The organism is Geodermatophilus sabuli (assembly GCF_900215145.1).
Taxonomy (GTDB): Bacteria; Actinomycetota; Actinomycetes; order Mycobacteriales; family Geodermatophilaceae; genus Geodermatophilus; species Geodermatophilus sabuli.
Window position 1 is genome coordinate 171,308 of sequence record NZ_OBDO01000006.1, and the last position, 112,608, is coordinate 283,915.

Sequence of the window (112,608 nt, forward strand, 5' to 3'; positions counted from 1 at the left end):
CGTCGGCGGCTCGCGGGTGCATCCGGTCGTCATCGGGCGCGGCGTGCACGAAGCGCTGGGTGACGACGGTCTCCTCGACCGCCATGTCACCGTCGGTTGCTCGGGCACGCATCGGGTGTTCGGGGCCGTCGGGGCTCATGAGACACCTTCCGTTCCGCAGAGCGCTTCCGTCGCGCCATACGAAACAGTGTGAGCTGGACCACTGTCAACGGTCAGCCCCTCTCACTGTGCGGGGGCTCCGGCGCCCCGCCCACCGAGGCGCCGGACCGGCCGGCGACAGCCGCCCAGGTCGTCCTCGACTGCTCACAGCCTCCTGGTCGGCCGCGACCTGGTGGTGGAGAGCTGGCCGAGCATGTAGGCGGCGGCGTCGTCGATCTTGACGCGCCACCGTTCCGCCGCGAGCTCGCCGTCTCCCGCGTCGATGGCCTCGAAGATGGCGCGATCATCACGCACCATCGCATCGATCGGATACGCGTAGTCCAGCCCCATCACGGCGATGAACATGCGCAGGTGGTCGGCCAGGACCTCGAGCATGGGCGCGATGCGCACCAGGCCCGAGGCCTCGGCGAGGGCGTTCTGGAAGGCGATGTCCGCCTCGCCGGCCCGGTGGACGTCGCCGGTCGAGGCGCTGCGTTCCAGCGCGTCCAGCGAGTCCCTGACCGACTGCCGCTCCTGCGGGGACCACCGGACGGCGGCTCGGATGACCAGGGTCCCGAGCGCGCGCCGAGCGGCGTACGTCTCGACGACGTCGTTCGTCGTCAGGACGGGGACCACCGCTGCGTGCCCGGTCGTGATCGTGAGCAGGCCGTCCCTCTCCAGGAGCCGCAGGGCCGTCCTGACCTGGCCTCGCGTCGTGCGCAGCCGACCCGCCAGGTACCGCTCGGTGACGCGGTCGCCACCGGCGAGGCGGCCTTCCGCGATGCCCTGCCGGATCGTCAGGACGACCTCGTCGGCGAGAGCCCGTTCCGGTCCCAGGGAACGCGCTGCGGACCGGGTCGCGGGTCCGCGGCCTCCTCCCGTCCGGGGCGTGGGACGCACCCAGGTGAACGCACGGCGGGGCGCTCGCGCCCACGCGCGCAGGTCGTTCTGCAACTGCAGTGCCGAAGCGGGGGAGAGGAGCGCCCCCCAGTCGACGAGCGGCGAGAAGAGGGACAGCCACTCGCCGCGATCCCGGCAGACCCTCCGGACCGACACCTCGGTCGGCACGGGTGCCTCGGCGGACGCGAGGGCCATCAGGGTCGCGTCCGGGTCGGCAGCGTCGACCACCTCGTCCCAGAACGGACCCGTGCCGGCGGCGGAGGTCGCCGGCACCTCGGGGCGGACCAGATCGGAGGCCAGGACCGCGCGCAGCGACCGTTGCACCGCCGGGTCGACGCGTGCCGGTGGAACAGCGTCCTCCCCCCGGGGAACGGGCGTCAGCTGGACGGCCAGGACGGCGTACTGCGACGTCACCAGGAGGCCGAGGACGGCCGGCTGGCGCCCGGTCGTCGCGGCGGCCAGGTCGTCGCTGATCGCGGTACCGGACCGCAGGGCCTCCCAGGCGCGCGCCACGAAGGACTGGCTGACGCCGAGGGCGTCAGCGATCGAGCGACTGGACCACTTGGTGGTGGGCATCCAGAGCGGCGCGGTCAGGGCGGCGTGCCGCAACTCCTCCGTCGTCCGGCGTCGGTGGGCGGGCCGGGTCAGCTGTGCCACCCCGCCTGTGCGGTAGCGCTGGGCCCACTTGGCGGCCGTCTGCCTGGTGACGCCGTGTTCCCGGGCGGCGCGCGCAGACCCGAGCGACAGCACGTCCTGCACCAGTCGTGCGCGCAGACGTACCGCCTCGTCGACGTCCCGCGAGAGGTCCTCCAGCTGCGGATCGCTCACCTGACTCCTCGGGCGTGCAGTGCAGAGTGTAACTCGCTGACTCACGCCCGGTACGAGTCCGGGCGCGGTGCTACCGGACGGGCGGACACCGCTGCACTCTTCCTCTCGACGCGACTGAGGGCCGCTGCCAGCCCCTGCGGCGGGCGCCGTCCACCGAGCGGGACCTGGTCGAGGGGCCGTCGACGTCGCGACCGTGCCGACTCCTCCGACGAGGCAGGAAGCGCGGAGGAGAGGCCGGGGAGACGCCCTCGGCCGCCGTTGTTCCTGGAGGCACCCGTGCAGTCCGCAGACCCGTTGATGAGTCCCTTCACGCTCAAGGGCGTCACCCTCCGCAACCGGATCGTCAGCACCTCCCACGAGCCCGCGTACAGCGAGGACGGGCTCCCGGGGGACCGGTACCGGGCTTATCACGTGGAGAAGGCGCGAGGCGGGGTCGGGCTCACGATGATCGGCGGCAGCGCCATCGTCAGCCCGGAGAGCGCGCCGGCATTCGGCAACCTGCAGCTGTTCAAGGACGAGGCGGTCCCGCTGCTGCGTCGTCTCGCGGACGAGGTCCACGAGCACGGCGCCGCGGTCATGACCCAGCTGACCCACCTCGGTCACCGGACCAGCAACTACACCCACGACTGGCTGCCAGCCCTGTCGGTCAGCGCCCTCCGGGAGTCGGCGCACCGGGCGTTCACGCGGCCGGCGGACCGATGGGACCTCGACCGCATCGTCCGGGACTTCGCCGACGCGGCCGTTCGCTGCAAGGAGGGGGGACTGGACGGCATCGAGCTCATGGCGTACGGGCACCTGCTGGACGCCTTCTGGACACCGGCCCGGAACCGCCGCGACGACGAGTACGGAGGGTCCTTCGAGAACCGGATGCGCTTTCCGCTGCAGGTCGTCCGTGCGATCCGCGCCGCCGTCGGTGAGGAGTTCGTCGTCGGCGTCCGCATGACCTTCGACGAGGGACGCAGCGACGGTCTCCGGACCGACGAGGCCCTGCGGATCGCGCACGCCCTCACCGGTGCGGGCATCGACTTCTTCAGCGTGATCAAGGGGTTCATCGACACGGACGCCGAGCTGGCGCAGGTGATCCCGCCGATGGGCACGCCGGCGGCGCCGCACCTGACGTTCACCGGCTGGGTGAAGGAGAACGTCGACGTCCCGGTCATGCACGCGGCCAAGATCGGCGACGTGGCGACTGCGCGGTACGCCGTCACCGAGGGCCTCGTGGACCTGGTCGGGATGACCCGGGCGTTGATCGCGGACCCCCACCTGCCGAACAAGGTCGCCGCCCGGCAGGTGGACCGGATCCGCCCGTGTGTGGGCGCCAACATGTGCATCGATGGCATCTACAGCTCCGGTGCGGCCTACTGTGCCCACAACCCGTCGACCGGCCGGGAGCTGCGCCTCCCGCACACCGTCCGCGCGGCGGCCGAGCGGAAGAGGGCCGCCGTCGTCGGCGGTGGGCCCGCCGGACTGGAAGCCGCGAGGACGCTCGCCGAACGGGGACACGAGGTCGTCCTCTTCGAGGCGAACCCCAGCCTGGGCGGCCAGATCGCCCTCGCGGCGAAGTCCCCGCGGCGACGTGACCTGATCGGGATCGTCGACTGGCGGATCGAGGAGTGCAAGCGGCTCGGTGTCCACCTCGAGCTCAACCACCTGGTGGAGCCAGACGAGCTCGCCGACGGGGGCTTCGACGTCATCGTGGTCGCGACCGGTGGTCTGCCCGACGTCGAGGTCGCTGAGGGCGGTCACCTCGCGATCGACTCCTGGGACGTCATGTCGGGAGCGGTCAAGCCCACCGGCGACGTGCTCGTCTACGACGACCACGGAGGGCACCAGGCGCTCGACGTCATCGAGGTCATCGCGCCCGCCGCGGCCTCGGTCGAACTGGTCACCCCGGAGCGGACCATCTCGCCCGACGTCGGTGCGCTCACGATGGCCGGCTACCTGCAGATGCTCGCCGAGCACGACGTGACGATGACGCCTGCCCACCGCCTGGTCCGCGTCGAACGATCCGACGGACGGCTCAAGGCGACGTTCGCCGTGGACGGTGCTCGGCGGTCGATCGAGCGGTACGCCGACACGATCGTGATCGAGCACGGAACGCTGCCCGTGACCGACCTCTACGACGCACTCGTCGACGCCTCGATCAACGGCGGCGAGATCGACACCCGGGAGCTCTTGGCGCTGTTGCCCCAGTCGCCGACCCACAACGAGGACGGCCGGTTCAGCATCTACCGCGTAGGCGATGCGGTGAGCAGCCGCAACATCCACGCGGCCGTGCTCGACTCCTTCCGCCTGTGCAGCGCGATCTGACCCTTCCTCGCCCCACCCGTCGATGCAGGTCGGGGCCCATCGGTGACCGCGGGCACGGGAGCGGGCGCGGAAGGTGATGCGTGCGTGCGTCACGCGTCGGGAGGACTCGTCGCTGCGAGCAGCACACAGCCGCTTGTCCAGGACGAGAGGCGGGACGGAGCAACTCACATGTCGTTGCCCCGGACGATGGCCGCCCTCCTCATCGGACACGGCGGGCTGGAGAAGCTCGAGTACCGGACGGACGTACCCGTCCCTCACCTCGGAGAGGGCGAGGTGCTTCATCCAGGTTGCCGCAGCCGGGATCAACAACACAGACGTGAACACGCGGATCGGGTGGTACTTGAGGGCCATCACCTCCGGGACCGGAGAAGGCGGAGCCGCGGGGCTCGGCGCCGTCGAGACCATCGACGCCACGTGGTCGGGCACAGCCCTCGAGTTCCCGCGCATCCAGGGTGCGGATGTCTGCGGTCGCATCGTGGACGTGGGGGAGGGGGTCTCCCGGGACCGCATCGGCGAACGGGTCCCCGTCCGCACCATGCTCCGCACGCCGGTCGGCTACCGGCCGTTCGAGTGCTGGACCCTCGGCAGCGAGTGTGACGGTGGGTTCGCGTAGTTCACGGTGACTCCCTCACGCGAGACATGCGCCGTTCGCAGTGACTGGAGCGACGAGGAACTGGCAGCTCTGCCGTGCGCCTACTCCACGGCGGAGAACATGCTCCACCGGGCCGCGGTCACGTCGGAGCGGGTGCTCGTGACGGGCGCTTCCGGGGGAGTCGGGCTCGCCGCGGTCCAACTCGCCAAGCGCCGGGGCGCGACGGTCAGCGCGGTGTGCTCGGCGTCGAAGGCCGCGGACGTGACCGCACAGGGCGCCGATCGGACCGTCGACCGGGATGCGGACGTGGTCGACGCGCCCGAACGCGGGAAACGAGTACAGCAACCGGTACAGCAACGCGGTCCGAACGACGCTGTAGCGGGCGGCACGACGGCGAACGCCCCAGCCGTCTAACCTGCGCAAGTCGTACAACCTCGCGTGTCGGCGAGCCGCGGGCACGCGACTGTGGGACAAGCAGCGCATCAACCGTCACCCGGCCGCGGGATGCTCCTGGCAACGGCCATCCCAGTGATGAGGGAGCGGTAGTCGATACCCCCTTCATCGCGGCCACGTTCAGTGACGACGGATCCCGACGAGTCGGCCGGGGGTCCTCGCAGGTGGGGGCAGCGGTTCTTGACCACCATCTTGACCACCATTGCGCCCGATTCGCCCTCGTCCTCTGCGGTCCGTCGTCGTTCCGTATGCCGTTTGACCTGCTCGGACGGACTTCAACGAACTGCCGCGGACACGCTGCCGTCGCCTGGGGGTCAAGGGGTCGCAGGTTCAAATCCTGTCAGCCCGACCGCGGGAAACCGCAGCTCAGGGGCCGTCTCCGGAGAGATCCGGAACGGCCCCTGGGTCGTTCCGGCGGCGGTTTGACCATCATTTTGACCTCCGTTGGGTGACCCTCGCGCGCGAGCTGCTGGCGCGGGACGTCGGGCGGGAACGTGCACCGTCCCCGCGACCGATCTTCTGGTGACGCAGAGCGACCGCCGGCTCGGATGTGGTGGCCCGTCAGCTACCGGTGGAAGGCGTCGCCGAGGGCGTCCATGGTCTGGCGGGCGACGTCGGGGGAGACGTGGCCGTAGATGTCGCCGGGATGGCGATCGAGGAGTGGCCGAGGATCTCCGAGACCACCTTGAGCGGGACACCTCTCATGAGCATCACGCTGGCCGTGGTGCAGGTCCCTTGCACGTCGTCATCCCGTGTCCACGCGGACAGCAGACGCATCACACGGACGCAAGGCAGGCGCCGAAGGCTTTCCGACCCGGGTGATAGCGGCTACTTTTCTCACGTGTACCACTACACTAAGTAGTCGTCCAGCGCTCATCCGATGGCCGCGGGCCGTCGGCGCAACGCTCACTCAGGCGCATTCGGCTGCGTGATGCAGCCCAACCCCGCTCTGACGGGAGGCCTCGTGCACCTCAACCCGACCACCCCGCGCGGAGCGGCCCTCGACGTCTCGGCGGACGGCACGTCGTCGCGCGCTCTCGCCGAGTCAGCCACCGCGCACCGGCCCATCCGCGTCATGTCCTACAACATCGCGCACGGCCAGGGCGTCGATGACCGCCTGGATCTCGACCGGGTCGCGGCCGAGATCGGTCACTCCGGCGCCGACATCGTGGGCCTGCAAGAAGTCGACCGGCATTGGAGTCAGCGCAGCGACTTCGCCGACCAGGCCGCAGAACTGGCGCGGGACCTGAGCATGCATCTCGTGTACGGCGCGAACCTGGACCTCGGCCCGCTGACCCCCGGTGCGCCGCGACGTCAGTACGGCAACGCCATCCTGTCCGACGCGCCCATCCGCGAGTGGCGCAACACCCTGCTGCCCCGCAGTGGGAGCTCCGAGCAGCGAGGCCTGCTCGAGGCGCTGGTCACCATGCGCGGAATCCCGGTGCGGGTGTTCACCACGCACCTGCAGCACACCAGCCAGCAGGAGCGCCTCGCCCAGGTCGCCGCCATCCGAAAGAGGATCAGCACCGCCGGGGAGCCGGTCATCCTCACCGGCGATCTCAACGCCGGCCCGGACACCCCGGAGATCGACGCCATCACCCAGGACCTCGTCGACGCGTGGGCCGAGGCCGGCGTGGGACCCGGCTACACGTATTCGACCGAGAACCCTCACGCCCGCATCGACTACGTCCTGCACAGCAACGACGTCACAACGTGCAGTGCGGCTGTGCTCAGCACCGCCGGGTCCGACCACCTGCCAGTCACAGCCGATCTGGCCCTGCCCCGCGCCTGAATGGGCGCCGGCACCTCGGACCGCCCTGCCAACGGCTGATCCGACCGGTCCCCCGTGGTGGCTCGGGTGGGGCAGAGCGAGGATCCGCCGCGACGGGAACGTCCCTCGGTTGCGGGATGAGTCGGACCTGCGCCGCCGCAGGGACGTCACCCGGCGCGGCTGGCGGAGAGGCGCCGAACCTGGGGACGGCGTACCTGACCTGTGCATGACGGCTCGCGCGCTCGGGCTCGACAGTGCTGCGTCTCCTCCAGCTTCCCTCCAGTGGTCCGGGGTCAGGGAGTGTCGGCGGCGCTGGAGGACTGTGCGGCGGCAGCCGGGTTGCGCGGCTGGCCGGGGGGTGTCAGCGTCGCTGGCCCCGCGCGGTGCGGTCAGCGGATGACGATCACGGTGACGCCGGGGGCGTCTGCCCAGTCCTCGTATGCGGGGGTGGGCGGTCCGCGCGGAAGACGTTGCATCACGGTAGCGGCAGGTCGGCGGCGCAGAGGATGACGTCCTGGCCGCCAAACTCGTCCTTGAGCTGCACGTTCGGCAGCTGCTCTGGGAGCAGCTCGACCAATTGTCGAGGTGTGGCGGCGTAGCAGCGGTACCCCTCGGCGGTGCAGAGTTCGGCCAGCAGCGCGCGGAGCTTCACCGTGCCGGGCAACACCTCGACGAAGAGCGTCGGTCGCCTCTCACGAAGGTGCGTCCGCATGGCCGCGAGCAGGACGTGCTCCTGACCCTCGACGTCCATCTTGATCAAGTCCACGCCGTCGAGCAGTCGCCGGACGTCGATCGCCGGCACCTCGTGCGCGGTGGTGACGTTCCGCGCCATCTCCGGCGGGAGTTCGGTGTCGACCGGCAGGAAGGCGATCGTCGGGGTGGCCGCCTGGTGATCCGGGACGAGCAGGGACACCGTCGAGACGGCGGGGTCGGCTACCGCAGCGGCCTCGATGAGTTCGACGGAGGCGACCTGGTTGAGGGTGAGGTGTGTCCGGCAGATCTGCGCGGACACCGGGTGCGGCTCCACGGCGACGTAACGCACACCAGGGGCGGCTCGGCCGCCCTGCACGGCGAAATAGCCGATGTTGGTCCCCAGCTCCAGCACCGACTGTGAGCTACGACAGAAAGCCCGCCACCAGGGCAGCAGCTCGGGCTCCCAGCCCCGTTCGCCGCACCAATAGAGCTGCTCCAGGACCTGCGAGTCGATGGCGACGAACTGGAGATCCGGGTTGTCGATCAGGCGGAAGCTCGACACCGCCCGAGGAATCCCACCCTGGTACAGCCCGCGCACCGCCGCCCGGCGCAGGCGGGTCAACGGGGACGTCCCGGCGCCCGGCGCCAGGGCCCGCCGGAGCCCGTCCGCGAGCGGGATCGGCAACGGCCCGACGACGGCCCGGGCGAAGCGTCGTCCGAGCGGACTCACAGGAACGACCTGTCGCCGCCGAAAGCGACCTGGGACTCCCATACCCCGGACGGCCAGCGCCGCGCTGCGCAGCCCGCCCACGGCGGCGGGGAGCCTGGCGTGCAGCCATTGGGCGAACACCTCGACCGTCACCGCCTCGGCATCGACGATCTTCTCCACATTGGCGCCGTCGATCGCCAGACAGTAGTTCCTCAGCGAGGGCCGATCCGAGCTCACAGAGCGCTGCTTCATCCGCCCGACGGCCACACCGGGGGAGGCAAGAGGTGTGTTGCCTCTGATCTTGGTGATCTTCGGTCCAGATTGCAGGGCGTTCGGCGCTTGCAGGAGCAGCAGTGAGGGCGTGATCAGATGGCCGGCGCGAGGTCGAGACGTGTCCGCCCCCTCGGGGGTCGCTGGCGGTCCAGGTGGCAACCTGCCGCCTCGTGGCGATCGACATGGAGGCTGAGGCTCGGGAGACCCGGGGACTGACTCCGTGAGGTCGCCGGTCTTCTCGATGTCGCGTGTCGGAGTTGGCGACCTTGCGATCTCGTGTAGCTGGCGTACCTGGGTCCTGGTCAGCGGGTCGAAGACCACCCGGCGCACCTCGGCGACGCGACCAGGCGCGGTGGCGACCACCTCGTCCCAGCCGGCGTCGGTGAGGACGGCGAGGGTGGTCGTGGGTCCGGGCGGGTGCCGACCGTAGGGCTCCGGGTGCCGCGCACTCCGCCGACGAAGGATGGTCCTGCACAGCTCCCCACGTCCGCGGTGACATCCATCCGCCTCGGCCCGAAGTGTTCCTAGGCTCGGACCATGGGTGGCCCCGAGCGCTCTCCGGTCTCGATGCCCGAGCTGGGCACGGCCTACGACCCGGCGTCGGTGGAGGGCCCGACCTATCAGCGCTGGATGGATCTGGGGGTCTTCGAGGCCGACCCCACCTCGGGCAGGCCTCCCTTCGCGATCGTCATCCCGCCGCCGAACGTGACCGGCTCCCTGCACCTGGGGCATGCCTTCCAGCACACGCTCATGGACGCCCTCAGCCGGCGGAGGCGCATGCAGGGCTTCGACGTGCTGTGGTTACCGGGTATGGACCACGCGGGGATCGCCACGCAGAACGTCGTGGAGCGGGAGCTGGCGAAGGAGGGCAAGAGCCGCCGAGATCTGGGCCGCGAGGCGTTCGTCACGCGGGTCTGGCAGTGGAAGGAGGAGTACGGCGGCAAGATCCTCGGCCAGATGCGGCGCCTGGGCGAGGGGCTGGCCTGGAGCCGGGAGCGCTTCACCATGGACGAGGGGCTCTCCCGTGCCGTCCGCACCGTCTTCAAGCGTTTGCACGACGACGGACTGGTCTACCGCGCCGAGAGGATCACGAACTGGTGCCCACGGTGCCTGACCGCGCTGTCGGACATCGAGGTCGAGCACCGCGACACCGCGGGTGAACTCGTCTCGATCTGCTATGGAGCGCTGACCGTGGCCACCACCCGGCCGGAGACGATGCTGGGGGACACCGCCGTCGCCGTGCACCCCGACGACGACCGCTACACGCACCTGGTCGGCACCCTGCTGACCGTGCCGCTGACCGGTCGCCAGATCCCTGTTGTCGCCGATGAGCACGTCGACCCCGCCTTCGGCAGCGGCGCGGTGAAGGTCACCCCGGCCCATGACCCCAACGACTTCGAGATCGGGCTGCGGCACGGGCTGCCGTCGATCACCGTGCTCGACGAGCGGGGGGTGGTGACCGTGCCCGGCCCGTTCCAGGACCTCGACCGCCTCGAGGCGCGCCCGGCGATCGTCGCGGCGCTCAGGGAGCAGCAGCTGATCGTGGAGGAGCAGCGCCCGTACGTGCACGCGGTCGGTCACTGCTCCCGCTGCGGCACGGTGGTGGAGCCCCGGCTGTCGCTGCAGTGGTTCGTCCGCGTCGCCCCGCTGGCCCGGAGGGCCGCCGACGCGGTCCGGACCGGAGACACGGTGTTCGTGCCCGCGGCGATGGCCGACCGCTACCTCGGGTGGGTCGAGGGCATGCACGACTGGTGCATCAGCCGCCAGCTGTGGTGGGGGCACCGGATCCCGGTCTGGTACGGCCCTGACGGAGAGGTCGTGGTCCCCGATGCGGACGAGGAGACACCGTCGGGTGAGGGGTGGGTGCAGGACGAGGACGTCCTGGACACGTGGTTCTCCTCGGCGTTGTGGCCGGCGTCCACGCTCGGCTGGCCAGAGCAGACCCCTGACCTCGAGCGCTTCTATCCGACCGACGTCCTGGTCACCGGCTACGACATCATCTTCTTCTGGGTGGCCCGGATGATGATGTTCTGCACCTACGTCCAGCCGCAGGTGCCGTTCCGTCAGGTAGCGGTCACCGGGCTGGTACGGGACGGCCGCGGCCGCAAGATGTCCAAGTCGGCCGGCAACGTCGTCGACCCGCTCGACTGGATGGACGCCTACGGCGCCGACGCGCTGCGGTGGACTCTCGCCCGGGGCGCGAACCCCGGCGTCGACCTGCCGGTGAGCGAGGAGTGGGTGCAGGGCAGCCGCAACTTCGTGAACAAGCTCTGGAACGCCACGCGGTTCGCCTCGCTCAACGGCGCACGGGTACCCGAGGGCGAACTGCCTGGCGACCTGTCGATGCCCGACCGGTGGATCCTGTCCCGTTTGAGCCGGCTGCGGGACGAGGTCGACGTCCTCTACGACGGCTTCGAGTTCGCCAAGGCCTGCGACAGTCTCTTCCACTTCGCCTGGGACGAGCTGTTCGACTGGTACATCGAGTTGACCAAGGTCCCGCTGCGCGAGGGCGGTGCGGCAGCGGAGCGGACCCGCCTGGTGCTCGGGCGCTGTCTCGACACGCTGCTTCGCCTGCTGCACCCGGTGGTCCCGTTCGTCACCGACGTCCTGTGGCGGGCGTTGACCGGGGGGACGACGGTGGTGACCGCGAGCTGGCCGACCGTCGTTGGCGCGCACGACGCCACCGCTGAGGCGGAGCTGCGCCGGCTCCAGGAACTGGTGGTCGAGGTGCGCCGATTCCGCGCTCAGCAAGGTCTCCGGCCCGGCAGGAGGGTCCCGGCGACGATCGTCGGCGATCTGGCGCTCTGGGCGCCGCAGCTGGGGGCGCTCGCAGACCTCACGGTCACAGCCGCAGACCAGCTGCCCGCCGGGCTGGCGGTCGTGACGACCGCTGCGACACGGGTGGGCCTCGACCTGTCCGGCGCCGTCGACGTCGACGGCGAGATCCTCAGACTCCGCAAGCAGCTGGCGGCCGCCGAGCGGGAACGTGACCAGACCGCCCACCGGCTGGCCGACGAAGGCTTCCTCACCAAGGCGCCACAGCATGTCATCGCCGCCACGCGCGACCGCGCTGCCGCTGCCGGAGACGCCGTCGCCCGGTTACGCCAGCAGCTCCAGGACCTGGAGGAGTCCTGACCCCGAAGACGCCGGCGGACGGCCCGAACTGGGCGATCGACCGCGACGGGTGGGGTTGAGGACCGCGACAGCGCGTGTCGTCGCATTGTTCGCCGCACGATGGCCGTCGCGGTCGAGCCGGTGCCGGTGGGCAGGAAACCAGGCTCCGCATCCAGACGACGCGCCCGAGCGCGGGGGAATTGGTACAGCAACGCGGGGTCCGGCGGTGGTGTGACCACCTTCAGGTCACCCTGAGCCCGCGCCCCACCCGGCGGCGCGAGCGTCGGACGGGGACTTTCACGGTCCGCGCGGCCGATCCACCGGTGACGGAGAGCGACCGGTGATGGCGATCGACGAGTGGCCGAGGATCTCGCACACCACCTCGAGCGGCACGCCGCGGGTGAGCATGACGCTGGCGGCCGAGTGGCGGAGCGTGTGCAGCCCGGCGTGTGGCATCCGGAGTTCGCGTAGGTTCGCGTGAAGGGTGCCGGACCGAGGGGGTCCCCTGAAGGGAACAGTGTCCCGACGTGGTCCTCGTGGACCTGTCCATGCCAGTGATGAACGGCCTGGCGCTCACCGGAAGCGCTGCGCTCCGTCCGACCCGAGGTTGGGATCGTCATGGTGACCGGGGAGGTCCACGCGGCACGTCCCGAGGTCTCAGCCGTCGGTGCGCAGGCCCTGGTGCCGAAAGACGTCCGGCCCGAGGCGATGCTCCGCTGCTTGCGCGAGGTCGCGTGCGGTTTCCGGTGCTGCCCCTACTGCCTGTGACCCTGCCTGGGACCCCGCGGTCCCCTGAGACATCGGGAGGTCGCGCTCAGTGACTCCTGCAGCGACGCGGGCGAGGGCGGTTCAGGCGCTGGACGAGCGGCCGTTGCTCATGCTGTGGATCGGTGTCGTGCTCTTCAGCCTCGGACCGGTGCTTGTCGCCGGCTCCACCACGTCCGGTGCTGTGCTGTCCTTCTGGCGTCTGTGGATCGGCGCCCTGCTGCTCGGGGCGCTCACGCTGTGGCGGCACCGCGTACGGGGAACGCGTGCCAGCCGACGCGGGTGGGGCTGGACGGCGGCGGCCGGTCTGGCCTTCGGCACACACCAGCTGTTCTTCATGATCTCGATCAAGGCGATGTCGGTGGTCGACGTGACCCTGATGCAGGTGCTGCAACCGATCCTGGTCGGAGTCCTCGCCTTCGTGGTCTTCGGCGAGCGTCCTGGCCTCGCCTTTCGCCTCTGGTCGGTGCTCGCGGGCGTCGGCGCGGCTCTGGTCGTCCTGGCGGGTACCACGGGACCGGAGGGAAATCCGGTCGGCATGGCGTTGGCGCTGGCGAACGTGGTGTGCTTCGCCTTCTACTTCGTCTGGTCCAAGCAGGCGATGGCCCACATCGGCGCGTTGCCCTTCCTGCTGGGGGTGGCGGTCGTCGCCGGACTGGCCGTCTCGTTGTTCGCCGCGGTGACCGGGGAACGGATCTCGAGCATCGACACCACGGACCTGCTGATCGCGGCGAGCATCGCGGTCGTTCCCGGCGCCTTGGGCCACTTCCTCACGACGCATTCGCTGTCGCGGGTTCCGGCCAACCTGCCGCCGGTGATGCAGCTCGCCATGCCGTTCCTGTCCGGCGGCCTCGCCTGGCTGCTGCTGGGCGAGGGCTTCACCCCGATGCACGTGGTCGGTGGCCTGGTGACCGTGGTCGGTGTCGTGGGTGCCCTGCTCTCACCTGCTGACCGGCGACGAGTGGTCCCCGAGTCTCCGGGACCGGTCACGCCGGGCTGAGGGCCCCGCCCACGAACGTGCAGTGGTGGCAGCCGTCCCGGCACAGGCAGTCGCCAGTGACGGAATCAGCTCGCTGGGGAGCGCTGCGACGGTGTTGGTGCCGGCTGACGCCCGCCGCGAGTCAGCCGGTCGTCCGGTGAGCGTCGCGCCGGTGGGCGACGTCGAGAACGGTGACGGTTCGGGGGTCCTCCGTCGATGCCGGTGGACGACTCGGTAGGTCCCACAGCGGACGCTGTGCCGGTCACCGAGTGGTGGGGGAGTCCTGGCCCGCGCGGTTGGGGTGGTCGGGCAGCGAGCCGAGGATGAACGCATGAGCGGCCGCGGAGACGGCTTCGGGGAGTTGGCCGGTGAGCTGGCGACGGGCAGTCGGGGTGAAGGCGAGGAGGTAGAACTCCGGAGCGTCGGTCACTGCCGCTGGCTGCGTCGGCGGGCCATGGCCGCCGCCAGGTCCTCTCGGCGCTCGACCTCGCCGCGGGCGAGCTCGGCCTCGGAGGCGTGCAGCCGCCGCATGGCGTCGGCGTCGGCCTCGGCGAGGATCTCGATGGCCTCCTCGAGTGACTCGAGGTCCTCGGTGGCCAGCAGCACCGCGGAGGGCTTGCCGTGCACGGTCACGTAGACGCGCTCGTGCTGCCCGCTGACCGGCTGGTCCCGAGGGACGAAGAGCACTGGTGCGGGCCAGGACTGGTCGGGACGATCCGCGCGAGGACCCCGGTGGCGGCAGGGCGAGGCCGACATGACCAGCAGCCACCGCGGCAGGACGGTTCCGAGGCGCAGGAGGTCGCGCTGCTGAGGCCCTCGTCAGCTTCCAGCACTCCCTGACTCATCCACTCCGACCGGAGGAGACTCGTCATGGCAACGACGTCCAAGCGGGAGATCCGGGAGATCGAGGCCGCCAACGCCTCCGGCGACACCCCAGTCGTCTTCATCCACGGCCTCTGGCTGCTGCCGAGCAGCTGGGCCAACTGGGCGGACCTCTTCCGGCAGGCCGGCTACGCACCGCTCACGCCGGACTGGCCAGACGATCCGGACACGATCGAAGCCGCCCGGGCGGAGCCGGAGATCCTCGCCGGGAAGTCCTTGAGGCAGATCGCCGATCACACCACCGAGGTCATCAAGGCCCTGGACAAGAAGCCGGCCCTCATCGGGCACTCGACCGGGGGTCTGCTGGCGCAGATGCTCGCGGGCCGGGGCCTCTCGGCGGCCACGGTGGCGATCGACCCCGGGATCTTTCGCGGCGTGCTGCCGCTGCCGGCCGCCACGCTCCGGTCGGCGGGCCCCTTCCTGATCAACCCGCGCACCCGCGGCCGGGCGCTCACGCTCACGTTCGACCAGTTCAGGTACAGCTGGGCGAACGCGCTCGACGAGAAGGAGGCGAGGGAGCTCTACGACAGGTACCACGTTGCCGGCTCCGGACTCTCGCTCGTGCAGATGGGCAACGCGAACCTCAATCCGCGGACGGAGGCGCAGGTCGACACGAAGAACCCCGACCGCGGTCCGCTGCTGATCATCGAGGGCGAGAAGGACCACACGGTGCCGTGGGCGATCGCGAACGCCTCCTACAAGCGGCAGCGGCGCAACCCTGCCGTGACGGAGATCGTGAGAATGCCGAACCGAGGCCACGCCCTCACGATCGACCACGGCTGGCGCGAGGTCGCCCAGACAGCGCTGGACTTCGTCACGCGGTTCACCCCGAGCGGTCGCGCGACGACGACGTCGGTGCCAAGGGCGCGCGACGCCTCGGCGGACTCCGGGCTTCCCAGCGGCGCGCCCACCGAGGAGACGGGGCGCACGTCCGGGCAGTAGCCGCGTCATCTCGAAGAGCTCCATGTCTGTCCTCGATCAGCGCACCCGACCAGCGGGCGAGGTGGCCTGGGGAAGTCTCTGGCTCGGCGGTGGTCGGCGCCACCGAGACCAGCCGCGAGCCCCTGCGCTGCCTCAAGCGCCGGCTCTCCGACGTCGTCTACCGCTCCCTGCGCGCCGACCAGGCCGCTGAGGAGGCCGTGCCGGCCGCGGTCGCTGCCTGAAGGGCGGTGAGCGCGAGGTCGGCTGATGCACACGGTGCCAGATCCCGGAGTGGTCACTCCTCGGCCCGCCGGCGTGACCGTGTACCGACACGTCGAGGTGCTCCCCCGACCTGCCGCCCGCCATCCGGAGATCGGAGCCGTGATCGCCGCGCTGACCGCCGCCGCCGGCGCCCTGCACGACTCCGACCGGCGGTCGCTACGCGAGGCCCCAGATCCGGTCACGACCGCCGGCCACGTCCGGGCTGACGCAGGTGCGGCGCGGTAGCAGGCGAACGCGGACCCGGACCGAGCCGGGTCTGATGACCTGGGGTCGATCACCTCGGCGACGAGGACGACCCGGGCGGCCGCGGTGGGGGAGCGGCGTGTCCTCCGGCGCGACGATGGGCGCCTGCTCATGAGGAGCCGTCGAGCTGCACATGCTCGAGGAGGCCTGGCGTGACCTCTGGCGCTCACCAACGTCCGTGCGGGCGGTGCCGCCGTGCGTACGTCAGGGGCTCGAGGTCGGTTGCCGCCGGTGGTGCGGGCTGTCGGGGTTCAGCAGCGAGTGCTTGCGGCCGTAGGTGAAGTAGATGGCGAACCCGATGAGGAGCCAGATCGCGAAGCGCGCCCAGGTCTCCCAGGGCAGTTGCCAGATCAGGAACAGCGACGACAGGACTCCGAAGGCGGGGACGACGGGCATGAAGGGCAGGCGGAAGGAACGGGGTGTGTCGGGCTGGGTGTAGCGGAACAGGATGACCGCGGCGCACACGACGATGAACGCGGAGAGGATGCCGATGTTGGTCAGGTCCGCGACGGCGCGGATCGGGAAGACGCCGGCGAGCACGGCCGCACCGATGCCGGCGATCCAGGTGACGCGCTGCGGGGTGCCGTGGCGGTCCACCTTGGCGAACCAGGTGGGCAGCAGCCCGTCGCGGCTCATGGAGAACCAGACGCGGGTGACGCCGAGCAGGAAGGTCAGCATCACGGTCAGGATGGACAGCACGGCGAAGACGGAGATGATGCTGGCGATCACCGGGAGGCCGACGCTGGTGAAGGCCGAGGCGAAGCCGGCGGTCGGATCGATGTCCCGGTAGTTCTGCATCCCGGTGAGCACGAGCGTGGCGGCCACGTAGAGCGTCATCGCGATGACCAGCGACAGGATGATCGCCTTGGGCATGTGCTTCCTGCCGTCCTCGGCCTCCTCGGCGGCGGTGCTCATGGCGTCGTAGCCGAAGACCGCGAAGAAGACGGTGGCCGCGCCGGTGAGCACCGGGCCGAAGCCGGCCGGCATGAACGGGTTGTAGTTCTGGGTGTCGATGTAGAAGATGCCGAGCCCGATGATGAAGAGGATGAGCACGATCTTGATGGCCACGGCGATGAGCTCGAACCGGCCGAAGGTCTTCGTGCCGCGGCTGAGGATGAAGGTGACGAGCAGGCAGATCAGGACGGCCGGGATGTTGACGACGCCGCCCTCCTCGGGAGACGCGGTGATCGACAGCGGCAGGGCGATCCCGAAGCCCTCGAGGAACGCCGCGAGGTAGCCGGAGATGCCGATCGCCACGACCGCGACGATGGCGATGTACTCCAGGAGCAGGTCCCAGCCGATGAACCAGCCGATGATCTCGCCGAGGGCGACGTACCCGTAGGTGTAGGCCGAGCCGGCCCGCGGGATCATGCCGGCGAACTCGGCGTAGGACACCGCCGCGGCCGCCGACGCCAGCCCGGCGATGAGGAAGGCGACCAGCACGGCCGGCCCGACGCCGGGGTTGTCCGCGTCCCCGGCCGCCACCAGCCCCGCGAGGGAGAAGATCCCGACGCCGATGATGCCGCCGACACCGATCGCGGTCAGCTGCCAGAGCCCGAGGGTCTTGGCGAGCGCGCCGGTCCCGCTCTCCTTCTCGATCTCGTCCATCTGATCGACCGGCATGCGCCGGAACATCGACTGCCTTGTCGGAGTACCCATGAGTGTTCTCCCCATCATCGGGCGGTACCACGGTGACGTGCAGGTCGCCCGTCAACTGGGGCGAAGGACAGTCCTCGGAGTCCGCAGCGCCGCGGACAGCGCGGCCGGATCAGCGCCACCAGGCGTCAGCGGCTGCGGGGCTCGGTGGTTCGGGCCGTGGGGAGGCAACTCCCCCTCCACACGGTCGGGCGCTGCTCTCAGCGGCCTGCCGGTGGCCGGATCGGCATCAGCTCCCCATGTGCGGATAGCGGTAGTCGGTGGGCGGTACGAAGCTCTCCTTGATCGACCGTGGGGACACCCAGCGCAGCAGGTTGAGCACCGATCCGGCCTTGTCGTTGGTGCCGCTGGCCCGGGCACCCCCGAAGGGCTGCTGGCCGACGACGGCCCCGGTGGGTTTGTCGTTGATGTAGAAGTTGCCGGCCGAGAACCGCAGCACCTCCATGGCCTCGACGACCGCGGCGCGGTCCTGCGCGATGATCGATCCGGTGAGCCCGTACGGTGCGATGTCGGCGGCCTCGCGGATGACGCGGTCGTAGTCGGCGTCGTCGTAGACGAACACCCCGAGGAACGGCCCGAAGTACTCGGTGGTGAAGATCTCGTGGGCCGGGTTGTCGGCCTGCACCACGGTGGGACGGATGAAGAACCCCTCGCTGTCATCGGCGGTGCCCCCCGCGAGGAGCTCCACCCCCGACTCACTCCGGACCCGGTCCAGGACGCCGCTGAGCCGGTCGAAGGACCGCTGGTCGATGACCGCGCCGAGGAAGACGGAGAAGTCCGTGATGTCCCCCATCGACATGCCCTCGACCTCGTCGATGAACCCGTCGCGCAGTCGATCCCACACCGACCGCGGGATGTAGGCCCGGGAGGCCGCCGAGCACTTCTGTCCCTGGAACTCGAAGGCCCCCCGCACCAGCGCGGTACGCAGCACGTCGACGTCGGCCGAGGGGTGCGCGACGACGAAGTCCTTGCCGCCGGTCTCACCCACCAGCCGCGGGTAGGCGCGGTAGGTCGTCAGGTTCTCCGTGACCGTCCGCCACAGGTGACCGAAGGTGGAACTGGAGCCGGTGAAGTGGATTCCCGCCATGTCGGGATGGACCAGCGCCACCTCGCTGACCGCGCGCCCGTCGCCGGTGACCATGTTGATGACGCCGGGGGGCAGGCCCGCTGCCTCCAGCAGCCGCATCGTGTGGTGCGCGGCGAGCTGCTGCGTCGGTGACGGCTTCCACAGCACGGTGTTCCCCATGAGGGCCGGCGCGGTGGGCAGGTTGCCGGCGATGGCCGTGAAGTTGAAAGGCGTGATGGCGAGGACGAAACCCTCTAGGGGGCGGTGGTCGAAGCGGTTCCACACACCCGGCGAGCTGATCGGCTGCTCTTCGAGGATCTGCCGGCCGAAGTGGACGTTGAACCGCCAGAAGTCGACCAGCTCGCAGGGCGTGTCGATCTCCGCCTGGTAGCACGTCTTGCTCTGGCCGAGCATCGTGGCCGCGGCGAGCGTGTGCCGCCACGGACCGGCGAGCAGTTCGGCGGCCTTGAGGAAGATGGCCGCCCGGTCGTCGTACGACATGCGCTGCCACGCCGGAGCGGCGGCGCGCGCTGCCTCCACGGCGGCCCGGACGTCCTCCGGCGTCGCGTTGTTCATCGTGCCGAGCACGGCGCTCTTGCGGTGGGGCTGCACCACGTCGATGGGCTCGCCGCCGCCGAGTCGCTGCTCACCGCCGATCGTCATGGTGAGCTCGACCCGCTCGGTGGCGATCTGCTTCAACCGCGCCTCGAGCGCGGTCCGTTCCGCGCTGCCGGGGGCGAAGTCGTGGATGGGCTCGTTGACGGGGGGAGGCACCTGGGTGATGGCGTCGAACATGACGGATCACGCTCCTGTTGTCGGGTGCTTCATCGACCCACGAGGGCGCGCAGGAAGAACAGCAGATTGGCGGGACGCTCGGCCATGCGGCGGGTCAGGTAGGGGTACCAGGCCGAACCGAACGGGACGTACACGCGGACGCGGTGACCGTTGTCCACGAGCTCGCGCTGGAGGTCGCGGCGGATGCCGTACAGGAACTGGAACTCGAAGTCCTCGGGTCCCTTGCCGGCCTGGACCGCAGCCTTGCGCGCATGTGCGATCAGCTCGTCGTCGTGCGTGCCGAACGCGGGGTCGACACCGTGGCGGAAGAGCCAGTCGGTGAGGAACTTGAACTGCGCCCGGATCTCGCCCTTGCCCTGCTGCGCGAGCTCGACCGGTTCCGCGTAGGCGCCCTTGACCAACCGGACCCGTGGCTTCAGCGGCGCCAACGCCTCCAAGTCCAGGGGCGTGCGGCGCAGCATCGCCTGGATGGCGAGCCGCGTCTGCGGATGCGCGGTCGCCGCCTCCCGGAACAGTTCCAGTGTGTCCGGGACGAGGGTGCTGTCCTCCATGTCGATCTCGACCCGGACACCCACCGCCTTGGCCCCGCCGAGGATCCGACCCAGGTTGGCCACGCACGCATCCCGGTCCACGGTCTGCCCCAACTGGGACAGTTTGATGGAGATCGTGGAATCCAGACCCTGAGCGGCGATCGCCTGGGTCGCCTCCTCGTACTCGGCCACGGCGTGGCCCACGCCGGACAGGTCCTCGACCCCCTCACCGAGGAGATCGAGGATGCTGCCGATGCCACGGGAGTTGAGTTCCGCTGCCGCCTCGAGCGCGTCCTCCAGCCTCGCCCCAGCGACGAAGCGGTGTGCGGCCCGGCGGGCAACCGGGTTCTCGGTGACCTGCCGCTGGAGCCGGGGGCTCGCAGCAGCCCACATCAGCACTCGGTTGACCATCACGCCTCCCGTTCTGGGTGACTGGCGTTCAGGTGGCTACCGGGAGCCGACACTACGGGGGAGCGACGAGAATCACATCCCCGGAGCTGAAGGGTCTCGCCCGATCCGGAGCCCGCCCTCGCCGGTGTCCTCGGCGGAACCCACTCGGCGGTCGTGGCCCGACGGCGCACACGCCGGTCGTACCGGTCGCGTCCACCCCTGACCGGTCTGCCGAGGTACTCGCCCAGCGTGACGCCGGCGGCGAGCGCGAGCCCGATGGCGCCCGCTCCGACGAGGGCGTTGAGTCCGCCTTGGATGTCGGCGTCCACGACGATCGCGAAGAGGCCTCGGTAGATCGTCAGGCCCGGCAACAGCGGGACGATGCCGCAGACCGCGACGAGCATCGGCGGCATCCGGAGCCGCTCGGTCAGCAGCTCTCCGCAGAACCCGATGGCGACCGCCGCGATCCCGCTGGCGACCGCGGGGCCGGTGCCCAGCCCGCTGGCCGCCCAGAACGTCGTCCAGGCCAGTGCGCCGGCCACCGCGGCGAGGCCGGTGGCGCGTGGACGGGCCTCGGAGGCCAGGCCCAGAACCCGGCGATCCCAGCCGACGCCGCCAGCCCCACGACGAACGGCGCAGGTGAAGGCGACTGGGGGACGACGTCCAGCGGAACCTGTGCTCGCTGGGCGAGGTCCAGCACGCCGGCGATGCCCACGACGATGCCGGTGGACCCGGCCACGCCGGACCAGCCCAGCGCGTGGACGATGCGGCGGTACGTGTGTGGTGCCGACACGACTGCGTCCAGCCGGCGGTGCGCCTCCTCGATGTCGATACCCCCGGCGCCGATGGCGTGCGCCAGCTCCGTGACCCCCTGCAGGCGGGTGTAGTCCATCCGGGGCGTACGTACGGTGTGCATCGCGGTGAGGGGGACCGAATTCTCCCCGGTCGTAGCTGACCATCAGCGACGGGAACGTGACGTCGACCTGGCAGCTGGTCAGTCCGTACGCGGCGGCCACTCGGAGCACCGTCGCGGTCACGTCGGCCGCGGAGGCTCCGATGGCGAGCATCGACTCCCCGGCTGGGCACGCTGCCAGGTCAGAGCGGCGATCAGCCTGTTCCACGGCAGCCATGGCTGGCCGGCGCGGTCCTGGCCGAGGCCCACGACGAATGGCAGGTCTCCGACCGCCGCTACCTCTCCGCAGGCTCCATGGCTCTGCTCGCCAACCGCAGGGACTCAGCGGAGGAGGTGGCGCAGCCGGCACTGATCGCGTCATAGTCACCACACCGCTGACCGACACGGTGAGGACTACATCCACCTCTCAGTGGGACGTCACCCACGAGGAGCCTGGGATGACCACGCAGATCCTGCGGCAGACCTCGCCCGAGGCCCAGGAACTGGTCTGACGCGAGGATCCGCTGGTTCCACCGAGCCGCGACCGCATCAGCGTCCTGGCTCCCGACCACACGCTCCGGTGCGCACCGCGCCGGGCCCTCGACCGGAGGAGACACGACATGAGCACGCTCGTCATCGGTGTACCGAGCGAGATCAAGGACAACGAGAAGCGGGTGGCCCTCACCCCGGACGGCGTCGTCGAGCTGGTGCACAACGGTCACCAGGTCGTCGTGCAGTCAGGCGCCGGCACCGGGTCACGCTTCGCCGACGACGAGTACGCCGCGGTCGGCGCCGAGGTCGTCCCGACGGCGGACGATGTGTTCGCCTCAGCCGATCTGATCCTCAAGGTCAAGGAGCCGGTGCCCGCGGAGTACGACCGGTTCCGCCCGGGCCAGCAGCTGTTCACGTACCTGCACCTGGCTGCCGACCGCGGACTGACCGAGTTCCTGCTCGAGCGGCGGATCGACTCCATCGCGTACGAGACCGTGCAGACCCCCGACCGCAAGCTCCCGCTGCTCACGCCGATGAGCGAGGTCGCCGGCCGGATGGCCGTGCAGGCGGCCGCGCACCACCTGGAGAGCCCAGCCGGGGGAGCGGGGATCCTCCTCGGCGGCGTCCCCGGCACCCCGGCGGCGAAGGTCCTCATCATCGGCGGCGGCGTGGCCGGCACCGAGGCGGCGAAGATCGCCCTGGGCATGCGGGCCATCGTCCGGGTTCTCGACACGAACCCCAGCCGGCTCGCCTACCTGTCCGACATCTTCGGCGGGCGACTGGACCTGGTGACGCCCAACCGGGCCCGGACGGCCGCGTACGTCGCCGAGGCCGACGTCGTGATCGGCGCGGTCCTGGTGCCCGGCGCGAAGGCGCCCAAGCTGGTCAGCCGGGACATGGTCGCCGCGATGAGCCCGGGCAGCGTGGTGGTCGACATCGCCATCGACCAGGGCGGGTGCTTTGAGACCAGCCGGCCGACCACCCATTCCGACCCCACCTACGTCGAGGAGGGTGTCACCCACTACTGCGTGGCCAACATCCCCGGAGCGGTGGCCCGCACCTCCACACTCGCCTTGACCTCGGCCACGTTGCCGTACGTCGTCCGGGTCGCCCAGCACGGCGTCGTCGGCGCCGCCGCGGTCGACCCGGCGCTGCGCCTGGGATTGAGCACCGTCGACGGGCACCTCGTCAATCAGCCGGTTGCCGAGGCGCACGAGCTGCCCTTCACCGATGCTGCGGAACTGCTGACCGAGCGGTGAGGCCCTGGCGGGGGATCGGCGCACTCGCGCCGGTCGCCGGATCGCGGCGGCCACACCGCTCTGGGAGCCGGGTACCGAGGCGACTTACCACGCCTTCACCTCGGCTGGATGCTGAACGAGCTGATCCGGCGGGTCACGGCGAAGTCGGTGCAGGACGTCATCCGCGACGAGATCGCGACACCGCTGGGCATCGACATCCGTCTCGGAGCCCCGCCGGTGACTCGCTCGGCGCGCGCCGAGCTCGGGTCATCACGCCGCCACGGGCGACCGAGGAGCAGCCCGAGAGGCTCACCTTCGAGCGGGCGTTCACCTCGGCGGACACCCCGTTCGGTCAGTCCCTGATGGCCACCGGGACCCCTCCAACCCCATCATCGAACTCGACCGGTTCGTGAACGACGGGCCAGGCATCACCGTCCCGCTGTCCGGCACCAACGGCATCGGCACCGCCCGTGGCCTGGCGCGGATGTACCAGCTCCTCGCCCGACGTGGCGAGCTCGACGACGTCCGGTTGCTGTCGGAGGCCGCGGTGGAGAACGCCGCCACCTCGGAGTTCGACGGGACCGACGAGCTCTGGGGCACGCCGGCCCAGTGGGCGCTCGGATACCAGCTGTCGGGGAACATGGGGACGCGTTACGGACTGGACGGCTCGAGGTTCGGGCAACCTGGACAGGGAGGCCAGTACGCCTGGGCCGACCCGGGTCGTGGGCTGTCGTTCGCCTACGTGCGGTCCTACCTCGACCTGCGAGATGACCTGGCTCCGATGGACGCGCTCTACGAGGCGATCCGCTAGCCGTTTCGTCCGCGGCCTTCTCGGCGGCGTATCACCGACTGCCTCGTGACGGCGCTGATCGACGGTGGAGGCCGCTGCTGGTGACGATGCGGGATGCCGACGGCCGGTGTATTCGGGCACGACGGCCGGCCCTCGCGGGAGAGGGAGGGCGGGCAGTCGGTGGAACGGCCTCGCCGACCCGCTCGACGGCGATGCCGACCCTCGACCGGCGGCCTAGTTGTCTGATGCCCGCTCGCTGAGCGGGGACTTCCTGGTCCGCGTGAACCGGTTGATCTACAACTGACCTCGACGGTCACCGGGATGCCGTCGACTCGCGCACACGCAGGAGCACTCTTCCCGCCGCTCGGCGCTGGTCGATCTCCCGGATCGCTGCCGCCGTCTCGTCCAGTGAGAAGACCGAACCGATCGGGGGGTCGATGGCACCGGACTGCATGAGCGGTACGAGGTCGCGCCATTGCTGAGCCACGTACCCCGGCTCGGTTCGCCAGAACTCCGCTGAGGCGGCGCCCATCACCGTGGTGTTGGTCAGCAGCAGCCGATTGACCTTGACCGTGGGGATCTCCCGGCCGGTGAAGCCGAGGACCACCAGCCGGCCCTCGCGGGCCAGTGAGCGCAGCGAGTCCGTGAAGCGGTCCCCGCCGACGGGGTCGACCACGACGTCCACACCTCGTCCCTCGGTCAGCCGGCGGACCTCGTCGCGGAACCCGTCGACCGGCACGACCTCGTGCGCTCCGGCGGCGCGGGCGACCTCGCCCTTGTCCGGAGTGGACACGACCGCGATCACCCGTGCCCCGTAGGCCGCGGCCAACTGGCATGCAGCGGTTCCGACGCCACCCGCCGCGCCGTGCACCAGAACGGTCTCGCCCGTCTCCAGCCGAGCGCGGCGGGTGAGGGCGAAGTGCATGGTCAGGTAGTTGAGCGGCAGCGCCGCCCCCTTGTCGGCCGGCACGTCGTCGGGCAGCGGGAAGACCATGTCCGCGTCGACGGCGACGGTCTCGGCGAAGCCGCCGGTGACCGGCATCGCCGCCACCCGGTCACCGGCCGCGAAGTGACCGGTGTCCTCACGTACCACCCCGGCGACCTCCCACCCCGGGGTGAAGGGCAGCTCGGGGCGCAGTTGGTACTCGCCGCGGGTCTGCAGCACGTCCGGGAAGACGACGCCCGCGAAGTCCACGTCGACCAGCACCTGCCCCGGCCGCGGCACGGGGTCGGGGACCTCGCGCACCTCCACGGCGTCCGGGCCGGTCAAGGCGGTGATGACTGCTGCACGCATGGGTTCCTCCTGGGGTTTCAGGACTTGGGAGCGGTGACTGCGCGGGCCGGCCTGGCGACCCTCACCGGTCGGATGATCGGCAGGATCAGCCGGCTGAGGTGCTCGGGACCGTGCAGGACCCGGTTGGTGGCGACGACGGCGTCGTCGAGGGTCTCCTCGGCGATCACTCCGCCTGAGTTGGTGTTGCGGGGTTGGCCTCAGCAACCAAGGGCAACGCCTGCTGCCGAACTCGGCCTGCGCTCGGTTCGGCGTCAGAGTGATACCGCTGGCGCTCCGGCCGCCTGTCGCGGAAAGCATCCCCGACAGGAGAGGAGGAGCCAAGAGAATGGCGAGATGGAACCGAGGGAGCCCGTTCCCTGGGCGCCGGGATTGTCGGTGCTGGCCCACGTCGGGCCTGCGGCCTGGGTGGAGACAGCGCTGACATCCAGCGCCAGGTCCAGGACGGTCGCGGCGATGGTGCCGTCGGTCTTCCCTGCCTACGCCCGGGTGCTGCCCCCCACATACGACCCGGACGGCGAGCGGCGGCACCGGTGGTCGGAGATCGCCGTGCACACCGGCGTGCCGCTCACCGCCGAGATCCGGTTCGACGACCTCGTGGCGGGGGCGGACCGCTGGGGCCGGCCCTCCGACGGCGGCCTGGACGCACAGGAGACCGAGGTCCTCGCCGGCATCCTCTCCAGCTTCACCGGGACGCCGGAGGAGGCCTACTTCTGTCTCTGGGAGGGCTTCGGCCTCGAGGAGACCGACGCCTGGAGAGACCGGCCCATGCGCGTTCGAACCCCGGATCGGGGCTATCACCTGCTCACCGGGCCGGTGGCCGCCGCCCCGGTGCTGCCGACTCCGCTGGAGTGGCGCTGCGCGAGCCTGTGGTGGCCGGCCGATCGGACCTGGCTGGTCGCCACCGAGATCGACGGCTACCTGACCTACGTCGGCGGCAGCCCCGCGGCGATCGCCGCCGTCCTCGCAACTCCTGCGCTCGACGCCGTTGCCGTGACCCCCTCGACTCCTCTCGACCCCAGCTACGGCTGACCTCGCCAGCAAGCGCTGGTCCGGGTGCCGAGTCCTGAGGGCCGGCAGGCCCCTGACCTGCGTATCCAGCCGGCGACCCAAGCTCGGGAATCGCCCCCAGTTCGCCGCACGACGGCCGCCACGGCTGGAACCGGTGCCGCTGGTCGGCAGCGGTGCGAGCCCGCACAGGCGAGCAAACGCGCCCTCGGAGCAAAGCCGATCGGGGCTCATGAGATGAGCGCCGTGCTGGCAATCGCGGCGGATGCGCCACTTACGACCCGTCGGCTACAGGCCCCGGGATGGGTACGCCCTCCGCGTCGTCAAGGATTTCGGTGATGACGGCGGTCTTGGCATCGGCGTAGTCCTGCACATGCCGCCAGGTCTGCTGAGCGAGCTCGCGTTTGGCGCGCTGGTAGCGGTCCCGCGCGGTGTGGTCGTCGCGCAGCCGGTCCCGGAAGCGCAGCATCCGCTCCACTTCGGCCGCGCCTGAGCTGAAGACGTGCAGGTTGATGGCGGTGTCCGGCCCTCTGAACAGGCGGTGCTCGAACCACTCTGGCTCCCGAATCCGCATGACGTAGCCGACCGTCTGCAGATGCGGCACGTAGCACGGCTCGTCCGCCGAATCCGGCACGACCAGCAGGATGTCGATGATGGGCTTGGCCATCAGGCCGGGAACCGAGGTCGACCCGACGTGCTCGATGCGCAGTGCCTCGTTGCCGAGCACCGAGCGAAGGCGGTCGGCCTCGCGGTCGAACCGCCGAGGCCAGTCGGGGTCGTAGGCCGCGAGGGTGATCGGGGCGTTGTGCGGTTCCAGCACTCCAACCGTGATCTCTTGTAGCTCCTAGTCGCGGCGCTCCTCATCCTTACCGTCCGCCCGCGATGCCATCCCGCCATGCTCCTCTGGGCAAACCGCTGCAAGGCGTGCTCCGTACACCGTGCTCCTGCTGAAACCCAGGTGCCTCTGCTGGTACCAGCGATTGTGGTCCCTCAATCGCCGAGCTCATGCGAAGTGCCACTGGACGCGCCGCACATGCACAGTGCGCTCACGCGGGACGTGACGAGGCCTGTCACGGCTGGACCTGCGACCGGCAGCCAGTCGGCGCCGGCCACAGCGCCGACGGCGGCTCGGTGGCCTTCCGGACCCGCATGCGCCCCCCTCGCATCGAGCGCTGGTCGGGAGGGGTCCCAGCGTGCTTCGTGATCCGGCTGCCGTGTCGGCCGCAGACTGTCCGTGTCGACGGCGCCTTGAAACTGACCCCTTCGCCCCTGGAACCCCCCCCGTCGCTAGGGGGTCAACTTTGGGCCGTCGTTGACAGTCGTACCTCGGGTCACCGGAAACGTCTGCAGATGTGCACAGGGAACCTGCGCGGATGGTCATCGATCGTGGTGGCGGGCAGGCCGCACCATGAGTACCGCGCGACTGTCAGGGCGGGTGCGGCCCGTTCCGAACGGCGATCGGCCGCCTGTCATCACTGAGGCTGCCTGTCTCACGGCCCCGCTGATCCATGGGGCGGCCTGCGCTGGCGCGCACGCTTCCGATGAGGGAACGAGAGAGGAACCCGACGATGAGTTCCAGTGACCAGCAGACCCCGACACCCGGGGGCCGGCCTTCAGCTGAGCATGTGGTGTCCGGGTTGACGCGCAGCACACAGGCGGACGTGCCAGTCGGCAGCACCGAGCTGCGGCGTGGACATCAGGGGGCACCGACGAGCACGGAGGCGGCGGAGTCGTCCGTGGTCGGCGGCTTCGTGGAGGCAGGGTTCGAAGGGGTCCGGGACGCCTTCGCCGCCTCCGCCACTCGACCGGGTGGAGCGGCTTTCGCCGCCTATCTCGACGGTCGGCCTGTGGTGGACCTCTGGTTGGGGGAGGCCGCACCGGGCCGGCCCTGGCAGCAGGACACTCCGGCGGTCACCATGTCGGCCATCAAGGGGGTCACGGCGCTGGCGGGCCACATCTGCGTCGACCGCGGACTGCTCGACCTCGATGCGCCCGTCGCGACGTACTGGCCCGAGTTCGCCGCAGGGGGCAAGGGGCGCGTCCTCGTACGTCACGTCTTCTCGCACACCTCGGGTGTGACCACGGTCCCCGGCTACCTGGACTTCATGTGCCCGGACGGAACTGGCTGGGAGCGCGAGGACGAGATCATGCGCCGGATCGCGACGGCCACCCCGCTCTGGGAGCCGGGTACCAAGGCGACTTACCACGCCCTCACCTACGGCTGGATGATGGACGAGCTCGTCCGGAGGGTGACGGGGAGCTCGATGCGGGACGTGATCCGTGAGGAGATCGCCACGCCGCTGGGCATCGACATCCGTCTCGGAGCTCCTGCCGGCGACCAGCTCGGCGAGCGCCGAGCCCGCGTCATCAACCCCCCGGCGGCGACCGAGGCGACGCCCGAGCGCCTCGCGTTCGAACGGGACTTCACCTCGGCGGACACCCCGCTGGGCCAGTCCCTGCTGGCCACGGGGAACTCCAACCTCATCGTCGAACTCGAGCGGTTCATGAACGAGGGCCCGGGCATCGCCGTTCAACTGTCCGGGACCAACGGCATCAGCACCGCCCGCGACCTGGCGCGTATGTACCAGCTGCTGGCCCGGGGTGGCGAGCTCGACGGCGTCCGGTTGCTGTCGGAGAGCGCGGTGCAGAACGCCAGCGCGGTGGAGTTCGAGGGGACCAGCGAGTTCTGGGGTACGCCGGCGCGGTGGGCGCTGGGCTTCCACCTGTCGCCGAACCTGGGAGCGAGCTTCGGACGGGACGGCGCCGGCTTCGGGCATCCCGGTCAGGGAGGCCAGTACGGCTGGGCCGACCCGAGTCGTGGCCTGTCGTTCGCCTGCCTACGGTCCTACCTCGGCCCCGAGTTCGACGTGACTCCCATGGAGGCTCTCTACGAGGCGATCCGTTAGCCGCGTGACCGTCGCCTTCTCGACGGCGTCGTAGGTGCTCCTCCTGGTCTCGGGTTTCTGAGCGTTCGGAAGGGTCCGAGTCCCGTGGGGGAGTGGAGCCGCCGGCAACGGTGGGACGACGGTGGACTCGGACGAGAGGTCGAGGCGCCCACACCGACCGGCCGACGACTCTCGGGACCGTCCCTCCGCAGGGGCCGGTCGATCGGAAGGGAGCGCTCGTTGTCCGTGGCTCTGGGACTGGCATCCCGGCTCGGGGTCTTCGAGTCCTGCTCGATCGCACTGCTGGGCATCGAGGACTGGCAGTTCCGGCGGCCGCTGCTCATCGGTGACACGGTGCGGTGCCGGGTGGAGATCCTGGACACCCGGCTCACCAGCAAGGGCGATGCGGGCATCCTGCGACGGCGTCTCACGCTCCTCAACCAGCGCGAGGAGGACATCCAAGCGGGGGAGATCGGGTTGATGGTGGGCCTGCGCCCGAGCGGCTGACCGCCCACGGCGGACTCCCGTCCGGCAACGACTCTGTCGCCCGCCGACCGACCGGCTCGCCCACGGCCGACCTGTCCGGTCCTGACAGATGACTGGACGTCTGTGCGCTTTAGGTGTGCGATGTTGCAGGTGTCGGCGATCTGCCGTGGGCGGATGTGCCGATGGAGGAGGCCCGATGAGTGCTGAGTTGGACGTGCGTCGGCTCCGGGCCGATGACCTCCGCTATCTGCTCGCCGTTGCGAACACCGGGCGCCTGACGGCGGCGGCCGACGCCCTCGGGGTGGACCACACCACGGTCTCGCGCCGGATCAAGGTCCTCGAGAAGGTCCTCAAGGTGCGGTTGCTCGAACGCGGCGCCGACGGCTGGGAGTTGACCGAGGTCGGCCGAGCCGTGGCCGAGCCGGCGCGGCCGATCCAGGAGGCCGTGGAGCGGGCCGCGCTGGCGGCGTCCGGATCTGCCGACGATGTCGTAGCCGGCAACTTCCGGATCACCGCGCCCGATGGCTTCGGGACGCTGTTCGTCGTGCCGGCACTCGAGCGACTGCGTGAGCGGCACCCCGGTCTCAACATCGAGCTGATCACCGCGACCCGGAACCTGATCCTGCACCAATCCGGGTTCGACCTGGCGATCGCTGTCGGCAAACCCGCGACCGGTCGGCTGTTCGCCGAGAAGCTGGCGGACTACTCGCTCCACCTCTTCGCGAGCACCGCGTACCTGGAGCGCCACGGTGCGCCGACTTCTGTCGAGGACCTCCGTCGGCACACCGTCGTGTTCTACGTCGACTCGTTGCTCCAGGTCGGCGACCTGGACCTCACCCAGCACCTGCCCGGGGTCGTGGCCCGCTTCGCCTCGACGAACATCTTCGCGCAGCTCGAGGCGGTGCGCGTCGGAGCTGGGATCGGCATCCTGCCGACGTTCCTGGCCCTGCGTGCGCCGGAGCTGCAGCGCGTCGACGTCGGGGTCCCACCCCTGCGGCTCGCCTTCACGTTGGCAGCGCGACGTGACAGCACGTCACGCCCGGCGGTGCGTGCGGTGCGTGAGGTGATCCACGAGGAGGTGCGGCTCCGACGCCACGAGCTGGACTGATGCCTGACGGCAGGTCAGGTCCGCGCTGAGCGACTCCAGCGGGTCGGCCGCACCGACCCGCTGGCTGCAGACCGCTACGGAGTCGACAGCTGCGCAGGGAACCGGTCGGCGCCGATCGACACGGTCCACTGCTGGACCGTCCGTTCGGTGACCACGCCGTGGAGGTGGAAGGGGTCGTCCTCGGCGATCTGCTGCACGCGCTCAGCGGACTCCACGTCGAGCACGAGCAGGCCACCCGCCGGTCCGGGCTCCCCCAGAGGACCTGCCACGAGGAGCTCTCCGCCCTCGGACAGCGACCTCAGATAGGCCCGGTGCTCGGGACGGTGCTTCGAGACGGCGTCGGGGTCGTCGATGTAGCGATAGATCAGGGCGAACAGCGCCATGGTGTGGTCTCCCGAGGTGCGAACGGTCGAAGAGGAGGTCTTCCCGTGCTGGGCCCGCCGCCGCGGAGGTGTACCTCCGCGACGACGGGGTCGTGGCGTGCGTGCCTGGTGGGCGACCGCCCGCCGGGCGGGTCAGCCGGCAGCGGGCGGGTCGACCTGCGCGCCGAGTTCAAGCGCCAGCGAGGTGAGGTCGCGCTTCCCGGCGCCGGCCTCCGAAGTCCGGCGGAAGAGCTCGAAGGCGGTCTTCGAGGTCGCCATCGTCACGTCCAGCTCGGTGCCGAGTTCGACGGCCAGCCGGAGGTCCTTGGCGACCAGGTCGACCATGAAGCCGGCCTCGTAGCCGTGCGAGGCCGGGGAGGTCGGGACGACGCCGGGCAGCGGGAACCAGTTGCGGAAGGCCCAGTTGTCCCCCGACGAACGCAGGACCATGTCGTAGAAGACCTGCGGGTCCAGCCCGAGACGCTGCGCAAGCACCGAGGCCTCGCAGGACACCGCCATCGCGACGCCCATCATCGCGTTGTTGACCACCTTCATGGCCTGTCCGCGCCCGCTCGGGCCGACGTGGACGATGTAGTTGCCGACCAGCTTGGTGAAGCGCTCGACCGCGAGGACGTGATCGACCTCGCCGCCGAGCATCAAGGCCAGGTCCCCCTTCTCCGCTCCCTGCACCCCGCCGGAGACCGGGGCGTCGACGAAACCGACGCCCTGCTCACGCGCCTGCTCGCTGAGCGTCTCTGCGGTCTCGATCCCGGTGGTGGAGAAGTCGGCCGCGACCGCGCCCTCCGGCATGTGGGCGAAGGCGCCGTCCGGCCCGGTCAGGACCGCTGTGACCTCCTTGCCGGTCGGCAGCATCGTGAACACGGCGTCGACGTCGCGCACCGCGTCGCCGATCGAGTCCACGACCTCCACGCCGTTCTCCCGGGCCCGCGCCCGGGCGCCCTCCTCGATGTCGACGCCGCGGACGGTGTGTCCCGCGTCGACCAGGTGCTTCGACATGGGGACACCCATGTGGCCCAGCCCGATCCAGGCGACGTTGCTCATGACCACTCCTTCGGGCCGCCGGCGGTCGCCCGCCAGTGACCCCTAGACGTCAGATGCCCGAATCGTGGGAGCCGCCTTCCGCGTGGCCAAGAACCAACAACACAGACCACGTGTGCAGGAATGCAGAGCTGCCGCACCCCCTGGGCAGCAGATGCGCAGGCTGATCACCAAGGCCATCCCAGGCGGTAAGCGGCTGCAGGCCGCGGGAACAGAGCCCGACGTTTCGCGTCCAGCGTCAGTCCAACCCCCGAGAGCGTGGATGGGGCCGAGCGGACGCGGTCCTCGGGCGGACGGCCTGTGTGCGGCCTTGGGCCCGTGCGGCTGGCGGAGGTCTTGGAGGAGGTGGAGGCGAGGGGCCGGCGCCTGGTCAGCAGTGTGCATTTCTGCACAGGGTCTGTTCCAAGTCGGTGCTTGTCCGCAGTACGTGGCCTCGCTCACTGTTTGGAAGTCAAGGCCGACCACGAGGGCCGCCAGACAACCCCCCAAGGAGCACGCCATGGCCACAGTCACCTGGATCGGCTTCGGTCAGTTGGGCCGGCCGATGGGCACCGACCTCCGGGCCGCAGGCCCGACGGTCCGCGGCAGGGATATCGCCTCGGACGCCGACTTCGCGCAGCTCGCGGGGGGTGTCCGCTGATGGCCGTCACCGACACCAAGCGTACGCGGCCCGCGACGAAGGTCATCGTCGCCTCCACCGCCGGCACGGTGGTCGAGTGGTACGACTTCTTCATCTACGCGACCGCGGCCACGCTGGTCTTCGGCACGGTGTTCTTCCCCAACACCGGATCCGAGCTGACCGGCATCATCGCCGCGCTCGGGACCTATGCCGTCGGCTTCGTCGCCCGGCCGATCGGTGGGGTGATCTTCGGCCACTTCGGTGACAAGCTGGGCCGGAAGAAGCTCCTGCAGCTGAGCCTCCTGATCATCGGCCTCGCGACGGTCGGCATCGGCCTGCTCCCCACCTACCAGCAGGTCGGAGTCTGGGCTCCCGCCATGCTCGTGGCGCTGCGCTTCGCCCAGGGCTTCGCCCTCGGAGGGGAGTGGGGCGGCGCCGTTCTCCTCGTCAGCGAACACGGCGGTGCCGACCGCCGGGGGTTGTGGGCCAGCTTCCCGCAAGCCGCGGTGCCCGCCGGCAACATCCTCGCAACGGCGGTGCTGGCTGTTCTGTCGGTGACGCTGACCGAGGACCAGTTCCTGTCCTGGGGCTGGCGGGTCGCCTTCATCGCCTCCGCCGTCCTCGTCCTGCTCGGCTACTACATCCGCACGAAGATCGAGGACGCGCCGATCTACAAGGAGGCCATGGCGCAGGCCGCTGCCCGGCATGAGGAGATCTCCCCGTTCAAGGAGGTCGTCCGTGACCACAAGCGCGAACTGCTGGTGGCGATGGGGCTCCGGGTGGCCGAGAACATCCAGTACTACATGGTGGTCTCCTTCTCCATCACCTACCTCAGCGTCGTGGTGGGGACGGATACCTCCCGGATCCTCGGGCTCATGCTGATCGCGCACGTCGTCCACCTCTTCGCCGTGCCGTGCTTCGGATACCTCTCCGACCGCATCGGCCGCAAGCCGGTGATCGCCGCCGGGCTGGTGCTGGCAGCGGTGTGGGCGGTGGTGGCATTCCGGGTGCTCGACTCCGACCGCACATTCGCCATCGTGGCGATCCTCACCGTGGGGTTGGTCGCCCAGGGCCTCATGTACGGCCCCCAGGCCGCGTTCATGTCCGAGATGTTCCCCACCCGGATGCGGTACACGGGGATCTCGATCGGCGCCCAGGTGACCGCGGTCTTCGCCGGCGCCCTCGCCCCCATCATCGCCGGCAGCCTCCTCGCGGCCTTCGGCAGCTCCATCCCGATCACGATCTACCTGCTGGTGGCGATCGTCATCAGTGCCATCGCGCTGGTGAAGTCCCGGGAAACGAACGGGCTCGACTACGCCACCCTCGACGCCCAGCTCGGGGATCCCGTCACGGCCGCGCCGGGTGGCGCCGACCGTCCGGGCCACTGAACACGTCACCCGCGAACCCGAAGGAGACAACCATGACCGAACAGAGCGTCCTGAGCCCCTCCACCGGCAAGACGTCGGCTCCGACTCAGCTGATGCTGATCGGCGGTAAGTGGGTCGAAGCCGTCGAAGGCGACTGGCGGGAGATCGTCAGCCCCGGTCACCGGGGCAAGGTCCTGGCCCGCGTTCCCCGCGGCACCGGCGCCGACGTCGACCTGGCGGTCTCCGCGGCGCGGGCAGCGTTCCCCGCCTGGCGCGACCAGCACTTCACGGCCCGTCAGCGCGTACTGCTCAAGATCGCTGACGCCATCGAGGCTCGCGCCGAAGAACTTGCACAGGTGACCGCCGTGGACACCGGGAACGCGCTGCGCACCCAGGCACGACCGGAGGTGGCGACGCTGGTCGACCTGTTCCGTTACTTCGGCGGTGTCGCGGGGGAGGTGAAGGGCACGACGCTGCCAGCCGGGGCAGCGCAGCTGCAGTACACGCGGCAGGAGCCGCTCGGGGTCGTCGGCGCGATCCTCCCGTGGAACTCCCCGCTGATGATCGCCGGCTTCAAGGTCCCGGCCGCCTTGGCCGCGGGGAACACCATCGTGCTCAAGGCCGCCGAAGACGCTCCGCTGTCCATCCTCCTGATGGCCGAAGTCTGCGAGGAGTTCCTGCCTCCCGGCGTGCTCAACGTGGTGACCGGTACCGGGCGCGAGGCAGGAGCGGCACTGGTGGACCACCCCGGCGTCGACAAGGTGTCCTTCACCGGCTCGACCGAGGTGGGGCGCGGCATCGCCGGACGGGCAGGGGAGCGGCTTGCCCACGTCTCCCTGGAGCTGGGCGGCAAGAACCCGTCGATCGTCTTCCCCGGCGCGGTGACCGACGAACTGATCGACGGCCTGGTGCTGTCCTCCCGGGTCACCCGGCAGGGTCAGAGCTGCACCGCCGGCTCCCGGCTGTACCTGCACCGGGACGTCCATGACGAGGTCCTCGCCCGGCTGGCCGATCGGCTGGGAGCGCTCAAGGTCGGTGACCCGCTGGACGAGTCGAACGACATCGGCGCGATCATCAACCAGAGCCAGTACGACTCCATCCGGGACTACCTGGAGGACGGGCTGGCGAACATGCGCGTCGAGTTGGGCGGGTTGCCGCCGACCACCGGTCCGCTGGCCGAGGGGCTCTTCCACGTCCCGACGCTGTTCTCCGGCGGCGACAACAGCTTCCGCCTCGCCCGCGAGGAGATCTTCGGCCCGGTGGTCGTGGCCATCCCGTGGACGGACGTGGACGACGTCGTCCGCATGGCCAACGACTCCGCCTACGGGCTCGCGGCCTACGTCTGGAGCCAGGACATCGACCAGGCGATCAGCACCGCACACCGCCTCGAGGCCGGCTGGGTGCAGGTCAACCAGGGCGGGGGACAGGTCGTGGGTCAGTCCTACGGCGGCTACAAGCAGAGCGGCATCGGCCGGGAGGTGTCCCTCGAGGGCATGATCGCCGGTTTCACGCAGACGAAGCAGATCAACGTGTGCCTCGGCCAACGGGCGACAACGACTCCGCCTGCCACGACCAAGACCGGCGCGTGACCATGGAGGCCGTCATCGTGACCCAGTTCGGCGGCCCACAGGTCTTCACGGCGAGCGAGCAGCCGCGCCCGACCCCGGGCCCCAACCAGGTCCTGGTCGACGTGTCCGTGGCCGGGATCAACTACATGGACGTCTACCAGCGCACCGGTGCCACGCTGGTGCGACCGCCCTACGTCGCCGGGGTGGACGGCGTGGGGTCGTGGCCGAGGTCGGCGCCGACGTCACCGACCTGACCGTCGGGCAGCGCGTGGGTCGGCTGTCCGGTGGTCAGGGCAGCTTCGCCGATGCCGCGGTCGTCGACGCCGGCAAGGCCGTGCGCGTCCCTGACGGGCTGGACGACGTGACCGCCGCCGGGGCGCTCATGCAGGGCGTCACCGCCCACTACCTGGCCACGGATGCCCATCCGGTCCAGCCGGGTGACACCGTGCTGGTGCACGCCGCGGCGGGAGGCGTCGGTCAGCTGCTCACCCAGGTCGTGAAGATCCGCGGCGGCCGTGTCATCGGCACGGTGTCGAACGAGGCCAAGGCCGAGGCCGCGCGGGCAGCCGGCGCCGAGCACGTCCTGGCCTACGACGACTTCGCCGAGGAGCGCGCGAACTCCCCGACGGTGCCGGGGTCGCCGCTGTCTTCGACGGCGTCGGTGCGCGTCATGGGCGCGCTCGACGGCCGTGGAAGCGGCGTAGCGGGAGAGCATGTCGTCCGAGCGCCAGCCGGCCAGCATCATCAGGTCCCGCTCCTGTCCGCCGCCGGCGAGCCAGCGGTGGGCGAAGGTGTGCCGGAAGCGATGCGGGTGGACGTTGGCGGCGCCGGCCTGCGCGGCGCGGGTGTGCAGCACGTCGCGGGCGCCGTCGGGGGTCATCGCGCCGCGCTGACCGAGCAGCAGTAGCGGGGACCGGCGTAGGGGTGCAGCGCCCGCACCCGCAGATAGCGGTCGACGGCCTGGGCGGTCTTCGCGCCGAACGGCACGACGCGGGGGCGGGTGTTCGCTGTGATCGCGTACGACGAGTGCCCGAGGTGCCCCAGGGCGCACATAGGAGGCCGCGCGGCCCGACGACCGGACTCAGGGCGACCGTGCTCACATCCCGACGGCGGTGCCGCAGATCCCGCAGACCTCGAGCTGCCGGCGTCCCCATCGGGCGATCGGCACGAAGAACACCGTGAACTGCTTGAACTGCCGCACGTGCGTCCACTGTGTGGTGTTGCCGCAGCGCGGGCAGGTGTGGACCTTCCCGGGCCCCAGGTCGCGCTGCTTGGTGCCGAAGCCGAAGAGGAGGAACACGCCGCCAGCGTAGGGAGTGGACCCCACCGCCGTCCGGCGCGCGTGCCCATCCGGCCCCCCGCACCTCTCGCCCGCCCGGCTGACTCCGGGATTCGGCGTGCCGGTGCGACGCGGGCAGACGGGTATGGCGGCCTGGGAGACGACGCTCGTCCGAGGATCAGCCAATCTGCCCGGCCGCCCAGCCTGGTCCTGTCGAGCTCGGCCGCAGGGGAGGGGAATCGTGAGCGGCGCGTGGTCACCACTCGGCGCGGACGGCGCGGGGAAGGGTGACCGCGACCGCGATGGCGGCCAGGGTGCCCGCTGCGCCGGCGACCAGGAACGTCGTGGGTGCTGACGTCGCGTCCAGCAGCAGGCCACCGCCGATGTACGAGATGCCGGCCGCGACCCCGATCGCGCCGTACAGGTTGCCGAACACCCGGCCCAGCATCCGGTCGGGGACCAGTCGTTGCAGCAGTGTGTTGCTGGCGACGTCCATCGCGGCGATTCCGATTCCGCGCAGTAGCTGCACCGTGAACGCTGCGGCGACGGCCCAAGCCAGCCCGGTGAGCAGGTTGCCGACGCTGCTGACCGCGAACCCGGACACGAGCAACGCCACCATGGGCAGTCGGGTGCCGGCCCAGGTGAGCAGCGCGTAGCCGATCAGCAGCCCGATGCCGACAGCAGCCAGGAGCAGACCAACAGCCGACTCGCCCGCTCCGAAGGTCTCGGTGGCCAGCACGAGCAGCGCGACATCATCGATCCCGTTGGCGGCGACCACGGCGAAGAACCCAAGAGCGATGATGCGCACCGAGCGGACCGACCAGATGTAGCCGAGTCCTTCCCGGGCCTGGGCGAGCAGCCGCGGCGCTGGGCTCCCGTCAGGCTCGGACGTGGGCGGCAGCGCGGGCAGCCGGACCAGCAACAAGGCCGAGACCAGGAAGGACGCCGCATCGACCAGCAGTACTCCGCGGACGCCGAGCAGCGGCACCATCGCGGCGGCAAGCAACGGGCCGATGGCCTCCGCGGCATTCGCGCCGAAGCCCAGCGTCGAGTTGGCAGACTCCAGGTCCCGACCACGCACCAGCGCCGGGATCGATGCGCGGGAGGCCGGCTGGAACACCTGCCCGGCCCATGCCCGGAGCCCGACGAGCACGAGCAACAGCGGCAGCGGCGGCAGCGCCACCGCGATCGCCACGAGCAGCGCCGCCTGTACCAACTCGCACACGACCATCACGTGTCGGCGGTCGAAGCGGTCGCTGAACGCGCCGCTGATCGGGCTGAGCAGCGCCGGCCCGAAGTCGCCCACCAGCAGAAGCGCCGCCACCGCCAGCGCCTGCCCGGTCGTAGCCGCGACGTGCAGCATGAGCGCCACCAGGCTCAGCGAGTCGCCGACGAAGGAGACCACCCTGGCGGTGGTCAGGCGCCGGAACTCGGGGTTCGTCCGCAGCAACGCCAGTGCGCCCGACGCGGGCTGCTCACCCGTCGGCACTGGTGTGACCAAGCGGGATCACGGTGTGCTCCCGATCCGTAGAAGGCTCACATGGCCAGCGGTCTCCCAACCGCCGGAGATCGTCGTCCCACCGCCAGAGATCCTGCGGGCATGGGCGCTGGCGGTGGGACCGCCACGTGGGGAGTGCCCAGGGGGCGGTTGACCAAGTCCTCGAGAGGGAGTCATGGCAGGTCGGACGACCCGCTGTCCGCGGGGGTTGCGGGAGCGGGCGGCGCGCATCGTGGCCAGTGTCGGCCGCACCATGCCACCGAGTGGGAGGCCATGCGCTCGGTGGGGCAGAAGCCGGGTGTCGGGTCGACGGAGACGGTGCGCCAGTCGGTGCGCCGCGCTGAGGTCGACGCCGGCGCCTGAGGCCAGTCGCGCGAGTTCGGTGCCACCGCGACGGTCGACGTCCGGTCCGAGCCTGGCCGACCTGCCTCGCGCTCCGGGGGTGCTGCTCGAGTGCTCCGGCCACCCGGCCACCCGGCCACCCGGCCACCCGGCCACCCGGCCCCCGGCCGCGACCGGGCTGATCCCCGTCTTGGCGGCCACGTGCGCGGCCGGCCGCCCGGTCCCTGCGAGACCGGAGGTCTCGTGCTCAACGCTGAGCCGTGGTCACGACTCCTGCTGATGGATCGGGTGCTCGGCGACGGTGGAGGACGACCGTGCAGCTCTCCTCCGGTCCAACGGTGGTCGGCCACGTCGCCCCGACTGGGTCGCGGAGGGCCGACCTGTCCGGCGCTCCGCGGTGCAGGACAGGAACTGGAGCAGGGTGGTGCTGACCAGTTGCTCGATGGTGTCGGCTTGAGCGGCCGCAGCGGTGGCGTCGGTCAGCTCTTCCGGCCCGGTGACGAGGATCCCGGCGCCGGTGTCGCCTGGCGACCTGCGGTTGTCACCGCAGGACGACGCCGGCGTCGACCCGCAGTTCCAGACCGGTGACGTACCGCGCCTCGTCCGAGACCAGCCAACGCAGCGCGGCCGAGGTGTCCCTGGTCTCCATCCAGCCGATGGGGATGACGTGCTGCGGGCGGGAGGCGATCTCGTACTCCTCGTCCGTCGGGTTCGGGTTGTCCGGGAGGAACAGCCGCTTGTTGGTCTCGGTCATGTAGATCGCCGTGTTGACGTTGGTCGGCGACAGGGCGTTGACCCGGATGAAGTGCGGCCCGAGCTCGGCGGCCATCGGCTTGAGCATGCCCACCAGCGCCGTCTTGGCCGCCACGTAGTGCGTGATGTTCTGGAATCCCTTGGTCGCACCCGCTGAGGCGATCATGACGATCGCCCCGCCGCGCCCGCCCGCGATCATGGCGGGCGTGGCGGCGCGGACCGTGTGCCAGACACCGGTGAGGTCGGTGTCGACGGTGTCCTTCCAGTTCTGCAGGCTGATCTCCCAGAAGGGCCCGGCGCCCGCCAGGATGCCGGCGTTCGCGACCACGACGTCGACCCGGCCGAACTCGGCGAGCCCCTTGTCGAGCACGGCCTGCACCGCGGCGTAGTCCCGCACGTCGGCCTGCTCGGCCACCATCCGGCGTCCCGTGGCCTCGACCGCGGCGCGGGTCGCCTCGAGGTCGGCCGTGGTGGCCATTCCCGTGCTGGCCCCGGGGATGTCCTCGCAGATGTCGAAGCCGATGATGTCGGCTCCTTCCTCGGCGAGGTCGACGGCGAACTGCCGGCCCTGCCCGCGGGCGACACCGCTGATGAAGGCGACCCTGCCCGCAAAGCGGTTGCGGTCGAACGATGGTCCGGCCATGTCCTTGCTCCTGTTCCTCGTCTGTCGGTGGATGTGATCGTCCGGACGGGGCGTCGCGGCGGTCATCGGTGCGGGGGCTGGCCGCTGCCGGCCCGGAGTCCTCCGTCGACCGGCAGGACCACCCCCGTGACGAACCGCGCGTCCCGGCTCGTCAGGAAGGCGATGACGTCGGCGACCTCCGCCGGGTCCGCCGCCCGTCCCATGGGGATGCGCCGGAGGAACTCCGCGACGTCCTCGGCCGGGATGTCCGCGGTCGCGTCCGTCGAGGTCAGCGAGGGGGCGACGGCATTGACACGCACCCCTCGGGCAGCGAACTCGACCGCCAGCGACCGGGTGAGGTTGACCAGCGCGCCCTTCGCCGCGTTGTAGCCGGTCATGCCTGCGTCGCCGCCGAGGCCGGCGACCGACGCGACGTTGACCACGCTCCCGCCGCGCTCCAGGAGGAACGGCATCGCGGCCTGGGTGACGAGCACGACCGACTCCACGTCGGCGGCCATCACCTCCCGCCAGGCGGTCAGGGTCACCCGGTCGAACGCCGAGGTGAGCGAGATCCCGGCGTTGTTCACCACGACGTCGATGCGTCCGAAGACGCGGTCGGTGGCCGACACCATGGCACTGACGGCGCCGGCGTCGGTGACGTCGCAGACCGTGACCAGCGTGTCCGGGGTACCGATGAGGTCGGCGGTCTCCTGGAGAGCCGGCCGGCGGCGACCGGCGAGGGTGACCCGGAACCCGTCCACGGCCAGCCGCAGCGCGGTCGCCCGACCGATCCCTGAGCCCGCGCCGGTGACGACCGCGACGGGACACCCGTCGCGGTCCACCCGCCCCGGCGGCCGCATCGACGACCTACGCCTTGTCCGCGGCGGCCCGGAGGTTCTCGGCAGCCAGGACGAGCCCGTCGAGCCGGCCGAAGGCGGAGTCCTCGTGCTCGATGTTGACCGCCATGTCCGGGTCGATCTCCGCGAGCGCGCGGAGGAACTCGGTCCACCAGTCGATGTCGTGCCCGATGCCCACCGCCACGAACCGCCAGGCGGGGTCCTCGGGCCAGGCGTTGCACCAGAACCCGGTCCCGGTCGGCACCCTGTCCGGTGCGTCGGCGGGCACCCGACGGAAAGAGGTGTCCAGCACGCCGCGGACGTCGACGCCGGGTGTGATCGCCGCGTCCTTGGCCGCGGCGTGGAACACCAACGGGCCGAGCCGGCGGATGCAGGCGACGACGTCCATCCCCTGCCACATCAGGTGTGACGGGTCCATCTCCGCGCCCAGGTTCGTGGCACCGGTGAGCTGGACGAGCCGCTCGAGCGTGACGGGGGAGAAGACCAGGTTGTGCGGGTGCATCTCGATGGCCACCCGGACGTCGTTGCTGCGGGCGAGGGCGTCGATCTCCGTCCAGAACTCGGCGGCCACGCCCCACTGGTAGTCCAGGACGTCCATGTAGACGCCGTCCCAGGGGTTGACCACCCAGGACGGGTACCTGGCGTCGGCGTCCGAGCCGGGCGTGCCCGACATGGTGACGACGTTCCGGATGCCCAGCAGTCCGGCGAGCTCGATGGTCCGGCGCAGGTCGTCGGCGTGCTTCGGGCCGACGCCGGGCAGCGGGTTGAGCGGGTTGCCGTTGCAGTTGAGCCCGGTCAGCTCCATCCCGCGTGCGGCGAAGACGTCGAGGTACTCCCGGCGGGCCCGTTCCGAGGACAGCAGCAGGTCGACGTGGCAGTGCGGCGAGGGGATGAAGCCGCCGGTGTTGACCTCGACCGAGGTCAGGCCGTTGGCCTGCAGCACGTCGAGCGCGTCGGTCAGCGGGCGGTCGTGCAGGCAGGCGGTGTAGGCGCCCAGTCTCAGAGCCATGGCGTGGGGTGACCTCTCCGGTGTGCTGCGCGGCGGGTGGGAACTCGGGGCCGGCGTCGGCGGAGACGGGTCTCGCCGACGCCGGCCGGTCCGGGCGGCCCCGCTGCAGGGGCCCGCCGCCGGCCCCGTCCCGGGTCCCGCCCCGAGCGTGCGAGGGGTGGGGAGGACGGGGTCCTCCACGGAGGGAGCAGCGGGGTCCTTCGTCAGACGTTCTGCGGGAAGCCGAGGTTCAGGCCGCCGTGGCTGGGGTCCAGCCAGCGGGACGTGACGACCTTGCCCCGGGTGAAGAAGTGCACGCCCTCGGCGCCGTGGGCGTGGGAGTCGCCGAACAGGCTGTTCTTCCACCCGCCGAAGGAGTAGTAGGCCATCGGCACCGGGATGGGCACGTTGATGCCGATCATCCCGACCTCCACCTCGTTCTGGAACCGCCGGGCGGCGCCGCCGTCGTTGGTGAAGATCGCCGTCCCGTTGCCGTACTCGTTGCCGTTGATCAGCTCGAGGGCGTGCTCGTAGGTGTCCACCCGCAGCACCGAGAGGACAGGGCCGAAGATCTCGTCGGTGTAGACGCTCATGTGCGGCTCGACGTGGTCGACCAGCGTGGGGCCGAGCCAGAACCCGTCCTCGCCGCCGTCGGGCTGCACCCGGCGGCCGTCCACGACGACCTTCGCGCCCTCCTTCTCGCCGGCCTCGACGTAGGACTCGACGCGGTCGCGGTGCTTCCTGCTGATCAGCGGGCCCATGTCGCAGCCCTTGCGGCCGTCGCCGGTGCGCAGCGTCCGGGTGCGCTCAGCGATGCGGGCGACCAGGTCGTCGCCGACCCCGCCCACCGCGAGCACCGCGCTGATGGCCATGCACCGCTCGCCGGCGGAGCCGAAGCCGGAGTTCACCGCCTGGTCGGCGGCGAGGTCGAGGTCGGCGTCGGGCAGCACGACCATGTGGTTCTTGGCGCCGCCGAGGGCCTGCACGCGCTTGCCGTGCTGGGTGCCGGTCTCGTAGACGTAGCGGGCGATCGCCGTGGACCCGACGAAGGACACGGCCTTGACGTCGGGGTGCTCGAGCAGCCGGTCGACGGCGACCTTGTCGCCCTGCGCGACGTTGAAGACGCCGTCGGGCAGGCCGGCCTCCTTCCACAGCTCGGCCATCCAGATCGCGGCGGAGGGGTCCTGCTCGCTGGGCTTGAGGACGACGGTGTTGCCGGTGGCGATCGCGATGGGGAAGAACCACATCGGGACCATCGCCGGGAAGTTGAACGGGCTGATCACCGCCACCGGGCCGAGCGGCTGGCGGATCGAGAAGACGTCGACGTTGGTCGAGGCGTTCTCGGTGAACCCGCCGCGCACGAGCGAGGGCACCCCGCAGGCGTACTCGACGACCTCCTGGCCACGGGAGACCTCGCCGAGGGCGTCGTCGAGGACCTTGCCGTGCTCGGCGGTGATGATCGCGGCCAGCTCGGGCTTGCGGGCGTTGAGCAGCTCGCGGAAGCGGAACAGCACAGCGGTGCGCTTGGCCAGCGAGGTGTCCCGCCAGCGCGGGAAGGCGGCGGTGGCGGCGGCGACGGCCGCGTCGACCTCCTCGGTGGAGGCCAGCGCGACCTCGCCGACGACCTCGCCGATCGCGGAGTCGGTCACCTCGCCGGTGCGGCCGCTGGTGCCCTCACGACGGGCGCCGTCGATCCAGTGGGGGATGTGCTCAGCCATGGTGCTGCCTCTCGTGGAGTGCGGGACGGGTCAGGGGGTCGTGCCGTCGGGGAAGTGCTTGGCGACCAGCTCACGGATGGCGGCGAGCATCCGGGTGCCCGACTCGCGGGCCTGCTCGTCCCAGCCGAAGACGCAGGTGGTCAGGACGCCGTCGAAGCCGATCCCGGCCAGGGCGGCGAAGGCCTCGTCGAAGTCGACGTCCCCCCGGCCGATCTCCATGTGCTGGTGGACGCGGACCGGGTTGCCGGGCGGGTTCGTGATGTACCGCAGCCCGTCGGAGGCGGTGTGGTCCATCGAGTCGGCGACGTGCACGTGGGTGAGCAGGTCACCGGCGTGCGCGATGATCCCCGGCGCGTCGTCGCCCTGGTGGAACGTGTGCGGCAGGCAGTACAGGAAGGACACGTACCGGCTGTCGATGCCCCGCACCATGTCGATCGCCGGGTGCCCGAGCTCGATGAAGTCGTCGGGGTGCGGTTCCAGCACGAGCGTGACGCCCTCGCGCTCGAAGACGGGCAGCAGCTCCTCCATCGATCGCCAGAACATGGCCTCGGCGAGCTCGGGCGCCTCGGGCCGGCCGTTGAACTCGCTGTTCATCGTGTCGACGCCGAGCTCGGCGCAGATCTCGATGGCCCGCTTCCAGTACCGGACGGCGGCCTGCCGCTCCACCTCGCCCGGCCCGGACCAGCGCATGACCGGCAGCAGCGAGGTGATGCCGACGCCGGCGGAGGCCAGCCTGCCCTTGAAGGCCCGGACGGTTGCGGTGTCCACCCGGGGGTGCTTGAAGAAGGGGATGAAGTCCTCGCGGGGGGAGAGCTCGATCCACTCGTAGCCCATGCCGGCCACGACGTCGGGCAGCTCCAGCAGCGGCGTGGTCCGCAGCATCTGCGGGTCCAGTGCGATCCTCATGACTGCGTCGCCTCCCGCGACTCGAGCCGGACCTCGGTCCGACGTCCGGTGCGCAGCGCCTCCACGCCGGCCGCGCACACCGCCTGGGCGGCGTAGCCGTCCCAGGCGCCGGGCCCGTCGACGGTGCCGCGGCGGGCGGCGTCCACCCAGCGCCGCAGCTCCAGGTCGTAGGCCAGGGCGAAGCGTTCGCGGAAGCCCGGGGCGATCACGGTGCTGCGGACGGCGCCGGCTGGACCTGCGGACTGCCGGACCACCCCCTGACCCAGGCCGATCATCGCGCTGCCGTCCTCGCCGACGACCTCGGTGCGGACCTCGTAGGCGAGGCCGGTGCTCACGAAGCACTCGACGTCGACCATCCGGCCGCCGGTCGTCTCGAGGAGCACCAGCAGGGGGTCGGACAGCCCCTCGCCCGCGTGCCGGGTCGAGCGCGGCCGCAGGACGGTGACCGCCGCGATCTCCTCGCCGAGGAGGAAGCGCGCGACGTCGACCTCGTGCACCACCGAGTCCTGGACGATCGACTCGGTGGTGACGCCCGGGGGAACGGCGGGGTTGCGGTGGGCGCAGTGGACCACCAGTGGTTCGCCGATCGCGCCGGAGGCGATCAGCTCCCGCAACTGGGCGTACTCGGGGTCGAAGCGGCGCATGAACCCGACCTGGACCAGTCGCCGCCCGGTGCGGGCGGTGTACGCGTCCTCGGCGCGGACGATGCCCAGCGAGCTGCCGGCCTCCATGGTCAGCGGCTTCTCGCAGAGCACCGGGATGCCGCGCTCGATGCAGGCGAGCACCTGCTCCTCGTGGAACCGGCCGGGGCTGGCCAGGACGACCGCGTCGACCTCGGGGTCGGCGATGGCGGCCAGCGGGTCGGGGACCACGCGGCAACCGGGGACCTCGGCGGCGACCTGGCCGGCACGGTCGGCGGCCGCGTCACTGACGACGGCCACGCGTGCGCCGGAGATCCGGCGGTGCAGCCGGGCGACGTGGTCGGCGCCCATCAGGCCGACGCCGAGGACGGCGACGCGCAGGTCGGCGGGGATCGGCTCGGCCACCGGGACGGCGGGCAGTGTCTCGGTGGCGGTCATGCCTGCGCCTCCGTGGAGGTGGTGCGGGGGCGGCCGATCTCCATCGAGCGCAGCCCGCAGGAGCCGATCAGCCGGTGGGTGCGCTGCGCGATGGGGAGGGGGACGTCGGGCGGGCAGGGGTAGAGGTCGTGCTCGACGATGGCGAACACGTCGAGCCCCAGCCGCTCGACCTCCTCCAGCAGCGGCGGGAGGTCCGGCACGCCGTTGGGGGGCTCGATCATGGCGCCGAGCTGCACCGCCTGGGGGAAGGGGACGTCCTCGGCGTGCACCCGCTCGATGACCGCCGGGTCGACCTGCTTGAGGTGCAGGTAGCCGATCCGCTCGGGAAAGCGGCGGATGAGGTCCAGGTTGTCCCCGCCGTAGTAGCTGACGTGTCCGGTGTCCAGGCACAGGGGCACGTACCGCGGGTCGGTCTCGGCGAGGAAGCGCTCGATGTCCCGCTGGTGTCCCACGTGGCTGTCGGCGTGCGGGTGGAAGGCGATGTCCAGGCCGTACTCCTCCTGCACCGCCCGGCCGAGCCGGTCCATGCCGGCGGCCAGGCGCTGCCAGGCCTCGCCGGGGAGCTCGCGGGGCTCGATGGCCTCGCCCGTCCTGTGGTCGCGCCAGACGTCGGGGATGACCACCACGTGGGTGCCCCCCACCGCGCGGGTGAGCGTCGCGACGTCGCCGACCTGGCGCCACACGTCGTCCCAGGAGTCGGGGCGGTGCAGGTGCTCGAACACCGTCCCGGCCGACACGCGCAGGCCACGGGCGGCCAGCTCGTCGCCCAGCCGGGCCGGGTCGGTGGGCAGGTAGCCGTAGGGGCCGAGCTCGATCCACTCGTAGCCGGCGGCGCTGACCTCGTCGAGGAAGCGCGGCCACGGGACCTGCTGGGGGTCGTCGGGGAACCAGACGCCCCACGAGTCGGGCGCCGACCCCACCCGGATCCGGGCTCCGCCGGTCGACTGGGGGCCCGTCGTCTGCGGGGCGGGGGCTGCCGAGTGCTGCGCGGTCATGTCATCTCTCCTCGGGTGGGGCTGCTCAGGAGTGCGCGGGACCGCGCTCGGACGGCGTCAGGTACGGGTGCTGGCGCGCCTTCCACTGCTCGTAGACGGCGCGGGCGCGCTGGGTGGACTCGAGGGTGGAGACCTCGCTGACCGGCACGTCCCACCACGACTCGCTGGAGGGGGCGTCGACCAGCGGGTCGGTCTCGACGTGGACGACGGTGGCGCGGTCGCTGGCCTTGGCCTTGCGCAGCGCGGCCTCGAGGCTGGGCCCGTCCTGGACGGTGAGGACGTCGACGCCCAGGCTGGCGGCGTTGGCGGCGAGGTCCACCGGGAGGACGCCGCCCTCGAGCCGGCCGTTCTGCGCGCGGGAGCGGTAGCGGGTGCCGAAGCGCTGGGAACCCAGCTGCTCGGACAGCGCGCCGATGGAGGCGAAGCCGTGGTTCTGCACGAGGACGACGACCAGCTTGACGCCCTCCTGCACGGCGGTGACCAGCTCGGTGGCCATCATCAGGTAGGAGCCGTCTCCGACCATGACGAACACGTCCCGGTCGGGGTCGGCCATGGCCACGCCCAGGCCGCCGGCCACCTCGTAGCCCATGCACGAGTAGCCGTACTCGACGTGGTAGCCCTTGCGGTCGCGGACCCGCCACATCTTGTGCAGGTCACCGGGCATCGAGCCCGCTGCGCAGACCACGACGTCGCGCGGCCCGGACACCTCGTTGACCAGCCCGATGACCTCGTTCTGGGTGAGCCTGCCGCCCTCGCCGGCGCTCGGCGTCGGCGGGTGGTAGGCGGCCTGGACGGTGCGCTCCCACTCCGCGGCCAGCTCGGCGGTCCGGGCGCGGTACCGGTCGTCGACCGACCAGCCGGCCAGTGCATCGGTGAGCGCGGTGAGGGTCTCGCGGGCGTCGGCCTGCACGGTCACGCCGGCGTGCTTGACGGCGTCGAGCGGGGCGACGTTGACGTTGACGAAACGCACGTCCGGGTCGCTGAACGCGGTGCGCGACGCGGTCGTGAAGTCCTGGTAGCGGGTGCCGATGCCGATGACGACGTCCGCGTCGCGGGCCAGGGCGTTGGCCGCGGTGGTCCCGGTGGAGCCGATGGCGCCGACCGACTGCGCGTGGTCGAAGGGCAGTGCGCCCTTGCCGGCCTGGGTCTGCCCGACCGGGATGCCGGTGGCGGTGGCGAACGCGTCCAGGGCGTCGGTGGCCTGGGCGTAGATGACGCCCCCACCGGCGACGACGAGCGGCCGGCGGGCCGAGCGGATGACCTCGACCGCGCGGGCCAGCGCGGCCGCCTCGGGCAGTGGCCGGCCCACGTGCCAGGTGCGCTCGGCGAACAGCTCCACCGGCCAGTCGAAGGCCTCGGCCTGCACGTCCTGCGGGAAACAGAGGGTGACCGCGCCGGTCTCGGCCGGGTCGGTGAGCACCCGCATGGCGGCCAGCAGGGCGCTGGGCAGCTGCTCCGGCCGCCAGATGCGGTCGAAGTACCGCGACACCGGGCGGAACGCGTCGTTGACGGTGACGTCACCGGACGCGGGCAGCTCCAGCTCCTGCAGCAGCGACCCGGCGGAGCGGGTGGCGAAGGTGTCGGCCGGCAGCAGCAGCACGGGGAGCCGGTTGATCGTGGCCAGTGCGGCGCCGGTGACCATGTTGGTGGCGCCGGGGCCCACGCTGGTGGAGACCGCCCAGGTCTGCAGCCGGTCCCTCGCCCGGGCGTAGGCCACGGCGGTGTGCACCATGGCCTGCTCGTTGCGGCCGAGCACGTAGGGGAGGGCGCCGGGCTCGTCGATCTCGGCCTGCAGCAGTGCCTGGCCGAGGCCGGCGACGTTGCCGTGGCCGAAGATGCCGAAGCAGCCGGCGAACAGCCGCTGGCGCACGCCGTCGCGTTCGGTGTGCTGCTGGGCGAGGAAGCGGACGACGGCCTGGGAGACGGTCAGCCGGACGGTCTCCGTCCGGGCCTGGGGGTGGGACGGCGCGCTCACGGTCGGGTCGCTCCGTTCTGGTCGGGGCGGGTGGGGGGATGTGCGGCTGCGCGGTCGGGGGCGTGCAGGGGCAGCCGCGAGTCGACGTCCTGCTCGGTCCAGGTGTCGCGGACCCAGGCGTGGACGGGGTCGTCGACGATGCGCCAGGCGCGTTCGGGGCCGGGGCCGGCCATGACGTTGAGGTAGTAGAGGTCGTGGCCGGGCGCGGCGATCGACGGGCCGTGCCAGCCGTGGGGGACCAGGACGACGTCGCGGTCGCGGACCTCGGCCAGCACGTCGATCGGCCGCTCCGGTGTGCCGTAGACCCGGTGGTAGGCCAGGCCGGGCTGACCCTGCGGGCCGGGAGCGACCTCGAAGTAGTAGATCTCCTCGAGCTCGCTCTCCACCTCGGAGGTCTCGTCGTGCTTGTGCGGCGGATAGCTCGACCAGTTGCCGCCCGGGGTGATCACCTCGCAGGCGATGATCGAGTCGGCCTCGAACACACCGGCGGTGGCGAAGTTGTTGACCTGCCGGCTGCAGGAGCCGGCCCCGCGCAGCTCCACCGGCACTCCCGAGGCCGGGCCGTGGCGGACCGGGAGGGTCCGGCGGGCCCGTGCCGTGCAGAGGGCGAACCGGCCGCCGCCCTCGCTGGAGAGCTCCGCGGTGGCGTCGCGGGGCAGGTAGGCGAAGTCGGTGGGACCGGCGAAGACCGAGGCCCGGCCGGCGAGGGTCAGGGTCTGGCCGTCGCAGGCGACGACGAGCCCGCCGGAGAGCGGGACGACGACGACCTCGTCCTCACCGGTGTGCAGCGTGTGCCTGCCGCCGGCGATCAGCTCGAGGACGCGCAGGCCGGAGTGCCGCCAGCCGGCCGACTCGGGGGTCACCTCGAGGGCGTAGTCCTGGGTGGCCGCGCTGCCGTCGGGCAGGTGCAGCGTGCGGGTGGTGGCGGTCATGAGTGGCTCCTCGACGGTGGCCCCGTCCCGGGTCCCGCCCTGAGCGTGCGGAGGGCGGGGAGGACGGGGTCCTTCTTCAGTGGACGAGGGACACGGCGGTGTCCACGGCGTCGGCGACGTCGTCGTCGGGCGGGTAGAGCAGCGTCCGGCCGACCACCAGGCCGCGCACCGACGGCAGCGCCAGGGCGTCGCGCCACTGCGCGTAGGTCTCGTCCGGGCGCCGGGACGGGTCGCCGCCGAGCATCAGGGTGGGCAGCGTGGTCGCGTCCATGACGCGCTCCATCTCGTCGACCACGGGGAGCTTGAGCCAGGTGTAGGCCGAGGTGGCGCCCAGGCCCTGGGCGATGTGCACGCTCTTGATGACCGCGTCAGGCGACAGGTCGTTGACCACCCGGCCGTCCGCCCGGCGGGACAGGAAGGGTTCGAGCATGGCGATCACCCCGGCGCGGGCGAGTTCGGTGACCGCGCGGCCGGCCGACTCCATCGAGACCACGGTGCCCGGGTCGTCGAGGTCGAATCGGTTGAGCATCTTCGCGGCGTCGAAGCGGGCCTCCACCACGCCCCGCACGTCGTAGGCGGTCATCCGGTCGTCCAGCTCGAAGGTGGAGCCGGCCAGGCCGCCGCGGTTCATCGAGGCGACGACGACCTTGTCCTCGAGCGCGCCCAGGAGCAGGAGGTCCTCGGCGATGTCGGCGGTGGCCAGCAGGCCGTCCACGCCGGGCCGCGCCAGCGCGGTGCGCAGCCGGTCGAGCATGTCGGTACGGCTGCTCATCGCCGTCGGCCGTCCCTGCGCGGCCAGCGCGCCACGGGCGGGGTGGTCGGCGGCCACCAGCATGAGCCGGCCGTCCTCCGGGAGGAACGACGGGCGCCGCCGTCGGGTGGCCAGCGCCTGTGCGATCGCTCCGGGATGCCGGCTGCGCAGCTCGGTCACCTCGGCGTAGGAGGAGCACAGCGGCGCGCTCGTCGCGACGTCGGGGAGATCCAGGGCGGTGTCAGACACGGGTGTCCTCCAGTCGGTGGGCGGCGACGTGCGCGGCGACCTCGTCGGCGGTCGGCATGGCGGTCGAGCACTCCAGCCGGGAGGCGACGATCGCCCCGGCCGCGTTGGCGTTGCGCAGCACCTGTTCCAGGGGCAGGCCGGTGAGCAGGCCGTGCACGAGCGAGCCGCCGAAGGCGTCACCGGCGCCGAGCCCGTTGACCACCTCGACCGGCGTGGGCGGGACCACCACCCGCTCGCTGCGGGTCTTGCCGAGGACGCCGCGCGGCCCCTGCTTGACGACGGCCAGCTCCAGGCCCGCGTCGAGCAGGGCGTCGGCGGCCCGGTCGGGATCGGTCTCCCCGGTGGCGACCTCGCACTCCTCCCGGTTGCCGACGGCGACCGTGACGTGCGGGAGGGCGGCCCGGACCTGGGCCGTGGCCTCCTCCGGCGAGGACCAGAACACGGGCCGGTAGTCGAGGTCGAGCACGGTGTGCCGCCGCCGTGCCCGCGCCTCCCAGGCGGCGTGGTGAGCCGAGCGGCTCGGTTCCTCGGACAACCCGGTCACCGTCGCCCAGAACAGCGCCGCGCCGCGGATCGCGTCGAGGTCGAGGTCCTCGGCCCGGAGCTGCAGGTCGGGAGCCGCGGGTCGGCGGTAGAAGTACAGCGGGAAGTCGTCGGGGGGGAAGATCTCGCAGAAGGTCACCGGCGTCGGGTGCTCGGAGTCGACGACGACCTGGCCGTCGTCGATCCCCAGCTCGCGCAGCGCCCGGCGGACGAAGCGCCCGAAGGGGTCGTCGCCCACTCCCGTGACCAGGGCGGGGGAGTGACCGAGACGCGCGGCGGCGACGGCGACGTTGGCTGCACTGCCGCCGAGGAACTTGCCGAAGGTGGTGACGTCCTCGAGCCCGACGCCGACCTGCAGCGGGTAGATGTCGACGCCGCTGCGGCCCATGACCACCACGTCGGGTGCGTTCTGCACGGTGCGCTCCGTCCCTGTACGTCGTCTTGCGGTGCCTGAGACTGTGCGCCAGGACACAGAGGCGCGTCAAGACTTTGTCAGGACATAAAGACAGCAAGACGTCCGGAGATCCGAATGCCCCGACGTGGTGAGGCCGACGAGCGGGTCCGGGTGCGAGGATGGACGTGGCGCCGCCGTCGGGCGCCGCCCTGTCAGGCCCGGACGAGGAGGACGCGGTGGCCGTCACGCCGGCCTTCGACATCGACCGCTCGAGCCCGACCCCGCTGTACTTCCAGCTGTCGCAGGCCATGGAGCGGGCCATCTCCGACGGCAGCCTGCCCGCGGGGTCCAAGCTCGAGAACGAACTCCTCCTGGCCCAGCACTACGGCCTGTCCCGACCGACGGTCCGCCGTGCCGTCCAGGAGCTCGTCGACAAGGGCCTGCTCGTCCGCAAGCGCGGCGTGGGGACCCAGGTCATCCAGCCCCACGTCCGGCGGTCGGTCGAGCTCACCAGCCTCTACGACGACCTCGCGCGAGGCGGCGAGACGCCGTCGACCGAGGTCCTCTCGCTCGAGCGGGTGCCTGCGCCGGCCGACGTCGCTGCCGAACTGGACGTCGCCCCGGACGAGGCGGTCGTCGCCCTCCGTCGGCTGCGCCGGACCCACGGCGAGCCACTGGCGATCCTCACCAACTACCTGCCCGCGCGGTTCGAGCCGACGGTCGCCGAGCTCACCGAGCGGGGCCTGTACCAGTACCTCCGTGGCCAGGGTGTCCACCTGCGCGTCGCCCACCAGCGGATCGGGGCGCGGCTGGCTCGCGCCGACGAGGCGCGGCTGCTGGAGGAGCCGCCACGGTCGGCGCTCCTGACGATGCAGCGCACGGCGTTCGACGACAAGGGCGCTCCCGTCGAGCACGGCCGCCACGTCTACCGCGCCTCCCGCTACGACTTCGAGACGACGCTCGTCGGTCGCTGATCGGCGGCGTCCCTGCCTGGCGACCCGCACCTCTGGTGCGGTTCGTCGGCCTCGTCGCGCCTCCGGCGAGCGGCGGGTCGGTGCCGCCGCGTCCGCGAAGTCTGCCAAACGTGTCTTCACAAAGTCTTAATGTCCTGACATAGTCCTCGACTGTGTGGCCGGCGTCACGCCGGTCGACCCATCGTCGAGGGAGGCCCTGTGCCCCTGATCCGCATCGACGTCGTCGAGGGACGACGCGGGCCCGAGGAGCTCCGGCTGCTGGCCGACACGGTCCAGGAGGTCGTGCTCGACGTCTTCGCCGCTCCGCCCGGAGACCGCTACCAGGTGATCACCGAGCACAAGCCGGGACAGCTGATCTGCGAGGACACCGGGCTCGGCATCGAGCGCACCGACGACCTCGTCGTGCTGCAGGTGTTCCAGCAGGGGCGTTCCGACGAGCAGAAGCGGGCCCTCTACGCGGGCCTGTGCCGACGGCTCGGCGAGGCCACCGCCCTGGCACCCGGCGACCTCGTGGTGTCCGTCGTCGGCAACACCCGGGCCGACTGGTCCTTCGGACTGGGCCGAGCCCAGTTCCTCGACGGCGACCTCTGATCCCCGGGCCCCTGTCCCCGGCCCATCCCGCCCGCGCACGCCCTGGAAGGAGGGACGACGTGTCCGCACGCGAGACGGTCGTCGTCGACCGACGCCCCGCGACGTCAGGACGGGCGGCGGCCCAGGCGCAACCGGTCCGTCGCCCGCTGCGTGGCGCGGGGCCGAACGGGCAGGGCCGGGACGTCGTCCGCCGACCCGGGGCCGAGCTCGTCGACGACCCGGTCGACGGTCGTGAGCAGTGCGGAGTTCAGCTCCCACAGCCCCGTCCTGCTGCGCGGGTCACCGATCAGCAGGTCCGCCACGAGCGTGCGCCCGCTGACCATGGCCGCCAGCGCGCCGGCCAATCGGTCCTCCCCGGCGGCTCGGACGTCTCCGGGCTCCGCCGTCAGGACCCGGCCGAACTCCCGGACGACGGTGCCCATGCGCTCCAGCAGGCTGGCGGTGGTACGCCGGACCGTGTCGGCGTAGTCGGCGTCGTCCTGGACACCGGTGCGTTCGCGGGTCGCGTCGTCGATCGCGCGGAACAGCGTCCGCAGCGAGACCGACGTGTACTCCAGCGCGTCCAGGCCGGCGCGGACGCCGGTGGTCGCCCACGGGGACCGCAGGGCCCGCACGTTGAGCCGGCGGCTCTCCTCTGCGTGCGCGAGCGCCCGGTCCAGCCGGGGGACGTGCCGGTTGAGACGTCGCGCGGCCTGCAGCCAGCGCGTCGTCTGCTCCGGGGTCACCGGGCCGGCGACCAGGACGCCGGCGGCCTCGTCGAGCAGGGCGGCGATCTCCCCGGCGAACCGCTCGACCGACCGGACCGCGTACCGGGTCTGCACGGCCGGGGGGAACAGGACGTTCACCGACATGCCGACGGCCGCGCCGATCAACGTCTCGAGGACGCGGTCACCACCGACGGACTCCACGCCCGACGCACCGACTCCCAGCACGAGCATGGCGCTGATCGGCACCTCCACGAGGTGTGGCCCGAGGCGCAGCAGCTGGCCGACGAGGATGGCCGCCGCCACGAGAGCCCCGAGACTCCACCAGCTGAGCCCCACGACGGCGGCGAACACCACCGCGAGCGCCACGCCGGAGACCACGGCGAGCACCCGCTGCACCCCGTTGACCAGGGTGCTCGTGAGCGTGGCCTGCACGACGAGCAGTGCGGTGAGCGCCGCGATCAACGGCGGCGGCTCGTGCAGACCGGCTGCCTGGGCGACGAGGTAGGCGGCCACGGTCGCCCCGGTCATGCGCAGCGCACGGAACGCCGCGGACCGGCCGCGCCGGCGCACCAGGCGCGCGAAGCCGGCCGCGAGCTCCCGGACGGACGCTCGCCCACCTCTGCGCCAGGGGCTCACGGCCTCATCCTCCGCGACGTCGACCGGAGGCGGCACCCGGCTCGCCGGGGGACGCGGGTCGCCGTGTGCCCCCGCTCGTTCCGCCCCGCACCGATCGACGACACGGTGCGCCGGCCCGGCGTGCCCGTCCGCGGGCGCGACCCCTGTGTCCGGCCGCGCGGCCGGGACCCGGCTCCCTCGCCCGGCCGTCGACGCACTCCCCGCGCATCCCGCCCCACGTCCGGAGTCCCCGCCCGCACGGGCGAGCCGGGTCCTCCACCTGAACCACCCCACCTCCACCCGGGGCCATGACGCCCTCCTCCTCGAAAGAGCGGCCCATGTCGATCCACTCGTCCTCCGGGACGTCCAGCGCGGCGCCACGATCGCCCGCGCACAACCGGTTCCTGGTCAAGCTGACGGTCATCTCGACCCTCGGCGGTCTCCTGTTCGGCTACGACACCGGGGTCATCTCCGGTGCCCTGCTGTACATGAAGGAGGACCTCGCCCTCACCACCTTCACCGAGGCCGTGGTCGTCAGCTCGCTGCTGTTCCCCGGCGCGGCCTTCGGCGCGCTGCTCGGCGGCAAGCTGGCCGACAAGCTCGGCCGCAAGGGCAGCCTGCTCGTCTGCGCCGGCCTGTTCCTGTCCGGTGCCCTCATCTGTGCGATCGCGCCCAACGTGGGGGTCATGACCACGGGCCGGATCCTGCTGGGCTTCGGCGTCGGGGCCGCCGCGGTGACGTGCCCCCTGTACCTCGCCGAGATGGCCCCCGCCGACCGGCGGGGCCGCATGGTCACCATCAACGAGCTGATGATCGTGACCGGCCAGTTCCTCGCCTTCGCGATGAACGCGCTGCTGGACGCCCTCATCCAGGACCCGCACGTCTGGCGGTGGATGCTCGGCATCGCCACGCTCCCCGCCATCGCCCTCTTCGTCGGCATGTTCTTCCTGCCGGACTCGCCGCGCTGGTACGCCGTCCGCGGGCGGTTCGACGAGACCCGGCGCGTCCTCGGCCTCAGTCGTGACCCCGCGGAGGCGGCCGAGGAGTACAACGTCATCGCCGAGCACGCGAAGCGGGACACCTCCGAGGACAAGGGCGCGGCCCTGCGCGACCTGCGGGCGTTCCCCTGGATGCGCCGGATCCTGTGGCTCGGGTGCGGCCTCGCGACGGTGCAGCAGGCGACCGGCATCAACACGGTCAACTACTACGCACCGACCATCCTCGAGTCGACCGGACTCGGGGCGAGCGCCTCGCTCATCCTCACCATCACCGTCGGGGTGGTCGCCATCATCGGCACGATCCTCGGGATCGTCCTGATCGGGCGGCACAACCGGCGGCCGCTGCTGCTCACCGGGTTCACCGGGGTCGCGGCCGGGCACGCCGTGCTCGCCCTGTCGTTCCTCCTCCCCGAGTCGGGGTTCCGGAGCTACCTGATCCTCGCCGCGATGCTGCTCGTCGTCTTCTTCGTGCAGACGTTCATCGGCACGCTGGTCTGGCTGCTGCTGTCGGAGATCTTCCCGATGACGATCCGCGGCTTCGCGATGGGCATCGCGGTGTTCGTGCTGTGGACGGTGAACGCGGCGATCTCCTTCGCGTTCCCGCCCCTGGTGGCGGCGCTGGGTGCCAGCCTGACCTTCGGGTTGTTCGCGCTGGTGAACATCGGCTCGCTCACCTTCGTCAAGAAGTTCGCGCCGGAGACCCGGGGCCGGTCGCTCGAGGAACTCGAGGACGACTTCCGGACGCACGACCTGTCCGAGGTCGCCCGCGAGGCCCCGGTCGCCGTCCGCGGCGGCTGACCGGCCTCACCACCGACGGTGCCCGCCACCCCGCTCACCAGGGTGGCGGGCACCGCCGCGTCCGGATCAGAGCAGCCGGGGGAGCGGGCGGACGACCAGCCGCTCCTCCACGGACCGGCCGTCGAGGACGAGGCGGGCCCGCCACACGCCAGACGTCCGCAGCGGGGTGATCGGATCCCCCTGCGCCAGGCGGCGGAAGGTCTCCCGGGCCTCCTCGGCCGTCGCGTAGGCCTCCCACCGCGGGACCCGCTGCAGCGGTCCCAGCGCCTCGATGCGGTGCGGCGCCCGGGCGTCGTCGGGCGGCGGACCGGCCTCCTCCTGGACGACGGCGGACAGCCGCGGCCGTCCCAGCACGTACTTGCCGTTGCTCCGGACGCCCAGCCAGTCGTAGTTGCCGGTGGCCAGCTTCGCCCACAGGACCTCGGGCTTCCTGCACTGCTCGAGCACGGGGTAGAGCTGCTGGCCCAGGGTGACCTGGACGTGCGAGCGCTCATGCATCTCGCCGATGCTATGGACCCCGGTGGTACTCCGCTGAGCGGTTCTGATCGAAGAGGTCAACGGCGATCAGATCGCGGTGGAGACCGTCTCGACGAAGGGCACGGCCGTCCTGGTCTCAGCCGATGAGTTCGGTGGCGCCCGGCAGTCTTCCCCGTCGGATGCGGGGCGGCCCCCGGTCGACAGCTGTCCTGCGGGTACGACCGGCCTGGATCAGCAGTGTCCCGAGGGAGGTGCCACATGACGGATGCCCCGTCACGCACGCACGAGGACCTCGGGCTTCCGGAGGTGGTCTCGCCGGCTGAGTGGCGCGCCTCGTTCGAGACGCTGTTGACCAAGGAGAAGGCGCTCACCGCTGCCCGTGACGAGATGTCCGCGGCGCGGCGACGGATGCCGATGATGCGGGTCGACACCGGCTACCGGTTCGTGGGTCCCGCCGGTGAGGTCGGCCTGGTGGACCTCTTCGAGGGCCGCCGGCAACTGATCGTCTATCGCTTCTTCTATGCACCCGATGTCGAGGGCTGGCCCGAGGGAGCGTGCTCCGGCTGCTCCATGTTCGCCGACAGCGTCACGCATCCCGCGCACCTGAACGCTCGTGACACGACGCTCGCCTTCGTGTCCGCCGCGCCTCAGGAACGCATCGCGACCTACCGCGACCGGATGGGATGGCGTGTGCCCTGGTACACGCTGATCGGGAACGACTTCTCCCGTGACTTCGATGTCGAGGAGTACTTCGGCCTCAACGTGTTCATCCGGGACGACGACGCGGTCTTCCGCACGTACTTCGTCAACGGGCGTGGTGTCGAGACGATTGGATCCGCGTTCACGTTCCTCGACCTCACGCCGCTCGGTCGCCAGGAGCACTGGGAGGACTCCCCGGCGGATCGCTCGCAAGGCGACCCGTACGTCTGGTGGCGACGACACGACGAGTACGACCGGTCGTGATGGCGGGTGGCTCCTACGGCTCCACCGAGGACGACGACGGCCTGCTGCTGGACGAGATGTTCCTCGACGAGACCACGAGCGGAAGGAGCCACCCGTGCTGAGGCAGGTCGCGGAGGGTGTGCGGATCCACCAGAGCGAGCTACTCCAGAACAACGCCGTGGTCGTGCACGGCCGGGCCGGCGTGTTGCTCATCGACCCAGGGATACGGGACTCGGAGATGGTCTGCCTCGCGAACGACCTCCGCGAGTTGGGCCACCCCGTCGTGGCGGGCTTCTCGACGCATCCTGACTGGGATCACGTGCTCTGGCACGCCCACCTCGGCGAAGCGCCCCGTTACGGGACAGCGCGCTGCGCGGCCCACGTGCGAGATCTGCTGTCGCACGCGGACTGGAAGTGCCGCGTCTCCGAGGGGCTACCGCCGGAGATCGCCGATGAGGTACCGCTGGACCTGTTCGGCCTCATCACCGGTCTGCCAGCCGGAACTGCGCGGATTCCCTGGGATGGTCCTCGGGTGCGGATCATCGAGCACCCGGCGCATGCCCCGGGGCATGCGGCGCTGGTGATCGAAGAACACGGCGTTCTCGTGGCCGGCGACATGCTCTCCGACGTCCTGATCCCGATGCTCGACGACCTGAACGGCACCAACGACCCGATCGAGGACTACCTCGTCGGGTTGCGCCTGCTCGAGGGCGTGGCGGACGACGCCGACGTCGTCATCCCCGGTCACGGGTCCGTCGGCGGAGCCGATCAGGTACGCGCACGGATCGACCAGGACCGGGCGTACGTACACGCCCTGCGGAACGGCCACACTCCCGACGACCCGCGGATCGGCCCATCGGCCGCGCCCGGCTGGGAATGGGTGAGCGACATACACGCAGGGCAGGTCCAGAGCCTCGCCCGGAGAAGCGAGCGCGATGGGACGCCCGGCTAGCGATCGGCTTGCGGGACGATCCAGCTGGACCACGCCGGTGGCACCGGCGCAGAGCCGAGCGCTGTTCCGTCATTCTCCCGTTGCTCCCGGTACGGACCCCTGGGCAGGAGGCCGGCCTGCGCGAGACTTCACGACCTTGCCGTTGGAGAGCCGGACTCGCGCACGCGTCTCGCCTCCGTCGCCCACCAGATGGAGGGGAGCCCATGTCTCCCACGGCTCGTCGAGTCGCAGCCGCTTGGGGAGTGGCCGCTCGGGGTTGTCCACGTAGAAGACGGGTGCGTCGAACCAGACATGGGTGAGAACGACCTCGCGCTGGGCAGACAGGTTGGTCACGTTGATGAAGTACTGCGGGACCCCAACTCCCACAAAGGCCGCGCGATGTACCCGAACGCGTACCCGCCGGTGGACTTGATGAAGGGCCCGAACGGCGCCCAGCACCCTGTCCGCGACCGCAAGGCCCAGCTCCATGCGGTCACTGTCCTCGGGGAGGACGTGGCTGCGCGAGGAGTCAGCGGAAGGTGACGAGCTCTCGCACCCGGGCCACCCGGGCGCAGGGCTCGTAGCCTCGTGCGTGAGCCGTGTCGTGGACCGGGTGCCTGACCACCGGGCTCACGGACACCCGTGTCGAGGAGGATCCGATCAGCCGCCGTTTCCCGCCGGTGAGTTCCCTGCAGGTGACCAGTCCGGACGGGACGCTCATCCGCGCCTGGTCCTGCGGCGAGGGGGTCCCCGTGTTGCTGTGCAACGGGTTGGGCGCCTCCTCGTCGGCATGGCCGGCTGTGGTGGCGGAGAACAGTGGCTTCCAGGTTGTCGGGTGGGACCACCGCGGGCTCGGGGCCTCCGAACGTCCGCGTGACGTGGCACGGGTGCAGGTCGAGGACCACGTGGCCGACGCCCGCGCGGTCCTCGACGCCTTCGGCCTGGCGACGGTGACGGTCGTGGGCTGGTCGCTCGGGGTCAACGTCGCGTTCGAGTTGGCGCTGGAGGACTCGGAGCGGGTCGACGGCGTCCTGGCTGTCGCCGGCGTCCCGGGCGGTTCCTTCTCGTCGCTCTTCGCGCCGTTCGGGGTCCCGCGCCGCTGGCGGGCGCCGGCAGGGCGGATCGGGAGTCGCCTGCTGCCCGTCATCGGACCGCTGCTCCCGGTCCTCACGCGCAGTACGCAGCCGTGGCAGACCCTGCTCGCGCCGGCCATCGCGGAACGGACGGGCGCGGACACGGCCCGGGTGGAGGCGTTGGCCGTGGTGGTGGGCGAGTTCGCCGAGCACGACTGGTCGTGGTTCCGGCGGCTCGCCGTCGCCGTCGCCGATCACGCGCCACTCGACGTGGCCTCCCTGTCGTGTCCGGTGACCTTCCTGGCGGGGAGGTACGACACGCTCGTCGACGTCGTGGACGTCCGACGCGCGGCCGACAGCGTGCCCGGAGCCCGGTACCGCGAGTTCGCGGCATCGCACTTCCTGCCCCTGGAGAAGCCGGTGGCGATGGCCGCCGAGCTGCGTCTGCTCACCGGGGTGAGTGCTGGGCACGCCAGGTGAACCGAGCTCTTCCAAGCAGGGCGATGTGACCGTCATCCGACCAGAGTCTGCTCCGGGGCCGGGTGCCTGCCGTGCCGCCACAGCTCCGAGGCCGTCCCCTGTCAGCGGAGGTGACCGTGGACACACGGCAGCTGCGGTACTTCCTCGCCGTCGTCGACGCCGGCAGCGTGCACCGGGCGGCTGAGCACCTCTACGTCGCCCAGCCCTCGGTCTCCCAGGCGCTGCGGACGCTGGAGCGGGACCTGGGCAGCCTGCTGTTCCACCGCACCGGACGGCGTCTGGTGCTCACCGCTGCCGGACGGGCACTGATCGGTCCTGCCCGCGAGGTGATGCGCGGACTGGACCTGGCCCGGGCGACCGTGGCGGCCGTCGAGGGACTGCTGGGCGGGGAGTTGGTCATCGCGACGATGCCCTCGCAGTCGGTCAGCCCGCTCACCGGCATGATCGCCACCTTCGCCGCCCGGCACCCGCTGGTGCAGCTCACCGTCCGCGGGGCGAGCACGCCCACCGACGTGCACGGGATGCTCGCCACCGGCGACGCCGAACTCGGGTTGGTGGCCACCGCGTCCTCCGCACCGGAATCGCCGGAGCTGAGGGTCCTGCACCTGGAGACGCAGCGTTTCGCCCTCCTGGCCGGGGACGAGGCGGCACTGCCCGCCGGGGACCCCGTGCGCCCGGCCGATCTCGCCGGCCGCGCGCTCATCGTCGGCCAGCAGGGCACCGCGATGCGCCGGGTGGCCGACACTCTGCGCCGCCAGGTCCCCGACATCCGGTTCGCGGTCGAGGTGGAGCACCGGGAGGCGGTGTTGCCGCTGGTGCTGACGGGGGTCGGGATCGCCGTCGTCCCCGACTCGTGGCAGGCACTCGCCCGGTCGGCCGGTGCAGCCGTCCGCGCGCTGGACTGCCCCGACGTCCTGCAGGTGTCGCTGGTGTACCGGTCGGGCCGGCTCAGCCCGGCCGCCGCGGCCTTCCTCGAGCTGACGCGGGCGGTCGTCGACCCGTCCGGCTGATAGGCACAGCCTCTCGACGGGCGAAGATCTACGTCTTGGACCTGCGAAGCGGAGCCCGGTCCACTGGACCCATGACGCGCTGTCGCATCGCCCTCATCCCCGATGACGGCATCGGCATCCCGCGCGACCGCGGGACCCACGAGTTGCGCGAGACGGTGCAGTGCCTCGCCGCCGAGCGGTCCACCGCAGCGCCCACATCCCATCCCCGAACGGAGACCATGCGATGAAGATCCGATCAGTGCACGAAGGGGTCGTCCCGATCAGCTCCTCGATCCGCAACGCCTGGATCGACTTCAGCTCGATGGACTGCTCGATCGTGGCGATCGTCAGCGACGTGGTGCGCGACGGGAAGCCGGTGGTCGGCTACGGCTTCAACTCCAACGGCCGCTACAGCGCCGGTGAGATCCTGCGCCGCCGCATCCTCCCGCGGCTCACCGCCGCCGAACCGGATGCCCTGCTGAACGAGGCCGGGGAGCTGGACCCCACCAGAGCGTGGCCGATCATGATGGACAACGAGAAGCCCGGTGGCCACGGTGAGCGTTCCGTCGCCGTCGGCGTCGTCGACATGGCCCTGTTCGACCTGGCCGCGAAGATCGCCGACCAGCCGTTGTACCGGTACCTGTCGGACCGGTACGGCGACGGGCAGCCCGACGACTCCGTGTTCGTGTACGCCGCCGGCGGCTACTACGCCCCAGGCAAGGGCCTGAGCGACCTGCAGGACGAGATGCGCGGGTTCCTCGACCAGGGCTACCGCGTCGTGAAGATGAAGATCGGCGGCGCGGACCTGTCGGAGGACCTCCAGCGCATCGAGGCCGTCCTCGAGGTCCTCGACGGCGACGGCTCGCGGCTGGCGGTCGACGTCAACGGCCGCTTCGACCTCGACACCGCCCTGCGGTACGGCCGCGCGATCGAGCCCTATGGTCTCTTCTGGTACGAGGAGGTCGGCGACCCGCTGGACTACCAGCTGAACGCGGTCTTGTCCGAGCACTACAGCGGCCCCATCGCGACCGGCGAGAACCTGTTCTCGGTCCAGGACGCACGCAACCTCATCCGCTACGGCGGGATGCGCGCCGATCGGGACTACCTGCAGTTCGACCCCGCGCTCAGCTACGGCCTGACCGAGTACCTGCGCACCCAGGAGATGCTCGCCCAGCACGGCTGGTCCTCGCGCCGCTGCATCCCGCACGGCGGGCACCAGTTCTCCCTGCACATCGCTGCCGCCCTCAAGCTCGGCGGCAACGAGTCCTACCCCGGGGAGTTCCAGCCCACCGGCGGCTTCGCCGACGATGCCGTGGTCCGCGACAGCCGAGTCGGACTCACCGAGATCCCCGGCATCGGCTTCGAGGGCAAGCAGGCCTTCTACGACGTGCTGCGGCGGCTCCACGAGTGATCGCCTCGGCGTTGACCGGCTGGGACCTCGGCGGCGCGCGGGCGGTTCAGTCGCGCGGCGGTGAAGCGCGGCTGAGGCACCGGGCGACCCGGCGAGAACGGGTCGAGTTCCGCTCACCGGAGCGCATGCGGTGTGACGGCGCGCGGCCGCACTGTGGGGAGAATCACTTCCGCCCCTTGTCCCATGACACCGCCTCTGGTTCCCTCATGCGAAACCAGTCTCGAATGACGCAACACGATTGGGGAGTGTCATGGAGCAACCGCGCAGCGAGGAAGGCCCGCGCCCGCACCCGCTGAGCCGCTCGGAGGACGTCGGAGCCGATCCGATTCCGGGGACCGGGGCCGGCGCCGCGGGAGAGCAGCACCCCACCGTCCAGGCCGCGGATGTGTCCGTCACCGGGACCCACCCCGCCATCGCGGAGCCACCACCCTGCGTTGCCGACCGCCACTGGGCCGTGGACAGGGTCCTGTTCGCCATTGCCGCGGCCATGGCCCTGGGCTTCGTGGTCTGGGGCTTCGCGACGCCAACGGGGCTGGGCACGGTGAGCGGGTCCGTCCTCGGCTGGGTCACCGGGAATCTCGGGTGGCTGTTCGTCCTCCTCGCGTCGGCGTTCGTCATCTACGTGATCTGGCTGGCGGCCAGCAAGTACGGGCGGATCCCGCTGGGGCGTGACGACGAACGGCCGGAGTTCCGCACCATCTCGTGGATCGCGATGATGTTCAGCGCCGGCATGGGCATCGGGTTGATGTTCTTCGGAGTCGCTGAGCCGCTGTCGCACTACGTCTCCCCGCCGCCGCTCACGACCGAGGCCGAGTCGTCCCAGGCCATCGAGACGGCGATGGCGACCACGCTGTTCCACTGGACGCTGCACCCGTGGGCGATGTACGCCGTCGTCGGTCTGGCCATCGCCTACGGCACCTTCCGACGGGGCCGCCGTCAGCTGATCAGCTCCGCCTTCATCCCGTTGCTCGGCGAGCGGAGGGCCGCGGGTCCGGCCGGCCGGGTCATCGACGTCCTGGCGATCTTCGCGACGCTGTTCGGGTCGGCGGCCTCGCTCGGGCTGGGTGCCCTGCAGATCGGCAGCGGGGTCGAGATCCTCGGCTGGGGCGGGGACGTCGGCAACGGCATCCTGGTCGCGATCATCGCGGTGCTGACCGCGGCGTTCGTCGCATCCGCCGTCTCGGGCATCGCTCGCGGGATCCAGTGGCTGTCCAACATCAACATGGTCCTGGCACTGGTTCTCGCGCTGTTCGTCTTCGTGCTCGGTCCGACGATCTTCATCCTCAACCTGATCCCCGACGCGGTCGGCAGCTACTTCTCCGACCTGGGCGAGATGGCCGCACGCACCGAGGCCACCGGTGGTGACCCGATGGCCGCCTGGCTGCGCGGCTGGACGGTCTTCTACTGGGCGTGGTGGATCAGCTGGACGCCGTTCGTCGGTCTGTTCATCGCCCGCATCAGCCGGGGCCGCACCATCCGCCAGTTCGTCACCGGCGTGCTCCTGGTGCCCAGTCTGGTCAGCTTGCTCTGGTTCGCCGTGTTCGGCGGTGCGGGGATCGCCGCGCAGCGCGACGGCCTCGACGTCGCCGGTCAGGGCACCACCGAGGGGCAGCTGTTCGCCGTCCTGGGGCAGTACCCCCTGTCCACCGCCGCGACCGTGCTCGTGATGGTCCTCGTGGGGATCTTCTTCGTCTCCGGTGCTGACGCGGCCTCGATCGTCATGGGGTCGCTCTCGCAACGCGGCACCCTGGAACCCAGCCGTTCGGTCGTCGTCTTCTGGGGCGTCGTGATGGGTTCCGTCGCAGCGATCATGCTGCTCCTGGGCGAGGACGGCGCGGCCCTGACCGGGCTGCAGAACCTGACGATCATCGCGGCGCTGCCGTTCGCCCTCGTGATGGCGGCGTTGGCCGTGAGTCTGGTCAAGGACCTCCGCCGCGACCCCATCGTCCTGCGGGGCAACTACGCCACCCTGGCGATCCAGCAGGCCGTCGTCGACGGCATCCGCCGCCACGGCGACGACTTCGTCCTGGTGGTGGAGAAGACCCCGAGCGGGCCATCGGACACCGCCGCGGCGCAGGCGCTCTCCGTGGGCTCGGAGGTGAACGGCCCGCTCTCGGTCAGCCCGAGCGGCAACTTCGTGGCGTCGGCCGGCGGCGTCCCTGTCCCTGCGCCGCCTCAGCCCAAGGCGGAGGCGATGGGCAGGCCGTCGGATCCGCGCGACTAGGGACCTCGGCCGGCGGGTGAGGGCCTCCCGGCACCGGAGCTGCTGCGTGTCGCTCCGGTGCCGGGAGGCTCCGCCTGCCGCACCGGGCCCGACACCGCCCGTTGAAAACGGTGTGACGAAATCGGAGATGCCCGCCGGGGCGCGGCGGAACTGCTCACCGAGTCGATGCGCACCGCCGCGGACCGCCGTCACCGAAGCGACGGCGGTCCGAGGGTGATGAGCTACGGCCGTGGGCCGCCCGCCCGCGGCGGGGGGTGGAGCGTCAGGACGTCGCCGGCACGGCCGAGCGGAGCTGCCGGCGCCACCGGGTGAACAGGCGCGGCTGGTTCATCCCGAGGACGGCAACGGGGTGCCCGTCGCGCTCGTAGGCCACCAGGAAGCTGCGGTCGGCGCAGCTGCCCTCCACCACGCGGGCGACGTCACCGTCTCGACGCGACCCCGCGAACTGGATGCGGGCGCCGTACTGGTCGGACCAGAAGTAGGGGACCGGGGTGGGCGCCGGCCCTCCCGTGCCCAGCAGGGTGGCGACCGCGGCGGCGGGCTGCTCCAGTGCGTGGGTCCAGTGCTCGATGCGGACGTGCCGCCCGTGGGAGGCCGACCACGCCGCGGCGCAGTCGCCGACGGCGACCACGCCCGGGATGGTGGTGGCGCCGCGCGCGTCGGTGAGGACGCCGTTGCCGAGGGCCACGCCGGAGTCGGCCAGCCACTCGGTGTTGGGCGTGGCGCCGATGCCCACGACCACCACGTCGGCGGGCAGGCGCGTGCCGTCAGTCAGGTCGACGGCCTCGACCCTGCCGGTGCCGACCAGCCCCGCGACCCCGGTGCCGGTCAGCAGCCGGGTGCCGTGGTCGGCGTGCAACTCCGCGCAGACGCCACCCATCTCCGGGCCCAGGGGACCGGCGAGCGGGACGGGCTGGGTCTCGACGACGGTCACCTGGAGCCCGAGCGTGCGGGCCGTGGAGGCGACCTCCGCGCCGATGAAGCCGGCGCCGATGACGACGAGCCGTTCGGCCGTGGCCAGGTCCACCCGGAGCGCGATCGCGTCGTCCAACGAGCGCAGCACGTGCACACCGTCGAGCCCCTTCCCCCCGGGCAGGCGCCGAGCGCGGGCCCCGGTGGCGAGGACGACGCCGTCGGCCCGCACCTCGCTGCCGTCGTGCAGCAGCACCGAGCGGCTCCGGTGGTCCAGGCCGACCGCCGTCGTGCCCAGCCGCCACTCGAGGCGCAGCTCCGCATCGTCGGGTGCGCCCAGGGTGATGTCCTCCAGCGACGCCGTGCCGGCCAGGAAGCCCTTGGACAGGGGTGGGCGGTCGTAGGGGGCGTGCACCTCGTCGCCGATGACCACGATGCGGCCGTCATAGGACTGGTCGCGGAGCGCGCGCGCAGCCGAGAGGCCGGCCAGCGAGGCTCCGACCACGGCGATCGTGGGGCTCATGCGGCACCGTCCGCGGCGGTCCCCGGCTGCACGTAGATCGTGCCGTCCTGGACGACGACCCGGTGCGTGCCGACCGGTGTCTTGGCCGGCGGGCCGGACACCTTCCCGGTGCGCAGGTCGAAGCAGGAGGCGTGCAGGGGGCACTCGACGGCGCAGCCGTCCACCCAGCCATCGGCCAGCGACGCGTCCTGGTGGGTGCACGTGTCGTCGATCGCGTAGAAGTCGCCGTCGACGTTGAAGACCGCGATGGGCTCGTCGGCGTCGACTCGGATCGCCTCGCCGGGCGGCAGCGCGGTCGTGGGGCAGACCGGGATCATGGGGCCCTCCAAGCGGCGTTTGTTGCTTCCAGCGCAACTCACTGCTGATAGCGCAACAGCATCGTCGCGCACCTGGGCGCCGTCAAGTGAGACGACGGCGCCCAGCGGGCCGAGACCTACCCTGAGGCCATGAGTGGGCCGCAGAGTGTGAACGCCGGGCGTGGTTCGGTTGCCGCGGTGCAGTCCGTGGACCGCGCGCTGAGCGTCCTCGAGATCCTGGCGGCCCACGGAGAGGCCGGCGTCACGGAGGTGGCTGCCGAGCTCGGTGTGCACAAGTCCACCGCGTTCCGGCTGGTCGCGGTGCTGGAGAGCCGGGGCTTCGTCGAGCAGTTGGCCGACCGGGGCAAGTACCGGCTGGGCTTCGGGGTCGTGCGCCTGGCCGGCGCCGCTGCGGCGCAGCTGGACATCGCCCAGCAGGGGCGCCGGATCTGCGAGTCGCTAGCTGCCGACCTCGAGGAGACGGTCAACATCGCGATCCTGGACAGCGACCGGGCGGTGAACGTCAGCCAGGCCCGCGGGCCGGCGGCGCTCAGCACCCACAACTGGGTGGGCCAGGGCACCCCTCTGCACGCGACGTCGAGCGGCAAGGTGCTCCTGGCCCACGCTCCCGACGCCATCCGCAAGGGCGTGCTTTCCCGGGAGCTGCCGCGCCACACCCCGGCCACCATCACCGATCCCGAGGCGTTGCAACGGGACCTCGACCGGATCGTCGAGCAGGGATGGGGATCGACGGCCGAGGAGTTCGAGGTCGGCCTCAGTGCCGTCGCCGCACCCGTCCGGGGTGCCGATGGAGACGTCATCGCGGCGCTCAGCGTGTCGGGGCCGTCCTTCCGCATGGACGCGCAGGACTTCCCGCGGCTCGCCCGGCACGTCGTGGCGGGCGCCGAGGAGCTGAGCAGGAGGCTCGGCTTCTTCGGTCAGCGCGACTGATCCGGCGCGGCGTCGCCGCCGAGGCGGGTCGTCGCGAGCCGGGGCAGAGGTGGGTGGCGCTCATCGACCGGCGGCCGGTCCTGCCGGCGCGGAGCCGGCGTGGTGTCACGTCCGGTTCGGGCTCGTCGCTGATGCCGCGTGGTTCGTTGCGTCTTGCGCGACCCGCTGTGTAATGTGCAACACACCGGTCGTCCAGAGCTCGCTGGCGGATGACGACCGTGGCCAGTCGCAGACATCTGCGTTGTCCGACTCCCGGCGTCCCTCCGATCGCCGACGGAACCCAGAGGTGCCGTATGACCACCACCGAACAGCCCGCGAGCCTCATCTCCACGCTGCCGGGCCACTACTACACCGACCCCGCCGTGTTCGCGCTGGAGCAGTCCCACGTCTTCGAGGACATGTGGTTCTGCGCCGTGCGATCGGGCGACCTGGCGAAGCCCGGCTCCTTCAAGAAGGTCCAGGTGGGCCGCGAGAGCGTCCTCGTGGTCCGCGGCCGGGACGGGCAGCTACGCGCGTTCCTCAACATCTGTCGGCACCGGGGTGCGCAGATCTGTACAGAGGAGTCGGGCGCGACCAACCGGGCCTTCCGGTGCCCGTACCACGCGTGGACCTACGACCTCGAGGGCAAGCTGATCGCGGCCCCCAACCTGACCAAGATGCCCGACATCGACCGGATCGAGTACGGCTTGGTGACCGTGGCGCTGCGTGAGTGGCTGGGGTACGCCTGGGTGTGTCTGGCGAAGGAACCACCGTCCTTCGAGCACGACGTCATGGGCGACGTCGTCGAGCGCCTCGGGAGCGTGGAGGCGATCGAGCACTACGACCTCGACTCGCTGTCCGTGGGGCGCCGCGTCACCTACGACGTCCAGGCGAACTGGAAGCTCATCATCGAGAACTTCATGGAGTGCTACCACTGCGCGACGATCCACCCGGAGCTCACCGAGGTGCTCCCCGAGTTCGCCGACGGCTACGCGGCGCAGTTCTTCGTCGGGCACGGCGCGGAGTTCGGGGACGACGTCAAGGGCTTCACCGTGGACGGCGGCGAGGGCTTCGACCGGCTCCCGGGCGTCGACGAGGACCACGACCGGCGCTACTACGCGATCACGGTCAAACCGACCGTCTTCATCAACCTCGTCCCGGACCACGTCATCTTCCACCGCATGTTCCCCGTCTCGGCCGACCGGACGATCGTGGAGTGCGACTGGCTGTACACGCACGACGTCGTCGAGTCGGGCAGGGACGTGTCGCGGTCGGTGGAGCTGTTCCACCGGGTGAACGAGCAGGACTTCGCGGCCTGTGAGCGGACCCAGCCGGCCATGTCCTCTCGTGCCTACGCCAACGGCGGCGTCCTCGTGCCCTCCGAGCACCACATCGGTGCCTTCCACGAGTGGCTGACGCAGCGCCTGTCACGTTGAGCTGGCACGCACCGCTGCGGGGCCGGGAGGACGACGTCCTCCCGGCCCCGCAGCGCGGGTGCCTCGCCGTCGGTCACACCGCGAGGTAGCCGCCCTCGGTGGCGACGACGAGGCCGAGGCGCTCGAGTCGTTCCAGGTGCAGGAGGGCGGTCCGCCGTTCGACCGCGTCGACCAGCGGCGACCGGACGTGCGGCCGGTACACCAGCCGGCGCGCGACGACGTCCGCGAGCGTGCGCGGCTGCCGCAGCAGTTCCAGCAGCCTCCCGTCCCGGCGCCGGATGACCGCGGCGAACCGGTCCAGCGCGGCGTGGAAGGCCGGACGCCCCTCGAGCACGCCCACGTGGTGGGCCGTGCCGTACCAGCGCGCCTCCACCTCCCGCAGGCGCGCGAGCGACGCCTCGAAGTCCTCGAGGCTGCTGGACAGGTCGCCGTAGTAGGGGCCGAAGGACGTGAGGTCGATGTCCGCGAGGAACAGGAAGCCGTCGGGCTCGACGAGGAAGCCGCAGTGACCCGCGGTGTGCCCCGGCAGGTGCAGGACGGTCACCGTCCGGCCGCCGAGGTCCAGGACGTCGCCGTCCTCGACCGTGCCGACGTGCTGGTGCCCGGCCAGGTGGAACGTGTCGCGGAGCTCCTCCCGGAAGACCGCGGCCTCCTCCCGGCCCAGCCCGAAGCCCGCGAGCAGGGCCTCGGGGGACCGGATGGCGCCGACCTCGGCGGGATGGGCGAGGACCGGCACGTCCGGGAACAGGTGGAGCCCCGCGACGTGGTCCTCGTGGGCATGGCTGACGGCGACCAGGTCCACTGCCCCTGACACCCCGCCGCGCCGGTGGACCTCGGTCGAGGGGTCCACCAGCACGGTGCTGCCCGTCCCCCTGATCAGCAGGGAGCTCGCACTGGGGTAGCGGCCGCCTCCTGGTGAGCCGAGGAGGGTGACGCCCCCGTAGGGGACGTCACCGACGCAGCCCGGCGCGGTCCGGTCACCGGTCATCTCACCGGTCGTCTCACCGGTCTCCGCACCCGGCGTCCGCCAGGCGGGTCAGCCACGCCTGTCGCCACGCCTCGGTCCGCTGCACCTCGTTGAAGGTGAACAGGTGCACACCGTGCAGGCCGTGCCCGGGGTCGCCGAGGGTCGGTGCGAGGCGTTCGACCAGACGGTCGGGCTGATAGCCGTGCGGGAGGAAGAAGCGCCACAACAGGCCGTGCTGCTTGGTGAGGAAGCGCGCGGACCGGCCGAGGCCGAGGGTGGCCGAGATGCGGATCAGCTTCTGGCGGGTCACCGCGCCGGGGAGTCCGACCCGGATCGGCAGGTCCACCCCTCTCCGCTTCGCCTCCCGCGCCCAGGCGGTCGTCGTCGCGGCGGAGAAGCACAACTGCGTGATGACGTGGGTGGCGTGCGGCGCCTTGCGTTCGAGGGCGCGCTCGATCAGCTCCGGGCTGATGTGTCCGTGCCCCTCGGGGTAGCCGCCGATCCCCACCTGCCGGAAGGAGTGGCCGGCGGTCTCCAGCTCCTCCAGCAGCGAGAGCGCGTCGGGGAACGTCCCCGCGGGATCGGCGGCGTCGCCCCCGACGACGAACACGCCGTCCACCCCGGCGGCACGCAGGCGACCCACGATGTCGTCCAGGTGGCCCCTGTCGCGGACGAGTCGCGCGGCCAGGTGCGGCGTCGCGGCGAACCCGTGGCCCGACAACCGCTCCGCCAACTCCAGGGTGGGCGTCAGCCCCTTGGCCTCGGTCACGGTCACGGTGAGCGGCACGGAGCGGGGGACGTGCTCGACGACGGACTCCTCGGCGCCGCGCAGCGGCAGGACCTCGTAGCTCGCCTCCCGCAGCGCCCGCTCCAGCGCCACCCGTGCCCGCTGCCGCGTCGGCCGGCCGTCGACCGTGGGTGATCCCGATCCCGTCGGCGCCCGGGTCCGGCCCGGGATCTCAACGGACACTGCCCACCTCCGCGGCGATGACCGTGTCGTCGCCGTGCCCGGTCCTGACGACGGTGTCCTCGGGGAGGGTCAGCAGGCACGAGCGGATCGAGTGCAGGATGGTCGGCTGGTCGCTGTAGGACCGTCCGGTGGCGCCGGGACCGCCGCAGAACAGCGTGTCGCCGGTGAAGACGGTGTTCAGGTCGCGGGCGTAGAGCGAGGTGCTGCCGGGGCTGTGGCCCGGGGTGTGCATCGAGAGCAGGAACGTCCCGGCCACGTAGAAGGGGGTGCAGTGTCCGACGGGCTGGTCGGGCAGGGCTTCGGGGTGGACGCTCCTCCACAGCATGAGGTCGGCGGGGTTGATCGAGATCGGCGCACCCGTGGCCTCACGCAGGTCGACCGCGGCGGTGATGTGGTCGTTGTGCCCGTGGGTGAGCACGATCCCCGTCACCGTGCGGCCGCCGATCGCCTCGAGGATCGGCTCGGCGCGGTGCGGGGCGTCGATGACCAGCACCTCGCTGTCGTCGCCGACCAGCCAGACGTTGTTGTCGACGGCGAAGTCCTCCCCGTCCAGGCTGAAGACGCCGCTGACGACGACCTTGTCGATCCGCGCGGTGCTCATGGCCCGACTCCTCGCTCGTTCCGCTGTTCGCTCGTTCCTCGGCTGCGGTGCTCGCTGGCCCGTCGTCGTCACGGTCACTTGTCCAACACCACCACGGAGCGCAGCACCTCGCCCTGGCGCAGGTTGTCGAAGGCCTCCTCGACGTCGTCCAGGCCGACGGCCTCGGTGACGAACTGGTCGAGCGGGAAGCGGCCCTGCAGGTACAGGTCGATGAGCATCGGGAAGTCGCGGGAGGGCAGGCAGTCGCCGTACCAGGAGGACTTCACCGCCCCGCCGCGGCCGAAGACCTCGATCAGCGGCAGCTCGATCGTCATGTCCGGTGTCGGGACGCCGACCAGCACCACGCGGCCGGCCAGGTCGCGGGCGTAGAAGGCCTGCTCGAACACCGCCGGGTGGCCCACGGCATCGATCGCGACGTCCACGCCGAAGCCGCCGGTGTGGCCCTTGATGGCCTCCACCGCGTCGGTGTTCTTGCTGTTGACGGTGTGGGTGGCTCCCATCTGGCGGGCCCACTCCAGCTTCCGGTCGTCGATGTCGACGGCGATGATCGTGGTCGCGCCGGCCAGCTTGGCGCCGGCGATCGCGGCGTCGCCGACGCCGCCGCAGCCGAAGACGGCGACGCTCTCGCCGCGCTGGACCGCGCCGGTGTTGATGGCCGCACCCACGCCGGCCATGACGCCGCAGCCGAGCAGGCCCGCGGCGGTCGGCGGGGCGGCGGGGTCGACCTTGGTGCACTGGCCGGAGTGGACCAGCGTCTTCTCCACGAACGCGCCGATGCCCAGCGCCGGGGACAGCTCGGTGCCGTCGGCCAGGGTCATCTTCTGCGTGGCGTTGTGGGTGTTGAAGCAGTACTGCAGTTCGCCCTTGCGGCAGGCGCGGCACTCGCCGCACACCGCGCGCCAGTTGAGGACCACGTAGTCGCCGACGGCGACGTCGGTGACGCCCGCACCGACGGCGGAGACCAGGCCGGCGGCCTCGTGGCCGAGGAGGAACGGGAACTCGTCGTTGATGTTGCCCTCGCGGTAGTGCAGGTCGGTCGCGCAGACCCCGCACGCCTGGACGTCCACGACCGCCTCACCCGGGCCGGGGTCGGGGACGATGATCGTCTCGACGGTGACCGGAGCACCCTTGCTGCGGGCGACGACGCCCTTCACCTCATGGGCCATGACGCTGGATCTCCTCTCGTGGGGGTGCGCCGACGGGGCGCAGCGGGCTCTCGGTGGGCGGGGTGCCGATCGCGGTGGAGATCGACTGGGATCGCTTCGGCGGCACCCCTTGACCCCGCTCGGCAGCCACCCTACGGTGTTGCACGACTGATATACCAGTCCTCGGCTCTATTTCATGACAGAAGGGACTTCGGCATGGTCGTCCAGGTTGAAGCCGTTCCGGACCGTGTGCTCGACCGATCGCTGGAGGACACCGACCCGGAGGTCTTCGCGGCGATCGCCGCCGAGCTGCACCGCCAGCAGTCGACGCTGGAGATGATCGCCAGCGAGAACTGCGCCCCGGTCGCGGTCATGCAGGCCCAGGGCTCGGTCCTGACCAACAAGTACGCGGAGGGGTACCCCGGCCGGCGGTACTACGGCGGCTGCGAGCACGTCGACGTGATCGAGCAGCTCGCCATCGACCGGCTGAAGGCCTTGTTCGGCGCGGAGTACGCCAACGTCCAGCCGCACTCCGGGGCCCAGGCCAACGCCGCGGCGATGTCCGCCCTGCTCGACCCTGGCGACACCATCCTCGGGCTCGACCTGGCCCACGGCGGTCACCTGACCCACGGCATGAAGCTCAACTTCTCCGGCAAGCTCTACGACGTCGCCGCCTACCACGTGGGTCGCGAGGACCACCGGGTCGACATGGCCGAGGTGGAGAAGCTGGCGGTGGAGCGGCGGCCCAAGCTCATCGTGGCCGGCTGGTCGGCCTATCCCCGCCACCTCGACTTCGCCGAGTTCCGCCGGATCGCCGACGAGGTCGGCGCCCTCCTGATGGTGGACATGGCCCACTTCGCCGGGCTCGTCGCCGCCGGGCTGCACCCCTCTCCGGTGCCGCACGCCCACGTGGTCACCTCGACCACCCACAAGACCCTGGGCGGCCCGCGCGGCGGCGTCATCCTGGCCACGGCGGACCTGGCCAAGAAGTTCAACTCGTCGGTCTTCCCCGGCCAGCAGGGCGGGCCGCTCGAGCACGTCATCGCCGCCAAGGCGGTGGCCTTCAAGCTGGCCGGTGAACCGGCCTTCCGCGAGCGCCAGCAGCGCACCCTCGCCGGGGCGCGGATCCTCGCCGACCGGCTGATGGCTCCTGACTCCCGCGCGGCCGGCATCGACGTGATCAGCGGCGGCACGGACGTCCACCTCGTCCTCGTGGACCTGCGCGAGTCGGCGCTCGACGGCCGGCAGGCCGAGGACCGGCTCCACGCCGTCGGCATCACCGTCAACCGCAACGCCGTGCCCTTCGACCCCCGCCCGCCGATGGTCAGCTCCGGGGTGCGCATCGGCACCCCCGCGCTGGCCGCCCGCGGCTTCGGGCTCGACGACTTCGCCGAGGTCTCCGACGTGATCGCCGCCGCGCTCCGGCCCTCGACCGGGGACGAGCAGCTCCCCGGACTCCGCGCGCGGGTCGCCCGGCTCGCCGACCGACACCCGCTCTACCCCGACCTGACGGAGGCCGGCCGATGAGTCCTCGACCCCCCGGCGCCGACCTGCCGGAGCACCCGGACCTCCTCTGGCGCGACGCGGAGCCCAAGCGCGCCTACGACGTGGTGATCGTCGGCGGTGGCGGCCACGGACTGGCCACCGCCCACTACCTCGCCAAGAACCACGGCATCACGAACGTCGCGGTGCTGGAGAAGGGGTGGCTCGCCGGCGGCAACATGGCCCGCAACACCACGATCATCCGGTCCAACTACCTGTGGGACGAGAGCTCGACCATCTACGAGCACGCCCTGAAGCTGTGGGAGGGGCTCGAGGAGGACCTCGACTACCCGATCCTGTTCAGCCAGCGCGGCGTCCTCAACCTCGCCCACACCCTGCAGGACGTCCGCGACAGCGTGCGGCGCGTCGAGGCCAACAAGCTCAACGGCGTCGACGCGGAGTGGGTGGAGCCGGACGAGGTCCGCAAGATCTGCCCGATCGTCAACACGTCGGCCGACATCCGCTACCCGGTCCTGGGAGCGACGTACCAGCCGCGCGCCGGAATCGCCAAGCACGACTACGTGGCCTGGGGTTTCGCTCGCCGGGCCGACGAGGCGGGCATCGACCTCATCCAGGACTGCGAGGTCACGGGGTTCGCCACCGACGGCAACCGGGTCACCGGGGTGCAGACCACCCGCGGCACCATCGCCGCGGGCACGGTCGCCCTCTGCGCGGCCGGCCACACCTCGGTCCTCACCGACATGCTGGGCATCCGCGTGCCGGTGCAGAGCCACCCGCTGCAGGCGCTGGTCTCCGAACTGCTCGAGCCGGTGCACCCCACGGTCGTCATGTCCAACGCGGTGCACGTGTACGTCTCCCAGGCCCACAAGGGCGAGCTGGTGATGGGCGCCGGCGTCGACTCGTACAACGGCTACGGCCAGCGCGGCGCCTTCCACATCATCGAGCGCCAGATGGCCGCCGCCGTCGAGCTCTTCCCGGTGTTCGCGCGGGCGCACCTGCTGCGCACCTGGGGCGGCATCGTCGACACCAGCCCCGACGCCTCACCGATCGTCGGCCGCACGCCCTACGAGAACCTCTACCTCAACTGCGGCTGGGGCACCGGCGGGTTCAAGGCCACACCCGGCATCGGCTGGGCCCTGGCGCACACCATCGCCCACGACGAGCCCCACCCGTCCGTGGCGCCGTTCAGCCTCGACCGCTTCGTCACCGGCGCACTCGTCGACGAGCACGGCGCAGCCGCCGTCGCCCACTGACCCAGGGAGTCCCCGTGCAACTCATCGCATGCCCGTGGTGCGGCCCCCGCGAGGAGGTCGAGTTCTCCTACGGCGGCCAGGCCGGCGTGCCGTACCCGGCCGACCCGGCCGTGCTCTCCGACGAGCAGTGGGCCCACTACGTCTTCTTCCGCGACAACCCCAAGGGCCGCTTCGCCGAGCGCTGGAACCACAGCGCCGGCTGCCGCCGCTGGTTCACCGCGATCCGCGACACCGCCACCTACCGCTTCGAGCGCGTCTCCCGCCTCGATGACCCGAAGCCGGTGACCTGATGAGCAGCCCCTTCCGCACCGCCTCGGGCGGCCGCATCGACCGCACCACCACCATCGAGTTCACCTTCGACGGGCAGACCCTCCCCGGCCACCCCGGCGACACGCTCGCCTCGGCGCTGCTGGCCAACGGCCGGCACCAGGTCGCCACGAGCACCAAGCTGGGGCGGCCCCGCGGGATCGCCGCGGCGTGGGCTGAGGACCCGGGCGGCCTGGTGCAGGTCGAGGAGCCCTTCCCGGAGCCGATGCTGCTGGCCACCACGCTCGAGCTGCACGAAGGGCTGGTCGCCCGCGGCCTGCCGGGACAGGGTCGCCTGGCCGACGTCCCCGACTCCGCCCGCTACGACGCCGTCCACCACCACGTCGACGTGCTCGTCGTGGGGGCCGGCCCCGCGGGTCTGGCCGCCGCCCTCAGCGCCGCGCGGTCCGGCGCCCGCGTCGCGCTGGTGGACGAGCAGTCCGAGGCCGGCGGCTCACTGCTGTCGGGCACCGACCAGCTCGACGGCGTCGCGGCGCCGGCCTGGGTCGCGGCCGCAGTCGCCGAACTGTCCCGCCACCCGGAGGTGCTGCACCTGCAGCGCACCACCGCCTTCGGCAGCTACGACGACGGCTTCGTCCTCGCGCTGGAGCGGCGCACCGACCACCTCGGCGCCGAGGCACCCAAGAACGTCTCTCGCCAGCGGGTGTGGCGCATCCGGGCGCGGTCGATCGTCATCGCCACCGGAGCGCACGAGCGCCCCGTCGTGTTCACCGATAACGACCGCCCGGGCGTCATGCTCGCCGGTGCCGCGCGGACGTTCCTGCACCGCTACGGCGTGCTGCCCGGGCGTGAGGCGGTCGTCTTCACCACCAACGACAGCGCCTACGACGCGGCGCTGGACCTGTCCCGCGCGGGTGTGCGGGTGCAGGCCGTGGTCGACGCCCGGCCGGCCGGCTCGCCGCAGCGCCGGGAGGAGTGCGAGCGCGCCGGCATCCGGGTCCTGTCCGGTGCGGTCGTGACCGGGACCCACGGTGTCGAGCGGGTCACGCACGCGCTCGTCGCGCCGTTCGTCGACGGGGAGGTCGGCGCCGGCAGCGCGATCGCCTGCGACCTGCTGCTGGTCAGCGGCGGCTGGAACCCCGCGGTGCACCTGTTCAGCCAGGCCCGCGGCCGGCTCCGCTACGACGAGACCCTCGGGGCCTTCCTCCCCGGCGAGCAGGTGGAGGGGCTCTCGGTCGCGGGCTCCGCCGCCGGGGTCCTCGACCTGGCCGGGTGCCTGGCCGACGGCCGGCGCGTCGCCCGCGCGGCGCTGTCGCACCTGGCGATCGAGCCGGGCGCGGACGACCGGCTGCCCACGGCCCCCGAGCCCGCCGTCCCGGCCGCCCCGCTGGTGCTGTGGCGGGTGCCGGACACCTCCGGCGCGCACGGCGGCAGCCAGTTCGTCGACCTGCAACGCGACGCCACGGTCGCCGACATCGCCCGTGCGGTCGGCGCCGGCCTGCGCTCCATCGAGCACATCAAGCGGTACACGACCATCGGGACCGCGCACGACCAGGGCAAGACGTCGGGTGTCCTCACCTCCGGCATCACCGCCGAGCTCCTCGGCATCCCGGTGCAGGACACCGGCACCACCACCTTCCGCCCGCCCTACACCCCGGTGGCCTTCGCCGCGCTGGCCGGCCGCGACCGCGGCTCGCTGTTCGACCCCGAGCGGACGACCGCCCTGCACGAGTGGCACGTGGCGGCCGGAGCCGTGTTCGAGGACGTCGGCCAGTGGAAGCGGCCCCGCTACTACCCGGAGCCCGGCGAGGACATGGAGACCGCCGTCCTGCGCGAGTGCGCCGCGGCCCGGACGGGAGTGGGGATCCTCGACGGCTCCACCCTCGGCAAGATCGACGTCCAGGGGCCGGACGCCGCCGTCCTGCTCGACCGGCTCTACACCAACCTGATCAGCAGCCTGAAGGTCGGTTCGGTCCGCTACGGCGTCATGTGCGGCGTCGACGGGATGGTCATCGACGACGGCACCGTGCTGCGCCTGGCCGAGGACCGCTTCCTCGTCCTGACCACCACCGGCGGGGCGGCGAGGATCCTCGACTGGATGGAGGAGTGGGTCCAGACCGAGTGGCCGGAGCTGCGGGTCCACTGCACCTCGGTCACCGAGCAGTGGGTCACCTTCCCCGTCGTCGGCCCCCGCTCCCGGGACGTCATCGGCGCGGTCTTCCCCCAGGTGGACGTCTCCACCGAGGCCTTCCCGTTCATGACCTGGCGGGACACGACCCTCGACGGGGTGCCGGTCCGGCTGGCCCGGATCAGCTTCTCCGGCGAGCTCGCCTTCGAGGTCTACGTCAACCCCTGGTACGCGGTCCCGGTGTGGCAGCGGCTGCTCGAGGCCGGCCGCCCGTACGGCATCACGCCCTACGGCACCGAGACCATGCACGTCCTGCGCGCCGAGAAGGGCTACCCGATCATCGGGCAGGACACCGACGGCACCGTCACCCCGCACGACCTCGGCATGGCCTGGGCCGTCTCCAAGAAGAAGCCCGACTTCGTCGGCAAGCGGTCCTTCGCCCGGCCGGCCAACCAGGACCCGCTGCGCAAGCAGCTGGTCGGGTTGCTGCCGGTGGACCGGCAGACCGTGCTGCCGGAGGGCTCGCAGATCGTCGAGTTCCGCGCCGACGGCCAGCTGCCACCGCCGCCGGTCCCGATGCTCGGCCACGTCACCTCCAGCTACCGCAGCGCCGAGCTCGCGCGCCCGTTCGCCCTCGCCCTGGTCAAGGGCGGCCGGGAGCGCATCGGTGACACCGTCCACGTCCCCGTCCACGGCATCCTCGTCCCGGTCGAGGTCACCGGGCCGGTGCTGGTCGATCCCGAAGGAGCCCGTCGCGATGGCTGAGCTGCTGCGCACCCACCCACTGGAGGCCAGGCACCCGCTCATGGCCTGGACCGCCGCCTTCGCGCGCCTGCCCGCCACCGTCGGCATCACCGCCGAACCGTTCGTGGCGATGGTCGACGTCCGGCTCGGCACCGTCGGCGCCGAGGCGTCGGCGGCGCTGGGCGTCGACCTGCCGACGACCCCCAACACCTGGGTGCCGGCCGGCACGGGCCGGGCCGTGTGGCTCGGCCCGGACGAGTGGTTGCTCACCAGCACCTCCGAGTCGCCCGAGGAACTCGAGGCCCGGGTCCGCGCCGCCGTCCTCCCGCTGGGGGGATCGGCGACCGACGTCTCCGCCCAGCGGATCGGTCTGCGGCTGACCGGTGCGCGGGTGCGCGACGTCCTGGCCACGGGCTGCTCGATCGACCTGCACCCGCGCGTGTTCGGGCGGGGCCGCAGTGCGCAGACGATCCTCGGCCAGGCGGGCATCGTCCTGCTCGGTCTGTCCGACGCCGGGGAGGACTTCGTCGTCCTCGTCCGGTCCTCCTTCGCCGGCTACCTCGCCGACTGGCTGCTGGACGCGGCCCTCGAGTTCACCCCCACCACCAGCTGATGAAGGACCCCTCTGCCCCCCGCCCCTCGCAGGCTCGCGGCGGGACCCTGCAGAGGGGCCGACCGTGATCTTCTAGCAGTCAGGAGCAGAGCAATGTCCACCACCCCTCGTGTGGTCATCATCGGAGCGGGGATCGTCGGGGCCAACCTGGCCGACGAGCTGACCGCCCGCGGCTGGGACCGCGTCACCGTGGTCGACCAGGGACCCCTCCCGCTGACCGGGGGGTCCACCTCGCACGCGCCCGGGCTGGTCTTCCAGACCAACGCCTCCAAGACGATGACGGCGTTCGCCAGCTACACGGTCGAGAAGTTCACCGACATCGACGTGGACGGCGCCTGGTGCTTCAACCAGGTCGGGGGCCTGGAGGTGGCCACCACGCCGGAGCGGCTCACGGACCTGCACCGCAAGCAGGGCTGGGCCACCTCCTGGGGCGTCGAGGCGCAGGTGGTCGACGCGGACGAGTGCGTGCGGCTGCACCCGCTGGTCGACCGCGACCGCGTCCTCGGCGGGCTGCACATCCCGACCGACGGCCTGGCCAAGGCCTCCCGGGCGGTCGTCGCGCTGGCCCGCCGCGCCGAGGCGCGCGGCGCCCGCTTCCAGGGCTCGACCCGGGTGACGGGCATCGAGCAGACCGGCGGCCGGGTGACCGGCGTCCGGACCCCCGACGGGGTCATCCCCGCGGACGTCGTGGTGTCCTGCGCCGGCTTCTGGGGGCAGGAGCTGGGGGCCATGGTCGGCATGGACGTGCCGCTGCTGCCACTGGCCCACCAGTTCGTCTGGACCGGCCAGGTGCCGGAGCTGGTCGGGCGCAACGACGAGCTCACCGAGGCCAGCCTGCCGATCCTCCGGCACCAGGACCAGGACCTCTACTACCGCGAGCGCGGTGACTCCCTGGGCATCGGCTCCTACGCGCACCGGCCGATGCCGGTCGACCTGCGGGAGCTGCCGCAGGGGGACGGAGTCGGGGAGGAGTCGATGCCCTCGATGCTGCCCTTCACCGAGGAGGACTTCGCCGCCCAGTGGGAGCAGAGCCAGCTGCTGCTGCCCTCACTGCGCTCGTCGAAGATCGACACCGGCTTCAACGGTGTCTTCTCCTTCACCCCCGACGGCGGCCCGCTGGTCGGCGAGGCCACCGACGTGAAGGGCTTCTGGATCGCCGAGGCGGTCTGGGTGACCCACTCCGCCGGGGTGGCCCGGGCGGTGGCCCAGCTGCTGGTCGACGGGCGCAGCGAGGTCGACCTGCACGGCTGCGACGTCCACCGCTTCGAGGAGGTCCAGCTCGCGCCGGAGTACGTGAGCGAGACCTCCCAGCAGAACTTCGTCGAGATCTACGACGTGCTGCACCCGCTGCAGCCGCGGCTGTCTCCCCGCGACCTGCGGGTCAGCCCCTTCCACGCCCGGCAGCAGGAGCTGGGCGCGGTCTTCCTCGAGGGGGCCGGCTGGGAGCGGCCGCACTGGTACGAGGCCAACGCCGGCCTGGTGGACGAGCTGCCCGCGGAGTGGGTGCCGCCGGAGCGCGACGCGTGGGCGGGGCAGTTCTGGTCCCCGATCGCGGCGGCCGAGGCGTGGCGGACCCGCACCGCCGTGGCGATGTACGACATGACGCCGCTCAAGCGGCTCGAGGTCAGCGGCCCCGGGGCCCTCGACCTCCTGCAGCGGCTGACGACGGGCGAGATGGACAAGTCGGTCGGGTCGGTGACCTACACGCTGGCCCTCGACGAGGCCGGTGGCATCCGCAGCGACCTGACCGTCGCCCGGCTGGGTGAGCAGCTGTTCCAGGTCGGGGCCAACGGCCCGCTCGACCACGACCACCTGCGGCGCGAGGCGCCGGAGGACGGCAGCGTGCAGATCCGGGACGTCACCGGCGGGACGTGCTGCATCGGCCTGTGGGGCCCGCGGGCCCGCGACCTCGTCCAGCGGCTCAGCGCCGACGACTTCTCCAACGGCGGGCTGAAGTACTTCCGCGCCAAGCGGGCCCGGATCGGGGGAGTGCCGGTGACAGCGATGCGGCTGTCCTACGTCGGCGAGCTGGGGTGGGAGATCTACACCAGTGCCGACAACGGTCAGCGGCTGTGGGACGTGCTCTGGCGCGCCGGCCAGGACCTCGGTGTGATCGCCGCGGGCCGCGCGGCCTTCAGCAGCCTGCGGCTGGAGAAGGGCTACCGCGCCTGGGGGCACGACATGACCACCGAGCACAACCCCTACGAGGCCGGTCTCGGCTTCGCCGTCCGCAAGCAGAAGGACGGCTTCGTGGGCAGTCGGGCCGTCGCCGCGCTCGGCGACGCCGGGATCAGCCGCCGGCTGTCCTGCCTGACGATCGACGACGGCCGCAGCGTCGTCCTCGGCCACGAGCCGGTCTTCGTCGACGGCCGTCCGGCCGGCTACGTGACCAGCGCCGCCTTCGGGCACACCGTCGGCCGGCCGATCGCCTACGCGTGGCTGCCGGCCTCGGCGACCGTCGGCACGGCGGTCGAGATCGAGTACTTCGGCCAACGCATCCGGGCGACCGTCGCCGCCGAGCCGCTCGTCGACCCCGAGATGACCCGGATCCGGGGCTGAGGGAGGTCCCCTGGCCGGGCCCCGCCACTCGCCCGCTCGCGGCGGGGCCCGGCCAGGGGGCCGCCTGCCTCCCCGTCCATCCCCCGACACCGCCCCCGGAGGAGCGCCATGCGCACCGACACCATCGAGACCTTCCTGAAGCAGCTCGCCGCCAGGGTCCCCGCGCCGGGAGGTGGGGCGACCGCTGCACTGCACGCCGCGCAGGCCGCCGCCCTGGTGGCGATGGTCGCCCGCTACAGCGACTCCGCGAAGTACGCCGACCACGCCGAGGAGATCACCACCATCACGCACACCGCGGACCGGCTGCGCGAGAACGCGTTGGGCCTGGCCGAGGAGGACGCCGCGGCCTTCACCGCGGTGACCGTGGCCTACCGGCTCCCGAAGGGGACCGCGGACGAGGCCGCCGCCCGGTCCGAGGTCATCGCCAGGGCCCTGGTCGGCGCGGCGCACGTGCCGGCGATCGTCGTCGCCGTCGCCGAGCAGGTGCTGTGCCTGGCCGAGCAGCTCCTCCCGATCGGCAACCGCACCGTGGTCAGCGACGTCGCCGCGGCCGCCGAGGCGGCCCGGGCCGCGGCCACGACGGCCCGGGTCAACGTGGAGGTCAACCTCGGCGGCATCCCGGACCCGGCGATCCGGGGCGAGCTCGCCGCGGTCGTGGACACCGTCGACGACCTCGTCCTGCGGGCGGAGAAGGTCACCGCCGCCGTCCGGGACGGGCTGGTCCGATGACCGCGACGCTGGGCGGGACCGAGCTGGCCGCCGGCATCCGCGCCGAGGTCGCCACCGCGGCCGCGGAGCTGGCCGCGGCCGGGACGCCGCCCCGGCTGGCCGTCGTCGTGGCGACGGCGGACGAGTCCAGTGCCTGGTACGTCCGCTCGATCGCCCGTGCCGCGGAGAGGACCGGCATCGCCTGCTCGGTCGTCGACCTCGGGGAGTCGGCGCCGCCGGACCGGATCCGCGCCGAGCTGGACGCCCTCAGCGCGGACCCGGCGGTGCACGGCATCATCCTGCAGACCCCGCTCCCGGCCGGTGCCGTCGTCGAGGACCTCGCCGCGTCGATCGACCCGGCCAAGGACGTCGACGGCGCCAACCCGCTCAGCCTGGGACGGCTGGCCGCGGGCCTGCCCGCCTTCGCGCCGGCGACGGCCGAGGCCGTGCTCGCGCTCCTGGACCACCACGGGGTCCCGCTGTCCGGGGCGCACGCCGTCGTGGTCGGGCGCTCCACCGTCGTGGGCAAGCCCGCGGCGCACCTGTTGCTGCAGCGGGACGCCACCGTGACCGTCTGCCACAGCCGCACCAAGGACCTGGCCGCGGTCACCCGGACCGCGGACGTGCTCGTCGCCGCTGTCGGACGTCCGGAGCTGATCACGGCCGAGCACGTCGCCGAGGACGCGGTCGTCATCGACGTCGGGACCAACCCGACGCCCGACGGAGGCCTGGTCGGGGACGTCGAGGCCGGCTCGGTCACCGGGCGGGTGGCCGCCCTGACGCCGGTCCCGGGCGGGGTCGGCCCGGTCACCACGGCGCTCCTGTTGCGGCACACGGTCGCCTCCTCGCGCGGCTGAGCGGACGGAGCACCCTGATGACCGGCACGGCCGTGGTGGACCGCGCGACCGCGGGCACCGGCCCCTCGACGCACCCCCTCAGCCGGGTCCTCCGCGCGGGACGGCCCCTGGTCTGCGGCATCCTCAACGTCACCCCCGACTCCTTCTCCGACGGCGGGCTGTTCGACAGCCTCGACCGGGCCGTGCGGCACGGGTGCGCCCTGGCTGCCGAGGGGGCCGACCTCATCGACATCGGCGGGGAGTCCACCCGACCCGGCGCACGCCCGCCGACCCTCACGGAGGAACTGGACCGCGTCGTCCCGGTGGTCGAGGCCTTGGCCGGTCAGGCCACCGTGCCGCTGTCCGTGGACACCTCGCGTCCTGAGGTCATGCGCGCCGCCGTGGCCGCCGGGGCCAGCATGGTCAACGACGTGCGCGCACTGCAGCGGCCGGGCGCCCTGGCGGCCGTGGCGGAGCTCGGTGTCCCGGTCTGCCTCATGCACATGCAGCGCGCGCCGGAGACCATGCAGGAGGACCCGCGTTACCAGGACGTCGTCGCCGAGGTGCGTGCCTTCCTCGCCGAGCGCGTCGTCGCCTGCCTCGATGCCGGCGTCCGCCCGGAGAACCTGGTGATCGACCCAGGCTTCGGGTTCGGCAAGACGCTGGAGCACAACGTCGCCCTCCTCGCGTCGCTCGACGCCTTCACCCGACTGGGGTTCCCGGTCATGGTGGGCCTGTCCCGCAAGTCCGTGGTCGGCCAGCTGACCGGACGGACCGTGGGGGACCGGCTGCCCGGGTCGCTGGCCGCGGCGCTCGTCGCGGTCCAGCGGGGGGCGTCCGTGCTCCGCGTGCACGACGTCGCCGCCACGCGGGACGTCCTGACGGTCCTGGCCGCCGTCGGCACCGCCTGAACAAGGACCCCTCTGCCCCCACCACTCGCAAGCTCGCGGCGGGACCCTGCAGAGGGGCCGACGGGCGGTGACGGTGTTCCCCGCGGGGCAGGGGTTCCTCCCTCAGATCACCGCGCGGATCGCCCGCTCGAAGCCCAGGACGTGCTCACGGGCGAGGTCGTCGGCACGGTCGGCGTCGCCGGCCGCGATCGCTCGGAGCAACTCCACGTGCTCGCCGACGTGCGCGTCCACCGTGGGCAGGCGGTCCAGGAACAGGCAGAAGATCCGCGTGGCCAGGTTGTCGTAGCGGATGAGGACGTCCTCGAGGTGCGGGTTGCCGGCCGCCCGGTAGATGGTCCGGTGCACGGAGAGGTCCCAGCGCATCAACTCCGCCCGGTCGATCCGGGTGACGTCCAGGTCCTCGATGCGGGTGGCCAGCTCCTCGAGCTCGGCGTACCCCATCCGGGCGGCCCGCTCCGCGGCGCGACGGGCGGCCAGCGGCTCGAGCTGGGCGCGGATCTCGGAGATGTGCGCCAGATCGGAGATGTCCATCCCGGTCGCGAACGTGCCCCGCCGCGGGTACGACACGACCAGTCGGTCGACCTCCAGTCGCTTCAACGCCTCGCGGACCGGGGTGCGGCCCACTCCGAGGTCCTGCGCGAGCGCGTCGTCATCGATCGGATCGCCGGGACGGATGGTCAGCATGATCAGCCGGTCCCGGATCGCCGCATAGGCCTTGTCCGCGAGGGACCTGGCAGCCGACGGGTCGAGATCCAACGGTGCGACGGTCACCAGCAGATCGTAGAGGTTGAGGGCCACCGGGGCTTGCCCCTTGAGAGGGATCGACATACGGTTACTGTACATCTGATATACCAACTGTGTACCTCGGTCGCAGGTGGTGCCTGACACAACCGCGGAGAGAGAGGCACGGATGACCATCAGCGCCTTCGACCTGTTCAAGGTGGGGATCGGTCCGTCCAGCTCGCACACCGTCGGCCCCATGCGGGCCGCGTGCGCCTTCGTCTCGCGTCTCGCGGAGGAGGGCCTCCTCGGGCGGGTGGCCGGCGTGCGCTGCGAGCTGTTCGGATCACTCGGCGCGACGGGGCACGGCCACGGCAGCGTCAAGGCCGTCGTCCTCGGGCTGGAGGGTGAGCAGCCCGACCTCGTCGACCCCCTGGCGGCCGAGCCGCGGGTCGAGACCATCCGCCGCGAGGGGAAGCTCCGCCTGGCCGGTGACCACCCCATCGCGTTCTCGGTGGACGACGACGTCGTGCTGCACCGGCGCAAGCGGCTGGAGTTCCACAGCAACGGCATGCTCTTCCTCGCCGTCGACGCCGACGGGGCGCAGCTGCGCCGGCGGGAGTACTACTCGGTCGGCGGTGGCTTCGTCCTCGACCAGGACCAGACCGGCGCCCCGGTGGTCGTCGAGGACAGCACGCCGGTGCGCTACCCCTTCCGCACCGGTGAGGAGTTGCTGGCGCGCACCCGGGAGACGGGACTGCGCATCAGTGACGTGATGTTGGCCAACGAGCTCTCGTGGCGCAGCGAGGCCGAGGTCCGCACCGGACTGCTGCACGTCTGGTCGGTGATGCAGGAGTGCGTGGAGCGCGGCACGCGGACGACCGGAGTCCTCCCCGGTGGGCTCAGGGTCCGGCGGCGCGCGGCCGCGCTGCGCGCCCAGCTGGAGGAGCACCCGGACGAGGGTGACGCGCTGCGCGCCATGGAGTGGGTCACCCTCTACGCCCTGGCCGTCAACGAGGAGAACGCCGCCGGCGGGCGGGTGGTGACCGCGCCGACCAACGGCGCCGCCGGCATCGTGCCGGCCGTCCTGCACTACTACCGCGACTTCCTCGACTCCTACAGCGACGACGGGGTGGTGCGGTTCCTGCTCACCGCTGCGGCGATCGGGCTGCTGTTCAAGGAGAACGCCTCCATCTCCGGGGCCGAGGTGGGCTGCCAGGGGGAGGTCGGCTCGGCCTGCTCCATGGCCGCCGCCGGCCTCGCCGAGGTCATCGGGGGGACTCCGGAGCAGGTGGAGAACGCCGCCGAGATCGGCATCGAGCACAACCTCGGCCTCACCTGTGACCCCGTCGGGGGCCTGGTGCAGATCCCCTGCATCGAGCGCAACGCCGTCGGCTCGGTCAAGGCCATCACCGCTGCCCGCATGGCCGTCCGCGGTGACGGCCGGCACCACGTCCCGCTGGACAAGGCCATCAAGACGATGCGCGAGACCGGTGCGGACATGAAGGACAAGTACAAGGAGACCGCCCGCGGCGGGCTGGCGCTCAACATCGTCGAGTGCTGAGGAGGCACCGTGTCCCACCCCTTCACCCTCACGCTGAGCTGCCAGGAGCGTCCGGGCATCGTCCACGCGGTCAGCTCGTTCCTGTTCGAGCACGGCTGCGACATCGTCGAGCACCAGCAGTTCGACGACGCCGTCCGCGGCCAGCTGTTCCTGCGGACCGCGTTCGTCTGCTCGCAGGACACCGACGCCGACCACCTGTCGACGGAGTTCCGTGCGGTGGCCGACGCGTTCGGCATGGCCTACCAGATGACCGGGGGCCAGCCGCCGCGAGTCGTGGTCATGGTGTCCAAGCTCGGCCACTGCCTCAACGACCTCATCTTCCGCTGGCGGGCCGGCAGCCTCGGCGCCGAGCTCGTCGCCGTGGTCTCCAACCACGAGGACCTGCGTCCGATGGCCGAGGCGGCCGGGCTGCCGTTCCACCACCTGCCCGTCACCCCGGCCACCAAGCGACGGGCCGAGGAGCGGCTGTTGGAGCTGGTCGACGAGCACCGGGGGGACCTGGTCGTGCTGGCCCGGTACATGCAGGTGCTCTCCGACGAGGCCTGCGCAGCCCTGCACGGCCGGGCGATCAACATCCACCACTCCTTCCTGCCGGGCTTCAAGGGCGCCAAGCCCTACCACCAGGCCTTCGACCGCGGGGTGAAGCTCGTCGGCGCGACCGCGCACTACGTGACGCCCGACCTGGACGAGGGCCCGATCATCGAGCAGGAGGTGATCCGCATCGACCACACCTTCGACCCCCGAGCGCTGGCCACCGTCGGTCAGGACGCAGAGGCGCTCGCGCTCTCCCGGGCCGTGCGCTGGCACAGCGAGCGTCGGGTGCTGCTCAACGGCCACAGCACGGTCGTCTTCCGGTGAACCGGCCTCTGGAGGTCTGATGCCGACCCGGACCGCGGTCCGGCCGCCGCCGACCACCGCACCCTCGTCCCGGGCCGCGCTCGACCGCGTCCGCCGGTACCTGTCCGAGGAGCTCGGACCGCAACGGGGACCGGCGGGCGCAGGGCTCGCCCGCGCCCAGGCCCTCGTCGGCGAGCTGGGGCATCCGCAGGACCGCTTCCGCGCCGTGCACGTGGCCGGCACGGCCGGGAAGGGCTCGGTGAGCACCGTCGTCGCGAGCCTGCTGCGGGCGCACGGGTTCCGGGTCGGGGTCCACCTCTCACCGCACGTCTACTCCCTCCTCGAGCGGTTCCAGGTGGACGGCGGGCCGGCGCCGGCCGAGCTCGTCGACGCAGCGCTGGTCCGGATCCGGCCGGCAGTCGAGGCCGTGGAGCGGGCCGGACACGGTCGGCCGTCGTTCTTCGAGGTCACCAACGCCATCGCCTTCAGCCTGTTCGCCGACCGCGTCGACTACGGGGTCGTCGAGACGGGGGTCGGAGGACTGCTCGACTCCACGAACACGATCTCCCGGGCGGACAAGCTCGCGGTCATCACGCCGATCGGTCTGGACCACCAGGACCTGCTCGGCACCTCGCTGCGCGAGATCGCGGCGCAGAAGTCCGGCATCCTCCCGCCCGGCGGTCGTGCGGTCGCCGCTCGCCAACCCAGTGCGGACGTGGAGGAGGTGCTGAGCGCGGAGGCCACTCGCCGGGGCTGCGCTCTGCGGTGGGTCGATCAAGGTCCCCCGGTGGTGGGGGCCCGGGTCGGGCCGTGGGGTACCGAGCTGCGCCTCCGGGGCCGTCCGCCCCTGACCCTCGGCCTGACCGGGCGGCACCAGGCCGGCAACGCCCATCTCGCGCTGCGTGCCGTCGGGTCGATGGCTGCCCGGGACGGCTGGGCCCTCGATGCGGATGCCGTTCGACTGGGGCTGCGGAGCGCCACGCTCCCCGGCCGGTTCGAACGCCGAGTCATCGGCGGCCGGCCGGCGGTCCTCGACGGAGCGCACAACCCGCTGAAGCTCGCAGCGCTGGTCGCGACCCTGCAGGAGGTCCATCCCGGCGCCCGGTTCCCGTGGGTGCTCGCCTTCAAGCAGGACAAGGACCTCCGGGCCGCCGTGCGGGTCATCGCCCCCACCGCGTCCGTGGTCGTCGCCACGCAGTTCGCCACCGAGGACGGCGACCACCCCGCCGGCACGTCGGTGCCCGCCGAGCAGATCGCCGAGGCGGCGGGGGAGTGCGGGGTCGAGGCCGTGGTGGCGGAGGACCCGGCGTGCGCGGTGACCCGTGCCGCAGACAGGGCCGACCCCCGGCTGCCGGTCGTGGTCAGCGGCTCGTTCCACCTGCTCGCCGCGGTGGGTCCCCGAACGACGGCACGGTGAGCTCCGGCAGCCGGCCAGGGGCGCCGTGGGCACGGTTCGACGACCTGCGCGCGGGGACCGCGGTCCGCTGCCCGCCGCCACGCCGCGTGCTGGTCGCCGAGCGGCCCGAGGAGGTCCTCGACGTCCTGACCGAGGTGGAGCGGGCCACCGACGCCGGGCAGTGGGCCTTCGGATACCTCGCCTACGAGGCCGCCGCCGGTCTGGACCCGCAGCTCGCCGTGCACGGGTCCACGCCCATGGGCATGCCACTGGTGTGGTTCGGGCTCTGCGACGAGCCGGTTCCCGTGCCCACGCTGGAGGCCGCCGTGCCGGCCGGCGCACGCCCGGCAGGGACAGCTCGGTGGCGACCGACGTGGACCCCGGCCGGGCACGCCCGCGGCGTCCGGCAGGTCCAGGAGCGGATCGCCGCCGGGGACACGTTCCAGTGCAACCTGACCGTGCGGGTGTCCGGACACGTGGTGGGGGATCCCTTCCTCCTGTACCAGGACCTGGCGCTGAGCCAGCGCGGGGCCCACAACGCCTACCTGGACCTCGGCCGGTTCGCCGTGGCCAGTGCCAGCCCCGAGCTGTTCTTCGAACGCCGCGGGGACCACGTGCTGCTCCGCCCCATGAAGGGGACGGCGCGGCGGGGACGACACCGGGACGAGGACCGGCGCGCGGCCGAGCAGCTGCGCTCCAGCGCCAAGGAGCGGGCAGAGAACGTCATGATCGTCGACCTCATGCGCAGCGACATCGGCCGGGTCGCGGAGATCGGCAGCGTCGACGTGCCGGCGCTGTTCACCGTCGAGCACTACGAGACGGTCCTCCAGCTGACCTCCGACGTCACGGCCCGCCTCCGCCCCGGAACGGGGCTGGTGGAGCTGTTCGGTGCCCTGTTCCCCTGCGGTTCGGTCACGGGGGCACCCAAGTCGAGTTCGATGGAGATCATCCGGTCCGTCGAACCCGAGCCCCGTGGCGTCTACTGCGGAGCCATCGGCCTCGTGGGGCCGCCCGACGCGCCGGTGCGCGCCCGCTTCACCGTGGCCATCCGCACGGCCGTGGTCGACAGCACCACGGGGGAGGCCGTGTACGGCACCGGGGGCGGCATCACCTGGAGCTCCGAGGCGGCGGCCGAACACGACGAGGTGCTCGCCAAGGCGGCCGTCCTCCGTGCCCGGCCCCGCGAGTTCGAGCTGATGGAGACGATGCGGTTCGAGCCCCGGCGGGGCCTGCGCAACGGCGATCGGCATCTCCAGCGCCTGGCGGACTCCGCCGAGCACCTGGGGTTCCGGTTCGACCTGCCGGCGGCGCGCCGTCTCCTCGAGGCCAGGCTGGCAGGGGAGCCGGCGGCGCGCGTCCGGTTACGGCTCGGCCGCAGCGGGACACTCGCCATCGACGTGGCAGCACCACCCGGGATCCCGGCGGCCCCGGTGCTGCTCGCGGTCGACGACGAGCCGGTCGACCCGGGGGAGTCCTGGCTCTACCACAAGACGAGCATGCGGGAGCCGTACGACCGGCGACGCGAGCGGCGCCCTGATGTCGACGACGTGATCATGGTCAACGTGAGAGGGGAGCTCACCGAGGTCACCCGGGCCACGCTCGCGGTGCGGATCGGCGGGCGGTGGTGGACACCCCCGCTGGGGTCCGGGTGCCTCCCGGGCGTCGAGCGCGCGCGTCTGCTCGAGACGGGCCGCCTGGCGGAGCGGGTGCTGCACGTGGCCGATCTCGGGCGGGCGGAGGGCGTGGCGGTGCTCAGTTCCCTGCGGGGCTGGCGTGCCGCACGGCTGAGCCCCGTTCGTCGTGGCGCGGCGCCACGCCCTGGCCCCGTGGGTCCGGTGCGGACGTCCTCCCAGGTCGTGGGCTGAGGTCCGTGCCGCAGCGTGGCCGATGAGCAGCTCAGTCGGTGGTCATGGCCCGCCTGCGGACCCTCTCGTCGAACCGGTCCCGCTCACCGCTGACCGGCCTGCCGAGGTACTCACCCAGCGTGACGCCGGCGGCAAGTGCGAGACCGACGGCCGAGGCCCCGACGAGGGCAGCGAGTCCGCCGTCGATGTCGGCGTCGACGACGATCCGGAACAGGCCGTGGTAGATCGCCAGCCCGGGCAGCAGCGGGACGATGCCGCAGACGGCGACGAGCTGCGGTGGGACCCGCAGCCGCTGGGTCAACACCTCACCGCAGAACCCGATGACGACGGCCGCGACCCCGCTGGCCAGCGGAGCGCCGGCACCCACTGCGCTGAGCGCCCAGAACGTCGTCCAGGCCAGCGCTCCGGCGATCGCGGCGAGGCCGACGGCGCGCGGCCGGGCATGGCTGGCCAGGGCCCAGAACCCGGCGATCCCGGCGGATGCGGCCAGGGCGACGGGAAAGGGCACCGGGGAGGGCGACGTGACGACGGTCAGCGGGAGTCGGGCGCGCTGGGCCAGGTCCAGCACGCCGGCGATGCCCACGACGATGCCGGCGGTCAGCGTCACGACCTCGAAGGCCCGCGCCCCGGCGGTCACCGGGAACCCGCTGATCGCGTCCTGGGCCGCGGTGACCAGGGACAGGCCGGCGAGGAGCACGACGATGCCGGCGGCGACGACCAGGGAGGTCCGGACGTCGACGTCCCAGGCGAGCAGGAGGACGGCGACCCCGGTCGCGAGCGCGGCCCCCACCACCTGCTGGAAGAAGACCGGCAGGCTCCGCCGGTTGAGCACGCGCAGCACCTGCTCGATCAGGGCGGTGGTCAGGGCGGCGATGAGGGCCTCCCGCCACCCACCGCCGAGGACGATCCCGAAACACCCGGCCACGCCGGCCCAGGCCAGCGCATTCACCGTCCGGCGGTACGTGGCGGGCGCCGCGACCACACGGTCCAGTCGGCGGTGTCCCTCCTCGACGTCGAGGTCACCCGCGCCGATCGCACGGGCGAGATCGGTGATCCCCTGCAGGCGGGTGTAGTCGGTCCGGCTCATCCGGACGATCCGCATCGCGGTGAGCGGTACCGCGTCCTCCCGGTCGAAGCTCACCGTGAGGGAGGTGAAGGTGATGTCGACCTGGCAGCTGGTCAACCCATAGGCCGCGGCGACCCGCAGCACCGTCGCGGTCACGTCGGCAGAGGGAGCTCCGACGGCGAGCATGGACGCGCCGATGCGCAGGGCCAGGCCCAGCGCGGCGTGCGCGGTGAGGTCGTCCATCCGGCTGGACTGGGCCCGCAGGCCGATCGGCGCGGTCGGCGGGCTGTTCCCTGCGACCGCACGCCAGGCCCGCTCCGGGAGACGCAGGTACGGCATACGGGGATTGGGAGGCCAGGCGGGCACGCAGTCAGGTTATGGCTCCATGAAACTGCTGGCCGACCGTCACGCGACCACTCGTCCCGCGGCCTCCGCACCAGGGCCTCGCGTACCCGGATGCCGTGACTGAGCACCGTCCCGGCGGCGTCATCGGCTCGACGCGGTCGCGGCGGCGATGACAGAGCGCCGCCTCCGACGGGCGGCGACGCTCTGACCTCCAACGGGGGTCGATCGGCGTGAGGATGCCGGTGCCGGCCTCGATGACCGCGCCCGCATCGAGCAGCGACTCCTCGTCCAACGGGCCGGGTCGGCTGGAGGTCACCGCGGCGCGACGGCGCCCCACCGGCCACGGTCAGTGGGGGTCGATGGGCGTGAAGGTGCCGGCGCGGGCTTCGATCACCTCGGCGGCGTCGAGGATGCCGTCCTCGCCGAAGCGGCGGCCCAGCAGCTGGACGCCGGCCGGCAGTCCGTCGGTTATCCCGGTGGGCACCGAGAGCGCGGGGAACCCGAGCACGGGGATGGCCATCATCGACGCCTGTGCGGCCATCACGCGCCGCATGCTCTCGACGCTGGCGATGTCGGCGTCCTGCTCGAACGCCTGCTCGGCGGACACCGGCAGCAGTACCGTGGAGAAGCGCTGCATGAACTCCCCGAGCTGGCGGATCAACGTGCCCCGCCGCGCGTACCCGTTCATGTAGTCGGTCAGGCCGGGCCGCTCGCCCCACCACTCGGCGGAGACGGCGTAGTAGCCCTCCGCCGCCTTCTTCATGCCCTCGTCGCCGACCTCCTCGACCAGGGGCATGATCTGCCGGAACTCCTCCATGCACAGCAGGTACCAGAGCCGGTAGGCCTCGGCCAGCAACGGGAGCTCGACCTCCTCGACCACGTAGCCGGCGTCGCCCAGCCAGCTGGCGGCCCGGTCCAGGGCGTCATCGACCGCCGGGGTGGGCGTGGCGACGCCGTGATCGCGGACCACGGCGATCCGGAACGGGCGTTCGGCGGCCGGCGCTGCGGGCGCCCCGGGCACGTGGAAGGGGTCGCGGGGGTCGGCACCGGTCATCCCCCGCAGCGCCAGACGGGTGTCGGCGACCGAGCGGGCCAGGGGACCTTGCACCAGCATCGACTGCACCGACAGCGCCGGGTCGGCGCCCTCCGGGCCGTAGAGACCGGCCACCCGGCCCACGGTCGGCCGGAGACCCACGACGCCGCAGGCGTAGGCGGGGTAGCGGACCGATCCCCCGATGTCGTTGCCGTGGGCGATCGGGACCATGCCCGACGCGACAGCGGAACTCGCACCGCCACTGGACCCGCCCGGAGTGCGGGCGGCGTCCCAGGGGTTGAGGGTCCGCCCGTGCAGGTCGTTGTTGGTGAACCAGCGGTAGGAGAACGCCGGGGTGTTGCTGCGGCCGAGCAGGATCGCCCCTGACTGCCGGAGGTTGGCCACGTGCGGGCTGTCGGTCGAGGCGACGTTGTCCTTGAAGGCCGCGACCCCGTTCGTGGTCGCGTGACCGACCTGGTCGGAATTCACCTTGATGGCCACCGGTACGCCGTGGAGGGGGCCGAGCTCGGCGCCGGACGCGGTCTCGCGGTCGGCTGCGTCGGCCGCCTCGAGCGCTTCCTCGGGCCGGACCTCGATCAGCGCGTTGAGCCGCGGGTTGACCGCGTCGATGCGATCCAGGCAACTCTGCACGACCTCGCGCGCCGACACCTGCCCGGTGGCGATGCCGTGAGCCAGTTGAGTGGCGGACCAGCGCCACAGGTCGTCCGAGCCGGGTGTGGGGTCGTTCGCGATCACGGTCACGGCAGCGCTCCTCGGGGAGGGGTGGGCTGCCGAATCCTCTACGGGATCAACGCAGATCGTCAAGGGTGTGTAGTACGTCGGGCCGGCTCTTCGGGCCGCTGCTCCGTCCCGTCACAGTCTGTGTGCGTCGTCACACAGGAGGAGTGGCCGGAACTGTGTCTCGTGGTCACCTCCCACGCCGGGACGAGGGAGACCGCACACGGAGGTTGGTTCCGACAGCGGCTCCGACCGGGCATCGTGTTCCACCGTGAGGTCCGCCATGCGCTCGACTCGTCACCTCCTCCACGATCTCGATGACCAGGAGTGCTGTGCTCTCCTGGGGTCGGCGACGTTCGGCAGGCTGGCTTTCACGCAGGGCGCGCTACCCATGATCCTCCCGAGCCACTTCGTGGTCCGAGGGGACGAGTTGGTCGTGGCCAGCCTGGCCGCCGCGGCGATCGCCTCCGCAAGGAACGGACACGTCGTGGCCTTCGAGGTCGACACGTATGAGCCGGCGACCCGAGAAGGCTGGTCCGTCAGCGTGATCGGCCCATCTCGGCTGATCGTCGATCCGAACGAGATCGCCGAGCTCGACCGCGTGGAGTTCGCGCCGTTGAGCGCGCACCACGGCTGGCACTACATCGCCGTCCGGATCAGCGTGCTCCGCGGATCCCGGCTCGTGCTCGCGTCGGCCGAGGAACCCGGCGCGCGAGCCGATGGCCAGGGCAGCTGACCTGTCAGCCACCGCCCGGGCTGTTGGTGGACGCCGGCACACTCACGGCCGACGCCTGGGCGTGCGGGATCGCGTTCAGCGCCGGGCGAGCGCCGCCAGCGCGGCCTCGATCCGCAGCCGGGTGTCGTCAGCGGTCCAGCCGGCGAGGACGGCCGCGTCACCTCCGGCGATCGCCTGCATCGCCGCGTTCGCGGGGCGGTGCAGCGCGACCTTGGCCAGCCGGTAGGACTCCGGCGACCGGGCGGCCAGCTCAGCGGCCAGCGCGACCGCCCGCGGCAGCAGCTCGCCGGGCTCGGTGAGCTCGTCGACCATCCCCAGGCTCAGCGCCCGCTCGCGGTCTTCGGTCTGCGCGCCGAGCAGCACCCGGCCGGCGCGGGAGCCGAGCGCGTGCCGGACGATCTCCAGGGCGGTGGTCGGGAAGGGGACGCCGACCGCCAGCTCGGGCAACCCGATCCGTCCGCCCGACATCAGCCGCAGGTCGCAGGCGAGGGCCAGCACGCAGCCGCCGGCGATCGCATGCCCGTTGACCGCCGCAACCGTCGGCCGCGGATGGTCGAACACGACGCGGAACGTGCGGGACAGCGCCGCCAGGAGTTCCTCGGTGTATGGCCGGCCGCCGTCCAGGATCCGGCGCAGGTCCACCCCGGCGGAGAAGGAGGAGCCGCTGCCGGTGAGGACCAGCGCGCGGTCGCATGCGGTGACCGCCTCGGCGAGTGCGTTCAGCAGCTCCACGTCCAGGGCGCCGACCCGGCCGTGCTCGATGCGCAGAACGGCAACGTCATCGCGATCCTCGATGAGCAGCATCGGGCCATCATCCACGCACCGGGACACGGTGCCCGGTGTGCCGTGGTAGAGCTCGACCCAGCGGCATGCTGGTCGCCGGCCGACGATCCGCAGCGCCTCGGCGGGCGGAGGAGCCGACCACCGCACCCGTCCCGTCGTCCGGCATGGTGGTCGACTACTCCCGGTCGATCGGCCTCGACCGCGGACGGCCCTACGCCCCTGGCCAGCCGGCGGTCGGAGGGGCATACCTGGAGCATGCAGGCACTCGCCGAGGACCGGACCGGGAACCCCGTCCTGGGGCTGGGCCTGGTCGCGCTGGCGGCCGTGCTCTTCGCGGTCGGCGCGGTCCTGCAGCACGAGGCGGCGGAGTTGAGCACGACGGACCGGCGCCTGAGCCTGCGGCGCCTGGTGAGGCGGCGGAGGTGGATGCTGGGCCAGACCGCCACGGTGCTCGGCACCGGAGCCCAGGTCGCCGCACTGGCGGTCGCGCCCGTTGCGGTGGTCCAGCCGGTCCTGGCTGTCACGCTGGTCTTCGGCCTGGGCCTCCGTGCGGTCCGCAATCGGCAGGTGCCCCTCCGGCTGGAACTCGTGGGTGTCGCGCTCACCACGGGCGGGCTGGCGGTCTTCCTCCTCGCCGCACAGCCGACCGCGGCCGCCCACCAGCCGCCGCCGTCCTCCGTGGCGGTGGTCGTCGCGGTCGTCGGCTCCGTTGCCCTGGTGGTGGGGGCGGCCCTGTTCGGACACGGGCCGCACGGAGCGGTCGCGTGCGGGAGCGCCGCCGGCATCGCCGCGGGGATCGCCGCCGTGCTCATCTCCGTCGGCATCCGGAGCCTGCAGGAGGGTGGCTGGGCACGCGCGCTGGCCGGCGTGGCGATGTGGGGGGCGGTCGTCGTCGCCGGCGTCGCGATCCTGGCCGGTCAGCAGGCCTACGCGCGTGGGTCGCTCTCCTGGTCGCTGCCGGCCCTGATCCTGCTCGACCCCCTGGCCGCGGTACCGGCCGCCCGGCTGCTGCTCGGTGAGCGGCTGGAGCCCGGGCACGCCGCGATCTGGCTGCCCGCCGCAGTGGTCGCGGCCGTCGGAGTCGTCGTGCTCGCCCGGACCGGTCAGCCACACCCGCAGCAGGAACCGCAGGAACCGGTGGCCCGAGCCGACTGATCCGCCCGGCGATCGAGCGGCCGAGCGGTCACCGGATGCGTACGGGTGGCGTCGAGACCGGGGTCACTGCCCGGAGGCGTCCGCTCCGGTGGGACCTCGCTCCTCGCTCGCGTCATCCGCAGCGGACGGCATCGGTGGGTGCACAGCGGGCCGGATCACCGGTGCTGGGTCGCGTGGCGGTACTCGAGGAGGGCGTTGAGGTTGGCCTCGGCCCGCGTCTGGTGGTCCAGGTTCTGCCGGTCGCTCGTCCTCGCGCAACGCAGTCGGGCGTCGCGCAGCTCGGCGAGAGCGCGGGCGATGAGCACGTCCAGGACGGCGAAGCGGTCCGAGGGGGGCGCGAGGGTCGTCATGGCGGACCTCCCGTGGTCGTCACGGTTCACCTGAACCGGGTGCTGGCGGGACGTCGGACTGCGTCTCCGCCCGACCCGACACTGGTCCGTCGGGGACGGCGCGGTCATCGTCCGCCGCAGACGACCGCGGGGCAGGGGCCGGCACACCCTCGCCCGCGCGTCGGCGGCCCCTGCCGGACCCGGCCGACTTCTCCGGGGAGCCCGCGCCCGACGCGCCTGCGAGCAGGACCCGGGCCCACCGGCGCTCCGGGTCCTGGCCGACCAGCAGAGCGACCAGGAAGAGCGTGAGGGGGATCGCCAGGATCGCGCCCAAGGGCCCCAGGACCACCGTCCAGACGATGACGGACAAGAAGGTCAGCGTGACCGACAGGCCGACGGCGTCGCCGACGACGACCGGCTGGATGACCGACTGCAGGACGAAGTTCGCCACCGTGTAGACGAGCACGACGAGAACCGCCTGACGTGGCCCCCCGTCCAGGAGGGCGAGCAGCGCAGGTGGCGCCAGCCCCAGGAAGAAACCGATGTTGGGGACGTAGTTGGTCAGGAACGACAGCAGGCCCCACAGCAGGGCCAGCGGGACCCCCAGCAGTACCAGGGCGACGTAGTCGACGACGGCGACGGCGAAGCCGAAGATCGTGGTCACGACCAGATAGCGCCGGGTGTTGCGGGCGAAGTCGCCGAAGGCAGCGCGCAGCCGCCAGGTGCCCGGCACCGTGGCCAGCCGCTCGGGCGTCCCGGCGGCGTCGGCCGACATGAACAGCACCGTGGCCAGCACGAGGACCAGCGCACCCACCGCACTCGCCACACCGGCCAGCAGCCCACCGACAGCGGAGACGACCGAGGACAGCGAGAGCGAGCTCACCATCTGTTCCACCTGCTCCCGGCCGACGCCAGCGGCGGCCAGGGCGCCGCGCACGTCGTCCACCCACTGCTCCCACTCGTCGGAGTACTGCGGCAGGACCGTCGCCAGCTGGCCCACCGAGACGACGAGGGCGACGGCGAACGCGATCAGCCCGCCGTTCACGAGCACGACGGTCACCGCGACCGCGAACCCCCGCCGCACGCCGCGGCGGACCAGCACGCCCACCAGCGGGGAGGCGGTGACGGTCAGCACGAACGCCAGGAGGGTGGGGGCGACGATCCCCGAGTAGGTGGAGATCCCCCAGAGCGCGCCGGCCGCGCCGGCGACGCCCAGGACGACGGTCAGCCACAACGGCAGTGCGCGTCCGTTCTCGGGCTCGGGCATGCCGCCACGGTGGTCGCTGTCGCCGGTTCCGGCGTCCCCTCGGGAGGGTGACCCGCGATCAGTCGTAGAGGGCCGAGGTCCTCAGCAGCAGGTCCTGGAGCGAGCGGTTCTCCCCGCTCACGAGCACCCAGACCAGCCCGATGGGGAAGATCGTGCAGAGTGCCGCCCGCGCTGCACACCGCTTCCACCCCAGCCGGACCCCCCGGTCGTCGGCCACGCGCAGCCCCAGCATCCGATCGCCGTACGTGCGGCCGGCCACCGCCCAGGTGACCATGAAGTAGACCGCCTGGACGGCGAGCCCCATGAGGAGCAGCGTCGCCGGCGCCGGTGCGGGGAACGTGAACGTGGTCGGGGACAGCAGGAACCGGGCCGCCGCGACGGCCGCGTAGCCACCGCCCACCAGCACCGCCACGACGAGCACGTCCACCACGTTCGCCAGCGAGCGGGTGACCAGGCCGGCGCGGGCCCCCCGGATGCCGGCGCGTTCCGCCGCGACGGGCAGCGGCGGTGGCGCGTCGTGCCAGGGAGTGCCGTAGGAGGGCCGCTCGTCAGCCGCGGTCACCGGTGTGCCCCGGTTCGTCGTGTCCCGCGGTGCGGTCCTCCGTCGCAGTCCGGCGGCCGCGCCGGTGCAGCAGCCGGTCGACGACCCGTTCCACCGCCCGGTCGGCGTCCGCGCCCTGGTCGCGCACGCTGCGCACCATGTCCGAGGTGACCGAGTCGCTCGAGGCGCGCAGCAGCCCGGGCAGGTCGATCACCGCGACGGCGTACCGGGCCAGGCCGGCGATGTCCGTGCGGGCGATCACCCGGTCGATGTCGGCGCGGTCGACGACGGCGTCGATGTCCACCCGGTCGAGGATGCGGGCGATGTCGACCCGGTCCACGACGGCGTCGAGGTCGACCCGGCTCAGGACGCGGGCGATGTCGGCGCGGTCGACGACGGCGTCGATGTCCACCCGGTCGAGGATGCGGGCGATGTCGACCCGGTCCACGACGGCGTCGAGGTCGACCCGGCTCAGGACGCGGGCGATGTCGGCGCGGTCGACGACGGCGTCGATGTCCACCCGGTCGAGGATGCGGGCGATGTCGACCCGGTCCACGACGGCGTCGAGGTCGACCCGGCTCAGGACGCGGGCGATGTCGGCGCGGTCGACGACGGCGTCGATGTCCACGCGGTCGAGGATGCGGGCGATGTCCGCGCGGTCCATGGCTGCGTCGAGGTCGACCCGCGCCACCACGGCGTCCACGTCCAGCAGCGCGGCGAGCCGGTCCAGGTCGACGTACTGACGGACGAGTGCGGGGACGTCGAGGCGGGCGAGCACCGCACGGGTCACGCCGGGGACGACGCGGTCCGCCATCCCCGACAGCGCACGTACCGCGGCCGACGCCGGGTGCGCGAGCGCGTGCGGCAGCGCGGGTAGGTGCCCGGTCATCGGCAGCCGGGAGACGACGGCGCTCCGGCCCTGGGCAGCGGTCTCCGCGACGTACCGGAGGAGTGCCGTCGCGACCGTGAGGACGGCGACGGCACCGTTGACCGCGTCCTCGACCGCGCTGCCGCCGGGCTGCACGCCGAGGACCGGCGAGGGGGAGGGGGGCGAGGCGCCGGACGGGTCGGGCGGCTGCACCGGCCGGAGATTGCGCACCGGCGGGTCCACCGGGTTCACGGCCACCGGAGGCCGTCGTCCACTGTCGGGATCATGGGGCCTCCCCGGCCATCGGAGCCGTCAGCATCCGTCGAGGACGGCGGATCCCCCTCATCCGAAACGGGTGAGTCGGTCACCCGTTCTCCGCGAGACCCTTCCGGTCGGTCACCTGCTGTTCACCGGAAGGTCCATCCGACAGGACCTTCGGCTCTGTGTGTGCCGGATGGGGGGACGAGGCTGGGCACGGATCGATCGCACATCCGGCTGCGGAGCCGGGGGAGGGGAGCGCGACTTCGGGGGACGGTCCGAGAAGCGAGGGGGAGGACGAGCCATGGTGAGGTCCTCGTCGGCCCGCTCACCCGCTCCTGGAGCGACGGTCCCGCCCGCCACGCGGCAGGGCGTCGCGTTGCTCGCGTCCAAGGTCACCCCACCGCAGCCCGCGCACGCGACGGTGCTGCGGCCGCGTCTGGTCAGCCAGCTCTCCCGGGCCGTTCAGAGGTCCCCGCTGACCCTGCTCAGCGGACCGGCGGGCTCGGGCAAGACCGTGCTCGCGACCTCGTGGCGACAGGCCCAGCAGGACGGCAGACCGGTGGCCTGGCTCACCCTGGACGACTACGACGACGACCCCGCCACCTTCTGGAACTACGTCGTGGGAGCGCTGGCCGCCGCCGGGGTCCCGTGCACCGATCTGCCGTCGCTCGTTCCGGGGGAGGCCCCGCCGGGCTGGTTCGTCCCGCAGTTGGCCGCACACCTGGCTGCGCTGCCGCGGACGGTGGTGCTGGTGGTCGACGACGCTGACCACGTGAGGGATCGGGCGATCACCAACGGTCTCGACCTGCTCGTCCGCCACGGGGGGAGCCGGCTGCGACTGGTGCTGTGCGCTCGCGCCGACCCGCTGCTGCCGCTCCACCAGTACCGCCTGGCGGGGACCGTGTCCGAGATCCGCGGCGACGAGCTGGCGTTCACGCCGGAGGAGAACCACGACCTGCTCACCGCCATGGGCGTCCCGGTGTCGCCGGAGGTCGCCCGGGCGCTGTGCACCGAGGCGCAGGGCTGGGCGGTCGGCCTGCGGCTGGCCGCCGCTCCACTCAAGCAGGGGGCGTCACCGGAGCACCTGGTGACGTCGCTGGCGCACGACGACGGGAGCGTGGCCCAGTACCTGTTCGCGGAGGTGCTCCAGCGGCAACCGGCCAGCGTCCGGCGGTTCCTGATGCGGGTCAGCGTGACGGCGGAGTGCTGGCCGGACCTGGTGGACCGGCTCTGCGGACGGCCGATCGGCCGGCGGGTCCTCGCCGGGCTGGCGCGGGCCAACGCCTTCGTGGAGGAGTTCCCCGGGGCGCCCGAGGGGTTCCGGATCCACCCGCTGTTCCGCGAGATGCTGCAGGCCCAGCTGGCCTACGACCACCCCGGTGAGGTCGCCGGCCTGCACCGCACCTGCGCGGCCTGGTACGCCGAGGCGGGCCGGTCCCCGGAGGCGGTGGGGCACGCCGTCGCCGCGGGGGACTGGGACTTCGCCACCCGGGTGCTCATCGACGACCTGCTGGTCATGCGCCTGCTGGCCCACCGGTCGGACCCTGCGCTGCCGGGCGTGCAAGCCCTCCCGGCGCAGTTCCCCGGCCCCGAGGCCGCCGTCATCCGCAGCGCCGCCGCGCTGGCCGGAGGACACGTGCCCACACCGGCCGACCTCGCCGCGGTCGCGACCGCTCGCGGGGAGGGGCATCGGATGATGCTCCGCGTGTCGGCTGCGCTGACCTGCCTCGTGGCGGATGCCGCAGCGGCCACCGCCCCCAGTGCACTGCTGGCCGAGGCCGACGCCGCCGGTTCCCTCGTGGCCGCGCTCCCCGGCGAGGAGCGACGCGAGCACCGGGAGTGTGCGGCGGTGCTGAGTTCCGTGCGCGCGCTCGCGGCACTCGGCACCGACGCGCCGGACCGACAGCTGCTCGCGGGACTGCGCAGCGCCGCGGCCGCCGCCCAGACGGCGGCCTCCCGCAGCCTGCGCAGCCGCACCGTCGCCCACCTCGCGGTTCTGGAGGCGCTGGACGGCCACCTGACCCGAGCCGCCCACCTGGCCGAGGAGGCCGAGGCGCTCGCGAGCGACGAGGGCCGGGAGGAGGCCGAACGGGAACCGGCCGCGGCGGCCGCGCTGGCATGGGTCCACCTGCGCCGCTACTCCCTCACCGAGGCGCGCGAGTGGCTGGTCCGGGCTCGGGCCCGCACGAGGGACCGGGACGGCGGGCCCTCCGCCGCTGCGACGACACCACCGCTGCTGGCGGTGCTGCAGAGCCAGCTGTTCCGGCTCCGGCACGAGTACGACGCAGCCGAGCAGTGCCTGGGCCCGCACCTGCGCGGCCCGCGCCTGCCCCGGTGGGTGGCCGAGCAGGTCGTCGCTGAGCTGGTCCGGCTCGCGGTGGCGCGAGGGCACGTCGACGAGGGGCTGGCGATCCTCCAGGACACCACCGCCGACGAGCCGTGGAGCCGGCGGCTGCGCGACACGGTCGGACTGCTGTCCGGCGCCCCGGCCGCGCCCGCGCCGACCGAGGCCGAGCCCCCCGCGGTTCCGGCGGCGGCGGTGGAGTCCTCGGTGATCCGGGCGTGCCAACTCCTGGAGGCCGGCCGCGTGCCCGCCGCGGCGGAGCAGCTCGCCGCGGCGCTGGAGCTCGCACGACCGGAGCTGCTGCGCTGGCCCTTCATCGACACACCGCCCCAGGCACGCCGTCTGCTGCGCACCCACCCCCGGTTGCAGGAGCCCGCTGCGTGGCTGAGTCCGTCATCGACCGCCCAGCCGCGCCCCGACGGGCAACGCCGCGCGGCGCGGTCCGAGGTGGCGCAGGTCATCCAGGAACTCAGCGACCGGGAGATGGAGGTCCTCCAGCACCTGGCCGGGATGCTGTCCACGGCGGAGATCGCGGCGACCATGTTCATCTCGGTGAACACCGTCCGCACGCACATCCGGAGCATCCTGCGCAAGCTCGCCGTCAGCAGGCGCAACCAGGCCGTCCGCCGGGCCCGCGAGCGTGGCCTGCTCTGAGTTCATGCCCGGGGGACGAGGCGGGCGAGGTGCTTGCGCGCCACCGTGGTGGGGTTCGTACGGCTCACGGCCGGCGGGGCCGGCCAGGAGGGAGCGGTGGCCATGGAAGCGGCGCGGAACCGGTTCGAGCTGCGTATCGGGACAGTCCTGAGCCCGGCGGCGCTGGCCGCGTTCCGGGTTCCCCTCGAACCGACCAGCGTGCCGCGGAACACGGTGTACCGGCTGCGCATCCCCGCCGACCGCGACCTCACCGACGTCGTGCACCGGCTGATCGAGCGGCACGTGGAGCTGCTGGAGATCCGCCGGGGCGCTGAGCCGCCGCGCCGCAGTCGTCGCCGGCCGACAGGTGACGAGCTCGACGCCCCCGGATGCGACGACGACGGCGCCGGCGTCGTCGTCCCCTTCCGGACCGGGACCGCCGGCCCCGACTCCCGGCCACCGCTCGGGCCGGCTCCGCACCCACCGGACGCCTGCTCAGCCGGGTGACCGGCGCCGCCGTTCATGCGGTGCGGACGATGCCGAGCCGCCGCAGCGGCGACACGCTGCTGACGCACGACCACCCAGGACCTCGCCCGTCACCCCCTTGCACAGGGCGGCCCGGAACCGAGGCCGGACCAAGGAGGACAGGCACATGACGGACACCTCGCACCGCCGCTCGCCGGCGACCGACGAGAGTTACGAGCAGGGACCCAGCGCCTGGGCAGGGTGGGTCGTCTTCGGCGGCGTCATGCTGATCATGATGGGGACGTTCCAGGCGATCCAGGGGCTCATCGCCGTGTTCGACGACGGCTTCTACCTGGTCCGCCCGAGCGGCCTCGTGGTCGACGTGGACTACAACACCTGGGGATGGACCCACATCATCATCGGCGTCGTCGCCGTCCTGGCCGGGGTGGGCCTCCTGGCAGGGAACATGGCGGCCCGGGTCGTCGGTGTCGGGATCGCGTTCCTGAGCGCCCTGGTGAACCTGGCGTTCATCTCCGCCTACCCCGTGTGGTCGGTCATCCTGATCGCACTCGACGTCATCGTGATCTACGCGATCATCGTCCACGGGCGCGAGTTGAAGAGCCAGTACCGCTGACCGCAGTGGGCGCGGGTGCCCGTCCTCGAGGGGACGGGCACCCGCGCCGCGTCCCCGCCGGGACGGGCCACGCCCGTCCCGGCGTCTCCTCGTGCCGGAGCAGTTGATGGTGCTCGTCCCGCCGTCCGGGGCTGGGGTCTTCCCCGTCGGCGCGGCGGTCGTCGTCGCGGTCGACGTCGTGCTCGTGTACCCCGTCACCGTGCACGGCGCGCTGCGTTCGCCGTCCTACTGCCGACGGAGCAGATCGTCCGCGCCGGGTGACGTGGGGACCGGCAGCGCCCCGGCACCGTGGGGACGTCCCCGAGAAATCCCGTTCCTCGTCCCTTTGGGGGAGACATGACCGCTGACCTCGAGCAGGTCTCCGACCTCGACCAGATGGGACCGATCGACTACCTCGTCGTGGCGTTCCCGACCGAGCGCATGACGGGGGAGGCCTTCCCGCTGCTGATCGACCTCGTGGACCGGGGTGTCATCCGCATCCTCGACCTCGAGTTCATCCGGAAGGACGAGGACGGCACCGTCACGACGCTGAGCCAGCTCGACCTGGAGCGCATGAAGGTCGTCGAGGCGGCGCTGTTCGAGGGTGCGGCCTCCGGTCTGCTCCGCCCGGACGACCTCGCCGAGGCCGCCGCGGCACTGGACCCCGGGACCGCCGCGGGCGTCCTGGTCTACGAGAACGTCTGGGCCACCCCGTTCGCGGCCGCGCTGCGTCGGTCCGGCGGCATGCTGGTGGCGGCCGGCCACATCCCCGTGCAGGACCTGGTGGCGGCGCTCGACGAGATCGAGGCCGAGGAGAGGACCACCACCGAGGGCTCCGAGCCGTCGCGGCCGGTGGGCTGACCGGTCCGGACGGGCGGTGCCCGGCGGGTTCAGAGCAGCCGGGTGCCCCACTCGGGTTCGACCGCCGCCCAACCCTGCGCCCACCGGCGTTGCCGGTGGGCGTCCAGGGCGGCGCAGAGAACGACGTAGAGGGTCCACGTCGCGAGCGGGACCCCGAGGAGGAAGACCGCCCCGACCCCCATGGCCGAGCCGTCGATGCGGCTGCGGTCCATCGGCGGGCTGGTGACGTGCCCGTCGTCGCGGTCGACCCACACGGGGACTGCCGTCCCGGCGGCCGTGTGGGGGCTGACCAGCACGATGCCCTCGCGCTCCGTCCCGCCCGGGACCGGCCAGACCGCACGGGCCGGCACCGTCACCGGCTCCTGCTCGCCGTAGCCGCTGGCGCCGGCCTCCGGCGCGTCCTCGAGCAGGACGGCGTCCACGCGGGACCGTTCGGCCGCTCCGGCCGCGGCCAGCGCCTCGAGCCGCGACGTGGTGGCAGCCGTGGCGGCCACGGCCAGCGGAGGGGCGACCAGCAGGGCGAGGACGACGACGAGCCGGCCGGCCACCTGCAGCCGGTCCGAGCCACGCTTCAGTGGCCCCGAACCCAGGGTGAACCGCCGCAGTGAGCGCCGGAGCGCGGTGTCGGTGGAAGTGCTCATGGCCACGGCCCTCGGTTCCTGACGTCTGCGGACCGGAGAGACTGGGCGGGACGCTCAGACCAGCACGCGCCGCTTGAGCTGCTCGAACTCCTCCTGGCTGATCGCCCCGCGGTCGAGCAGCTCCTTGCCGCGGGCGATCTCGTCGATCCCGCGGTAGCCCGGGGCGGCCACCGAGCGGATGTGCTCGTCAGCCCGCTGCTTCGCCTCGGCCACCCGCTCCACGTCGCGGTCGGCCATCGCCCGCCCCTGGGTGATCAGGTACGTGAGTGAGCCGATGAGGGGGACGACGATGACGAACACCGTCCAGGCGGCCTTCCCCCAGCCCGAGACGTCCCGCCGGCGGAAGAGGTCGCCGAAGACGGTGATGAGCAGCCAGAAGTACGCCATCAGGGCGAAGAACAGGACGAACGTCCACAGCAGGTCGGCGAGTGGGTAGTCGGCTGCAACCGTGGTCATGGTGCACCTCCGGGAGAGGGTGTCTCCCGCCCAGCATGGGGACCGGCGGGCGGGGCCCCATCGCCCCGACCGGATGACTCCGCGTGGCCGTCGAGCGGCCGGCGCCCGGGATCGCGAGGTCCGTCGGAGCACTCCGGCCGGGCACCCGGCCACCGGTGGCCACCTCATCGGCCGGGCACCCCGGCCACCGGTGGCCGCCTCATCCACGGAGGACGAGGCAACCGGCCCTCCGACCCGCGAGGCTCCGGGGATCGGATCGGACCTCACGCGTCCCCGGGGAACCGGCGGCGGCGGTCGTCCGGCTCGTTGAGCGGTTCCTGCGGCGAACTCCCGCCGCGCGGCGCCCGCCTCGAGCGAAGGAGCAGTGCAGATGGGACGTCAGGTGTACGAACTCCGTGTGCGCGGACCGGTCCCCGCCGAGCTCCTCGACGAGATCGGCGCGGAGGACCTCGGCGAGGAGCCGCCACTGACCATCCTGCGGACAGAACCCACGGATCAGCCCGGTCTGCACGGCATGCTGCAGCGCCTGAGCAGCCTGGGCCTGGTCCTGATGGAGGTCCGCACGACCGGACCGGAGCCCTACGTCGACGACTCGACGTGAGCAGTCCGGGCCGCGTGCCCTCCGGCCCGTCCGTGATCGGCTCGCGTGCGAGGGAGCGTGATGCCCGATGTCCCCCGTCCTGGTGGCGCTGGGCGGCGTCGCCCTCGTCGGGACGACGGTCGTCGTCCTGGCGGTGTGGGGCCGGATCCGCTATGACCGTGAGCTGCCCTTCTTCCGCTGTCGCGTCAGCGCGCCCCCGTGGTCGCGCCGGGGGCAGCACGCGCGATGGTGTCTCCGGCGCACGCGTGCGGCATGGGTCGACGGCGTGCTCCTGCTCCGGTCCGGCCTGCTGCGGCTGTGGCTCACGCCGCTCGCGGTCGGGGTCGGCCGGGAGGTGACGGTGGAGGCCCTGGAGCCGGGGCAGGTGCGCGGACTGGGGCGGCGCCCGGTCGCCCTGCGGTTCACCGCGCACGACGGCTGTCAGATGGAGGTCGCGGCGGCGCACGAGGACGTCGGCCGGCTGGTGGGGCCCTTCCTCACGGCGGCCCTGTCCGGGCTCCCCGAGGCTCCCCGCGAGCGGGGCGTCTGACCTCGGCTGTCATCCGACCGGGGTGATGAGCCCGCGGGCCGGTGTTCGCGAGGCTCTGCGGCGATCACCCGGACCACGAGGAGGACCCCATGCCGCTGCTCGACCTGTTCTGGACGATGTTCCTCTTCTTCTGCTGGATCCTCTGGTTCTGGTTGCTGTTCCGCGTCTACGGGGACCTCTTCTCGCGCCGCGACATCGGGGGCGGGGCCAAGACCGGCTGGGTGGTCTTCACGATCCTGCTGCCCTACCTGGGGGTCTTCGTGTACCTGATCTCCCAGGGCCGCTCCATGGCCGAGCGCACCGAGCGCGTGGTCGAGCGGCAGCGCGCCGCCACCGACGCCTACATCCGGTCGGTGGCCGCCGACGCCGACACGGTCCAGTCGGCGAAGGCCCGCGACCTCCTGGACAGCGGCGCCATCACCCGGGACGAGTACGACCGAATGGTGCCGAAGGTCCCCAGCTGATCACTGCGCTCCACCACAGCGGCACCCCGGCCGGCGGCCGGGGTGCCGCCGTCGTGTCCGCGGCTGCGGGGGACACCGGCACAGGTCGCGGCCGTCGGCAGGGTGGATCCGGGCGCCGGCCGGGTGCGGTCGGACGGGCCTCGGCGTGGGACACGAGAACTCCGGGTCGTCGGTGAGGCGTCAGCGCCCACACCGTCGCCCGGGGGTCTCCTGGTCGTCTCGGTCCGCTGTGCCGTCGACGACGCTGGAGGAACCACGGTCAGGCGGCCGTGACCCGGCGAGGTCCGTGGGGGAGGAGGAGGGCGGCGACCCACCCGACGATCGCGAAGCACCCGACCACCACGATCGCGGTCAGGAACGGCGGGTTGCCGCCGGCCGTCGCCGCGACGATCACCGATCCGGCGACCGCCACGCCCAGCGACGAGCCGAGGTTCGACGCGCTCCGGGAGACGCCGGAGATGTCGCCCTGGACGTCCTCCGGCCACGCCGACTGCACGACGTTGACCGACGCGGTGAGCATGGCGCCGACGCCGAACCCCATGAGGAACAGGCCGGGCCAGAAGGTCCAGACGGCCGAGTCCTGCCGGACCAGGGCGACGAGGAGGGCCAGCCCGACGACGGTCAGGGTGAACCCGGCCCGGATCAGCAGGCGCTGCGGGTGCCGGCTGGCCATCCGCTGGGCCATCCCGGACGAGATCAGGACACCGATCGTGGCCGGCACCAGCATGAGGCCGGTCTGGATCGCCGAGTAGCCGCGCTCCTGCTGCAGGAACACCGAGATGACGAAGAAGGCGCCCTGCATCACCAGCCACTGGATGCTCTGGGTGACCAGACCGAGGTTCGACGTGCGGTTCCGGAACAGGCGGACCGAGACCAGGGGTGTGCGGCCGCCGCGCTCCCGGGCCCGTGCGTACACGAAGAACCCGGCCAGGACGAGCACGCCCAGGGCGACGTAGGTCCACACCAGGGGCGAGACCCAGCCGCGGGTGTTGGTCTGCAGGATCCCGAAGACGACGAGGAACAGCCCGGCCGCCGACAGGACCGCGCCGAGGCCGTCGAAGTGGGGTCGTTCGGCCGGCAGCGGCGGGTCGTCGATCCGGCGGGCCAGGAGCGCGATCAGGGCCACCACGACCACCTGGAGCAGGAACGAGGCCCGCCAGCTGACGTAGCTGGTGACCAGGCCACCGATCAGCGGCCCGGCGGCAGCGCCCAGGCCCGCGGCCCCGCTGACGACGCCGAACCACTTGGCCCGGGTCTTCAGGTCGTCGAAGAGCACGGTGACGAGGATGTAGATCGGCGGGATCATGAGCGCCGAGCCGATGCCCTCGAGCAGCGAGTAGCCGATGGTCAGCAGCACCAGCCCCGGGGCCACGGCGGCCAGGAGCGCACCGGCGCCGTAGACCAGCAGGCCGAGGATGAAGCAGTACTTGCGCCCCCAGATGTCGGTGAGCTTGCTCCCGGGGATCATCAGTGCCGCCATCGTCAGCGTGAACAGCGTGATGGTCGTCTGGATCCCCGCGACGTCGGTGTCCAGGTCGTCGGCGATCGTGCTGATCGCGACGTTCATGTTCGAGGCGGCGTAGCTGGCGATGAACTGGGCCAGGGCGAGGGGGAGGACCACGGTCCCCGCCCGCGCCGGTGCCGGACCGGTGCCGATCGTGGTCATGACGTGTCCTCCGTGGTCGGCGCCGGCCGGCGTGCGGTGTGCACTACGAGGAGCGCTGCTCCGGGACCTGGTCGGCCAGAGCGGCCGCGCCGAGGACCCCGCGCAGGTTCGCGCCGTTCCCCAGCGTCGCGACGGGGACCGTCGCCGGACCTCACCCGCTCCGGACGAGGGCCGGACCGGGCAGCGGGGGCTGCGCCCGTCGGGGCCTGCGTCGAGGGGGCCCCGCGGCATCGACGACGGCCAGGGGGTGGCGACCTGCGGGAGGTCGCCGATCTGCTCGCCGGTGAGGGTGATCCGCCCGGAGCACCGCCCCCGTCGTCACCGTGGGCGGGCATCCCCGCGAAGGGGGTGCGGTTCCGTCTCCCGCTCGGCGGTCCAGCGCAGGCGCTTCATCCCTGAGGGGTGATGAGACCGAGCGCCTCCGGAACCAGGCTGGTCCGCTGTCCGCCGGGTGCGGTCGCGCGCCTGCTGCGGGAGAGGAGGAACCGTGCGCCGTTTCGTCACGGGACTGCTGGTCCTGGTCAGCGCTGTCGCCCTGGTCCTGGCGAGCACCTCGTTGTGGACCCGTCACAACGTGGTCAACACGCAGGTCTTCGTGACCAACGTGGAGACGATGGTCGACCTGCCTGAGGTGGAGTCGCGCATCACCGAGCGCGTCACGTCCACCGTGATGGACAACGCGGAGGTGCAGCAGGTCATCGACGACGCGCTCACCGTCCTGCCGCCCCGCCTGCAGGTGTTCCGGTCGACGGTGGAGGAGGGCATCGGCTCGCTCGTGTCGGCCGGCGTCCGCCGGTTGCTCACCGACGACCCGTTCCGACCGCTGACGCAGGCCGCGCTCACCTCCGCGCACGACCAGCTGATCGCCGGGGAGCCGGTGCGGTTCACCCTCGGTCAGGCCAAGGACCGTGTGCCCGACTCGGCGAAGGACGGCATCGCCGGCCAGATCCTCGACCTGCTGCCGGACGACGTGGGCGTGACGATCCTGGCCCCCGCCGACGCTCCGCAGATCTACACCGCGATCGACCTGCTGAAGTCGGTCTGGTGGTGGCTGGGGCTGCTGGCGCTGGGCACGCTCGCCGGCGCCCTCGGCGTGTCCCGGCGTCGCCGCGCCACGCTGCGGGCGTGGGCCGTGACCACCACGGTGCTCACGCTGCTCGTGCTGCTCGCGCTCCGGGTCGCACGCGGGGTGCTCCTGCCGCAGGTGCGCCCCGACAACCGGGACGCCGTCGGTGCGATCTACGACGTGCTCGCCGCGAGCCTGCGGTCCTGGACGCTCTGGTTGCTCGCAGCCGCCCTGCTCGTCCTCGTGCTGACCCTCGTCTGGGGCCGGCTCGGCATCGTGGCCGGGGTGCGGCGCGGGGTGGCCTCGGCGCGGGTGCAGGTGCAGCGCAGGCGTGAGGCCCGGGCAGCCACTGCGGCGGGGACCGCGGCCGCCACCGGGGACACGGAGGAGGCGGCCGCAGGGGTCCGGGAATTCTGGACCCGGCGCGTCACCGTCTGGACGCAGGCCTTCGCCGAGGGCCTGGACCTGCCGGAGCGGGCGGTCCGCCTCGGTGCGGTGGTGCGTGACCACCACGGCCCCGCGCGGTGGGCCGGCATCGCCATCGGCGCGCTGGTGCTGCTCTTCTGGCCCGCGCCGACCCTGTCGGTGCTGATCTGGATCGCTGCCCTCGTCGCGCTCTACCTCGGGGCTCTGGAGTGGCTGCGGAGCCGGGCCCCGGAGCCGGCACCCGCGGAGCAGCCCGCGTCGTCCGGGGCCGTGCTCTCGACCGGTCCGGACGGCATCGCCGGCGGCGGCGCCCCGGTGACTCCTGGAGCCGTCCCCGCCCCCCGTGCAGGTGTCCTCCGGGTCGACGGCGCGGCCGAGGGCGCGCGGGTCGGCGCTCCGGTCGCGACCGCGGTGGAGCCGGCCCCGGCTGCGGCACCGTTCGTCCCGGCGGCGCTCACGCCCGAGACGATCTCCACGCTCAACGACCGCCTGGACCTGCTCGTCCGCCTGGGCGCCGCCCGGGACGCCGGCGTCCTCACCGACGAGGAGTTCGGCCGCGAGAAGAACCGGCTGCTCGGCGTCTGACGCGGTTCAGCCGGCCGCGCCGGACGGTGACCCCCGGGCCGGGCCGGGGGTGACCCCGGACCGGGGGAGTGCGCTCAGGTGTCCGTCCGGGCCAGCACGCGGCCGGCGGCGGCCTCGGCCAGCTGGCGGTGGTCGCCCTCGTTCACGTCGGCGCAGGCGGCGGCGAAGTCGGTCAGGGCGTTCTCGAAGGCGGCCGAGGAGCCGAGGTACCCGGCGATCGCGATCCGGTCACCGGAGCGGGCGTGTGCGCGGGCGAGGCACCAGGCGCACAGCTCGCCGTAGATCCCCAGCCCGTCGACACGCAGCTCCTCCACCTCCATCGAGCCCTTCCAGTCACGCAGCTGCCGCACGGAGAAGTCCCGCTCGACGCCGTCGATGCCTGCCGTCCGCTGCCAGCCCAGGGAGATGTCGCTCGCCTGCTGCATCAGCCGCTGGCCGGCCACGACCCGCTGTCCCTGGTTGGCGTGGCGGCTGCGCCCCAGGAACTCCGCGTGCACCGACCGCGTCGCCTCCTTGATCTGCAGCAGCAGCGGGTCGTCCGTGTCGCGTCCGACGAGCAGGACGACCCAGCAGCGGGTGCCGACACTGCCCACGCCGACGACCTTGCGGGCCATGTCGACGAAGGAGTAGCGCTCGAGCAGGGCGCGGCGGTCGGACTGCAGGGAACCGCGGTACTGCCGGATGAGCGCGTGGAAGGCCGCCTCCAGGTCCCGCTCCTCGATCTCGGGCACCAGGTCGCGCAGTGGCACGAGCAGCGGGGGCTCCGCGCGGATGCGCAACCGCCCGTCGACGACCTTGGTCAGCTTGCCGAAGGCTGCAGCGTGTCCCGCGTCCGTGCCCGTTCCAGCGCACGGGTCAGCCGCTTGCGCATGCCCGCCTCCAGCCGTGGCGCGAGCTGGTCGCGGAACTCCTCGGCGTCGAGCCGCGAGTACCAGACCTCGATGTCACGGGCCGCCGCGAACTCCGCCATCGCGGCTCGGTAACGCGCGCCGGCGAGGTCGGCGGCCATGACGCGGGCGGCGCCCCGGTAGTAGGCGAAGGGGGACTGGAGCATCCGTCCGTAGCGGATCGGCCCGAGCTCCGGCAGCCGGTCGACCGCCTGCTCCTCGAGCAGGGTCAGCGGGTCGCGGGAGCGCGTCGCCCGAGGGGACTCGGCGTGCGCGTCGAGGGGCACGGCCGCGCGCAGCGCCTTGCCGGTGGCCTTCCGCTGCTGCGGTGTGGGGCGGCCGTTCTGGGCAGCGGCCTGGTCCGGGGGGACCGCGGTCGCGGTCAGCACGACGTGCTCACCTCGTCGATGAGGGCGCCGGCAGCACGGACGAGGACGCCGCCGCACTCGAGGGCGCCGCGCTCGACGACGAGCCCGCGTCCGAGCAGGCGGCGATCGCCACCGAGATGACGACGGTCTCGATCCCGGCTGTCGTACTCCTGCCTCCTGACCCGACGGTCCCCGGCCGGGGCGGGCGGCTGCGTCATCCGGGGGGGATGAGGTCAACCCACCGGGCCGGAGGCGAACCTCGGCAGCCAGGAACGCCACTCGGGGAGGAACCGACATGACCGCCAACGTGTCCAGCCCCTACGCGGCCGCCCCGGCGGGGCACACGGGGCTGCGGGTCGCGGTCGGGCTGCTCGGCCTGGCCGTCGTCGTCCTCGGGATCGTGCTGCTGTTCAACCCCGTCGCCGCCGCGCGCAGCCTGGCGTTGCTGGTCGGCCTGGCCTTCGTCGTCGGCGGGCTGCTGGAGATCGCCGTCGGGTGGGACGCCGAGCGGCACCGCACGGGGTCGCTCGTACTGGGAGCGGTCCTCGTGGTCGGTGGCGTCCTGGCCGTGTTCTGGCCGGGCGTCACGCTCTGGACGCTGGTGCTGATCACCGGGCTGTCCCTGATCGTCCACGGCGCAGGCCGGGCCGG

The 112,608-nt window shown here is 72.1% G+C and carries 101 protein-coding genes and 6 pseudogenes (2 of these 107 only partly in view); 54 read left to right on the plus strand and 53 right to left on the minus strand.

Annotated elements, in window-relative coordinates:
- Together CRP39_RS15035 and CRP39_RS15040 are read right to left on the minus strand one after the other, a co-directional pair.
- Positions 1-139: the 5' end (the start) of a BCCT family transporter gene (locus CRP39_RS15035; protein WP_245853893.1), read on the minus strand. Its footprint begins 1,637 nt before the window's first position; 139 of the gene's 1,776 nt are visible here — the first part of the coding sequence; the start codon lies at positions 137-139; its stop codon lies beyond the left edge, outside the window.
- 164 nt (positions 140-303) lie between these two features.
- Positions 304-1,866, minus strand: coding sequence for an FCD domain-containing protein (locus CRP39_RS15040; protein ID WP_097207190.1), 1,563 nt, complete (start codon positions 1,864-1,866; stop codon positions 304-306).
- Between the two features lie 276 nt (positions 1,867-2,142).
- On the opposite strand from CRP39_RS15040, the gene CRP39_RS15045 reads away from it, so the two are divergent.
- The 3 genes from CRP39_RS15045 to CRP39_RS15060 all read left to right on the plus strand — a co-directional run bounded on the left by CRP39_RS15045 (position 2,143) and on the right by CRP39_RS15060 (position 7,013).
- Entirely contained in the window at positions 2,143-4,176 is a 2,034-nt protein-coding gene (locus CRP39_RS15045) for an oxidoreductase (protein ID WP_097207331.1), read from the plus strand.
- A gap of 76 nt (positions 4,177-4,252) precedes the next feature.
- Complete coding sequence (locus CRP39_RS28075; RefSeq protein ID WP_260180068.1) at positions 4,253-4,789, plus strand: alcohol dehydrogenase catalytic domain-containing protein; 537 nt, start codon at positions 4,253-4,255, stop codon at positions 4,787-4,789.
- A gap of 1,312 nt (positions 4,790-6,101) precedes the next feature.
- Positions 6,102-7,013: an endonuclease/exonuclease/phosphatase family protein gene (locus tag CRP39_RS15060; protein WP_097207192.1), complete on the plus strand. Its 912-nt coding sequence runs from the start codon at positions 6,102-6,104 to the stop codon at positions 7,011-7,013.
- Positions 7,014-7,467: 454 nt separating this feature from the next.
- On the opposite strand, the gene CRP39_RS26865 is transcribed toward CRP39_RS15060, so the two are convergent.
- Positions 7,468-8,661 carry an FkbM family methyltransferase gene (locus CRP39_RS26865; protein WP_172442458.1) on the minus strand — a complete coding sequence of 398 codons (1,194 nt, stop codon included), beginning with the start codon at positions 8,659-8,661 and terminating at the stop codon, positions 7,468-7,470.
- 543 nt (positions 8,662-9,204) lie between these two features.
- On the opposite strand from CRP39_RS26865, the gene CRP39_RS15070 reads away from it, so the two are divergent.
- On the plus strand, positions 9,205-11,802 hold the full coding sequence (locus tag CRP39_RS15070; protein WP_097207194.1) for a valine--tRNA ligase: 2,598 nt from the start codon (positions 9,205-9,207) through the stop codon (positions 11,800-11,802).
- Between the two features lie 276 nt (positions 11,803-12,078).
- On the opposite strand, the gene CRP39_RS28370 is transcribed toward CRP39_RS15070, so the two are convergent.
- Positions 12,079-12,237, minus strand: a complete 159-nt coding sequence (locus tag CRP39_RS28370) for a tyrosine-type recombinase/integrase (RefSeq protein WP_097207195.1) — start codon at positions 12,235-12,237, stop codon at positions 12,079-12,081.
- A gap of 361 nt (positions 12,238-12,598) precedes the next feature.
- On the opposite strand from CRP39_RS28370, the gene CRP39_RS15080 reads away from it, so the two are divergent.
- Entirely contained in the window at positions 12,599-13,546 is a 948-nt protein-coding gene (locus tag CRP39_RS15080; RefSeq protein ID WP_143426656.1) for a DMT family transporter, read from the plus strand.
- 241 nt (positions 13,547-13,787) lie between these two features.
- Here CRP39_RS15080 and CRP39_RS27235 read toward each other — a convergent pair whose 3' ends face one another.
- Together CRP39_RS27235 and CRP39_RS15090 are read right to left on the minus strand one after the other, a co-directional pair.
- Positions 13,788-13,955: a hypothetical protein gene (locus tag CRP39_RS27235; protein ID WP_216359751.1), complete on the minus strand. Its 168-nt coding sequence runs from the start codon at positions 13,953-13,955 to the stop codon at positions 13,788-13,790.
- Complete coding sequence (locus tag CRP39_RS15090; protein ID WP_216359752.1) at positions 13,952-14,212, minus strand: type II toxin-antitoxin system Phd/YefM family antitoxin; 261 nt, start codon at positions 14,210-14,212, stop codon at positions 13,952-13,954. The genes CRP39_RS27235 and CRP39_RS15090 overlap by 4 nt, the downstream gene beginning before the upstream one ends.
- A 183-nt stretch (positions 14,213-14,395) precedes the next feature.
- On the opposite strand from CRP39_RS15090, the gene CRP39_RS15095 reads away from it, so the two are divergent.
- On the plus strand, positions 14,396-15,349 hold the full coding sequence (locus CRP39_RS15095; RefSeq protein ID WP_097207198.1) for an alpha/beta hydrolase: 954 nt from the start codon (positions 14,396-14,398) through the stop codon (positions 15,347-15,349).
- Between the two features lie 89 nt (positions 15,350-15,438).
- A complete protein-coding gene (locus tag CRP39_RS28080; protein WP_260180067.1) occupies positions 15,439-15,570 on the plus strand; it encodes a hypothetical protein in 132 nt (43 codons plus the stop codon).
- Between the two features lie 487 nt (positions 15,571-16,057).
- Here the strand turns inward: CRP39_RS28080 and CRP39_RS15105 are convergent, their stop codons facing one another.
- The 6 genes and pseudogenes from CRP39_RS15105 to CRP39_RS28245 form a co-directional block, all read right to left on the minus strand.
- On the minus strand, positions 16,058-17,512 hold the full coding sequence (locus tag CRP39_RS15105) for an amino acid permease (RefSeq protein ID WP_097207200.1): 1,455 nt from the start codon (positions 17,510-17,512) through the stop codon (positions 16,058-16,060).
- A gap of 226 nt (positions 17,513-17,738) precedes the next feature.
- Positions 17,739-19,370 carry an L-glutamate gamma-semialdehyde dehydrogenase gene (gene pruA / locus CRP39_RS15110; RefSeq protein ID WP_097207201.1) on the minus strand — a complete coding sequence of 544 codons (1,632 nt, stop codon included), beginning with the start codon at positions 19,368-19,370 and terminating at the stop codon, positions 17,739-17,741.
- Positions 19,371-19,399: 29 nt separating this feature from the next.
- Positions 19,400-20,311, minus strand: a complete 912-nt coding sequence (locus CRP39_RS15115) for a proline dehydrogenase family protein (protein WP_097207202.1) — start codon at positions 20,309-20,311, stop codon at positions 19,400-19,402.
- Complete coding sequence (locus CRP39_RS27685; RefSeq protein WP_281253781.1) at positions 20,311-21,039, minus strand: threonine/serine exporter family protein; 729 nt, start codon at positions 21,037-21,039, stop codon at positions 20,311-20,313. Before CRP39_RS27685 ends, CRP39_RS15115 begins: the two co-directional genes overlap by 1 nt.
- A gap of 20 nt (positions 21,040-21,059) precedes the next feature.
- Positions 21,060-21,206 (minus strand): annotated as a pseudogene (locus tag CRP39_RS28085) (threonine/serine exporter family protein); the annotation flags it as partial.
- Between the two features lie 40 nt (positions 21,207-21,246).
- Positions 21,247-21,420 (minus strand): annotated as a pseudogene (locus tag CRP39_RS28245) (threonine/serine exporter family protein); the annotation flags it as partial.
- Positions 21,421-21,422: 2 nt separating this feature from the next.
- Between CRP39_RS28245 and CRP39_RS15125 the strand changes: the two are divergent.
- The 3 genes and pseudogenes from CRP39_RS15125 to CRP39_RS15135 form a co-directional block, all read left to right on the plus strand.
- Positions 21,423-21,566 (plus strand): annotated as a pseudogene (locus CRP39_RS15125) (IS256 family transposase); the annotation flags it as partial.
- Positions 21,567-21,802: 236 nt separating this feature from the next.
- Positions 21,803-22,933, plus strand: a complete 1,131-nt coding sequence (ald, locus tag CRP39_RS15130) for an alanine dehydrogenase (protein WP_097207203.1) — start codon at positions 21,803-21,805, stop codon at positions 22,931-22,933.
- A gap of 313 nt (positions 22,934-23,246) precedes the next feature.
- Positions 23,247-23,723 (plus strand): annotated as a pseudogene (locus CRP39_RS15135) (serine hydrolase); the annotation flags it as partial.
- A 292-nt stretch (positions 23,724-24,015) separates the two neighbouring features.
- Here the strand turns inward: CRP39_RS15135 and CRP39_RS15140 are convergent.
- Complete coding sequence (locus CRP39_RS15140) at positions 24,016-24,996, minus strand: NADPH:quinone oxidoreductase family protein (RefSeq protein ID WP_097207205.1); 981 nt, start codon at positions 24,994-24,996, stop codon at positions 24,016-24,018.
- Between the two features lie 17 nt (positions 24,997-25,013).
- Positions 25,014-25,163, minus strand: a complete 150-nt coding sequence (locus CRP39_RS26875; RefSeq protein ID WP_172442459.1) for a hypothetical protein — start codon at positions 25,161-25,163, stop codon at positions 25,014-25,016.
- A gap of 286 nt (positions 25,164-25,449) precedes the next feature.
- Here CRP39_RS26875 and CRP39_RS15145 point away from each other — a divergent pair, with 286 nt between their 5' ends.
- The gene (locus tag CRP39_RS15145) at positions 25,450-26,025 is read left to right on the plus strand and encodes a hypothetical protein (RefSeq protein WP_216359753.1); all 576 of its coding nucleotides are present in this window, start codon (positions 25,450-25,452) and stop codon (positions 26,023-26,025) included.
- Positions 26,026-26,275: 250 nt separating this feature from the next.
- Here the strand turns inward: CRP39_RS15145 and CRP39_RS15150 are convergent, their stop codons facing one another.
- Complete coding sequence (locus tag CRP39_RS15150) at positions 26,276-26,821, minus strand: GrpB family protein (protein ID WP_216359754.1); 546 nt, start codon at positions 26,819-26,821, stop codon at positions 26,276-26,278.
- A 748-nt stretch (positions 26,822-27,569) separates the two neighbouring features.
- Between CRP39_RS15150 and CRP39_RS15155 the strand changes: the two genes are divergently transcribed.
- From CRP39_RS15155 to CRP39_RS15165, 3 genes are all read left to right on the plus strand, one after another.
- Positions 27,570-28,907 (plus strand): serine hydrolase domain-containing protein, encoded by a 1,338-nt coding sequence (locus CRP39_RS15155; protein ID WP_260180066.1) that lies wholly within the window; start codon positions 27,570-27,572, stop codon positions 28,905-28,907.
- A gap of 225 nt (positions 28,908-29,132) precedes the next feature.
- Positions 29,133-29,393, plus strand: a complete 261-nt coding sequence (locus CRP39_RS15160; RefSeq protein ID WP_183358939.1) for a hotdog family protein — start codon at positions 29,133-29,135, stop codon at positions 29,391-29,393.
- Between the two features lie 175 nt (positions 29,394-29,568).
- Entirely contained in the window at positions 29,569-30,480 is a 912-nt protein-coding gene (locus CRP39_RS15165) for a LysR family transcriptional regulator (RefSeq protein ID WP_097207209.1), read from the plus strand.
- A gap of 74 nt (positions 30,481-30,554) precedes the next feature.
- Here CRP39_RS15165 and CRP39_RS15170 read toward each other — a convergent pair whose 3' ends face one another.
- The gene (locus CRP39_RS15170; RefSeq protein ID WP_097207210.1) at positions 30,555-30,863 is read right to left on the minus strand and encodes a YciI family protein; all 309 of its coding nucleotides are present in this window, start codon (positions 30,861-30,863) and stop codon (positions 30,555-30,557) included.
- 132 nt (positions 30,864-30,995) lie between these two features.
- Entirely contained in the window at positions 30,996-31,904 is a 909-nt protein-coding gene (locus CRP39_RS15175) for an NAD(P)-dependent oxidoreductase (protein ID WP_097207211.1), read from the minus strand.
- A 496-nt stretch (positions 31,905-32,400) separates the two neighbouring features.
- Between CRP39_RS15175 and CRP39_RS26880 the strand changes: the two genes are divergently transcribed.
- The 5 genes and pseudogenes from CRP39_RS26880 to CRP39_RS27695 all read left to right on the plus strand — a co-directional run.
- The gene (locus CRP39_RS26880) at positions 32,401-32,541 is read left to right on the plus strand and encodes a hypothetical protein (RefSeq protein ID WP_172442461.1); all 141 of its coding nucleotides are present in this window, start codon (positions 32,401-32,403) and stop codon (positions 32,539-32,541) included.
- Complete coding sequence (locus CRP39_RS15180) at positions 32,541-33,908, plus strand: MFS transporter (protein WP_097207212.1); 1,368 nt, start codon at positions 32,541-32,543, stop codon at positions 33,906-33,908. Before CRP39_RS26880 ends, CRP39_RS15180 begins: the two co-directional genes overlap by 1 nt.
- A 32-nt stretch (positions 33,909-33,940) precedes the next feature.
- Complete coding sequence (locus tag CRP39_RS15185; protein WP_097207213.1) at positions 33,941-35,476, plus strand: aldehyde dehydrogenase family protein; 1,536 nt, start codon at positions 33,941-33,943, stop codon at positions 35,474-35,476.
- 2 nt (positions 35,477-35,478) lie between these two features.
- The gene (locus CRP39_RS15190) at positions 35,479-35,709 is read left to right on the plus strand and encodes an alcohol dehydrogenase catalytic domain-containing protein (RefSeq protein WP_097207214.1); all 231 of its coding nucleotides are present in this window, start codon (positions 35,479-35,481) and stop codon (positions 35,707-35,709) included.
- Between the two features lie 128 nt (positions 35,710-35,837).
- Positions 35,838-36,053: pseudogene (locus tag CRP39_RS27695) on the plus strand (zinc-binding dehydrogenase); the annotation flags it as partial.
- Positions 36,054-36,203: 150 nt separating this feature from the next.
- Here CRP39_RS27695 and CRP39_RS27700 read toward each other — a convergent pair.
- The 15 genes and pseudogenes from CRP39_RS27700 to iolC form a co-directional block, all read right to left on the minus strand.
- A pseudogene (locus CRP39_RS27700) lies at positions 36,204-36,335 on the minus strand (tyrosine-type recombinase/integrase); the annotation flags it as partial.
- Positions 36,332-36,508 (minus strand): hypothetical protein, encoded by a 177-nt coding sequence (locus CRP39_RS27705; protein ID WP_245853896.1) that lies wholly within the window; start codon positions 36,506-36,508, stop codon positions 36,332-36,334. The pseudogene CRP39_RS27700 and the gene CRP39_RS27705, both read right to left, overlap by 4 nt.
- 43 nt (positions 36,509-36,551) lie before the next feature.
- A complete protein-coding gene (locus tag CRP39_RS15205) occupies positions 36,552-36,755 on the minus strand; it encodes a zinc-ribbon domain-containing protein (protein ID WP_097207216.1) in 204 nt (67 codons plus the stop codon).
- A 235-nt stretch (positions 36,756-36,990) separates the two neighbouring features.
- Positions 36,991-38,235, minus strand: a complete 1,245-nt coding sequence (locus CRP39_RS15210) for an MFS transporter (RefSeq protein ID WP_216359755.1) — start codon at positions 38,233-38,235, stop codon at positions 36,991-36,993.
- 880 nt (positions 38,236-39,115) lie between these two features.
- A complete protein-coding gene (locus tag CRP39_RS15215) occupies positions 39,116-39,970 on the minus strand; it encodes a mycofactocin-coupled SDR family oxidoreductase (RefSeq protein WP_097207217.1) in 855 nt (284 codons plus the stop codon).
- 62 nt (positions 39,971-40,032) lie between these two features.
- Entirely contained in the window at positions 40,033-40,809 is a 777-nt protein-coding gene (gene budC, locus CRP39_RS15220) for a meso-2,3-butanediol dehydrogenase (protein WP_097207218.1), read from the minus strand.
- Between the two features lie 7 nt (positions 40,810-40,816).
- A complete protein-coding gene (locus CRP39_RS15225; RefSeq protein WP_097207219.1) occupies positions 40,817-41,815 on the minus strand; it encodes a sugar phosphate isomerase/epimerase family protein in 999 nt (332 codons plus the stop codon).
- A gap of 203 nt (positions 41,816-42,018) precedes the next feature.
- Positions 42,019-43,512 (minus strand): CoA-acylating methylmalonate-semialdehyde dehydrogenase, encoded by a 1,494-nt coding sequence (locus tag CRP39_RS15230; RefSeq protein ID WP_097207220.1) that lies wholly within the window; start codon positions 43,510-43,512, stop codon positions 42,019-42,021.
- A gap of 30 nt (positions 43,513-43,542) precedes the next feature.
- On the minus strand, positions 43,543-44,418 hold the full coding sequence (locus tag CRP39_RS15235; RefSeq protein WP_097207221.1) for a sugar phosphate isomerase/epimerase family protein: 876 nt from the start codon (positions 44,416-44,418) through the stop codon (positions 43,543-43,545).
- Positions 44,415-45,497 carry a Gfo/Idh/MocA family protein gene (locus CRP39_RS15240; protein ID WP_097207222.1) on the minus strand — a complete coding sequence of 361 codons (1,083 nt, stop codon included), beginning with the start codon at positions 45,495-45,497 and terminating at the stop codon, positions 44,415-44,417. Before CRP39_RS15240 ends, CRP39_RS15235 begins: the two co-directional genes overlap by 4 nt.
- A complete protein-coding gene (locus CRP39_RS15245) occupies positions 45,494-46,492 on the minus strand; it encodes a sugar phosphate isomerase/epimerase family protein (RefSeq protein ID WP_097207223.1) in 999 nt (332 codons plus the stop codon). The genes CRP39_RS15240 and CRP39_RS15245 overlap by 4 nt, the downstream gene beginning before the upstream one ends.
- A gap of 25 nt (positions 46,493-46,517) precedes the next feature.
- Complete coding sequence (gene iolD / locus CRP39_RS15250) at positions 46,518-48,467, minus strand: 3D-(3,5/4)-trihydroxycyclohexane-1,2-dione acylhydrolase (decyclizing) (protein ID WP_097207224.1); 1,950 nt, start codon at positions 48,465-48,467, stop codon at positions 46,518-46,520.
- Entirely contained in the window at positions 48,464-49,399 is a 936-nt protein-coding gene (gene iolB, locus CRP39_RS15255; protein ID WP_097207225.1) for a 5-deoxy-glucuronate isomerase, read from the minus strand. The genes iolD and iolB overlap by 4 nt, the downstream gene beginning before the upstream one ends.
- Positions 49,400-49,475: 76 nt before the next feature.
- A complete protein-coding gene (locus CRP39_RS15260) occupies positions 49,476-50,399 on the minus strand; it encodes a class I fructose-bisphosphate aldolase (protein ID WP_216359756.1) in 924 nt (307 codons plus the stop codon).
- Positions 50,392-51,357 (minus strand): 5-dehydro-2-deoxygluconokinase, encoded by a 966-nt coding sequence (gene iolC / locus CRP39_RS15265; protein ID WP_216359757.1) that lies wholly within the window; start codon positions 51,355-51,357, stop codon positions 50,392-50,394. Before iolC ends, CRP39_RS15260 begins: the two co-directional genes overlap by 8 nt.
- Before the next feature lie 215 nt (positions 51,358-51,572).
- On the opposite strand from iolC, the gene CRP39_RS15270 reads away from it, so the two are divergent.
- Together CRP39_RS15270 and CRP39_RS15275 are read left to right on the plus strand one after the other, a co-directional pair.
- The gene (locus CRP39_RS15270) at positions 51,573-52,310 is read left to right on the plus strand and encodes a GntR family transcriptional regulator (RefSeq protein WP_245853897.1); all 738 of its coding nucleotides are present in this window, start codon (positions 51,573-51,575) and stop codon (positions 52,308-52,310) included.
- Between the two features lie 198 nt (positions 52,311-52,508).
- Positions 52,509-52,901, plus strand: coding sequence for a tautomerase family protein (locus tag CRP39_RS15275; RefSeq protein ID WP_097207227.1), 393 nt, complete (start codon positions 52,509-52,511; stop codon positions 52,899-52,901).
- Positions 52,902-53,005: 104 nt separating this feature from the next.
- On the opposite strand, the gene CRP39_RS15280 is transcribed toward CRP39_RS15275, so the two are convergent.
- Positions 53,006-54,244: an FUSC family protein gene (locus tag CRP39_RS15280; RefSeq protein ID WP_143426660.1), complete on the minus strand. Its 1,239-nt coding sequence runs from the start codon at positions 54,242-54,244 to the stop codon at positions 53,006-53,008.
- A gap of 317 nt (positions 54,245-54,561) precedes the next feature.
- Here CRP39_RS15280 and CRP39_RS15285 point away from each other — a divergent pair, with 317 nt between their 5' ends.
- Positions 54,562-56,019: a sugar porter family MFS transporter gene (locus CRP39_RS15285; RefSeq protein ID WP_097207229.1), complete on the plus strand. Its 1,458-nt coding sequence runs from the start codon at positions 54,562-54,564 to the stop codon at positions 56,017-56,019.
- Between the two features lie 66 nt (positions 56,020-56,085).
- On the opposite strand, the gene CRP39_RS15290 is transcribed toward CRP39_RS15285, so the two are convergent.
- On the minus strand, positions 56,086-56,517 hold the full coding sequence (locus CRP39_RS15290) for a hypothetical protein (protein ID WP_097207230.1): 432 nt from the start codon (positions 56,515-56,517) through the stop codon (positions 56,086-56,088).
- Positions 56,518-56,754: 237 nt separating this feature from the next.
- Here CRP39_RS15290 and CRP39_RS15295 point away from each other — a divergent pair, with 237 nt between their 5' ends.
- The 6 genes from CRP39_RS15295 (at position 56,755) to CRP39_RS15325 (ending at position 64,546) form a co-directional block, all read left to right on the plus strand.
- Positions 56,755-57,459 carry a DUF899 domain-containing protein gene (locus CRP39_RS15295; RefSeq protein ID WP_097207231.1) on the plus strand — a complete coding sequence of 235 codons (705 nt, stop codon included), beginning with the start codon at positions 56,755-56,757 and terminating at the stop codon, positions 57,457-57,459.
- A gap of 94 nt (positions 57,460-57,553) precedes the next feature.
- On the plus strand, positions 57,554-58,390 hold the full coding sequence (locus CRP39_RS15300) for an MBL fold metallo-hydrolase (protein WP_097207232.1): 837 nt from the start codon (positions 57,554-57,556) through the stop codon (positions 58,388-58,390).
- A 731-nt stretch (positions 58,391-59,121) separates the two neighbouring features.
- The gene (locus CRP39_RS15310; RefSeq protein ID WP_281253782.1) at positions 59,122-59,922 is read left to right on the plus strand and encodes an alpha/beta fold hydrolase; all 801 of its coding nucleotides are present in this window, start codon (positions 59,122-59,124) and stop codon (positions 59,920-59,922) included.
- Between the two features lie 116 nt (positions 59,923-60,038).
- Complete coding sequence (locus CRP39_RS15315) at positions 60,039-60,932, plus strand: LysR family transcriptional regulator (RefSeq protein ID WP_097207336.1); 894 nt, start codon at positions 60,039-60,041, stop codon at positions 60,930-60,932.
- Positions 60,933-61,155: 223 nt separating this feature from the next.
- Positions 61,156-62,322 (plus strand): mandelate racemase/muconate lactonizing enzyme family protein, encoded by a 1,167-nt coding sequence (locus CRP39_RS15320; protein WP_097207234.1) that lies wholly within the window; start codon positions 61,156-61,158, stop codon positions 62,320-62,322.
- A gap of 454 nt (positions 62,323-62,776) precedes the next feature.
- Complete coding sequence (locus tag CRP39_RS15325; protein WP_245853898.1) at positions 62,777-64,546, plus strand: BCCT family transporter; 1,770 nt, start codon at positions 62,777-62,779, stop codon at positions 64,544-64,546.
- A gap of 262 nt (positions 64,547-64,808) precedes the next feature.
- On the opposite strand, the gene CRP39_RS15330 is transcribed toward CRP39_RS15325, so the two are convergent.
- Together CRP39_RS15330 and CRP39_RS15335 are read right to left on the minus strand one after the other, a co-directional pair.
- Positions 64,809-65,981 carry an NAD(P)/FAD-dependent oxidoreductase gene (locus CRP39_RS15330; protein ID WP_097207236.1) on the minus strand — a complete coding sequence of 391 codons (1,173 nt, stop codon included), beginning with the start codon at positions 65,979-65,981 and terminating at the stop codon, positions 64,809-64,811.
- Positions 65,978-66,298 (minus strand): bifunctional 3-phenylpropionate/cinnamic acid dioxygenase ferredoxin subunit, encoded by a 321-nt coding sequence (locus tag CRP39_RS15335; RefSeq protein WP_097207237.1) that lies wholly within the window; start codon positions 66,296-66,298, stop codon positions 65,978-65,980. The genes CRP39_RS15330 and CRP39_RS15335 overlap by 4 nt, the downstream gene beginning before the upstream one ends.
- 129 nt (positions 66,299-66,427) lie before the next feature.
- On the opposite strand from CRP39_RS15335, the gene CRP39_RS15340 reads away from it, so the two are divergent.
- The gene (locus tag CRP39_RS15340; protein ID WP_172442462.1) at positions 66,428-67,228 is read left to right on the plus strand and encodes an IclR family transcriptional regulator; all 801 of its coding nucleotides are present in this window, start codon (positions 66,428-66,430) and stop codon (positions 67,226-67,228) included.
- Between the two features lie 293 nt (positions 67,229-67,521).
- A complete protein-coding gene (locus CRP39_RS15345) occupies positions 67,522-68,643 on the plus strand; it encodes an aromatic ring-hydroxylating oxygenase subunit alpha (protein WP_097207238.1) in 1,122 nt (373 codons plus the stop codon).
- Between the two features lie 73 nt (positions 68,644-68,716).
- Here the strand turns inward: CRP39_RS15345 and CRP39_RS15350 are convergent, their stop codons facing one another.
- From CRP39_RS15350 to CRP39_RS15365, 4 genes are all read right to left on the minus strand, one after another.
- Entirely contained in the window at positions 68,717-69,631 is a 915-nt protein-coding gene (locus CRP39_RS15350) for an MBL fold metallo-hydrolase (RefSeq protein ID WP_097207239.1), read from the minus strand.
- A 13-nt stretch (positions 69,632-69,644) separates the two neighbouring features.
- Positions 69,645-70,580, minus strand: a complete 936-nt coding sequence (locus CRP39_RS15355) for a methylenetetrahydrofolate reductase (protein ID WP_097207240.1) — start codon at positions 70,578-70,580, stop codon at positions 69,645-69,647.
- Positions 70,570-71,181 (minus strand): MBL fold metallo-hydrolase, encoded by a 612-nt coding sequence (locus CRP39_RS15360; RefSeq protein ID WP_097207241.1) that lies wholly within the window; start codon positions 71,179-71,181, stop codon positions 70,570-70,572. Before CRP39_RS15360 ends, CRP39_RS15355 begins: the two co-directional genes overlap by 11 nt.
- Before the next feature lie 74 nt (positions 71,182-71,255).
- Positions 71,256-72,347, minus strand: a complete 1,092-nt coding sequence (locus CRP39_RS15365; protein WP_097207242.1) for an S-(hydroxymethyl)mycothiol dehydrogenase — start codon at positions 72,345-72,347, stop codon at positions 71,256-71,258.
- Between the two features lie 195 nt (positions 72,348-72,542).
- Here CRP39_RS15365 and glyA point away from each other — a divergent pair, with 195 nt between their 5' ends.
- From glyA to folP, 9 genes are all read left to right on the plus strand, one after another.
- The gene (glyA, locus tag CRP39_RS15370; protein ID WP_097207243.1) at positions 72,543-73,853 is read left to right on the plus strand and encodes a serine hydroxymethyltransferase; all 1,311 of its coding nucleotides are present in this window, start codon (positions 72,543-72,545) and stop codon (positions 73,851-73,853) included.
- Positions 73,850-75,082 carry a sarcosine oxidase subunit beta family protein gene (locus CRP39_RS15375; RefSeq protein ID WP_097207244.1) on the plus strand — a complete coding sequence of 411 codons (1,233 nt, stop codon included), beginning with the start codon at positions 73,850-73,852 and terminating at the stop codon, positions 75,080-75,082. Before glyA ends, CRP39_RS15375 begins: the two co-directional genes overlap by 4 nt.
- Positions 75,083-75,096: 14 nt before the next feature.
- Positions 75,097-75,372 (plus strand): sarcosine oxidase subunit delta, encoded by a 276-nt coding sequence (locus tag CRP39_RS15380; protein WP_097207245.1) that lies wholly within the window; start codon positions 75,097-75,099, stop codon positions 75,370-75,372.
- Entirely contained in the window at positions 75,372-78,242 is a 2,871-nt protein-coding gene (locus CRP39_RS15385; RefSeq protein ID WP_097207246.1) for a 2Fe-2S iron-sulfur cluster-binding protein, read from the plus strand. The genes CRP39_RS15380 and CRP39_RS15385 overlap by 1 nt, the downstream gene beginning before the upstream one ends.
- Positions 78,235-78,834 (plus strand): sarcosine oxidase subunit gamma, encoded by a 600-nt coding sequence (locus tag CRP39_RS15390; RefSeq protein WP_097207247.1) that lies wholly within the window; start codon positions 78,235-78,237, stop codon positions 78,832-78,834. Before CRP39_RS15385 ends, CRP39_RS15390 begins: the two co-directional genes overlap by 8 nt.
- A 93-nt stretch (positions 78,835-78,927) precedes the next feature.
- The gene (locus tag CRP39_RS15395) at positions 78,928-81,393 is read left to right on the plus strand and encodes a GcvT family protein (RefSeq protein WP_097207248.1); all 2,466 of its coding nucleotides are present in this window, start codon (positions 78,928-78,930) and stop codon (positions 81,391-81,393) included.
- 108 nt (positions 81,394-81,501) lie between these two features.
- Positions 81,502-82,122, plus strand: a complete 621-nt coding sequence (locus CRP39_RS15400) for a cyclodeaminase/cyclohydrolase family protein (RefSeq protein ID WP_097207249.1) — start codon at positions 81,502-81,504, stop codon at positions 82,120-82,122.
- Positions 82,119-82,958: a bifunctional 5,10-methylenetetrahydrofolate dehydrogenase/5,10-methenyltetrahydrofolate cyclohydrolase gene (locus CRP39_RS15405; protein ID WP_097207250.1), complete on the plus strand. Its 840-nt coding sequence runs from the start codon at positions 82,119-82,121 to the stop codon at positions 82,956-82,958. Before CRP39_RS15400 ends, CRP39_RS15405 begins: the two co-directional genes overlap by 4 nt.
- A 17-nt stretch (positions 82,959-82,975) precedes the next feature.
- Positions 82,976-83,848, plus strand: a complete 873-nt coding sequence (folP, locus tag CRP39_RS15410; protein WP_097207251.1) for a dihydropteroate synthase — start codon at positions 82,976-82,978, stop codon at positions 83,846-83,848.
- A gap of 102 nt (positions 83,849-83,950) precedes the next feature.
- Here the strand turns inward: folP and CRP39_RS15415 are convergent, their stop codons facing one another.
- The gene (locus CRP39_RS15415; protein WP_245853899.1) at positions 83,951-84,676 is read right to left on the minus strand and encodes a GntR family transcriptional regulator; all 726 of its coding nucleotides are present in this window, start codon (positions 84,674-84,676) and stop codon (positions 83,951-83,953) included.
- Positions 84,677-84,758: 82 nt separating this feature from the next.
- Between CRP39_RS15415 and CRP39_RS15420 the strand changes: the two genes are divergently transcribed.
- Genes CRP39_RS15420 through pabB form a run of 4 tightly spaced genes read left to right on the plus strand, consistent with a single transcriptional unit; the run spans position 84,759 to position 90,230 of the window.
- Complete coding sequence (locus CRP39_RS15420; RefSeq protein WP_097207253.1) at positions 84,759-86,132, plus strand: L-serine ammonia-lyase; 1,374 nt, start codon at positions 84,759-84,761, stop codon at positions 86,130-86,132.
- A 9-nt stretch (positions 86,133-86,141) separates the two neighbouring features.
- Positions 86,142-86,990 (plus strand): formyltetrahydrofolate deformylase, encoded by an 849-nt coding sequence (gene purU, locus CRP39_RS15425; RefSeq protein ID WP_097207254.1) that lies wholly within the window; start codon positions 86,142-86,144, stop codon positions 86,988-86,990.
- A gap of 19 nt (positions 86,991-87,009) precedes the next feature.
- Positions 87,010-88,386, plus strand: a complete 1,377-nt coding sequence (locus CRP39_RS15430; protein WP_097207255.1) for a bifunctional folylpolyglutamate synthase/dihydrofolate synthase — start codon at positions 87,010-87,012, stop codon at positions 88,384-88,386.
- Positions 88,383-90,230 carry an aminodeoxychorismate synthase component I gene (gene pabB / locus CRP39_RS15435; protein ID WP_097207256.1) on the plus strand — a complete coding sequence of 616 codons (1,848 nt, stop codon included), beginning with the start codon at positions 88,383-88,385 and terminating at the stop codon, positions 90,228-90,230. Before CRP39_RS15430 ends, pabB begins: the two co-directional genes overlap by 4 nt.
- A 31-nt stretch (positions 90,231-90,261) precedes the next feature.
- Here the strand turns inward: pabB and CRP39_RS15440 are convergent, their stop codons facing one another.
- Together CRP39_RS15440 and CRP39_RS15445 are read right to left on the minus strand one after the other, a co-directional pair.
- Positions 90,262-91,635: a threonine/serine exporter family protein gene (locus CRP39_RS15440; protein ID WP_097207257.1), complete on the minus strand. Its 1,374-nt coding sequence runs from the start codon at positions 91,633-91,635 to the stop codon at positions 90,262-90,264.
- 352 nt (positions 91,636-91,987) lie between these two features.
- A complete protein-coding gene (locus CRP39_RS15445) occupies positions 91,988-93,436 on the minus strand; it encodes an amidase family protein (RefSeq protein WP_097207258.1) in 1,449 nt (482 codons plus the stop codon).
- Between the two features lie 259 nt (positions 93,437-93,695).
- Between CRP39_RS15445 and CRP39_RS15450 the strand changes: the two genes are divergently transcribed.
- On the plus strand, positions 93,696-94,148 hold the full coding sequence (locus CRP39_RS15450) for a pyridoxamine 5'-phosphate oxidase family protein (RefSeq protein WP_097207259.1): 453 nt from the start codon (positions 93,696-93,698) through the stop codon (positions 94,146-94,148).
- Positions 94,149-94,223: 75 nt separating this feature from the next.
- Here CRP39_RS15450 and CRP39_RS15455 read toward each other — a convergent pair whose 3' ends face one another.
- Entirely contained in the window at positions 94,224-94,952 is a 729-nt protein-coding gene (locus CRP39_RS15455) for an enoyl-CoA hydratase/isomerase family protein (RefSeq protein WP_097207260.1), read from the minus strand.
- Between the two features lie 234 nt (positions 94,953-95,186).
- Between CRP39_RS15455 and CRP39_RS15460 the strand changes: the two genes are divergently transcribed.
- Complete coding sequence (locus CRP39_RS15460; protein WP_097207261.1) at positions 95,187-96,086, plus strand: DMT family transporter; 900 nt, start codon at positions 95,187-95,189, stop codon at positions 96,084-96,086.
- Positions 96,087-96,241: 155 nt separating this feature from the next.
- On the opposite strand, the gene CRP39_RS15465 is transcribed toward CRP39_RS15460, so the two are convergent.
- From CRP39_RS15465 to CRP39_RS15480, 4 genes are read right to left on the minus strand one after another with little or no spacing between them, the layout of a single operon-like run.
- Positions 96,242-96,436, minus strand: coding sequence for a hypothetical protein (locus CRP39_RS15465; protein WP_097207262.1), 195 nt, complete (start codon positions 96,434-96,436; stop codon positions 96,242-96,244).
- A 19-nt stretch (positions 96,437-96,455) separates the two neighbouring features.
- The gene (locus CRP39_RS15470; protein WP_097207263.1) at positions 96,456-97,682 is read right to left on the minus strand and encodes an AI-2E family transporter; all 1,227 of its coding nucleotides are present in this window, start codon (positions 97,680-97,682) and stop codon (positions 96,456-96,458) included.
- Between the two features lie 58 nt (positions 97,683-97,740).
- Positions 97,741-98,244 (minus strand): RDD family protein, encoded by a 504-nt coding sequence (locus CRP39_RS15475; RefSeq protein ID WP_245853900.1) that lies wholly within the window; start codon positions 98,242-98,244, stop codon positions 97,741-97,743.
- Positions 98,231-99,349 carry a hypothetical protein gene (locus tag CRP39_RS15480; protein WP_097207264.1) on the minus strand — a complete coding sequence of 373 codons (1,119 nt, stop codon included), beginning with the start codon at positions 99,347-99,349 and terminating at the stop codon, positions 98,231-98,233. The genes CRP39_RS15475 and CRP39_RS15480 overlap by 14 nt, the downstream gene beginning before the upstream one ends.
- A gap of 304 nt (positions 99,350-99,653) precedes the next feature.
- Here CRP39_RS15480 and CRP39_RS15485 point away from each other — a divergent pair, with 304 nt between their 5' ends.
- From CRP39_RS15485 to CRP39_RS15505, 4 genes are all read left to right on the plus strand, one after another.
- Positions 99,654-102,350: a winged helix-turn-helix domain-containing protein gene (locus CRP39_RS15485; protein WP_101811064.1), complete on the plus strand. Its 2,697-nt coding sequence runs from the start codon at positions 99,654-99,656 to the stop codon at positions 102,348-102,350.
- Between the two features lie 96 nt (positions 102,351-102,446).
- Positions 102,447-102,836 carry a hypothetical protein gene (locus CRP39_RS15490; protein ID WP_143426662.1) on the plus strand — a complete coding sequence of 130 codons (390 nt, stop codon included), beginning with the start codon at positions 102,447-102,449 and terminating at the stop codon, positions 102,834-102,836.
- A gap of 145 nt (positions 102,837-102,981) precedes the next feature.
- A complete protein-coding gene (locus CRP39_RS15495) occupies positions 102,982-103,428 on the plus strand; it encodes a DUF7144 family membrane protein (RefSeq protein WP_097207267.1) in 447 nt (148 codons plus the stop codon).
- Between the two features lie 336 nt (positions 103,429-103,764).
- The gene (locus CRP39_RS15505) at positions 103,765-104,268 is read left to right on the plus strand and encodes a DUF6325 family protein (protein ID WP_216359759.1); all 504 of its coding nucleotides are present in this window, start codon (positions 103,765-103,767) and stop codon (positions 104,266-104,268) included.
- A gap of 29 nt (positions 104,269-104,297) precedes the next feature.
- Here the strand turns inward: CRP39_RS15505 and CRP39_RS15510 are convergent, their stop codons facing one another.
- Both CRP39_RS15510 and CRP39_RS15515 read right to left on the minus strand, forming a co-directional pair.
- Positions 104,298-104,909, minus strand: coding sequence for an Rv1733c family protein (locus CRP39_RS15510; protein ID WP_143426663.1), 612 nt, complete (start codon positions 104,907-104,909; stop codon positions 104,298-104,300).
- Between the two features lie 54 nt (positions 104,910-104,963).
- Positions 104,964-105,365, minus strand: coding sequence for an SHOCT domain-containing protein (locus CRP39_RS15515; protein ID WP_097207270.1), 402 nt, complete (start codon positions 105,363-105,365; stop codon positions 104,964-104,966).
- Positions 105,366-105,735: 370 nt separating this feature from the next.
- Here CRP39_RS15515 and CRP39_RS15520 point away from each other — a divergent pair, with 370 nt between their 5' ends.
- The 3 genes from CRP39_RS15520 (at position 105,736) to CRP39_RS15530 (ending at position 106,959) form a co-directional block, all read left to right on the plus strand.
- Positions 105,736-105,966, plus strand: a complete 231-nt coding sequence (locus CRP39_RS15520) for a hypothetical protein (RefSeq protein WP_143426664.1) — start codon at positions 105,736-105,738, stop codon at positions 105,964-105,966.
- A 67-nt stretch (positions 105,967-106,033) separates the two neighbouring features.
- Positions 106,034-106,495 carry a hypothetical protein gene (locus CRP39_RS15525; protein ID WP_097207272.1) on the plus strand — a complete coding sequence of 154 codons (462 nt, stop codon included), beginning with the start codon at positions 106,034-106,036 and terminating at the stop codon, positions 106,493-106,495.
- 89 nt (positions 106,496-106,584) lie between these two features.
- Complete coding sequence (locus CRP39_RS15530) at positions 106,585-106,959, plus strand: SHOCT domain-containing protein (RefSeq protein ID WP_097207273.1); 375 nt, start codon at positions 106,585-106,587, stop codon at positions 106,957-106,959.
- A gap of 259 nt (positions 106,960-107,218) precedes the next feature.
- Here the strand turns inward: CRP39_RS15530 and CRP39_RS15535 are convergent, their stop codons facing one another.
- A complete protein-coding gene (locus CRP39_RS15535) occupies positions 107,219-108,625 on the minus strand; it encodes an MFS transporter (protein WP_097207274.1) in 1,407 nt (468 codons plus the stop codon).
- 487 nt (positions 108,626-109,112) lie between these two features.
- Here CRP39_RS15535 and CRP39_RS15540 point away from each other — a divergent pair, with 487 nt between their 5' ends.
- The gene (locus tag CRP39_RS15540; RefSeq protein WP_097207275.1) at positions 109,113-110,702 is read left to right on the plus strand and encodes an SHOCT domain-containing protein; all 1,590 of its coding nucleotides are present in this window, start codon (positions 109,113-109,115) and stop codon (positions 110,700-110,702) included.
- A 74-nt stretch (positions 110,703-110,776) separates the two neighbouring features.
- Here CRP39_RS15540 and CRP39_RS27240 read toward each other — a convergent pair whose 3' ends face one another.
- Complete coding sequence (locus CRP39_RS27240; RefSeq protein ID WP_216359760.1) at positions 110,777-111,481, minus strand: DUF2252 family protein; 705 nt, start codon at positions 111,479-111,481, stop codon at positions 110,777-110,779.
- A 20-nt stretch (positions 111,482-111,501) separates the two neighbouring features.
- A complete protein-coding gene (locus CRP39_RS27710) occupies positions 111,502-111,978 on the minus strand; it encodes a DUF2252 family protein (RefSeq protein ID WP_245853901.1) in 477 nt (158 codons plus the stop codon).
- A gap of 274 nt (positions 111,979-112,252) precedes the next feature.
- Between CRP39_RS27710 and CRP39_RS15550 the strand changes: the two genes are divergently transcribed.
- On the plus strand, positions 112,253-112,608 hold the 5' portion of the coding sequence (locus tag CRP39_RS15550; RefSeq protein ID WP_097207276.1) for an HdeD family acid-resistance protein. It continues 223 nt past the right edge of the window; only the first 356 of its 579 coding nucleotides appear in the window; its start codon is at positions 112,253-112,255; the stop codon falls past the right edge of the window.

What these genes read in the sequence shown, in the direction of transcription:
- CRP39_RS28075 (WP_260180068.1), top strand. Translation starts at nt 4,253, where the DNA reads ATGCGTGCGTGCGTCACGCGTCGGGAGGACTCGTCGCTGCGAGCAGCA.
- CRP39_RS15060 (WP_097207192.1), top strand. Translation starts at nt 6,102, where the DNA reads ATGGCCGCGGGCCGTCGGCGCAACGCTCACTCAGGCGCATTCGGCTGC.
- CRP39_RS15070 (WP_097207194.1), top strand. Translation starts at nt 9,205, where the DNA reads ATGGGTGGCCCCGAGCGCTCTCCGGTCTCGATGCCCGAGCTGGGCACG.
- CRP39_RS28370 (WP_097207195.1), bottom strand. Translation starts at nt 12,237, where the DNA reads ATGCCACACGCCGGGCTGCACACGCTCCGCCACTCGGCCGCCAGCGTC.
- CRP39_RS15095 (WP_097207198.1), top strand. Translation starts at nt 14,396, where the DNA reads ATGGCAACGACGTCCAAGCGGGAGATCCGGGAGATCGAGGCCGCCAAC.
- CRP39_RS15105 (WP_097207200.1), bottom strand. Translation starts at nt 17,512, where the DNA reads ATGGGTACTCCGACAAGGCAGTCGATGTTCCGGCGCATGCCGGTCGAT.
- pruA (WP_097207201.1), bottom strand. Translation starts at nt 19,370, where the DNA reads ATGTTCGACGCCATCACCCAGGTGCCTCCCCCCGTCAACGAGCCCATC.
- CRP39_RS15115 (WP_097207202.1), bottom strand. Translation starts at nt 20,311, where the DNA reads ATGGTCAACCGAGTGCTGATGTGGGCTGCTGCGAGCCCCCGGCTCCAG.
- ald (WP_097207203.1), top strand. Translation starts at nt 21,803, where the DNA reads ATGAGCACGCTCGTCATCGGTGTACCGAGCGAGATCAAGGACAACGAG.
- CRP39_RS15140 (WP_097207205.1), bottom strand. Translation starts at nt 24,996, where the DNA reads ATGCGTGCAGCAGTCATCACCGCCTTGACCGGCCCGGACGCCGTGGAG.
- CRP39_RS15145 (WP_216359753.1), top strand. Translation starts at nt 25,450, where the DNA reads ATGGTGCCGTCGGTCTTCCCTGCCTACGCCCGGGTGCTGCCCCCCACA.
- CRP39_RS15155 (WP_260180066.1), top strand. Translation starts at nt 27,570, where the DNA reads ATGAGTTCCAGTGACCAGCAGACCCCGACACCCGGGGGCCGGCCTTCA.
- CRP39_RS15165 (WP_097207209.1), top strand. Translation starts at nt 29,569, where the DNA reads ATGAGTGCTGAGTTGGACGTGCGTCGGCTCCGGGCCGATGACCTCCGC.
- CRP39_RS15170 (WP_097207210.1), bottom strand. Translation starts at nt 30,863, where the DNA reads ATGGCGCTGTTCGCCCTGATCTATCGCTACATCGACGACCCCGACGCC.
- CRP39_RS15175 (WP_097207211.1), bottom strand. Translation starts at nt 31,904, where the DNA reads ATGAGCAACGTCGCCTGGATCGGGCTGGGCCACATGGGTGTCCCCATG.
- CRP39_RS26880 (WP_172442461.1), top strand. Translation starts at nt 32,401, where the DNA reads ATGGCCACAGTCACCTGGATCGGCTTCGGTCAGTTGGGCCGGCCGATG.
- CRP39_RS15180 (WP_097207212.1), top strand. Translation starts at nt 32,541, where the DNA reads ATGGCCGTCACCGACACCAAGCGTACGCGGCCCGCGACGAAGGTCATC.
- CRP39_RS15185 (WP_097207213.1), top strand. Translation starts at nt 33,941, where the DNA reads ATGACCGAACAGAGCGTCCTGAGCCCCTCCACCGGCAAGACGTCGGCT.
- CRP39_RS15190 (WP_097207214.1), top strand. Translation starts at nt 35,479, where the DNA reads ATGGAGGCCGTCATCGTGACCCAGTTCGGCGGCCCACAGGTCTTCACG.
- CRP39_RS27705 (WP_245853896.1), bottom strand. Translation starts at nt 36,508, where the DNA reads ATGTGCGCCCTGGGGCACCTCGGGCACTCGTCGTACGCGATCACAGCG.
- CRP39_RS15215 (WP_097207217.1), bottom strand. Translation starts at nt 39,970, where the DNA reads ATGGCCGGACCATCGTTCGACCGCAACCGCTTTGCGGGCAGGGTCGCC.
- budC (WP_097207218.1), bottom strand. Translation starts at nt 40,809, where the DNA reads ATGCGGCCGCCGGGGCGGGTGGACCGCGACGGGTGTCCCGTCGCGGTC.
- CRP39_RS15225 (WP_097207219.1), bottom strand. Translation starts at nt 41,815, where the DNA reads ATGGCTCTGAGACTGGGCGCCTACACCGCCTGCCTGCACGACCGCCCG.
- CRP39_RS15230 (WP_097207220.1), bottom strand. Translation starts at nt 43,512, where the DNA reads ATGGCTGAGCACATCCCCCACTGGATCGACGGCGCCCGTCGTGAGGGC.
- CRP39_RS15235 (WP_097207221.1), bottom strand. Translation starts at nt 44,418, where the DNA reads ATGAGGATCGCACTGGACCCGCAGATGCTGCGGACCACGCCGCTGCTG.
- CRP39_RS15240 (WP_097207222.1), bottom strand. Translation starts at nt 45,497, where the DNA reads ATGACCGCCACCGAGACACTGCCCGCCGTCCCGGTGGCCGAGCCGATC.
- CRP39_RS15245 (WP_097207223.1), bottom strand. Translation starts at nt 46,492, where the DNA reads ATGACCGCGCAGCACTCGGCAGCCCCCGCCCCGCAGACGACGGGCCCC.
- iolB (WP_097207225.1), bottom strand. Translation starts at nt 49,399, where the DNA reads ATGACCGCCACCACCCGCACGCTGCACCTGCCCGACGGCAGCGCGGCC.
- CRP39_RS15285 (WP_097207229.1), top strand. Translation starts at nt 54,562, where the DNA reads ATGTCGATCCACTCGTCCTCCGGGACGTCCAGCGCGGCGCCACGATCG.
- CRP39_RS15290 (WP_097207230.1), bottom strand. Translation starts at nt 56,517, where the DNA reads ATGCATGAGCGCTCGCACGTCCAGGTCACCCTGGGCCAGCAGCTCTAC.
- CRP39_RS15295 (WP_097207231.1), top strand. Translation starts at nt 56,755, where the DNA reads ATGACGGATGCCCCGTCACGCACGCACGAGGACCTCGGGCTTCCGGAG.
- CRP39_RS15320 (WP_097207234.1), top strand. Translation starts at nt 61,156, where the DNA reads ATGAAGATCCGATCAGTGCACGAAGGGGTCGTCCCGATCAGCTCCTCG.
- CRP39_RS15330 (WP_097207236.1), bottom strand. Translation starts at nt 65,981, where the DNA reads ATGAGCCCCACGATCGCCGTGGTCGGAGCCTCGCTGGCCGGCCTCTCG.
- CRP39_RS15335 (WP_097207237.1), bottom strand. Translation starts at nt 66,298, where the DNA reads ATGATCCCGGTCTGCCCCACGACCGCGCTGCCGCCCGGCGAGGCGATC.
- CRP39_RS15340 (WP_172442462.1), top strand. Translation starts at nt 66,428, where the DNA reads ATGAGTGGGCCGCAGAGTGTGAACGCCGGGCGTGGTTCGGTTGCCGCG.
- CRP39_RS15345 (WP_097207238.1), top strand. Translation starts at nt 67,522, where the DNA reads ATGACCACCACCGAACAGCCCGCGAGCCTCATCTCCACGCTGCCGGGC.
- CRP39_RS15350 (WP_097207239.1), bottom strand. Translation starts at nt 69,631, where the DNA reads ATGACCGGTGACCGGACCGCGCCGGGCTGCGTCGGTGACGTCCCCTAC.
- CRP39_RS15360 (WP_097207241.1), bottom strand. Translation starts at nt 71,181, where the DNA reads ATGAGCACCGCGCGGATCGACAAGGTCGTCGTCAGCGGCGTCTTCAGC.
- CRP39_RS15365 (WP_097207242.1), bottom strand. Translation starts at nt 72,347, where the DNA reads ATGGCCCATGAGGTGAAGGGCGTCGTCGCCCGCAGCAAGGGTGCTCCG.
- glyA (WP_097207243.1), top strand. Translation starts at nt 72,543, where the DNA reads ATGGTCGTCCAGGTTGAAGCCGTTCCGGACCGTGTGCTCGACCGATCG.
- CRP39_RS15375 (WP_097207244.1), top strand. Translation starts at nt 73,850, where the DNA reads ATGAGTCCTCGACCCCCCGGCGCCGACCTGCCGGAGCACCCGGACCTC.
- CRP39_RS15385 (WP_097207246.1), top strand. Translation starts at nt 75,372, where the DNA reads ATGAGCAGCCCCTTCCGCACCGCCTCGGGCGGCCGCATCGACCGCACC.
- CRP39_RS15390 (WP_097207247.1), top strand. Translation starts at nt 78,235, where the DNA reads ATGGCTGAGCTGCTGCGCACCCACCCACTGGAGGCCAGGCACCCGCTC.
- CRP39_RS15395 (WP_097207248.1), top strand. Translation starts at nt 78,928, where the DNA reads ATGTCCACCACCCCTCGTGTGGTCATCATCGGAGCGGGGATCGTCGGG.
- CRP39_RS15400 (WP_097207249.1), top strand. Translation starts at nt 81,502, where the DNA reads ATGCGCACCGACACCATCGAGACCTTCCTGAAGCAGCTCGCCGCCAGG.
- CRP39_RS15405 (WP_097207250.1), top strand. Translation starts at nt 82,119, where the DNA reads ATGACCGCGACGCTGGGCGGGACCGAGCTGGCCGCCGGCATCCGCGCC.
- folP (WP_097207251.1), top strand. Translation starts at nt 82,976, where the DNA reads ATGACCGGCACGGCCGTGGTGGACCGCGCGACCGCGGGCACCGGCCCC.
- CRP39_RS15415 (WP_245853899.1), bottom strand. Translation starts at nt 84,676, where the DNA reads ATGTCGATCCCTCTCAAGGGGCAAGCCCCGGTGGCCCTCAACCTCTAC.
- CRP39_RS15420 (WP_097207253.1), top strand. Translation starts at nt 84,759, where the DNA reads ATGACCATCAGCGCCTTCGACCTGTTCAAGGTGGGGATCGGTCCGTCC.
- CRP39_RS15430 (WP_097207255.1), top strand. Translation starts at nt 87,010, where the DNA reads ATGCCGACCCGGACCGCGGTCCGGCCGCCGCCGACCACCGCACCCTCG.
- CRP39_RS15440 (WP_097207257.1), bottom strand. Translation starts at nt 91,635, where the DNA reads ATGCCGTACCTGCGTCTCCCGGAGCGGGCCTGGCGTGCGGTCGCAGGG.
- CRP39_RS15450 (WP_097207259.1), top strand. Translation starts at nt 93,696, where the DNA reads ATGCGCTCGACTCGTCACCTCCTCCACGATCTCGATGACCAGGAGTGC.
- CRP39_RS15455 (WP_097207260.1), bottom strand. Translation starts at nt 94,952, where the DNA reads ATGCTGCTCATCGAGGATCGCGATGACGTTGCCGTTCTGCGCATCGAG.
- CRP39_RS15460 (WP_097207261.1), top strand. Translation starts at nt 95,187, where the DNA reads ATGCAGGCACTCGCCGAGGACCGGACCGGGAACCCCGTCCTGGGGCTG.
- CRP39_RS15465 (WP_097207262.1), bottom strand. Translation starts at nt 96,436, where the DNA reads ATGACGACCCTCGCGCCCCCCTCGGACCGCTTCGCCGTCCTGGACGTG.
- CRP39_RS15470 (WP_097207263.1), bottom strand. Translation starts at nt 97,682, where the DNA reads ATGCCCGAGCCCGAGAACGGACGCGCACTGCCGTTGTGGCTGACCGTC.
- CRP39_RS15485 (WP_101811064.1), top strand. Translation starts at nt 99,654, where the DNA reads ATGGTGAGGTCCTCGTCGGCCCGCTCACCCGCTCCTGGAGCGACGGTC.
- CRP39_RS15495 (WP_097207267.1), top strand. Translation starts at nt 102,982, where the DNA reads ATGACGGACACCTCGCACCGCCGCTCGCCGGCGACCGACGAGAGTTAC.
- CRP39_RS15505 (WP_216359759.1), top strand. Translation starts at nt 103,765, where the DNA reads ATGACCGCTGACCTCGAGCAGGTCTCCGACCTCGACCAGATGGGACCG.
- CRP39_RS15510 (WP_143426663.1), bottom strand. Translation starts at nt 104,909, where the DNA reads ATGAGCACTTCCACCGACACCGCGCTCCGGCGCTCACTGCGGCGGTTC.
- CRP39_RS15515 (WP_097207270.1), bottom strand. Translation starts at nt 105,365, where the DNA reads ATGACCACGGTTGCAGCCGACTACCCACTCGCCGACCTGCTGTGGACG.
- CRP39_RS15520 (WP_143426664.1), top strand. Translation starts at nt 105,736, where the DNA reads ATGGGACGTCAGGTGTACGAACTCCGTGTGCGCGGACCGGTCCCCGCC.
- CRP39_RS15525 (WP_097207272.1), top strand. Translation starts at nt 106,034, where the DNA reads ATGTCCCCCGTCCTGGTGGCGCTGGGCGGCGTCGCCCTCGTCGGGACG.
- CRP39_RS15530 (WP_097207273.1), top strand. Translation starts at nt 106,585, where the DNA reads ATGCCGCTGCTCGACCTGTTCTGGACGATGTTCCTCTTCTTCTGCTGG.
- CRP39_RS15535 (WP_097207274.1), bottom strand. Translation starts at nt 108,625, where the DNA reads ATGACCACGATCGGCACCGGTCCGGCACCGGCGCGGGCGGGGACCGTG.